This window comes from Cupriavidus sp. C2SS-8b, assembly GCF_057073745.1.
This window is the reverse complement of record NZ_CP172718.1, coordinates 342398-457740: the sequence shown is the minus strand read 5'-3', so window position 1 is coordinate 457740 and position 115343 is coordinate 342398. Positions and strand designations below refer to the sequence as shown.

98 protein-coding genes and 9 pseudogenes (2 of these 107 running past the window's edge) are annotated in these 115343 nt (G+C 60.9%); 54 read left to right on the top strand and 53 right to left on the bottom strand.

Annotation, left to right across the window (positions count from 1 at the left end):
- From ACIGJB_RS31770 to ACIGJB_RS31750, 5 genes and pseudogenes are all read left to right on the top strand, one after another.
- Positions 1–571 carry the 3' portion of a cupin domain-containing protein gene (locus tag ACIGJB_RS31770; RefSeq protein WP_317925581.1) on the top strand. The gene continues 83 nt to the left of window position 1, outside the view, so 571 of the gene's 654 nt are visible here — the last part of the coding sequence; its start codon lies off the left edge, out of view; the stop codon is at positions 569–571.
- 88 nt (positions 572–659) lie between these two features.
- Positions 660–787, top strand: a pseudogene (locus ACIGJB_RS31765) (transposase); the annotation flags it as partial.
- Positions 788–1163: 376 nt separating this feature from the next.
- Positions 1164–2492, top strand: coding sequence for an IS4 family transposase (locus tag ACIGJB_RS31760; RefSeq protein WP_483733270.1), 1329 nt, complete (start codon positions 1164–1166; stop codon positions 2490–2492).
- Positions 2493–3196: 704 nt separating this feature from the next.
- Positions 3197–3346 (top strand): hypothetical protein, encoded by a 150-nt coding sequence (locus ACIGJB_RS31755; protein WP_317922782.1) that lies wholly within the window; start codon positions 3197–3199, stop codon positions 3344–3346.
- A 277-nt stretch (positions 3347–3623) separates the two neighbouring features.
- On the top strand, positions 3624–4877 hold the full coding sequence (locus ACIGJB_RS31750) for an MFS transporter (RefSeq protein WP_317922781.1): 1254 nt from the start codon (positions 3624–3626) through the stop codon (positions 4875–4877).
- A gap of 132 nt (positions 4878–5009) precedes the next feature.
- Here ACIGJB_RS31750 and istB read toward each other — a convergent pair whose 3' ends face one another.
- Positions 5010–5765: an IS21-like element ISRme9 family helper ATPase IstB gene (istB, locus tag ACIGJB_RS31745; RefSeq protein ID WP_483734866.1), complete on the bottom strand. Its 756-nt coding sequence runs from the start codon at positions 5763–5765 to the stop codon at positions 5010–5012.
- A gap of 7 nt (positions 5766–5772) precedes the next feature.
- Positions 5773–6306: pseudogene (locus ACIGJB_RS31740) on the bottom strand (Mu transposase domain-containing protein); the annotation flags it as partial.
- Positions 6307–6533: 227 nt separating this feature from the next.
- Between ACIGJB_RS31740 and ACIGJB_RS31735 the strand changes: the two are divergent.
- The 16 genes from ACIGJB_RS31735 (at position 6534) to ACIGJB_RS31660 (ending at position 22712) form a co-directional block, all read left to right on the top strand.
- Positions 6534–7802 (top strand): IS256 family transposase, encoded by a 1269-nt coding sequence (locus ACIGJB_RS31735; protein ID WP_483729500.1) that lies wholly within the window; start codon positions 6534–6536, stop codon positions 7800–7802.
- A gap of 78 nt (positions 7803–7880) precedes the next feature.
- Positions 7881–8735: a tyrosine-type recombinase/integrase gene (locus ACIGJB_RS31730; protein ID WP_483734865.1), complete on the top strand. Its 855-nt coding sequence runs from the start codon at positions 7881–7883 to the stop codon at positions 8733–8735.
- Positions 8736–8792: 57 nt separating this feature from the next.
- Positions 8793–10058 carry a site-specific integrase gene (locus ACIGJB_RS31725; protein WP_035864572.1) on the top strand — a complete coding sequence of 422 codons (1266 nt, stop codon included), beginning with the start codon at positions 8793–8795 and terminating at the stop codon, positions 10056–10058.
- Positions 10048–11031 carry a tyrosine-type recombinase/integrase gene (locus ACIGJB_RS31720; protein WP_035864569.1) on the top strand — a complete coding sequence of 328 codons (984 nt, stop codon included), beginning with the start codon at positions 10048–10050 and terminating at the stop codon, positions 11029–11031. Before ACIGJB_RS31725 ends, ACIGJB_RS31720 begins: the two co-directional genes overlap by 11 nt.
- Entirely contained in the window at positions 11028–12038 is a 1011-nt protein-coding gene (locus ACIGJB_RS31715) for a site-specific integrase (RefSeq protein WP_035864567.1), read from the top strand. Before ACIGJB_RS31720 ends, ACIGJB_RS31715 begins: the two co-directional genes overlap by 4 nt.
- 289 nt (positions 12039–12327) lie before the next feature.
- On the top strand, positions 12328–13533 hold the full coding sequence (locus ACIGJB_RS31710; RefSeq protein WP_483734864.1) for an IS91 family transposase: 1206 nt from the start codon (positions 12328–12330) through the stop codon (positions 13531–13533).
- 502 nt (positions 13534–14035) lie between these two features.
- On the top strand, positions 14036–15286 hold the full coding sequence (locus ACIGJB_RS31705) for a tyrosine-type recombinase/integrase (protein ID WP_483734863.1): 1251 nt from the start codon (positions 14036–14038) through the stop codon (positions 15284–15286).
- Positions 15283–15747 carry a hypothetical protein gene (locus ACIGJB_RS31700; RefSeq protein ID WP_483734862.1) on the top strand — a complete coding sequence of 155 codons (465 nt, stop codon included), beginning with the start codon at positions 15283–15285 and terminating at the stop codon, positions 15745–15747. Before ACIGJB_RS31705 ends, ACIGJB_RS31700 begins: the two co-directional genes overlap by 4 nt.
- Positions 15748–15820: 73 nt before the next feature.
- Positions 15821–16225 (top strand): IS66-like element accessory protein TnpA, encoded by a 405-nt coding sequence (gene tnpA / locus ACIGJB_RS31695; protein WP_483733012.1) that lies wholly within the window; start codon positions 15821–15823, stop codon positions 16223–16225.
- Positions 16222–16560 carry an IS66 family insertion sequence element accessory protein TnpB gene (gene tnpB, locus ACIGJB_RS31690; protein WP_058698242.1) on the top strand — a complete coding sequence of 113 codons (339 nt, stop codon included), beginning with the start codon at positions 16222–16224 and terminating at the stop codon, positions 16558–16560. The genes tnpA and tnpB overlap by 4 nt, the downstream gene beginning before the upstream one ends.
- A gap of 70 nt (positions 16561–16630) precedes the next feature.
- Positions 16631–18229, top strand: a complete 1599-nt coding sequence (gene tnpC, locus ACIGJB_RS31685; protein ID WP_483733013.1) for an IS66 family transposase — start codon at positions 16631–16633, stop codon at positions 18227–18229.
- Positions 18133–18774: a tyrosine-type recombinase/integrase gene (locus ACIGJB_RS31680; protein ID WP_483734861.1), complete on the top strand. Its 642-nt coding sequence runs from the start codon at positions 18133–18135 to the stop codon at positions 18772–18774. Before tnpC ends, ACIGJB_RS31680 begins: the two co-directional genes overlap by 97 nt.
- On the top strand, positions 18771–19475 hold the full coding sequence (locus ACIGJB_RS31675) for a tyrosine-type recombinase/integrase (RefSeq protein ID WP_483734860.1): 705 nt from the start codon (positions 18771–18773) through the stop codon (positions 19473–19475). Before ACIGJB_RS31680 ends, ACIGJB_RS31675 begins: the two co-directional genes overlap by 4 nt.
- Before the next feature lie 24 nt (positions 19476–19499).
- A complete protein-coding gene (locus ACIGJB_RS31670) occupies positions 19500–20759 on the top strand; it encodes a site-specific integrase (protein ID WP_483734859.1) in 1260 nt (419 codons plus the stop codon).
- Positions 20756–21703: a tyrosine-type recombinase/integrase gene (locus ACIGJB_RS31665; RefSeq protein WP_483734858.1), complete on the top strand. Its 948-nt coding sequence runs from the start codon at positions 20756–20758 to the stop codon at positions 21701–21703. Before ACIGJB_RS31670 ends, ACIGJB_RS31665 begins: the two co-directional genes overlap by 4 nt.
- The gene (locus ACIGJB_RS31660) at positions 21696–22712 is read left to right on the top strand and encodes a tyrosine-type recombinase/integrase (protein ID WP_483734857.1); all 1017 of its coding nucleotides are present in this window, start codon (positions 21696–21698) and stop codon (positions 22710–22712) included. The genes ACIGJB_RS31665 and ACIGJB_RS31660 overlap by 8 nt, the downstream gene beginning before the upstream one ends.
- 105 nt (positions 22713–22817) lie before the next feature.
- Here the strand turns inward: ACIGJB_RS31660 and ACIGJB_RS31655 are convergent.
- The 3 genes and pseudogenes from ACIGJB_RS31655 to ACIGJB_RS31645 form a co-directional block, all read right to left on the bottom strand.
- Positions 22818–23384, bottom strand: a pseudogene (locus ACIGJB_RS31655) (tyrosine-type recombinase/integrase); the annotation flags it as partial.
- Positions 23381–24325 (bottom strand): tyrosine-type recombinase/integrase, encoded by a 945-nt coding sequence (locus tag ACIGJB_RS31650; protein ID WP_483734856.1) that lies wholly within the window; start codon positions 24323–24325, stop codon positions 23381–23383. The pseudogene ACIGJB_RS31655 and the gene ACIGJB_RS31650, both read right to left, overlap by 4 nt.
- Positions 24322–25560 carry a site-specific integrase gene (locus ACIGJB_RS31645; RefSeq protein WP_483734855.1) on the bottom strand — a complete coding sequence of 413 codons (1239 nt, stop codon included), beginning with the start codon at positions 25558–25560 and terminating at the stop codon, positions 24322–24324. Before ACIGJB_RS31645 ends, ACIGJB_RS31650 begins: the two co-directional genes overlap by 4 nt.
- A 168-nt stretch (positions 25561–25728) precedes the next feature.
- Here ACIGJB_RS31645 and ACIGJB_RS31640 point away from each other — a divergent pair.
- Positions 25729–25932, top strand: a pseudogene (locus ACIGJB_RS31640) (integrase); the annotation flags it as partial.
- On the opposite strand, the gene ACIGJB_RS31635 reads toward ACIGJB_RS31640, so the two are convergent.
- The 10 genes and pseudogenes from ACIGJB_RS31635 to ACIGJB_RS31590 form a co-directional block, all read right to left on the bottom strand.
- Positions 25919–26578, bottom strand: coding sequence for a hypothetical protein (locus ACIGJB_RS31635; RefSeq protein WP_483734854.1), 660 nt, complete (start codon positions 26576–26578; stop codon positions 25919–25921). The pseudogene ACIGJB_RS31640 and the gene ACIGJB_RS31635 overlap by 14 nt on opposite strands.
- Positions 26575–27807: a tyrosine-type recombinase/integrase gene (locus tag ACIGJB_RS31630; RefSeq protein WP_483734853.1), complete on the bottom strand. Its 1233-nt coding sequence runs from the start codon at positions 27805–27807 to the stop codon at positions 26575–26577. Before ACIGJB_RS31630 ends, ACIGJB_RS31635 begins: the two co-directional genes overlap by 4 nt.
- Positions 27808–27953: 146 nt before the next feature.
- A pseudogene (locus tag ACIGJB_RS31625) lies at positions 27954–28493 on the bottom strand (sigma factor-like helix-turn-helix DNA-binding protein); the annotation flags it as partial.
- 281 nt (positions 28494–28774) lie between these two features.
- Positions 28775–29057, bottom strand: a pseudogene (locus tag ACIGJB_RS31620) (ISKra4-like element ISBte2 family transposase); the annotation flags it as partial.
- Positions 29058–30249: 1192 nt separating this feature from the next.
- Positions 30250–30714, bottom strand: a complete 465-nt coding sequence (locus ACIGJB_RS31615) for a TetR family transcriptional regulator (protein ID WP_483734852.1) — start codon at positions 30712–30714, stop codon at positions 30250–30252.
- Positions 30692–32536 carry a tyrosine-type recombinase/integrase gene (locus ACIGJB_RS31610; RefSeq protein ID WP_483734851.1) on the bottom strand — a complete coding sequence of 615 codons (1845 nt, stop codon included), beginning with the start codon at positions 32534–32536 and terminating at the stop codon, positions 30692–30694. Before ACIGJB_RS31610 ends, ACIGJB_RS31615 begins: the two co-directional genes overlap by 23 nt.
- Positions 32529–34166 (bottom strand): hypothetical protein, encoded by a 1638-nt coding sequence (locus ACIGJB_RS31605; RefSeq protein ID WP_483734850.1) that lies wholly within the window; start codon positions 34164–34166, stop codon positions 32529–32531. The genes ACIGJB_RS31610 and ACIGJB_RS31605 overlap by 8 nt, the downstream gene beginning before the upstream one ends.
- Positions 34163–35323, bottom strand: a complete 1161-nt coding sequence (locus ACIGJB_RS31600; protein ID WP_483734849.1) for a tyrosine-type recombinase/integrase — start codon at positions 35321–35323, stop codon at positions 34163–34165. Before ACIGJB_RS31600 ends, ACIGJB_RS31605 begins: the two co-directional genes overlap by 4 nt.
- Before the next feature lie 405 nt (positions 35324–35728).
- Entirely contained in the window at positions 35729–36679 is a 951-nt protein-coding gene (locus tag ACIGJB_RS31595) for an AAA family ATPase (protein WP_483734848.1), read from the bottom strand.
- Positions 36680–36777: 98 nt separating this feature from the next.
- Entirely contained in the window at positions 36778–37899 is a 1122-nt protein-coding gene (locus ACIGJB_RS31590) for a Mu transposase C-terminal domain-containing protein (protein ID WP_483734847.1), read from the bottom strand.
- 82 nt (positions 37900–37981) lie between these two features.
- On the opposite strand from ACIGJB_RS31590, the gene ACIGJB_RS31585 reads away from it, so the two are divergent.
- Genes ACIGJB_RS31585 through ACIGJB_RS31575 form a run of 3 tightly spaced genes read left to right on the top strand, consistent with a single transcriptional unit; the run spans position 37982 to position 43094 of the window.
- Complete coding sequence (locus ACIGJB_RS31585; protein ID WP_483734846.1) at positions 37982–39430, top strand: site-specific integrase; 1449 nt, start codon at positions 37982–37984, stop codon at positions 39428–39430.
- A gap of 23 nt (positions 39431–39453) precedes the next feature.
- Positions 39454–41307, top strand: coding sequence for an integrase (locus tag ACIGJB_RS31580; protein WP_483734845.1), 1854 nt, complete (start codon positions 39454–39456; stop codon positions 41305–41307).
- Positions 41304–43094 (top strand): integrase, encoded by a 1791-nt coding sequence (locus ACIGJB_RS31575; RefSeq protein WP_483734844.1) that lies wholly within the window; start codon positions 41304–41306, stop codon positions 43092–43094. Before ACIGJB_RS31580 ends, ACIGJB_RS31575 begins: the two co-directional genes overlap by 4 nt.
- Before the next feature lie 57 nt (positions 43095–43151).
- Here ACIGJB_RS31575 and ACIGJB_RS31570 read toward each other — a convergent pair whose 3' ends face one another.
- The 11 genes and pseudogenes from ACIGJB_RS31570 to ACIGJB_RS31520 form a co-directional block, all read right to left on the bottom strand.
- Positions 43152–43787, bottom strand: a complete 636-nt coding sequence (locus tag ACIGJB_RS31570) for a hypothetical protein (RefSeq protein WP_483734843.1) — start codon at positions 43785–43787, stop codon at positions 43152–43154.
- Complete coding sequence (locus ACIGJB_RS31565) at positions 43787–44848, bottom strand: AAA family ATPase (RefSeq protein ID WP_483734842.1); 1062 nt, start codon at positions 44846–44848, stop codon at positions 43787–43789. Before ACIGJB_RS31565 ends, ACIGJB_RS31570 begins: the two co-directional genes overlap by 1 nt.
- Before the next feature lie 92 nt (positions 44849–44940).
- Entirely contained in the window at positions 44941–46695 is a 1755-nt protein-coding gene (locus tag ACIGJB_RS31560) for a hypothetical protein (RefSeq protein ID WP_483734841.1), read from the bottom strand.
- A gap of 425 nt (positions 46696–47120) precedes the next feature.
- Positions 47121–47282 (bottom strand): annotated as a pseudogene (locus tag ACIGJB_RS31555) (ATP-binding protein); the annotation flags it as partial.
- A 25-nt stretch (positions 47283–47307) separates the two neighbouring features.
- A complete protein-coding gene (locus tag ACIGJB_RS31550) occupies positions 47308–49296 on the bottom strand; it encodes a helix-turn-helix domain-containing protein (protein WP_483735186.1) in 1989 nt (662 codons plus the stop codon).
- A complete protein-coding gene (locus ACIGJB_RS31545) occupies positions 49277–49924 on the bottom strand; it encodes a hypothetical protein (protein ID WP_435386536.1) in 648 nt (215 codons plus the stop codon). Before ACIGJB_RS31545 ends, ACIGJB_RS31550 begins: the two co-directional genes overlap by 20 nt.
- 131 nt (positions 49925–50055) lie before the next feature.
- Entirely contained in the window at positions 50056–50727 is a 672-nt protein-coding gene (locus tag ACIGJB_RS31540; protein ID WP_483734840.1) for a helix-turn-helix domain-containing protein, read from the bottom strand.
- Entirely contained in the window at positions 50708–51355 is a 648-nt protein-coding gene (locus ACIGJB_RS31535) for a hypothetical protein (RefSeq protein ID WP_483734839.1), read from the bottom strand. Before ACIGJB_RS31535 ends, ACIGJB_RS31540 begins: the two co-directional genes overlap by 20 nt.
- 577 nt (positions 51356–51932) lie before the next feature.
- The gene (locus ACIGJB_RS31530; RefSeq protein ID WP_456807919.1) at positions 51933–52295 is read right to left on the bottom strand and encodes a type II toxin-antitoxin system PemK/MazF family toxin; all 363 of its coding nucleotides are present in this window, start codon (positions 52293–52295) and stop codon (positions 51933–51935) included.
- Positions 52295–52549: an AbrB/MazE/SpoVT family DNA-binding domain-containing protein gene (locus tag ACIGJB_RS31525; RefSeq protein ID WP_483734838.1), complete on the bottom strand. Its 255-nt coding sequence runs from the start codon at positions 52547–52549 to the stop codon at positions 52295–52297. Before ACIGJB_RS31525 ends, ACIGJB_RS31530 begins: the two co-directional genes overlap by 1 nt.
- A gap of 914 nt (positions 52550–53463) precedes the next feature.
- Positions 53464–56868 (bottom strand): adenylate/guanylate cyclase domain-containing protein, encoded by a 3405-nt coding sequence (locus ACIGJB_RS31520; protein WP_483734837.1) that lies wholly within the window; start codon positions 56866–56868, stop codon positions 53464–53466.
- 755 nt (positions 56869–57623) lie between these two features.
- Here ACIGJB_RS31520 and ACIGJB_RS31515 point away from each other — a divergent pair.
- The 3 genes and pseudogenes from ACIGJB_RS31515 to ACIGJB_RS31505 all read left to right on the top strand — a co-directional run.
- Positions 57624–58721 (top strand): phage integrase family protein, encoded by a 1098-nt coding sequence (locus tag ACIGJB_RS31515; RefSeq protein ID WP_483734836.1) that lies wholly within the window; start codon positions 57624–57626, stop codon positions 58719–58721.
- A gap of 1540 nt (positions 58722–60261) precedes the next feature.
- Positions 60262–60477 (top strand): hypothetical protein, encoded by a 216-nt coding sequence (locus ACIGJB_RS31510; protein WP_483734835.1) that lies wholly within the window; start codon positions 60262–60264, stop codon positions 60475–60477.
- A pseudogene (locus tag ACIGJB_RS31505) lies at positions 60431–60568 on the top strand (zinc ribbon domain-containing protein); the annotation flags it as partial. The gene ACIGJB_RS31510 and the pseudogene ACIGJB_RS31505, both read left to right, overlap by 47 nt.
- Positions 60569–62730: 2162 nt before the next feature.
- Here ACIGJB_RS31505 and ACIGJB_RS31500 read toward each other — a convergent pair.
- Positions 62731–63717: a ParB/RepB/Spo0J family partition protein gene (locus ACIGJB_RS31500; RefSeq protein WP_483734834.1), complete on the bottom strand. Its 987-nt coding sequence runs from the start codon at positions 63715–63717 to the stop codon at positions 62731–62733.
- Positions 63718–64914, bottom strand: coding sequence for a ParA family protein (locus ACIGJB_RS31495; RefSeq protein WP_483734833.1), 1197 nt, complete (start codon positions 64912–64914; stop codon positions 63718–63720).
- Between the two features lie 1291 nt (positions 64915–66205).
- Between ACIGJB_RS31495 and ACIGJB_RS31490 the strand changes: the two genes are divergently transcribed.
- Positions 66206–67573, top strand: a complete 1368-nt coding sequence (locus ACIGJB_RS31490) for a replication initiation protein (RefSeq protein ID WP_483734832.1) — start codon at positions 66206–66208, stop codon at positions 67571–67573.
- Between the two features lie 198 nt (positions 67574–67771).
- Here the strand turns inward: ACIGJB_RS31490 and ACIGJB_RS31485 are convergent, their stop codons facing one another.
- The 15 genes from ACIGJB_RS31485 to ACIGJB_RS31415 form a co-directional block, all read right to left on the bottom strand.
- Complete coding sequence (locus tag ACIGJB_RS31485; RefSeq protein ID WP_483734831.1) at positions 67772–68968, bottom strand: helix-turn-helix domain-containing protein; 1197 nt, start codon at positions 68966–68968, stop codon at positions 67772–67774.
- A 537-nt stretch (positions 68969–69505) separates the two neighbouring features.
- A complete protein-coding gene (locus tag ACIGJB_RS31480) occupies positions 69506–71212 on the bottom strand; it encodes an ATP-dependent helicase (protein ID WP_483734830.1) in 1707 nt (568 codons plus the stop codon).
- Positions 71202–71372, bottom strand: coding sequence for a hypothetical protein (locus tag ACIGJB_RS31475; protein ID WP_483734829.1), 171 nt, complete (start codon positions 71370–71372; stop codon positions 71202–71204). The genes ACIGJB_RS31480 and ACIGJB_RS31475 overlap by 11 nt, the downstream gene beginning before the upstream one ends.
- 86 nt (positions 71373–71458) lie before the next feature.
- On the bottom strand, positions 71459–72325 hold the full coding sequence (locus ACIGJB_RS31470; RefSeq protein ID WP_483734828.1) for an ATPase: 867 nt from the start codon (positions 72323–72325) through the stop codon (positions 71459–71461).
- A 79-nt stretch (positions 72326–72404) separates the two neighbouring features.
- On the bottom strand, positions 72405–72995 hold the full coding sequence (locus ACIGJB_RS31465; protein ID WP_483734827.1) for an IncC plasmid conjugative DNA transfer DtrJ family protein: 591 nt from the start codon (positions 72993–72995) through the stop codon (positions 72405–72407).
- A gap of 28 nt (positions 72996–73023) precedes the next feature.
- Positions 73024–73206: a hypothetical protein gene (locus ACIGJB_RS31460; RefSeq protein WP_483734826.1), complete on the bottom strand. Its 183-nt coding sequence runs from the start codon at positions 73204–73206 to the stop codon at positions 73024–73026.
- A 34-nt stretch (positions 73207–73240) separates the two neighbouring features.
- On the bottom strand, positions 73241–73747 hold the full coding sequence (locus tag ACIGJB_RS31455) for a hypothetical protein (RefSeq protein WP_483734825.1): 507 nt from the start codon (positions 73745–73747) through the stop codon (positions 73241–73243).
- Between the two features lie 6 nt (positions 73748–73753).
- A complete protein-coding gene (gene traD, locus ACIGJB_RS31450; RefSeq protein ID WP_483734824.1) occupies positions 73754–75610 on the bottom strand; it encodes a conjugative transfer system coupling protein TraD in 1857 nt (618 codons plus the stop codon).
- Between the two features lie 4 nt (positions 75611–75614).
- Positions 75615–76889, bottom strand: coding sequence for a TraI domain-containing protein (locus ACIGJB_RS31445; RefSeq protein ID WP_483734823.1), 1275 nt, complete (start codon positions 76887–76889; stop codon positions 75615–75617).
- 2 nt (positions 76890–76891) lie between these two features.
- On the bottom strand, positions 76892–77878 hold the full coding sequence (locus tag ACIGJB_RS31440; RefSeq protein ID WP_483734822.1) for a TrbL/VirB6 family protein: 987 nt from the start codon (positions 77876–77878) through the stop codon (positions 76892–76894).
- Between the two features lie 10 nt (positions 77879–77888).
- Complete coding sequence (locus ACIGJB_RS31435; RefSeq protein WP_483734821.1) at positions 77889–78638, bottom strand: conjugal transfer protein TrbJ; 750 nt, start codon at positions 78636–78638, stop codon at positions 77889–77891.
- A 32-nt stretch (positions 78639–78670) separates the two neighbouring features.
- Positions 78671–81115 (bottom strand): VirB4 family type IV secretion system protein, encoded by a 2445-nt coding sequence (locus tag ACIGJB_RS31430; RefSeq protein ID WP_483734820.1) that lies wholly within the window; start codon positions 81113–81115, stop codon positions 78671–78673.
- Complete coding sequence (locus ACIGJB_RS31425) at positions 81109–81438, bottom strand: conjugal transfer protein (protein ID WP_483734819.1); 330 nt, start codon at positions 81436–81438, stop codon at positions 81109–81111. Before ACIGJB_RS31425 ends, ACIGJB_RS31430 begins: the two co-directional genes overlap by 7 nt.
- 6 nt (positions 81439–81444) lie before the next feature.
- Complete coding sequence (locus ACIGJB_RS31420; RefSeq protein WP_483734818.1) at positions 81445–81795, bottom strand: TrbC/VirB2 family protein; 351 nt, start codon at positions 81793–81795, stop codon at positions 81445–81447.
- A gap of 17 nt (positions 81796–81812) precedes the next feature.
- Positions 81813–82862 carry a TadA family conjugal transfer-associated ATPase gene (locus ACIGJB_RS31415; protein ID WP_483734817.1) on the bottom strand — a complete coding sequence of 350 codons (1050 nt, stop codon included), beginning with the start codon at positions 82860–82862 and terminating at the stop codon, positions 81813–81815.
- Between the two features lie 394 nt (positions 82863–83256).
- On the opposite strand from ACIGJB_RS31415, the gene ACIGJB_RS31410 reads away from it, so the two are divergent.
- The 14 genes from ACIGJB_RS31410 (at position 83257) to ACIGJB_RS31345 (ending at position 98410) form a co-directional block, all read left to right on the top strand.
- The gene (locus ACIGJB_RS31410; RefSeq protein WP_483734816.1) at positions 83257–83964 is read left to right on the top strand and encodes a VirB8 family type IV secretion system protein; all 708 of its coding nucleotides are present in this window, start codon (positions 83257–83259) and stop codon (positions 83962–83964) included.
- 16 nt (positions 83965–83980) lie between these two features.
- Positions 83981–84865, top strand: a complete 885-nt coding sequence (locus tag ACIGJB_RS31405; RefSeq protein ID WP_483734815.1) for a TrbG/VirB9 family P-type conjugative transfer protein — start codon at positions 83981–83983, stop codon at positions 84863–84865.
- 29 nt (positions 84866–84894) lie between these two features.
- Positions 84895–86130: a TraB/TrbI/VirB10 family type IV secretion system protein gene (locus ACIGJB_RS31400; protein WP_483734814.1), complete on the top strand. Its 1236-nt coding sequence runs from the start codon at positions 84895–84897 to the stop codon at positions 86128–86130.
- Between the two features lie 4 nt (positions 86131–86134).
- Positions 86135–86941 (top strand): lysozyme family protein, encoded by an 807-nt coding sequence (locus ACIGJB_RS31395; protein ID WP_483735185.1) that lies wholly within the window; start codon positions 86135–86137, stop codon positions 86939–86941.
- On the top strand, positions 86938–88245 hold the full coding sequence (locus tag ACIGJB_RS31390) for a TrbG/VirB9 family P-type conjugative transfer protein (RefSeq protein WP_483734813.1): 1308 nt from the start codon (positions 86938–86940) through the stop codon (positions 88243–88245). Before ACIGJB_RS31395 ends, ACIGJB_RS31390 begins: the two co-directional genes overlap by 4 nt.
- A gap of 32 nt (positions 88246–88277) precedes the next feature.
- Complete coding sequence (locus ACIGJB_RS31385) at positions 88278–88691, top strand: lytic transglycosylase domain-containing protein (protein ID WP_483734812.1); 414 nt, start codon at positions 88278–88280, stop codon at positions 88689–88691.
- Positions 88692–88727: 36 nt separating this feature from the next.
- The gene (locus ACIGJB_RS31380) at positions 88728–89318 is read left to right on the top strand and encodes a toxin co-regulated pilus biosynthesis Q family protein (protein ID WP_483734811.1); all 591 of its coding nucleotides are present in this window, start codon (positions 88728–88730) and stop codon (positions 89316–89318) included.
- A gap of 11 nt (positions 89319–89329) precedes the next feature.
- Entirely contained in the window at positions 89330–91135 is a 1806-nt protein-coding gene (locus tag ACIGJB_RS31375; RefSeq protein ID WP_483734810.1) for a protein PilN, read from the top strand.
- Positions 91132–92475 carry a type IV pilus inner membrane component PilO gene (locus ACIGJB_RS31370; RefSeq protein WP_483734809.1) on the top strand — a complete coding sequence of 448 codons (1344 nt, stop codon included), beginning with the start codon at positions 91132–91134 and terminating at the stop codon, positions 92473–92475. The genes ACIGJB_RS31375 and ACIGJB_RS31370 overlap by 4 nt, the downstream gene beginning before the upstream one ends.
- A 13-nt stretch (positions 92476–92488) precedes the next feature.
- The gene (locus ACIGJB_RS31365; RefSeq protein WP_483734808.1) at positions 92489–93190 is read left to right on the top strand and encodes a hypothetical protein; all 702 of its coding nucleotides are present in this window, start codon (positions 92489–92491) and stop codon (positions 93188–93190) included.
- A gap of 8 nt (positions 93191–93198) precedes the next feature.
- Positions 93199–95043 carry an ATPase, T2SS/T4P/T4SS family gene (locus ACIGJB_RS31360; protein WP_483734807.1) on the top strand — a complete coding sequence of 615 codons (1845 nt, stop codon included), beginning with the start codon at positions 93199–93201 and terminating at the stop codon, positions 95041–95043.
- A complete protein-coding gene (locus ACIGJB_RS31355) occupies positions 95043–96266 on the top strand; it encodes a type II secretion system F family protein (protein WP_483734806.1) in 1224 nt (407 codons plus the stop codon). Before ACIGJB_RS31360 ends, ACIGJB_RS31355 begins: the two co-directional genes overlap by 1 nt.
- A gap of 61 nt (positions 96267–96327) precedes the next feature.
- Positions 96328–96966 (top strand): type 4 pilus major pilin, encoded by a 639-nt coding sequence (locus tag ACIGJB_RS31350; protein WP_483734805.1) that lies wholly within the window; start codon positions 96328–96330, stop codon positions 96964–96966.
- Positions 96967–97126: 160 nt separating this feature from the next.
- The gene (locus ACIGJB_RS31345; RefSeq protein ID WP_483734804.1) at positions 97127–98410 is read left to right on the top strand and encodes an adhesin; all 1284 of its coding nucleotides are present in this window, start codon (positions 97127–97129) and stop codon (positions 98408–98410) included.
- 53 nt (positions 98411–98463) lie between these two features.
- On the opposite strand, the gene ACIGJB_RS31340 is transcribed toward ACIGJB_RS31345, so the two are convergent.
- From ACIGJB_RS31340 to ACIGJB_RS31325, 4 genes are all read right to left on the bottom strand, one after another.
- A complete protein-coding gene (locus tag ACIGJB_RS31340) occupies positions 98464–99288 on the bottom strand; it encodes a hypothetical protein (protein WP_483734803.1) in 825 nt (274 codons plus the stop codon).
- Positions 99289–99517: 229 nt separating this feature from the next.
- The gene (locus ACIGJB_RS31335; protein WP_483734802.1) at positions 99518–99739 is read right to left on the bottom strand and encodes a hypothetical protein; all 222 of its coding nucleotides are present in this window, start codon (positions 99737–99739) and stop codon (positions 99518–99520) included.
- A 172-nt stretch (positions 99740–99911) separates the two neighbouring features.
- A complete protein-coding gene (locus tag ACIGJB_RS31330) occupies positions 99912–101096 on the bottom strand; it encodes a FlhC family transcriptional regulator (protein WP_483734801.1) in 1185 nt (394 codons plus the stop codon).
- A gap of 11 nt (positions 101097–101107) precedes the next feature.
- The gene (locus tag ACIGJB_RS31325; protein ID WP_483734800.1) at positions 101108–102277 is read right to left on the bottom strand and encodes a hypothetical protein; all 1170 of its coding nucleotides are present in this window, start codon (positions 102275–102277) and stop codon (positions 101108–101110) included.
- A gap of 756 nt (positions 102278–103033) precedes the next feature.
- Here ACIGJB_RS31325 and ACIGJB_RS31320 point away from each other — a divergent pair.
- From ACIGJB_RS31320 to ACIGJB_RS31290, 7 genes are all read left to right on the top strand, one after another.
- Positions 103034–103339: a hypothetical protein gene (locus ACIGJB_RS31320; protein WP_483734799.1), complete on the top strand. Its 306-nt coding sequence runs from the start codon at positions 103034–103036 to the stop codon at positions 103337–103339.
- Between the two features lie 99 nt (positions 103340–103438).
- Positions 103439–103867, top strand: a complete 429-nt coding sequence (locus ACIGJB_RS31315; RefSeq protein ID WP_483734798.1) for a hypothetical protein — start codon at positions 103439–103441, stop codon at positions 103865–103867.
- Between the two features lie 8 nt (positions 103868–103875).
- Positions 103876–104637: a hypothetical protein gene (locus ACIGJB_RS31310; protein WP_483734797.1), complete on the top strand. Its 762-nt coding sequence runs from the start codon at positions 103876–103878 to the stop codon at positions 104635–104637.
- 18 nt (positions 104638–104655) lie between these two features.
- Positions 104656–105231 carry a single-stranded DNA-binding protein gene (locus tag ACIGJB_RS31305; protein ID WP_483734796.1) on the top strand — a complete coding sequence of 192 codons (576 nt, stop codon included), beginning with the start codon at positions 104656–104658 and terminating at the stop codon, positions 105229–105231.
- Positions 105232–105469: 238 nt separating this feature from the next.
- Complete coding sequence (locus ACIGJB_RS31300) at positions 105470–106513, top strand: primase-helicase zinc-binding domain-containing protein (RefSeq protein WP_483734795.1); 1044 nt, start codon at positions 105470–105472, stop codon at positions 106511–106513.
- A gap of 111 nt (positions 106514–106624) precedes the next feature.
- Positions 106625–106843, top strand: a complete 219-nt coding sequence (locus tag ACIGJB_RS31295) for a hypothetical protein (RefSeq protein ID WP_483734794.1) — start codon at positions 106625–106627, stop codon at positions 106841–106843.
- 15 nt (positions 106844–106858) lie between these two features.
- Positions 106859–107056, top strand: a complete 198-nt coding sequence (locus ACIGJB_RS31290; RefSeq protein ID WP_483734793.1) for a hypothetical protein — start codon at positions 106859–106861, stop codon at positions 107054–107056.
- Between the two features lie 920 nt (positions 107057–107976).
- On the opposite strand, the gene ACIGJB_RS31285 is transcribed toward ACIGJB_RS31290, so the two are convergent.
- Positions 107977–108978, bottom strand: coding sequence for a PRTRC system protein D (locus ACIGJB_RS31285; RefSeq protein WP_483734792.1), 1002 nt, complete (start codon positions 108976–108978; stop codon positions 107977–107979).
- A 1085-nt stretch (positions 108979–110063) separates the two neighbouring features.
- Here ACIGJB_RS31285 and ACIGJB_RS31280 point away from each other — a divergent pair.
- Positions 110064–111209 carry an integrase domain-containing protein gene (locus ACIGJB_RS31280; protein ID WP_483734791.1) on the top strand — a complete coding sequence of 382 codons (1146 nt, stop codon included), beginning with the start codon at positions 110064–110066 and terminating at the stop codon, positions 111207–111209.
- Positions 111210–111285: 76 nt separating this feature from the next.
- Here ACIGJB_RS31280 and ACIGJB_RS31275 read toward each other — a convergent pair whose 3' ends face one another.
- The 5 genes and pseudogenes from ACIGJB_RS31275 to ACIGJB_RS31255 form a co-directional block, all read right to left on the bottom strand.
- Complete coding sequence (locus tag ACIGJB_RS31275) at positions 111286–111441, bottom strand: hypothetical protein (RefSeq protein ID WP_483734790.1); 156 nt, start codon at positions 111439–111441, stop codon at positions 111286–111288.
- A gap of 13 nt (positions 111442–111454) precedes the next feature.
- A pseudogene (locus tag ACIGJB_RS31270) lies at positions 111455–112122 on the bottom strand (DNA/RNA non-specific endonuclease).
- Positions 112094–112387: a hypothetical protein gene (locus ACIGJB_RS31265; RefSeq protein WP_483734789.1), complete on the bottom strand. Its 294-nt coding sequence runs from the start codon at positions 112385–112387 to the stop codon at positions 112094–112096. The pseudogene ACIGJB_RS31270 and the gene ACIGJB_RS31265 overlap by 29 nt, the downstream one beginning before the upstream one ends.
- Positions 112388–112438: 51 nt before the next feature.
- On the bottom strand, positions 112439–113197 hold the full coding sequence (locus ACIGJB_RS31260; protein ID WP_483734788.1) for a hypothetical protein: 759 nt from the start codon (positions 113195–113197) through the stop codon (positions 112439–112441).
- Between the two features lie 25 nt (positions 113198–113222).
- Positions 113223–113555: a hypothetical protein gene (locus ACIGJB_RS31255; RefSeq protein ID WP_483734787.1), complete on the bottom strand. Its 333-nt coding sequence runs from the start codon at positions 113553–113555 to the stop codon at positions 113223–113225.
- Positions 113556–113697: 142 nt separating this feature from the next.
- On the opposite strand from ACIGJB_RS31255, the gene ACIGJB_RS31250 reads away from it, so the two are divergent.
- From ACIGJB_RS31250 to vapB, 3 genes are all read left to right on the top strand, one after another.
- Positions 113698–114177 carry a hypothetical protein gene (locus tag ACIGJB_RS31250; RefSeq protein WP_483734786.1) on the top strand — a complete coding sequence of 160 codons (480 nt, stop codon included), beginning with the start codon at positions 113698–113700 and terminating at the stop codon, positions 114175–114177.
- Between the two features lie 108 nt (positions 114178–114285).
- Positions 114286–114981, top strand: a complete 696-nt coding sequence (locus tag ACIGJB_RS31245) for a hypothetical protein (protein WP_483734785.1) — start codon at positions 114286–114288, stop codon at positions 114979–114981.
- 295 nt (positions 114982–115276) lie between these two features.
- A protein-coding gene (gene vapB / locus ACIGJB_RS31240) for a type II toxin-antitoxin system VapB family antitoxin (protein ID WP_483734784.1) crosses the window boundary here: on the top strand, positions 115277–115343 show its beginning. The gene runs 170 nt beyond the window's last position; only the first 67 of its 237 coding nucleotides appear in the window; the start codon lies at positions 115277–115279; the stop codon falls past the right edge of the window.

Here is a 115343-nt window from a genome sequence, read left to right as displayed (position 1 = left end):
TATTGCGGGGCAGATTCCCCGAGCGCTGTGCACGGCTTTTTTGCCGCGAGCCGAACGCATTGTGCCCTATCATCTCGTCACGGAAGGAAGCTGCTGGGTTTGGCCTGTCGACGATTCCGCTTCGGCAATCCGCGTTGATGCAGGAGAACTCCTTGTCGTGCCGCGGGGCGAAGCGCATCTGATCGGAAGCTCGCGCGAGGTGGTGCGAGCGCCTGCAGGGGATCTGTTGTCGACTTGCCTGAATACCTCGCCGGGCGAACTGATGAGTTTGCGCTACGGCGGCGGCGGGTCGCACACGCGTCTGATTTGCGGCTTTTTCGCGTGCGACGATACACTGACCGATCCGGTACTTTCGGGGCTGCCCTGCATCTTCAAAACCGACTTCCGAAACGATCCACAATCGGCGTGGCTCGAATCGGTGCTGAAGCTTGCTGCGGTGGAAGCGGCCCAATGCCGCGCGGGCAGCGCGGTTTTTTTCGCTCGGCTGTCGGAGTTGTTGTTTGTGGTGGGCGTACGGCGCTACATCGACGCACATGCCCAAGCAATCGGTCGATCAGCAGGCGGAATATAATTGGTGCATCGCCAAGTCGAAAGATCGAAGCTCTTATAAAGGTTTGGCATCGGGACAACGAAGCCACCTAGCACCTGGGGAAGGTACCGGCATTGGTCCTCTTACGGCGACCGCTTGGTTGGTGACGCGAAGAACTTCGACACAGGCAGCCAACTCTCCGCGTGGTTGGGCTTGGTTCCTCGCCAACACTCAAGCGATGGCAAGCAGAATCTGCTGGGCACCTACCGGGCAATGCAAAAGGCTGATACCGAATACTGGGTTTTTAACGTTGCGGCTCGTCGCAACAAGAACGTCGCCGCCGTCGCGCTAGCCCGAGTCTGACCATTTCCGGCTGGCGTGCTCGGGCTTCGAGCACGCCATTCTCGGTGGCGCGAGCTATCTCGCACTGGCGGAAGGCCTGCAGAACGCGCTGTGGTCGCTCGGCGGTGGAGCACCGCAGCGACAGACCTCGCGCCCACCTTAAAAGCATCTCGTTATACAGAAGTAGGACCGCCTCCACGCTGTGGCATGGAGCCTGAGGCCGCGGCAATTTCAAGGTAAGGGGTTGTTAACTTCGACAGACTCGCGTTTACTCTCGGATTTTCGTGCAGCAATGAGCAACGAGTCGGGGGCATGGGTGGACGAGGAATTTGAGAGTCTGGATCTTGGTGATCCGCGGCGGGATCGACGGGCCAAGGAGTTGCTCAAACGGTTTGCGGCCCTGCCTACGGCCAGCATTCCCGGCGCATGCGATGACTGGTCGCAAACCATTGCGGCGTATCGCTTTCTCAGCAATGAGCAGATCGATTGGCGGGACGTGATGCAGCCGCATTGGGAACGCACGGCGGCCAGAGTCGCACAGTTCCCGGTGGTGCTGTGTATCGCTGATACGACCGAGCTGAACTTCAATGGCCAGGAGATGAACGGGCTGGGTCCGTTGAGCTACGAAGCCCAGCGGGGCATGTATTTGCATCCGACCTACGCGGTGACGCCTGACCGTGAACCTCTGGGGGTGATCGATGCCTGGATGTGGGCTCGCGAGCCAAAGGACGCCGACGGGAACCGCGGCGGGATCAAGGAAAGCGTACGCTGGATTGAGGGGTACGAACGGGTGGCGGAGCAAGCCGCGATGCTGCCCCAGACACGGCTGGTGTATGTGACGGATCGCGAGGGGGACATCGCCGAGTTGCTGGCGCGCGCCCAGGAACTTGGCCAACCGGCCGACTGGCTGATCCGCAGTCAACACAACCGCAACCTTGCTGAGGGCGGCAAGTTGTGGGGTAGCGTCGACGCAAGCCCGGTACTCGGGGAAATCACCTTTATCTTGCCAGGGCGTGCAGGCCAGAAAGCGCGCGAGGTCAGACAGGAACTACGCGCAAAACGTATGAGGCTGCCCGGTCTGGATGGCCCTGCGCTTACCTGTGTAGAGGCCAGGGAGATAGGAGCGCCCGCAGGCATCAAGCCAGTGGTTTGGCGGCTGTTGACGAACCGAGAAGCGCAGGACGCCGATGCTGTCATCGAGCTCGTCGACTGGTACCGAGCCCGATGGGAAGTGGAGATGTTCTTCCATGTCCTGAAGACCGGCTGCAAGGTCGAAGCGCTACAGCTATCGCACATGGATCGTGTAGAGCGGGCCTTGGCGCTGTATATGGTGGTGGCGTGGCGCATTGCCCGCCTGATGCGGTTGGGCAGAACCTGCCCGGATCTTGATGCGTCGCTGTTCTTTGATGCCGACGAGATTCGGGGAGCATACGTGCTCTCCAAGAAAGCTCGCCCGAAGACACCGGTCACACTCAATCAGATGATTCGGTTGGTTGCTTCCCTGGGTGGCTTCCTTGGGCGGAAGAGCGATGGCGAGCCCGGCGCTAAGACGATCTGGATCGGCATGCAGCGAACCATGGACGCCGCGCTCACCATTCAAGCACTACGGGAAGAGTCGTGACTTCCGTATAAGGAAATGCCTTAAAAGCGCTATCCCTGACGCGCTGCTAGTACGCGGCAGCGCCGACTTCACCGACCTTGCGGCCTATCGCTGCGTCACGTCGCATCGACGAGGGCAATGGCAAGTGCACTGAGGCCGAACGTCCCTTCCTGCCTTTTCTGCCCAATACGCGCACTAACGACTGCGAGGAAACGCGTGTGTAAGCCACCTTCACCGGCGGCTTGTATTGAAGGTCTCCTATACCGTCCCTTCGCGGCTGATCGGTCATCGCCTGCGCGTGCGGGTGTATGGCGACCAGAACAGATCCTGGGCGGCCCGGCCCTGATGTCGCTAGTGCGGCAGTCCGGGCGCCAACGGGACCCGGCCATGCTTACCGACTACCGGGCAGGTCATCCACGCGCTGCGCCGCAAAGCGATGGCGCTGCTGAACTCGTCTTTTCTCCAGATCTTTCCGCATGAGGCCTATGGGGTCCGGCAGGTCTCCGCGATCCAGCGGAGATTCGCGCACACCGCTGCTGTGTAGGCCAGAGAGCTTTGAGCCACATATAGAACGCTTCATAAAACCAAAGCGGTGGCTTCATAAAGTATCATAAAACGAGACAAAAATAATCTAAGAGTGAGACTCTACTTGATTTTAGAAAGCGGCAGAACAATAATGAGTCCACCAGAGAGTTCGAACGGCACCACGAAAAAGGAGACGACTGATGGACAAGCGAGCGAGCGGAAGTATGGGAAACCAGGCGCAAGAGCTTGAATACAGTGGCTACTACAAGACTGCGGTGCCGCCGCCCGACCCGCTGATCACCCAAACGGGCCCGGCGCTGCACTGGCTTGAGCAGCGGCCGCTGGGCTGAAGGCCCGCAGGCTTTCGCCGAAAAGCATGCGGAGAGGGCCAAGTCAGCAAAATCCACTAGTTCCGCCAGCCCACGTCTGTTATTGCGTGGCCGCCGTGTCTCTGCTGCCTCGTGCTCGGCGGTCGCGCCGGGGTCGTCACGGACGTATTTTGCTCCAATATCGTCCCGCGTTGCCTCCTTAGCACTTGCCATATTGGCGACGTAAGACGCGGCGCCAACGTGACCACTCCGAGTGCCCTACCGAACCGAACGTCTATCCCAAGCTACGGCCGACAAAATGACGCCTTTCCTCCGTTCGCGCGGCCGAAGAACTGATACAAAGACGTCGACTGGCTTTGATAGCCCTTACAGCTGGCGTGTGATCATACTTACGCTGATTATCACCTCACTCAGTTTTGGCGCGGTGACATCGGTTCCGATTCTATTGAAACCGATAGCTGCAGAGTGGGCACAGGGCGTTCGGCCGATATCTCTCATCCATATGTCAGCCATGCTTGGGGCAAGTGTCGGTAGCCTCGTGCTGGGTCGCGTAGTCGATCGATTTGGATTTTTTAGAATCGCCGTAGTAGGCGCCTTTGCGACGGCGGGCGGCGTTACTCTGGCTGCTCATGCAACAGACCTTTTAACTCTTCACATTGCGTACGGCCTCTTAGTAGGTGGGCTCGGACAAGCGGCTTTTTTTAGTCCGATCGCCGCTGAGTCCTCACGGTGGTTCTGTCGCCGTCGGCCATTCGCTGTGGCTGTGGCTGCGTGCGGCCAGAGTGTAGGGGGTGTCGTCGCGCCATTACTGCTGCGAACTCTAGAGGCTGCCTATGGCTGGCGCACTGCATTACTGATTTATGGAAATGTGGCGGCATTCGCGATTCTGATATGTGCACTAGTCTTTCGACGCGCAGCCCCTGGCTTTGCCGGGCGACCGAGCGTCGAGAAGGGCGGACCGCCCTTAACTTCGCGCGATATAAGGCAATTGCTACTTCTTTGCATTGCCCTTGGCCTCTCAGCGCTTTCAACCTTCGTCGTCATAGGTCATTTGACATCTTATGGTGAGGAACAGGGTCTGCCGCCGCGATTGTCTGCAACGCTTTTATCGATTCTACTTGGCTCGGCGCTTTTCTCTCGTCTTTCTGTTTCCGCCATGCTGACCCGTTGGGGAAGCATTCGCGTGCTGGTGGCTTTGTCCGCGATTCACTGGCTAGGCATCACGGTATTGGCAATGAGCGGGGGCCTTGTTTCAACCTCAATCGGCGCCATACTTATTGGCTTTGGGTTCGGTGGCTACCTTCCTACCTATGCGGTAGTGTTGAGCAACATTTTTCCTCCCCATCAGGCAGGGCGGAGGATCTCGGAAGTCTATTCTTTAGTATTTCTAATGGCGGGGCTTGGGAGCTTGCTCGGAGGCGTTTTTCGCGATAATACAGGAAGTTACACATCTTCGTTCTGCCTTGCTTCCCTGAGTTCTGGGGTAGCGTTGCTCGTCCTCGGGGCGGTGCACTTGTTGTCCCGCGCCCGTTCTGATGGCGTGCAGGTGTAGCGTCACCGCGCGGTCGGAAACAGAGGGAGTGTTAAAAACTGCGGATTTCGGTGAAGGTGATCAGCGGTTTCGGCGAACGTGATCAGGGAAGGAAGGTGGTACTGCGCGGTCAGGAGATTGTAGCGTAGGTGATCACGATGCCCGTTTATTGGCGTCGGTTGCCGTGCGCTTGCGCATGGATTCGCCTTTGAGCGACACCTTGTGCGCCTGGTGGACCAGCCGGTCCAGGATGGCGTCAGCCAGCGTCGGATCATTCAGCCACTGGTGCCAATGCTCGATCGGGAGCTGGCTTGTCACGATGGTCGAGCGGGTGCCGACGCGATCGTCCAGAACTTCCAGCAGATCGCCGCGAGCGCTTTCAGAAGGCTCCTGTAGGCCCCAGTCGTCCAGCACCAGGACATCGATGCGCGCGAGTTGTGCCAGGCGGCGGGTGAAGCTCCCGTCGCCGTGGGCGATCTGCAGCTCCTCGAACAGTCGAGGCACCCGCAGATAGAGAGCAGAGAATCCCTGCCGACAGGCCTGCTGGGCAAACGCACAGGCCAACCAGGACTTGCCGGCACCGGTCGCCCCGGTCAGGATGAGGCTCTGAGCGTTGCGGATACAGTCGCAACTGGCCAGGGTAGCGACCAGCCGCTGATCAAGGCCGCGGCTGCCGTCATAGACCACATCCTCAAGGCATGCCTGGGTGTGCTTGAGCTTGGCAGTGCGCAGCAGCCGCTCCAGGCGCCGGGTGTCGCGCCAAGCGATCTCCCGGTCGACCAGCATGGAGAAGCGTTCCTCGAACGGCAGGCTGGAGCTGGCAGTCAGGACAGACTGTTCCTCGAAGGCCCGTGCCATCCCGTCGAGCTTGAGGGCCTTGAGCTGGCCGACTGTGTGTTGCATCAGCATAGTTTTCCTAATGGTAGTAGTCGGGTCCGCGCACGTTGTCGTGCATGGGGGAATGCCACTCGGTTTGGGATACCGGCAGAGTGGCTTGCCGGTCCAGATGGTTTTTAAGGATGGAGACCACCGACTTACGCGTGAGCGAGCCAATGGCAACGGCGCGGGCGCAAGCGGCTTCGAGTCGGTCGTTGCCGTACTTCTTGGCCAGACTTAGCAGACCCAGGCAGGCGCGATAGCCCATCTCAGGATGGCTCTTGTGGGTGAGCTGGTATTGGACGATGACGGCGACGCTGGGCCCGATCGAGGCTGCCCAGTTGAGCAGCCGGCCTGGCGTCCATTCGAGGTGGGCTCGGTGCGCCACAGGCATATGTTCCTTGACTGTGCTGTGGCTGCCCTTGCGGGTATTGCGCGCGTGCAGCGCCACGCGCTTGCCACCGTACAAGATCTCGATGGTGTGGCGGGTCACGCGGGCCTCCACCGCCTTGCGCACCAGGGCATGCGGCACGCTGTAGTAGTGGCCGTCGATCTCGACGTGGTAATCGATGTTTTCTGTGGTCGACCACAGAAAACATCTTGTACTAAACCGCTGACGCGGTAGTGGGAGGGAAGCGGAGGCCAGTGCCTGGCGTTCTGTGAGAGCGGTTGTCTGGTGGCGGGGACCCCGGGGAAGGGATGAGGCGGCGGCTGGGAGCAGCATGGAGGTGCCCGACCGGGCATTCGAGCCTGTCAGATTTTTAGTGTGACGAGGTCATGAGACGATTACGGAAACGTCCTATGACCGACACAACAGTGACCAAGAAGAGCAAGAGCCCGAAGGCACCCAAGCTGTTCCCTGATGAACTGATCGATCAACTGCTGGCGCAGGTCCAGAACAAAGATGCCGAGTCGATCCTCGGCGAATCAGGCCTGGCTGGGCAGTTGAAGAAGCAATTGGCCGAGCGAATGTTGGCGGCCGAACTGACTCATCACCTGGAGAGCGAGGCGGAGCAAGGCAAAGCCGGCAACCACCGCAACGGCAAGAGCCCCAAGACAGTCATTACGCCCAACGGCGAGCTGACGCTCGATATCCCGCGCGATCGGCAGGCAACGTTCGAGCCGCAGTTGGTTGGCAAGTATCAACGCCGGCTTCCAGGCTTCGACGACCACGTCATCAGCATGTATGCGCGCGGCATGAGCGTGCGCGAGATTCAGGGCCATCTGCTGGAGCTATACGGGCTCCAGGTGTCGCCCGATCTGATTTCCACGGTCACGGATGAGGTGCTGGCCGACGTCGAGCAATGGCAGCAACGGCCGCTCGAGGCCATGTATCCGATCGTGTACTTTGACGCGCTCCGGCTGAAGATTCGCGACGAAGGCACGGTCAAGAACAAGGCGGTCTATCTGGCGCTGGGCATTCGGGCCGACGGCCGCAAGGAAGTACTGGGCCTGTGGATCGAGCAAACCGAGGGCGCCAAGTTCTGGCTGAAGGTCTTCAACGAATTGAAGAACCGCGGTTTGAACGACATCCTAATCGCAGTGGTCGATGGCTTGCGCGGCTTTCCCGAGGCGATCGAAGCGGTCTATCCGGATGCCCAGATCCAGACCTGCATTGTGCATCTCATCCGCAATTCGCTGAGTCTGGCGAGTTGGAAGGATCGCAAGCCGCTCGCTGCGGCGCTCAAGCCGATCTATCAGGCCGCCACGGCCGATGCGGCAGCAGCGGCGCTGGAGGCTTTCTCCCAAGGCGAATGGGGTCGTAAATTCCCTACCGTCGCGGCCATGTGGCAACGCCAGTGGGAGCAAGTGATTCCCTTCTTTGCCTATCCACCGGAAGTACGCAGAATCATATATACGACCAACGCCATTGAAAGCATGCACATGCAGTTGCGCAAGATCGTCAAGAATCGAGGCCACTTCCCCAGCGACGAAGCGGCCAGCAAGCTGTTGTTTCTGGCCTTGCGCAACATCGAAAAGGATTGGAAGATGCCGCCTATCACCTGGCGGCAGGCAGTCAATCAGTTCGCCATTCTGTTTGGCGAGCGATTCACCAACGCCATCGGCTGAGATTTCTTACAACGACCTCAGCACACGAAATTCCTGACACGTCCGGGCATTCCATTCCCTGTTCCCAGGAGGTCCGTCATGACCCCGCTCCGCCAACGCATGCTACATGACATGCAGATCCGCAACCTCGCAGACAACACACAGAAGTCCTATCTGCTGCAAGTCTCCAGTTTCGCCCGGCACTTCCGTCGCTCGCCGGAACTGCTCGGTCCCGAGGAGATCCGCGCCTGGCTCATCTATCTTCGTGAAGAGCGCAAGCTCGCCCCCGGCAGCCTCGGATCCACCATCGGCGCGCTGCGGTTCCTCTATCGCGTTACGCTGAAGCGTCCCTGGAGCGACGAGGACTTCCCACTGCCCAAGAAGCCGGTCAGACTGCCGGTCATCCTGAGCCTGGAGGAGATCACTACCTTCTTCGAATCCATCGCCAGCCTCAAACAGCGCACCATCTTGATGACCGCGTACGCTGCCGGTCTGCGCGTCTCCGAAGTCGTGCACCTGAAGGTCACCGATATCGACAGCCAGCGCATGGTCATCCGCGTGAACCAGGGCAAGAACAGGAAAGACCGCTACGTCATGCTCTCACCGCGGCTACTCGAGATCCTGCGATTTTACTGGCACGAGACCCATCCCAAGGACTGGCTGTTCCCCGGCGACATCCCCGGGCACCCCATTACGCGTTTTGCCGTAGCACGCGCCTGTGCTCTGGCTCGCCAACGCAGCGGGATCCGGAAACCGATTACGCCACACTCGCTGCGGCACGCCTTTGCAACTCACCTGCTGGAGAGCGGCACCGACGTGCGCAGGATCCAGTTGTTGATGGGGCATCGCGCCCTTTCGACGACTGCGCGCTATTACCGGCCGAAAGGTTTTATGCGCAGTAGCCGAGGTAAAGGCCTTGTAGGCAAGTCCCCAGCGTTGGTTTACTGCACATAAAGTTTCATGATGGGAGTCCTGGCGGCCATCGGGGCCGCCGTTGTGAGGAGCTCGATCATGGAGCATTCCACCCATCAAGTTTCAAGCCGCCTTCCGTTGGAGCAGGTCATTGCCGGTGCCGTGGGCGAACTGGAAAGGCTTCACTACAGCAGACGATCGCTGGGGCGCTATCGCGTAGTCTGGCGACATCTCATCGTGTTTTGTCACGAGATGAGCCTGGGAGATGCGTACTCACAGATGCTGGCGAAACAGTTTTGCACCGCGTATCAGATGCGTGAGGGTGAACGCCTAAACTCACGCCAGGGGTGGCGACGGCATATCGTGTTTGCCCTCAAGGTTCTGGAGGACTTTGCGCATGACGGGCACATTGAACGCACCGTCACCGACATGCAGAAGATACAGGTCCCGGCGCCCATGAGCACGACATTGCGTGACTATGAACTGTACTGCCGGGATCGCCTTCATCTTCGCCCAACGACCCTTCGCGAGCGGATGCGTGAGATCGCGATATTCGCGGATTTCCTTGGTTCAAGGAACATCACGTTTTTTGATCAGATACAGCCGCCCGATCTCTGCGCCTTTGTGACCTCGCAACATCGCCTGGTGGCCAAGTCCGTCTCGCGAATCGTTTCCGATGTGCGCGGCTTTCTGCGGTTTCTTCTGCTGCGAGGACTTCTGCAGCAGGATCTCAGCCATGTATTGCCAGTAGTCCACGTTCCCCGAGATGCGACTGTTCCATCGGTCTGGGACCCGGAACTCGTGACTAGGCTGCTCGAAGTCGTTGATAGAACCTCGCCCAAAGGAAAGCGCGATTACGCGATCCTTCTGCTGGCCTGTCGCCTTGGATTGCGAGCGAGCGACATTCGGACACTATCCCTCGACGATCTGAAATGGGATACAGCCACCATAGAGATTAAGCAGTCGAAGACCCTAGCACCTCTTTGCTTGCCACTAACGGAAGAAGTTGGCGAAGCACTGATTGAGTATCTGAGATTGGCCCGTCCTCAATCGGGTCATCGAGAAGTGTTCCTCACATTGAATGCGCCTTTCCAACCCTTCTGTGAGACAGATAACCTGTATCACGTCGTCGAGAGTTGGAAGGCCCGTGCCGGTATTCGCTTCCGGACTCCACAACGTCACGGATTGCACTCGCTACGCCACACTCTCGCGACGCGACTGCTCCATGAACAGACGCCGTTTCAAGTCATCAGCGACATCCTGGGGCACGCGTCGACGGCGTCGACGTTGATCTACGCCAAGACCAACGTGGAAGCGCTGCGCACGGCCGCGCTGAACACCGAGGAGATGCGCCATGACGAGTAGATCATTCAAGGGACGGTTCCGAAGCGCTGTCGGCTCGCTCATGGAACAGTTTGTCCAGGAGAGACGGGCGTGTGGTTACCGATATGATGAGCCCGCCCGATTGCTGGCGCGCTTTGATCGCTTTCTGTGCGATGAAGGACTATCGCAATGCGAGCTACCGCGCTCGATTAGTCGCAAGTGGCTCTCCAAACAGCCCCACGAGTGTAGGGGCACCCACGATCATCGCATCTGTGCGGTTCGCCAATTCGCCCTATTCATGTGCCGGCAGGGATATTCCGCTGACGTGCCAGCTCGATCTCTGACAGTAAGAAATGCAGATGGTTTCTCGCCACGCATCCTGACCCACGCCGAGATCAACCGGTTGCTCCACGCGGCCGACCAGCTCGTGCCGACCGCGCGATCGCCAATGCGCCATCTCATCATGCCGGAAGTATTCCGGCTACTGTATGGCTGTGGGCTGCGTCTTGGCGAGGTGCTGCACCTTCGCGTGGCCGATGTGGACCTTGACCGGGGTATCCTGACGGTGCGTGAGGCCAAATTCGGGAAGGACCGCCTCGTGCCTCCAGCCTTGCCGCTGGTGCAGCGCCTTCGCAGGTATGCGGGAATCATGGGGGACCGGTCGCCCGAAGCGTACTTCTTTCCTTCACCGTCCGACGGACCGTACAGTCTCGAAGCGGTCTACTGGGTATTCCGGGACCTCCTGTTGCGCTCCGGAATCACGCACGGCGGCAGAGGCAAAGGGCCGCGCGTACATGATGTGAGGCACACATTTGCCGCACATGCCTTGCTGCGCTGGTGCCGCGAGGGGGCTGACCTCGATGCAAAGCTCCCGGTACTGGCGACCTACATGGGACATCGGTCTCTTGTCGGAACGCAGCGCTACCTGCACCTGATAGCTGAACTGTTTCCGGAGATCACGGCGCGCACCAGCGCCGTCTTCGGTGATGTCATCCCGCGGAGGAATGGATCATGAAACCAACGGACTTCTCCATGCTCCTGACCGACTTCCTGACGCATCATCTGGCCGCACAGCGCAACCTAAGCCCCAACACGATCAAGGCTTATCGCGACGTCTTCACCCTGCTGCTGCGATTCTGTCGCGACGTGCGAGGAATCGCACTGGAGCGTCTGTCTCTGGCACAGATCGACGTACCCCTTGTTGAGGCATTCCTTGATCACCTGGTAACCGACCGGCACGTTTCTGTCAGCACGCAGAATCATCGCCTCGCGGCGTTACACGCGTTCTTCCGCTACGTACAGTCGGAAGTGCCCGAGCAACTGTTGCAATGCCAGCAGGTCCTCGCCATTCCGCTGCGGCGACAGCCGCGCCCCAGCGTCGATTATCTCTCCAAGGAATACCTTGCACAGCTTCTCGCTCAACCGGATCTGCGTACGTCTGAGGGCCGCCGAGATGCAGTAATGTTAAGCGTACTCTATGACACCGGCGCCCGGGTACAGGAGTTGATTGACCTGAACGCTGGCGACGTGCGCCTGGATCCTCCGTCGCAGGTACGACTCATGGGAAAGGGTCGAAAGCTACGCGCCGTGCCCCTGATGGACTCGACTGTCGAACTGCTGCGCCAGTATCGACGCGATAACAACCTCGATCGCCCTGAACAGACCGACAAGCCACTCTTCCAGAACCGGCAAGGCACACGGTTATCGCGCTCGGGTGTGCGGTATCTTCTCGAAAAGTATGTGATTCCTATACGACGAAGTCACCCCGAGTTTACGCAGCGGGTGAGTCCCCACAGCCTGCGGCACACAAAGGGAATGCACCTGCTGCAAAGTGGCGTCCCGCTCGAGATCATCCGCGACTTCCTGGGTCACGTCGATGTGAAGACTACCGAGATCTATGCTCGCGCAAATCTTGAGATGAAGCGCAAAGCGCTCGAGAAAGTCAGTGACGGTGCGCCGCTTCCAAAGTTCCCATCGTGGCAGCAGAACAAAACGCTGCTCGAATGGCTCCATTCGCTGTAGGACCGAGGAGGTTACGCACGCCGTTTGTTGGTTGCGGGCCTCCACATCCTGTCCAAACTTTTATGTACAGTTCCTACGACCGAGAACCTTTGCCTATCGCGAGTGGGATTTGAGACTGCGCATAAAACCTTTCGGCCGGTAATAGATCAAATGTGCTGCAGCACATTTCGGCTACCTCAAAGTGGCCACCAGCACCATCTGCGCGACCACGAGCCCCTTCGACCTGCTACCGCATCCCGAGCCCATTCTGGTCCACCCCGCCACGCCTGAGTACTTCTGAACCCCGGACATGCGCACGCCACTGGAAGTGGCGGACATCTTCCGCCACTGCGGAGCGCAGTATCGGCAGACCCATGCCGATGGACTAAGTCGTGCGCAGCGGCGCGCGATGAGTGCAATCGAGCTGTGCCGCACCGCCGCGCTCGGCGGGCACGTAGAGCAGTGCGATATCTGCGGCCATCAGCGCATCGCGTTCAACTCGTGCCGGCATCGCGCCTGCCCCAAATGCCAGTCACTTGCCCGCGCCCAGTGGCTTGAAGACCGCCAGGCCGAACTACTTCCCGAGGTCGAATACTTCCATGTCGTCTTTACTGTACCCGAGCCCATCGCCGCACTCGCCTACCAGAACAAGCGCGCGCTCTATGACCTGCTGTTTCGCACCAGCGCCGAAACGCTGCGCACGATCGCCGCCGATCCCAAGCACCTGGGCGCCGAAATCGGCTTCATCACCATCCTGCATACCTGGGGCCAGAACCTGCAGCATCATCCCCACGTCCACTGCGTCGTACCGGGTGGCGGTATCGCGCTCGATGGCGAGCACTGGAACGCCTGCCGTCCCGGCTTCTTCCTGCCCGTTCGGGTGCTCTCGCGGCTGTTCCGGCGCCTGTTCCTCGAACAGTTGCGCCGCGCCTTTGACGCCGGTGCGTTGCGTTTTTACGGCCCGCTCGCACCGCTCGGCGACGCCCAAGCCTTCGCCGCATGGTTGGCACCCACTGCGCAGGCCGACTGGGTCGTCTACGCAAAACCGCCGTTCGGCGGCGCCCGGCAGGTGCTCGACTATCTGGGCCGCTACACCCACCGCGTCGCCATCTGCAACCACCGGCTGCAGCGTTTTGACGGCGACGCGGTGACCTTCCAGTGGAAAGACTACAAACATGGCGGCGCAAGCCGGACTATGACGCTCTCGGCCGACGAGTTCATCCGTCGCTTCCTGCTGCACGTGCTGCCCGACGGCTTCAAGCACATCCGCAGTTACGGCCTGCTGGCCAATCGCCACCGTGCAGCCAAGCTTGCCACCTGCCGCCGGCTGCTCGGCGTCGTGCCCGCTGCGGAAGACACTTCCCGCGTCATGGACGACTATCGTGACCGTTACCAGCGACTCACTGGTAGGTCGCTACGCGATTGCCCCGTCTGCGCCACGGGTCACATGGTCTGCATCGAAACCTTCCTGCCGGGTGCACTGCCGCGTGCGCCGCCTCCTCACCATGTTCACTGATCCGTTGGCATTACCCGCGACCACGTTTCCATTCATTGCTGCTGGCAACGCGTCCGGCCTTGCGCCATCCAGTACTTGCCGCGTGCCAATGATCCGGAAGCTGCCTAATTCATCTCGCCATATCGACGCTTGCACCAGCACCGCACGATCGCTACTGTCACTTCACCGCAGTCCCCGTGGTTGGCTTACCCCCGTGGACCCCGCCGGATCATTGCGGCGACCATTCAATGCCCATAGACGCCACCGCCCGTGGAGCGGTTTAGCACAAACGGTTTTTTAGTTACCGGTCGCGGGCTGCTGTCCCCAGGTGCTATTCATTTGCACGCGGCCGCGACCGCTAACCAAAAAACCCTCTGCCTTGTGTGGTGTCGCGACTTCTGTGGCCCTGGCTCGTGGGAACCGTGCTGTGCCTCAGGTGGCGCAGTTGGGAGACCACAGAAGCATTGAGAGAATCGAGAGAGCATGATGAATCTCCTGTCGACTTCAGAAGGAGGAGCGACTCATGTTCGATCGACTATTCAAGCGAGAGGCCGCTGTCACGCACCACACCTCGGCCCCGCTATATCAGGAGCGTATTCGCTATCTGGAGTATCTCCAGAACACTGGGGCAGCGCGTAAGACCTTGGTTCGATACGCCGACTACATGCTTTGCGTCGGTGCAAGTTTTCACTGGACGCTTCCGATTTCTGTCACGCCAGGTCAGATCGACGCTGCTGCGAATCGATGGATTGGGCGCCGACCGGCTTGCCCGACCAGGACTGATGGCCAGGCGAGCAGAACGCTATTTGTATCCACGGCGACGAACTGGCTCCGGTTTCTCGGACGGCTGCGAACACCTTCCGTCGATCAGCCTGGCGCGATGCAGATCGAGGCGTATGCGAGTTTCATGCGTGACGAGCGCAACCTTTCATCGGTGACCATTTATACACGTTGTTGTCGTGCCGCCGAGTTTCTTCGACTGGTTGCCGCGCAACGATGCGATCTCGCCGCACTTGATTGGAAGACCATTGATCTTGTCCTTGCCATCAAGGGGCGGCGCGATGGTTTGACACGAGCATCCTTGCGGACCTACGCGTACAACCTGCGCAGCTTTCTTCACTATTTGCAGGAGCACGGGCAGTGTAGCCCCGATTTGGCGGCAGTGATTCGGCCTGCTCGGACCTATCAAGGAGAGACCCTGCCTGCAGGGCCCTCTTGGGAGGCAGTCGGCAGGCTACTCGAGATGCTACAAGGCGATCAGCCCGGCGCAGTACGCGATCGTGCCATTGTGCTGCTATTCGCATTGTATGGGCTGCGCGTGGCGGAAGTTCGGAGGTTGCGTATTGAGGATCTCGACTGGCAGCATGAGGTCCTTCGTGTCCACCGTTCCAAACAGAGCGAACATGTCGACCTTTATCCACTGACGGGAAGCGTCGCAAATGCCATCGCCGGATATCTCCGCTGGATTCGGCCGAAGACGGATCGTCGCGAGGTATTCCTCCAATTGCGTGCTCCGTATCAGCCCGTCAGCAGCAGCGCCCTATGGCAGGTCGTCAACCGTCGGTTACGGCCGATGAATCTCGGGATCAAACACAACGGGCCGCACGTATTGAGACATGCTTGTGCGGCCCGCCTGCTTTCACGTGGACTGACCATGAAGGAGATAGGCGATTACCTCGGTCATGGCAACCCCGCAACTACGGCGCTTTATGCCAAGGTTGACCTTGCTGGCCTGCGTCAGGTAGCCGACATCGATCTCGGGAGGTTCCTATGAAACTCGTCGACGCACTGACTATATATATGCAGCTTGTCCAGGCCAGCGGTTGCAGCGGCGCAAGTGTTGGCGGGGTCCTACGGTTATTCGTTAAGTTCGTGGGCAGCGAGCGTGATCTTGATTCAATCTCGCCACAGGAAGTCCGAGCTTTTCTCGACGGGAACCGGCCACTTAATCAATATTGGCATCGCAAGTACTCAGCTTTGCGCGTTTTCTTTCGCTTTGCGGCTGCCCGCGGTCTGGTACACAAGATTCCGCTTCCCGTCACTACGCCACGGGTTCATCAGAGCTTCTCTCCGTATGTATATTCGGAAACCGATGTCGGCAGACTGATCGAAGCGATTGATGGCCTGCGTACAACGTCCATGATCGAACCGCGCACGCTTCGAACGCTCGTGTTACTTCTATACGGGACCGGGTTGCGGCTGAGTGAAGCGCTGCAACTGCACCTTGCTGAGTAAGCGTCCAGTTCTTCCGCCTTGAATCGATCCACGGGATCCTGCATCGTCCCCACGATGGAGGATCGTGGGGACGATGGATCGAGTGTCGACAACTATCGAGCGGCCGCGCCGCAGAGAGTACGGCGCCGAGTTCAAGGCGACGGTACTGGAGCAAGCTCGCCAGCCTGGGGCATCGGTGGCCGGCGTGGCGCTCAGCCATGGGCTGCACCCGAACATGGTGCACAGATGGGTCAGAGAGGAACGTGAACGCCAGATGCGGGCAACGCAGCGCGAGAGCCGTGCGTTTATTCCACTGCATGTTCAGCCTTTGACACCAACCATGCAGCCGGCCGAGGCGGTCCCATGCGAGACGCCAGCTCCGGCAGCTCCCGACGCCATCCGCATCGAGATCCAGCGCCCAGGCGGCACGCTGGTTGTGCACTGGCCTCTGTCAGCGGCACAGCAATGTGCCCAACTGCTTCGGGACTGGCTGCGATGATCCGCATCGACGCGCTGTGGTTGGCCGTCGAGCCCATCGACATGCGTGCCGGCACCGAGCGGCTGCTGGCGCGCGTGGTACAGGTCTTCGGCGCAGCCCAGTCTCATCACGCCTACCTGTTTGCGAACGCCCGCCACACCCGCGTCAAGCTATTGATACATGACGGCTTTGGCGTGTGGTGCGCCGCTCGCCGCCTCAACCAGGGACGATTTGTCTGGCCTGCGGTACAGGCCGGCGCCACCGGCGCACAACTGACGCAGGCGCAGTTCGACGCCCTGGTCCTCGGCCTACCTTGGCAGCGCCTGGAGGACCTGCGCGCCATTACGCGGATATGAGGATGATCACGGCGCGTTGACAGCATAAATCCGGATGGTGGTAGTGCCCGGTGGCTGGCACGATGGTTCCATGCTGAACCTGCGCCAACTACAAGACCAAGGCCTTCAGGACCTCGCGCCCGAGGACGTGCTGGCATTGGCGCAGCAGATGCTCGCACACATTCAGCAGCAGGAACGCGAGATCAAGCTCAAGGACGTCAAGATCGAGAAGATCACCTTCGAGCTGGCGCGACTCAAGGCCTGGAAGTTCGGGGCCAAGACCGAGGCGATGAGCGCTGAGCAGCGCCGGCTGTTCGAGGAGTCCTTGGCCGAGGACGAGGCCAGTCTGCAAGCGCAGTTACAGCAGGCCAAGGGCGAGCCCTCTGTTGAAGACAACACCAGGTCCACGCGCAAGCCCCGTCGCCAGCCACTGCCGGCCCACCTGCGCCGAGTCGAGCATCACCACGAACCCGAGGATACTCACTGCCCAACACCGGGCTGTGGACGGACCATGGTACGCGTGGGTGAGGACGTCAGCGAGAAGCTGGATATCGTGCCGGCGGAGTTCTTCGTGCACCGCCACATCTATGGCAAGTGGGCCTGCCGCTGCTGCCAACGCCTGGTACAGGAACCCGTCGAACCCCAGATCATCGACGGTGGGCTGCCTGCAGCCGGGCTGGTGGCGCACACGCTGATCAGCCGCTTCGTCGACCATCTGCCTTACTACCGGCAGGAGACGATCAACGCCCGTTCGGGCGTACACACGCCGCGCTCAACACTGGCTGCCTGGTCCGGACGTGCTGGTGCGGCGCTCGAACCGCTCTATGAAGCGCACAAGCGCTTCGTACTTGCAGCAAGGGTGCTGCACGCCGACGAGACGCCGGTGGCATTGCTTGACCCGGGAGCCGGCAAGACCAAGCGAGCGTACGTCTGGGCCTACTCGCGCGGCGCCTTCGATCCACTGCCTGGCGTGATCTACGACTTCTGTATTGGCCGAGGCGCGCAGTACCCGATTGCCTTCCTGGGAGGTGCCAGCGAAGACCGCAACGAGCGATGTTGGCAAGGTACCTTGGTGCGCGACGAATACGCTGCCTATGACAGCGTGTTGCAAGCCAGCCCCGGTCGCGTAGCGGCGGGATGTCTTGCTCATGCCCGACGTCGGTACGACGAACTGCTGCGGAACCAGGGCAACAGCACGGTCGCCCCAGAGGCGCTGCGTCGCATCGCGCAGATCTACCGTCTTGAGCGCGAGCTCGCCACGCTGAGCAGCGAGCAACGTCAGGCCAGGAGGCACAGCGACGCCAAGCCGCTGTGGGAGCAACTGCATGCCTGGCTGCAACTGGAGCGGTCACGTGTGCCTGACGGCAGCATCACAGCCAAGGCGCTCGACTACAGCCTCAAGAACTGGCCGACGCTGACGCACCACCTCCTCGATGGAGAGGTCAGTGTGGACAACAACAGCCTAGAAAATCTGATCCGCCCCTGGGCCCTAGGAAGGCGCTCGTGGTTGTTCGCTGGCAGCGAACTGGCCGGTCAGCGCGCCGCGGTCGTGATGAGCCTGGTGCAATCAGCCAGGCTGCAAGGGCACGATCCATGGGCCTACATCACCGATGTGCTGACCCGCCTGCCCACCCATCTGAACAGCCGCATCGACGAGCTGCTTCCCCACAACTGGCGTCCCGCACGCTGAGCGCGTCTGCTCTCTCACAACCGCTCCCAACCGGCAAGGTGGGACGGCGAGACGCTTACCTTGCTGACGTCGATCTCCAACAGGACGTGATAACAATCCGAGAAGCGAAGTTTTATAAGACGAGGCTTGTCCCACTGGGGGCGCATCTCGCCCAGATTCTGCGCTACCATGTCGAGATTTTTCACAATTCACTCGACGCAGATCCTGCCACACCATTCCTGGTCCGTCGGGATCGTCGTCCGCCCAGTTCGAGCGGCATTAGACGAGCGTTTGCCAGGCTCAGGTTAAAGGCCGGCATCCGGCGCGACGATGACGCTCGTTATCAGCCTCGACTGCACGACTTTCGGGCCACTTTCGCCGTTCATCGACTGACCACATGGTACAGGCAAGGAGCCGATGTTCAGAGGCTCCTGCCTCTTCTATCGACGTACCTTGGCCATGCAAGCATCGCCGCAACTCAGGTATATCTGCCGTTGATACCCGAACTGCTGATTGAAGCGTCGATCCGCTTTGAGCGGTATGCCGCACCGGAGGAATTACCATGAAGACCGACCCTAATCTCTTGGCACCGTGGGTTAAGCGCTTTCTGACAGAATACGTCGTCACTGCGAGGAACATGGCAAGAAGTACCCAACTCAGCTATCGCGACACGCTGGCGAGGCTGATTCGCTACGCAGCGAACGAACTGGGCAAGCGTCCCGACCTCTTGAATGTCGACGACATCAGTCGCGATCTGATCAAACAGTTCTTGCCGCTGACGACGAACGGAAGGCACATAGGTCCGAGGACGACTAATCAACGCCTCGCCGCACTACATACCTTTGCTCGTTTCGTGGGTGAGTACGGCCCTGAGCACCTGCAATGGTCGGGACTCACCCTCTCGATTCCGTTCAGGAAATTTGCACGGCCACAGATTCCTTACCTTGAGAAGGCCGAGATGGATGCTCTTCTGGCAACGGCGGACACCAGAACGGCTCAGGGCACTCGCGATCATGCGTTGCTGCTGTTCCTCTACAACACCGGAGCTCGTTCTGCTGAGGCCGCCCAGCTCAAAGTGGGGGACCTGCAACTTCAATCGCACGGCAACCGTCACAATACATTTGTCAGGCTGCAGGGCAAAGGCGATAATTATGGCGATGTCGCGATTATGCGCAGCGCCACACCTCAAACAGCCGTTGCTGGCTGCAGGCAGGTTTTTTGGTCCCAGTGGACTGCGCATAATAAAAGTGCTTTCCTCAGGAGGTAGTTCGGTTTTTTGAGGAGAGACATCATGGACAACGATGTCGTATTACTGCAGCGGACCCGGGCATGGTTGAGAGATGGCGTGCTCGAACCCAGCTATCAAGCGTATTTGACGTATTTGATTGAGCGGGGATATTCGTCGTGGAGCATCCGTAAGTATTCGTGCTGCGTCGCGCACTTTGCGTATTGGCTGCGCAAGCGACGCGCCAAACTCAGTCAGATTGATGAAGCGTTGATACGCTACTTTCTGGATGAACACCTGCCTCAGTGCGACTGCCCATTGCGCACACCACGATCCAAGAACCATGTTAGGCAGGCCTTGAAGCATCTGCTTGTCGTGCTGCGCCAGAGGGCGGACATATCCAGTCGGCCCGATATCACGCCCCGTTGGATACAGGGGGAGATCAGGGAATTTGACGCACACCTTGACCAGGTCTGCGGGCTGGCCGCATCGACGAGGAGGTTGCGCACGCGCATCGTACGGACATTTCTGTCAGAACGGTTCGGTGCATCGAGAATCAATATGGCGCAGGTCAAGCCGGAACATGTTCATCGATTTGTCGTGAGTCACCTCGAAGGATGCAAGCCAAGCACCGGCAAAGTCCTTGGGATTGCACTACGGAGCTACTTGCGTTTCCGGGGTATGCACGGTGATCGCGTCCTGAGCCTTATTGCCGGGATTCCGCAAATCGCCCAGTGGCGGTTCGAATCGTTACCAGACACGCTATCTGAGGCGGAACTGGAACGGTTTCTCAACGCATTCGATCGCAAATCCGCGATCGGCCGCCGAGACTACGCGATGGCCCGGTGTATGGTCGACCTGGGACTACGCGCCGGCGAAGTGGCTTCGCTACAGCTGGACGATCTGAACTGGCACGACGGAACGTTGCGGTTACAAGCAGGCAAGGCGCGGCGAACAGATGTGCTTCCATTACCGCCCCGGACAGGCCGCGCAATTGCTCAATACCTGACTGACGGCCGCCCGGTCTCTGATAGCCGGGCGGTATTTCTGCGGCATCGCGCGCCACTCATTGAACCCGTCGGTTCGAGCGTCGTTCGCAATACTGTCCGTGCTGCTCATGCACGATGCGGCAATGATCCGCGTCGGCGGGGAACCCATGTTCTGCGACATAGCGTAGGAAGCCGGTTGGTTCAGGCAGGAGTTCCCATGAAGGAGATAGCAGATATCCTTCGACACCGCTGTCTGGATACTACCGCGATTTACACCACGATCGATATCAGTAGCCTCGCCCGCGTCGCGCTGCCCTGGCCGGGGAGAGCATCATGAAGCGTACAGCCAAGATGGTATCGCTCGCCGAGGACTACCTTGCGTCAAGACGTCGTCTCGGTTTCGACCTGCGGTGCTCGGGACGCCGGCTCCTTGACTTTGCCCGCTTCTCCGACCGTACCGGTCATCAGGGGCCGTTGACCGTAAATCTGGCAGTGTCCTGGGCACGGTCCGGACCACTTCAAGCGCCCATTACCTGGGGCCGCCGGATCGAGATCGTTCGCCCGTTTGCTAGGTATCTCCAACAATTTGACCCCGCCACCGAGGTCCCTGCACGTGACCTGTTCGGTCGGTGTCATCGTCGTCTGACACCACACATCTATACCGAGGAGGAGATCCGGGAACTACTCGCCGCCGCCGCTGCCATGCCCTCGAAGGAGAAACTGCGCCCTGTCACCTACTCAACCTTGTTTGGGCTAATTGCAGCCGCCGGACTGCGGATTTCCGAGGCTCTTAATCTAAGACGCGCAGATGTCGATCTTGATCACGGTTTTTTAATGATTAGGGACACGAAATATCGTAAATCGCGCGTCGTTCCTCTTCATCCAACCGTCGTGCGAGAACTTGAGCGCTACGTAAAGCTACGCGATCACGATTGGCCCGCTACGCTAAGCGATCACTTCTTCATTGTGCACGGAAGGAGTATGAAGATCAACACGGTTGAATATGTATTCGGATCCTTGCGCTCCCAGCTGGGATGGGTCGCCCGTGGCGATCATCCGGCTCCACGCATCCACGATCTGAGGCACGCTTTTATCTGTCGAAGGGTGTTGCTCTGGTACCAGCAAGGGGTGGATGTCGACAACGCAATGGTCATGCTATCGACTTACGTAGGGCACGCCAAGGTGACCGACACCTACTGGTATCTGACAGGCATCCCGGAGCTGATGGCGATTGCAGCCCAGCGCTTCGAGCAGTTTACGCAAGGAGTCCGTCATGTCTAAACAGCACCCTCGTTCTTCGCCACCGAACTTCGCAGCGCTGCTACAGGAATTCTTTGTTGAGCGCCTGATGCAACAGCGGGCAGCCAGTCCGCAGACGATAGCCAGTTATCGGGATACATTTCGACTCTTCCTTCAGTTCACCCAGGCGCGTCTCCATAAGTTACCTGTCGACATGGCCTTAACGGACATCACTGTGGATCTGGTGCTGGCCTTCCTTCGCCATCTGCAGGACGATCGACATAATTGCGCGCGCACCCGCAATGCGCGGCTTGTTGCCATCCGTTCATTTCTGAAGTACGCGGCACTCAAGGATATTTCTGCGCTGGCTATTATCCAAAGCACTTTGGCGATCCCGATGAAGCGATTTGACCGACGACTCGTCGGTCACCTCTCTCGTGACGAGATCGAGGCACTACTCGCCGCTCCCGACCCCGACACCTGGTGCGGCCAGCGGGATCGGGTACTGCTTGCAACTCTATACAATACTGGCGCACGCGTTTCCGAACTGATCCACTTGCGCGTGGGAGACGTCGTGCTGGGTAAAGCACCCTGTGCACATATCCACGGCAAAGGTCGAAAGCAGCGCACGGTGCCTTTGTGGCGCTCAACTGCGAGACAAATCAGAAGCTGGCTGCAGCGGATTGGAGCATCGCCTGACCAGACGCTGTTTCCCAATCGATCAGGAAATCCGATGACGCGCTCCAACGTGACGGATCGGCTCAAACTCGCCGTGCAGACAGCCACCAGGCAATGCCCTCAGCTATCAAGCCATCCCGTTTCGCCGCATGTCATCCGGCACTCGACCGGCACTCATCTGCTGCAATCGGGAGTTGACCTGAGCGTCATCGCCCTGCGGCTTGGACACGAAAGCCCGGCCACAACTCACATGTACGTCGAGGCCAACCTCGCGATGAAGGAGCGCGCGCTCAATACTTTGCAGCCACCTCACAGCAGAATCTCGCGGTATCGACCGCCCGACCGCCTGATGCAGTTCCTTGAAAGCCTGTAATTATCCGCAGAATCCACGCCACGGCCTCACTGCATGGCCAATCGCGGCACGGCGAACGGGTGTTCGTGACGTGGAGCTGCACATAATCGCGACATCGCCATAATTCCTACCCTTGCCAATCACCCGCACGTGAGCACCGGTTCCGAGAACAAGGTCATCGCGTTTGAGTCCGGTCATCTCGGACAGGCGAAGGCCAGTTTGCACGGCGACCAGCAAAAAGGCGTGATCGCGTCGGCCGGCCCAGGTACGCTGGTCCGGTGCGGCAAGCAGGGCATCGACTTCCTGGCGAGTCAGGAATTGCACCAGGGTGCGGGTAAAGCGCTTGCTGGGGATAGCAAGCACCCGCTGGATCTGAGCGGAATGAGCCGGCGTCTCGAGCGCCGCGTAACGAAAGAAGGAATGAATTGCCGTGAGGCGAAGATTTCGACTGCGAACGCTCACGCCCTGACGCTGCTCCAGGTCATCGAGAAATGCAACGATCAAAGGGGCATTGATTTCCTCGAAATTCATGCGTGAAGGCTGCCGGTGCAGACGTTGCTGCGCGAACTTCAGGAATTGACGAAAGGTGTCGCGATAGGAACTGATCGTGTGGGGACTCGCCTGGCGCTGCTGCATCAGGCGTTGCGTAAAAAAACGCTCCAGCAACGGAGCGAGACTGGCGGTAGTAGTCATGGTTGAATCTCCCAGCGCTGTTCCAGCCGGCGCATCGCCTCGCGCATCAGCTCCGGCGAGGCGTTCAGATACCACTGCGTATCCGCGATGTGGACGTGACCGAGGTAAGCTGACAGGATGGGCAGGCGGCGCTCGGGGTCCTGTCCGGAACGGTACCAGCGTAAAAGCGTATTCGTCGCAAATACGTGCCTCATGTCATGCAGACGTGGGCCGTGACTGTCGGCTGCGCCACGCAGACCGATCTGCCGGGACAATGCATAGAAGTGTCGATGAATCTCTCCACTATCCAGACGATTGCCCTGGTTAGACACGAACAAGTAGGAGGACACGGGTCGCCCCGCCCAATGACGTTTGCGTCGTGCAATATAGTCCGCGAGCACTTTGCAGGTCGACGCATGCATTGGAACGAACCGCGACTTGCCAAGTTTGGCGCCGCGAATCGTCAATATTGCCGCCGTCAGATCGATGTCCTGAAGCTCAAGATTGCGCGCTTCGCCCAGACGCATGCCCGAAACGCTCAGCAAGCCAAACAGGCAGTAATAGGTCCATGGTTGCAGTTCGTCGCGCGCGTAGCGGCAGGGTATCTGAAGCGCAGCATGGAGTAGTCTGCGAATCTCATTGCTCGAGTATAGGTATGGTCGGGCCCGCTTCGGCGAAAACGGCAGCAGACCCGGTGCAGGAATCTGTGTGCGTGGGTCGGTCGCACTACGATGACGTGCAAACTCGCGCACGATACTGAGTCGTCGCGCCCAGTGCGCGGGTTGGACGTTGGAAGGTTGCTGGGCCCACATAAGAGCCAATGCCTGGGTGATGAAGGAAGCGCGGTGCCTCTCCATAAACGCGACGAAATCAGGCAATGCCTTGCCGGCATCTTTAAGCTTGAAGCCCAAGCTCCGCCTGAGGTCCAGATACTCCTGAACGGCCTGCCGCAGCGTGTTCATCGCACACCTCCCGGCCACGGTACGGCCAGGGTACGCAATGCCTTGATGTCGACCTTCGTGTAGATCTTCGTGGTCTGCGGATGATGATGTCCCAACAACTCACCAATCTCACTGAGTGACGCGCCGTGACTGAGCATCTGGCAGGCCAGTCCATGGCGAAACTGGTGCGCCCCCGTGGTTGGGGCGTCGATGCCGGCGCGCTGGAGCGAGTGCCGAACGATGGAGCCCACGCCACTCGCACCACGAAAGCCGATAACAGGCGCCTTTGCACGCAAAAACACACGGCGACTGGTGCTCTGCGGTCGCCCGTCTCGAAGGTATGCTGCAATCGCCTTTCCAACATCGGCGGGCAAAGGCAGCCCGTTACGCTGGCCACTCTTGCCGCGCACGCTTAAAACTCCTGTGTTCCAGTCAATATCGTCGAGCTCGAGAAATGCCACTTCCCCAGAACGCAGTCCCAGGCGCGCGAGCAGCAGGATGATGGCGTAATCACGACGACCAACGGCAGTCCGTCGATTGATACTGACCAGCAGTTGCTGTATCTGCTCTGGTGGAATCCCGCGAGGGATTGACTGCATCGACCAGTTGGCCACGACGGGAACAGCGGCGGCCAGATCGAGCGTCATGTCGCCCCGATAGCACGCGTAACGTAGGAAGGATCGCAGCGCTGTAGTCATGAGCTTCGCGCGCTTCAGATGCAGACGCAGTGCCTGACATTGCACAAAGTTCACGACATCGCCGGCACGCAAACGCGAAAGCCTGATGCGCCCGTCACCAAAGCAATCTTCGAGAAACTCCCTTATGAACGGCACGTAATTGACGATCGTTGCTTTGGACAGGGCGCGCGCCTCGTGCAGATACTCAACGTAAGCCTGTGTACAGGACTCAATAGGGGTCAGCCGACGCGCAGGCATTCTCTGCGCCGAAATCAGCCTCTCACGATCGAGAAAATCAATGAGATGCCTGAGCGCAGCACGGTCTCCCGGACCCGGTCGCACGTGCCGCGCACGATAACGTAAGTATTGCGCACTGTGATCAGGACAGACGTTATGCAAGTCAATTCCGTTTCGGCCAAGCCAGCGGCTAAAACCTGCAACGAGCCTAACGTGGTACTTCAGTGACTGCGTACTGTATCCCTGCACAGCGATCGAGTTCGCAAAGGCGACGATATGGGACGCGAGCGGACCTTCTGGTGCGTGTGCGAGAACGACACGGTCATGGATGGTGTATCTCATGATGGACTCCTTCCCGGATGCTCTGGGGCTGAAGGAAGGAGTCAAGACTATCTCTATCTCCGTGCATCCGTTTGCCCATGAAATAGGGCTATCTTTCGATTACAAGACATAGTCGGGAAGGGCATATAGTGCCTCCTATATCGTCCACGATATAGAAGGCATACGGCGGCCATGGAATTACTGCAAGCCGGCGTGGATCCATTTAACATTGCCCTGTGGTTGGGCCATGAATCCCTCCAGACAACCCAGATGTACCTGGATGCCAGTCTGGAGCTGAAGGAAAAAATTCTCGCTAATGTCGAACCACATGATGGCAAGCCCGTACGATACCGGCCTGACAGTAAGCTCGCGACGTTTCTCAAGTGTCTTTAGCCATCAAAACTATGCCGATCCGGCGACCTGGGGATGACCTCCTGCTGGGCTTTTTACAAGCATCATCGTGATCCGATCCCAGCTTGATCGGCATTGCCGTGAATGCGGCATAGTTGTTAAACTTGGTGTGACGCACGGTCAAACAAGCACGTCGCAAATCGACGTCCCCATCACGAAGGTTCAATGCTTCTGAGAGCCGAAGGCCGACGGTGGCGATAAGGCCGAACAGCGTCCGGTAGGTCGCGGGTCGTAGTCCGTCCAACGGGGGCAGTCGACCTGCCTGCTCGAGCAAATCGCACACTTCCTGCCTGGTGTAAATGTGCGGCGCTAAGCGCCGATGGCCTGGCCCGAAGGTGTGTAAGTCAGGGATCTCGGTGTCCGGCTGGAACTGACGGTAGTATGCCGCGAAAGGTCGAACGACTTCCAACCTGCGAGCCCAGGTCACAAGTCCGGTGCGCTTGACATGCTCGCGCGCCCAGTCGAGTTGCAGTTTGAGTGTCAGCGGCCCTCGATGCCCACGGGCATCCGCGTACCGGGCGAAACGCATCAGTTGCTGGCCGGTGAAACTTAGTTCGAAGCCAAGTCGTCTGCGCTGATTCAGATATCGTTCGACAGCAAGCTGTACAGTGTTGTTGGTAGTGCTCATCTCACACCTCCCGGCCAGGGCAATGCAACGGCCGATAGGTGAACCATGTCGACCTTGGTGTAAATCATTGACGTGTCGAGCTCACGATGACGCAGCACGTCGGCGACTTCCTTGAGGGTGCTTCCGCTGGCGAGCATCCGACTCGCCAGCGTATGGCGCAATATGTGCACCCTCGTATAGGGAAGTCCGCCGCGCCGATATGCCTCGCGCACAATCTTGCGTAGCACCTCCGGACCGATCGGGGCATCAACCGGCGCGACATGGCGAACAAAGACTCGCCTGCTCGCCGTCGGAGGTCGCTCCACTTGTAGATAGGTTGCGATGGCCTGGCCCGTGGTCTGGGGCAACGGCAGCACGTCTACTCGACGCGACTTATTCTTGGCGATGCGAAGGGTTCCCGCTTCCCAGTCGATGTCGTCCAGATCGATGGTGACAACTTCGCCGGCTCGCAGGCCCAGATCGACGAGGCACCGGACCATGGCGTAAGCGCGATGCCTGGATGGCAACCCTTGTGGAAAGGCGTCAAGCAGCTGCAAAACCTCCTGCTGCGACAGCGTCTGCGGTAATACCGCCAAGCGTCTGTTCGCGGGCGATGCGATGACCGGCAGCAAGTGCGCCACCGCGTCCCCCAATGTTGCTCGATAGCGGAGATACGCGCGCAGCGTGCCCGCAACAACCTGTGCGCTGCCCGGACACAGTCGCCGAAGCTGTCTGCCGATGAACCGGCGCAGTTCGCCCTGGGTAGGAGAGCCAGCACCGTGGCTCTGTTGCAGGAAGGATCGTAGGATGCTGAGACGTTGCATTCGCGTGCTTCGCGCCAGTCCGCGTGCGCGGTTCATGTAATCATCAAAGCGGCGAAGTTCATCATCAATCGCGGTGAAAACCTGGCTCTTACGCAGCAGCCCGGCTTCATCCAGTGCGATGAGCAGATGCCGCAGTGCCGCACGGACCGTGCGCCCGTGCCTTCGCACTGGCGGTGGGCAGGTACAGCGCGGGAGGTGTTCAGTGATGAACCGCCGAACTACATCGTCTGTAAGGTCGCACGCGGCAATCCGACGGCGTCGTATCCAGCGGGCGAAGTGTGCGACACAATACAGGTACATTCTTACGGTGTGATCGGCGTAGCCTCGCCTGACGAGGTACTGGCAATAGCCACCAATGTACGGAGCGAGAACGCTGTCGCGCAGCCACGAAGCCGGTGCAGCGTGAAGCGAAGGAAGGGTATCCATGAATGGCTCCTGAAGTGGGACAGCCACTACAGGAGACCTGCTTTTTTATGTGAAGTCCAATTCCGCCTGACTGGGCCGAGGACCACTCTCAGACTGCCACGTCCGCTGGATCGCATCGCTCGACGTCGCATAAAAACGCTGTTCGCATTAGACGCGCCAAGCACGGCGACGAAGATGCTGGCTTCGAAGGCAAGGCCGCCCTCCGCATCCAGAATCGGCACCATCTGACCGGCGAAGTCGGTGAACAGCTTTTCGCCGGCGCGGTGCTGCTGGCGCATGGACCGCTTGAGTGTCGCTGCCCAGTCCCGGTAACGGCAGCAAAACTGCGTGTATTGGTAAATGGGAACCCCTGGATTCGCCTCCAGGTATTCCTCCCACAGCAACTGCAGGGTCACGCCCTTGCGGCGCAGCTCGCGATGCAGATGGGGGAAGTCCGGCGTCACCCGCCCGCCCGGGGTGTTGGCCGGCTTCTGCGCGCCGAACAGCCGCTGCTCCAGCGTATCCTCGTTCAGGCTGTCCGCCAGCGGCCAATCCAGCCCCGCTGCCTTCGCCATCGCCGCGTACTGCGAAACGGCGCCAACACTCACACCCGTCGCCCTAGCGATCTGCCGGTGCGAAAGGCCACACGCCCACTTCAGGCGAAGCACTTCCTTGATCTTGCGCATGGTCATCCGGTTGGCCGGCATCAGCTTGCTTCCTTGGAAAAAGGATGCAGCGTATCGCCGGCGTTCTAGTCCATGCGCAGTCCCACCCCCCAGCCCTTGCCCGGCCCCATTACGGTGCGTGATCACCCGTTTCGGCTGCTTGATCACCTATTTCGGCAACGTGATCACTCGTTTCGGGATCGTGATCATCTTTTTCGGCGGCGTCGCCGAAGTGATCACGTTCCGCCGAAATCAGCGATCAGCTTCCCACCGAAACAGGTGATCACGTTCCCCCGAAATCGCTGATCACGCGCCCCGAAATACGCATTAAAAACCTTGGGGTTCAAACTCCGAGAGTCCGAGTTGCTCCAAAAACTCAACAAGTTCCCTTGACCTCGGTTCCGTTGGTGGCTCATACCTAGCGAGTCTCTCGACGAGGTCACCGTTGATCACGGCACAACGAACCTGGGCAAGCAAATGGACACCGTTTGGCGACCAGCGCATTTGTTGACGCTTGCACATGCGCTTGTTCAGCACCTGATTGACCGCAGATTCGGCCGGCGCGGTTGAGATGGGCTTGTCTTGACGATGTCGTGCTCCGTAATCGTAGAACAAAGGAAAGTCGTCACCGATCCCGAAGGAATGTCGTCAATTCGCGTGACAACGTCAGAGAAATCGCACGCAACATCAATAAAATCAATGACTTAAGCACAGCGAAGGAAAGTTGTCACCGCGGAAGGATCGCGAAGTGTCAATTCAGCGTGTGCGACGCGCCAACACGGCGGAAAAAGGTCCGTGCCACCGTCCATCTGGCAGCCGCGATTGGGCGCTAGAACGGGAAACGACAATCCTGGCCAACGTCTTGCAACTGGCTGCCCTTCTATCGCTGAATGCAGATATAGTCGGTGTCCGTGGGGCGTCTAGCTCAGGCTCTTGCATCCCAAGCCATACTCAAAGTATGACCGCATCAACGCCTTACGGTACTCCGGCCTCATGGGTCGAACACTGCCGGGTCGCCACACTTGCCCACCATAGCGTGCTCGGCAATGCGCGCAACGATACGGTGCCTCGAGAAGTTGCACGTTCAAGCAGAACGGCGTTTCGTGACCGCACCGAAGACAGGCGGACTCCATGGGGTAACGATGAGCAGGACATCGAGTCGCGCTCGCCATTTGATGCAAGAGGCAGTGGTAGCCGCGTGACATACAAGAACGACAGTAGCGGAGCACTTCGCAATAGCGTCGCTGCTCGGCGTTTTCGATGAGTGCCATCTGCAGCGTCTTTTTGGGCAAGCCCAAAGCCTCGTTCAGCCGGACAGTATTCACCAATCCCTGCCGCGGCGGGATAGTCTCGTAAGGATCGAGGTCCGGCCGCAGCAACCGCATCATCGCGGCACCAGACAACCCATTCGCCATTTGGAACTTCCACAAGATCGAGACGAGCGATTCCCATGGCTCGATCCACTTCTTGTCGAACACGTACCCCAACGCCGGCGTGAGCCTTGCCTCATCGAGCGTGAGGATAGGGAAGCGCGGCGCCCTCCCCTCACAAAGCGGCGGAGACGAGCACACGTCCGGTTGCATGGCGAGACTGGACATAACCGCAATGCCGTACCGCGTGAGCCCATAACGCTGGCTCGGGACAGTAGCCCGGGCAATCCCTGATCTCGCTATCCTTTAGCAGGATCTCAACGGCACGCACAAACGATTCCATGGGAACAGACTCGTGCTAACAGTTAGTCACATTGAAGTCGGTGAACTTACACGACATCTTTCGACTAACACTTTCTGTGCAGCTTTCAAGGCTGCCCCGGGCGATCCTTACGCGCCCTTCCGCCCGAACGGAGTTCCACCACCTTGCCCTCGACGATGCGCGTGAGTACCTGAATCTCTGCTCTCAGCGCCTCATTGATCGATGCCAGGTCAACAATTTCCTTATTTTGATCGGCAATCACCTTGTAGAGCTGGGCATTTGCCGCCCGCTGTAACTTCAGTTCGTGGTGCTTGTCGTCGCGCTGCACACGCGCCGACCTATGGACGAGGGTGCGGATTCGTTCGGCGATGTCGGGATAAGTGTTATGGATCAAGGCCGGGGTCACGTCAGCCTCTTTCGCGACCGCCGAAATCGAGACTTTCTTGTTGGCGCTTTGCAGACGGCCCAAGGCCAATTGCAACTCGTTCAGTGTTCGCTCCCGGTCCCGCCGGCGGGGTGGGTGGTCCACTTCGGGCGCCGATGCGGCGCTAGACGTTTGCTTCGCTGCCATTCGGCGGGTCCCCTGGTAGTTCAACGCCCAAGTCCTTAAGAACCCGTGCCGCTTCTTCCAGATCGCGCTGGACCCGCTTCACGTCGCCGGGGCCAAACTTCTTGGCCTCCTCCATCAGTTCCTTCTGGTGTCGGTAGGTTTCCTGCCAGAAAGGCTTGAAATGGCTATCGATGACTCCATTGCGGCAGGTCCCGCAGCGGCCCTTCTCATAAATTCCGGCGCCACCGCAGCCCGCATCCTGGGCAAGGCACCACGCATGACCCGTGCTGCGAATGGTGATACGGTCAGATGTTTCCTCGATCATCGCCTTTCGATCTGGAAAGGCTTGCGCGCGCAAGGTCATGATCTTCTTGCCAGCGCCCCCGGCCAACATCTCCTCGCCCTGCAACCACCCGGCGATGGTCTGGATTTTTTGCTTCCGCGATTCCTCCAGAATTTCATCGTAAAGGGCGGCGTCCTGATGTGGGTTGGCAGCGTAAAGCTGGGTCATGTTGATCGACGAGTGCTTGAACTGCTCCTTGAGGAACAACAGGCCTCCCAACCGATGTCGCGCGAAAGAATAGGCATAGAGCCGCCGCATCTGGTGCGGCGCCAGAGCCCAGTCCGTCCCGGCATCCTCAGCAAACTTTCGAAGCGCCTGGCCCCACGCGGTGCCGGACACCGGCAAGACGCCGTGACTGCTCATCCCAAGAAACAGCTTGTTGAGATTGGCGCGGGCGACTGCGATCTCTTGCAGTCGCCGGAGCGTCCTTTTCCCTTGATCGGCTTCCCATTCGCGTAATCGCTCGGCTAATAGCATTCGATGCGGTTCGGACCAGCGTTCGAGCACGCGAAGAATATCGTGACCCATCGCCGGCATCAGGAAATCGACGACACCCTTCTTCGTCTTGTGTTCGAACGATCTGATCCAATGAAAGGTGTAGCCATTCCTGAACTCGGTACGCCCTGCACCAACTTCGATGCCAGATAATTCAGAGCTTCGCATACCGGTCAGCACCCCAAGAAGGTAAAAGCAGGCACTACGGATCGCCCCGAGGTCCGGATTCCGTCGCACCGAGCGAACGCCCACATCCCGCTCGTCCAAAATGCCGTCGGCGCTCTTGAGAATTTTTTCGGCATGAGCGAAGAGAGCTTGTGCTACCGCAGCCGGAACCAACGGCGTCTTGCTGTTCCTTTCGCCGTCCTTCCTTGCCTGCCCGACGCGTCCCGCCATCTCGCCGGCGGACGAATCGGGCCATGGGTGGAAACGCAGCCCGTCGGGATGCTGATCACGGAACGTGTAGAGGCGTTCCAGGGCGCGCAATTTATCTGCTAGCGGAGCCCACTCTTGACCGAGATCCTTTTGGGCTTGAACGTAGTTGGTAATGTGTATTGGACGGACGTCAGCGAACGAGGCGATGTTTACGGATTCCAAATACCGCGAGAACGCGGCGAGATTTCCCACGAAATTCTGCAAGCGCGCCACGCCGGGCGGTGTACTGCCCTCGGTTCCCACCCGCCAGTATCGGAAGACAATCGCCTTGCTCACCTCACGAAACTTCTCGGGGATACGTGACCATTTCAAACGTTTGGTGCTTTCGTGGACGTTCGTTGTATTCACAAACGGCCACATTTCCCACACCAAATCGCCGTAGCGGGAAAGCACTCGCTCTTTCCCACCGTCGCTCACGGCCGAGATAACGACATTACGGCGGGTCAACTCGTCGAGCCCGGCGACACTCAGAGGCTGCTCGACCAACAGCCCGTAGGCCTTTTCCAAAGCCTGGACGGCAGCGGGCTTGACGGAGAGCTTTTGGACCGTGCGTTTGCCGGCTTTAGTCATCGTCGTGCTCCCTCAAGGTCGGCTCTACCTCATACGATTTCCAGAAGATATGCGGGTCGACGCGGGCACGTTCTTTGGCGGCTTGCACCGACGCCGAATCAAAATTGTCCGCCGTGAAGGCGTCGATCAAGCGCATCGTGCGATGAAATTGCGTACGCCAATCGTTGCTTCGGGCGCTATCCTTCTCCCGTTCGAGAAACCAGTAGAAACTGAATAGTCGATGCAGATCGTCGGGAGAACCCACGATGGCATAGCTGCGACAGGAGAAGCAGGCAAAGAAGTCGTCACAGGGCGTGCCGTCGCGGGGGGCTTTGTCGCCGTAAAATGGGTCCTTACAACTTCCAACGCGTGTCGCGGTGAGTGACGCGATGGGGATTACCTTACCCCTATCACCGTTTTCGCCGTTGCGGTAGATATCCGGAAGTGCCTCCCCGACGAAAGTTGCATCCTCTCGCATCGATTTCGTGCAAGCCAGGTAATGATTGTCCGCAACCTGTGGTGTGTGGCCCATGAGTGCGGCGGTGGCGATGAGGTCTCCGCCACTGAGTTGCCAGAGCCGGTCTTCCATGGTTTTTCGCAGACGCGATGCATTGAGCTGTAGGGGCGCACCATCGTCTGCCTTGAGTTGATGTCGATCAATCAATGCCCGGGTCCCGAGGCAAAGCGCACAAGAGCTCAATCTGGTGAGCTGGCGAGATTTCTCGGTAATCCCTTCTCCGATAAACAGCCAGACGAAATCTTTGAGGTCGTCGCGTGCAATGTCGGCCAGAGGCTGGGTCATTGCCAAGACTTTCCGCAAGAGTGCGACGCCGTCCATGGCGACCGCCAGAGACTGGTCTTCCGCCCTGGAGAAGCGCAGGCTCTTGAGCTGGGTCGCATTCCCGCGCCGCTTGAAGGTTTCCAGCAGCATCATGTTGGGCATAAACGGATGCGGCTTTAGGCAATTCCGCTTCATCTCCAGGAGCGGTGTAGAGTTGGCTCCGGTACGGATAGCTATTGCCAGCAGGTACACGACCAGCGCTGCGGAGGCCGGGCCATCGAACTGTTGTTTGTGAATCGCAATGATGTCGTCACGCAATGCCGTGGCCACTCGGATGCGCTCGCCGGTCGAGAGTGGTGTCGCGCCCTTCAGCCGCGCATTGCAGTGCGGGAACGGATTGGCCGGGAACAGCTCCGCGCCGCCTGGCACCAAGTGGCGACGCTGCAGACCAACAAGCACGGCCTTCGTCCTGTTATAGAAGGCTCTTTGCGTGGTGTAGGCCCAGTCTGGGTGTTCCTCAAGCCATGCGATGTAGGCAGCAATATACTTTCGCTCTAGCGCCCCTGGCTGACATGGCTCCGCGGAACTGAGCAGGAAGTCGAAGAAGTGGACCAAACCATTAGTCCAATAGCCACGTAGGGTTGCCGGGGTGGCGTCGCCGCCAGCGAGAAACGCCCGCAACTGCGCGGTGCACCCCCACACCCAGGCGTCGATGCCGCGGCCAAGGTAGCCGGACAGGTCGAGTGTGCGTTGTGTCGTGGCATTGCCCGTGGCCGGCAGCGAGACGGTGGCCCCGCCGTTCTCTACGCAAATAGGATTGACGGATACCTGGAGTGGAGCGGCAGCGTAGTCTTTGCGACTCGTTTTCACGGCCCATCTCCTGCAAACAACTGATCAATCTCGTCCTCGTGGGCCAGCACAAGGTGGCCCTCTAGTGAGTTGATGAGATGCAGGTAGAGCGCCGTGGTGCTTACATCGGAATGACCCAGCCGGTCGCGCACGTACAGGAGCGGCTCTCCCTCGAATGTCTTACTCTTGCGCAGACTCCATAGCAAAAACGTGGCATAACTGTGCCGCAACATGTGGGCAGTCACATGGAATCCCACTCGCTTCGAAAGCGCCGCGAAGATGGCGACCATGGCTGTCTTGGTGTAAGGCGCGCCATGTTCGGTGAGAAACAGTGTGGAAAATCTCGTTCCATGGCGATGATTCCGCTCTCGCATCTGGCGGTGCCGAACACTGTACGTGTCCAACTCCTCCATCAAGTCATAGGGAAGATCGATGCTGCGAGGCTTGCTGTTCTTGATTTCCATGTCGCGTGGGTCGAGATTCAGCCGAATCTTTTCGTTCCATCGTAGGTCTCTCCGGCGACTAGGGTCGAATACGTACGCCGGCTTATCTGGCCAAGTCCGACACTCAATCTGGCGCAAGCCCGTACGAAGCATCAGCGAGAACATGAGCCGATGGGTGAGATTCGGCAGGGCTTCATAGCAAACCTTGACCTGCGCCTTGGTCAGGATTCTGATGGACTGCACTTGCTGCTTCAGCAAGATGCGGGGGGACTCCACCCTGCCGCTTGTTGCATCGACGTGTGCCAGGAAGCCCGGCTGCCGACTGGTCTGAATCGACGCGAACTCAAAGGGCAGGCGGTCAATGTGGCCCTTCTTCACCGCCCACTGATAGAAGCGAGCAATGACCCGCAGCCGATTGTTGATAGTCGTGTTCGCCAACCCGACCGTGCCCTTCGACCAGTCCCGGTATGCTTCGAGTGCACTCGGCATGCCGGGCATGCCGGGTTGCTGCCAGTCCAGTCCGTTGGATACAACAAAGGCAAAGAAGTCGTACAGCGCCCAGCCGTACGAATCCCATGACTTCGGGCTGCTCACCCGGCCATTTGATGTGATGAGGTCCCACAGAAATGACTGCGCGGGCTCCATCGGATGGCCGCCCTTGTCGAGCAGCAGTGGAAAGCCCTTCCAGGCCCGTCCTGCGATGACTAACTTCTCGTTTGCGAGGACGTATCTCAAAGCACTTGCCTGAGCTTTGTCACCGCCTGCTTGAAGTCGAGTGTTAGCAGATGCATGGCGAGATCAATACCACCGCCGCCACCCCGCTTCAGTCGCGTGTCGAACCACTTTGGACCAGTGGTAAGGAGTTCAAATTCTCGGTCGCCAACGCGTAGGTGCCAGCGGTGCGTGTGACTGTCATAGATCGGAACGAAACTCGCGTCCGCTTTAACATGATCGGCCAAGAGGGGAAGTAACACCTCACAGTCTACAGACCGATATTTCTCCAGCTCAACAGCGTCGACGCGCCCCCGTGCCGCAACCATGTTTCCCTCCCGCTCAGCGGAAAGCCAACCCCGCTACTCGTCTGTAAAACAGACTTTGCTACTCGACGGAAAGAGCCGTGCCCTTGAGCGTAAGCATAGGTCAAACAAGGCAAGGGTCACTAACACAATCAACAGTTCTTATCATGGGCAGGTCCACCGGTCCAGCCAGTTGCGCGACCGCGTGGGCGTTCACGAAGCCGTTCCACAGCGCCGCGGCCGATTGCTCCAGTCTTAAGCCGGCGGCGTACGCGTCGGGATAGAAGAAGGCAGTGAAGGAGCTCCCGGTGTCCTCTGGATAGCGAGTCAGATCGTAACTAGCCAGGCAGGTTGCTGCTTCGACGGCGCCGGTAATGCCTCTGAAGTGCATTTGCTCAATCATGAAGCGAGCGACGATTTGCTCGTCGCCGGAGAGCTGATATTGCGCCTTCTGCTCCATCAGCTGCGGCTGCCCTACCAGAAAGGTGATCAGCCGCACGCCGTGGTGGGCGAGCTGATCATGGACGTCGCGCAGCCATTCCAGCGCATGCTTGGACAGCCGCTGCGCTTCGTCGCAAAAGAGCACCACAATGTGACCCGAGCGCATTTGCAGTTGCTCGTTAAGTCGACGCATCAAAGCGAAGCGCTTGTCGGCAATGGTCCTGGGCTGTGGATCCCTGACACCAGCGGCGCTCAACAATGCACTGAAGAAGGAGCCCTCGTAGTCGCTGCGATGATATTCGCAAGACATCCTCAGCACGAGGATGTCACCGCGATTCCTGGCAAGGTGCAGTGCCAAATAATCAATTGCATGAGTCTTGCCCATGCGAGGACGAGCGTAGATCAGCGCGCCCGGGATCAATACGCGGACGCAGTGATCAACGAGGTCGACGAAGTCTTCAATCGCTGCCGTCGCTACGCGATAGTGACGGCGAGCGAGCGGGTGATTGTGCACCGTCAGATCTACCGGATTCGCCGCCGTTGCATTGGGCGCGCGGCTGGCTGCGCGGACTCTGGTCGCGCTGACACGTGCACGCGGTGCGCCTTTCGCGGCCGTGGTGGTCTTCTCGTTCATGCCTGCTCCTTGCCGGCGAGATCAGTTCCTCTTCGCCCTTCACGGCCGGCAATCGGCGGGCCCGGCCAGCGCCCGTTTACGCGAACGCACCCCGACCATTAGCGGGAGTACCCCCGCGCAATGTGCAACGCCTTGCCTTTAACGGGACCCTTGGCCAGTGGCGAAGGCGGCTGTTCGGGTGTCACAGTTTCACTTGCGGAAACCGTGGGAGGGGGCTTCGCTGTCCGGCGCTCGCGCTGCACCTGCGCGATGTCGCTGGCCGCCCTCTTACGCTTTGCGGCCTGCTTGCGTCTGAGGGCAAGGAAGACCTCGATGGGATTGTCGCCTGGGCCGAAGTCGAGCTCGCGCGCCCGCTTGGCCTTGAAGATCTGCTGGCGCACCCGCAGTGAATGCGGTTCGTCGCGCCACTTGCCGCTAGCGAACAGACTGCCCAAGATGTGGCCTTCTTCTGTACTGGCCCACAGCCGTCGCAAGTCTGACGGGTCATAGTGGATGCGCAGCCGCTGGCCGATCAAGCCGCTGCTTCTGGCAAGCTTCTCGCTCGTGTAGCGCACGTGATAGAACGTGATGTATGGTCGTTCACCACGGCCGAGGTTTCCATGGACGCGGCACAGTACCGGATCATGCAGCTGTTCGGGATGTTCCCGTAGCGGCTTGGGGATCAGGCGCAATCGGATCGCGTCGCGACCGATGCCAAGGACGTGCCGGTGCATCATCTCCAATGGGGTGAGACCACCCAGGCCAGCGTGAGGCGAGCCGTGGTAGTTCCACACCGTCACATGCAGCAGCTCCTCCAGTTCCTGAGTGGTGACGAGCAGCCGCAGAGTGTCGTCCGGGTCGCGCAGACGTTTCAGCATGGCCTTTGCCGCATCCTTTCCTCGTATCGCCCCGGGGAGCCGCCGCGAAAGTGTTGCGGCGACCGTGCCAAAGTAGCGCTCGATGAATGGTCGGTCATCGGGCTGATACGCCGGACCGAAATCGGCTGCGCAACCCAACGCCTCGCAGACGACATCGAGGCTGGTGGCCGCCAAGTGCGCTCGCGCATTGTCTAGCCGGATCTGTCGCCAGCAGGCGTAGCTGGTTTGCTCCAAGGCCTGCGAGACGAACCCACCGGTAGGCAGCAGGCGCAGGCCCGGCAGCGTGAGTTCGGGGACCTTCGCCGGCGTCACGGCGCGTTTGAAGGTTTCGATGGCGTCAAAGCGGTTACATTCGCGCTGCATATGCGCAAGCCAAGAACGATCTGCTGATACTCGCAGGCTGTGTTAAAGCAGACACCTCCAAACACATAAGAGGATCTGGGCGATGATCGCAAGAAGAACCACCATCCGGCAACTACCGCTTACCGAGGTCGTTGACCGCGACAATCCCGGCGCGACGCCGGTTAGCATCGCCACACCCGAGGGTGGCACCGTCTATCACACGGTCCCGCTCGCAGACCCCGCCACCGGCAAGCGGCGCGACGCACGACCGCAGTGGATCCCAAGCACCTTCCCTCTCTTTCCCGTTGTCCGACTTGCTGACGGCGCGCCGTGGGCTGAAGCGAACATCTGGCTCATCGATATGCTGGAGTCGAAGTCCTCGCCCAATATGCTGACGTTCGCCAGCATCGCTGACGATCTGGTGGCGTTCCGTCGTTACCTGGACGACGAGGATATCGACTGGCTAACGTTCCCCGCAAACAAGCGACAACGGCCGACCTACCGCTATAGCGCATCGATCAGGCTGGCCGTGCAGGCGGGCGAACTGTCTGCGGGTGTCGCGAAGCGTCGTATGGGTGCTGTAGCCCGCTTCTATCGCTGGCTCATAACCGAAGCCGGCTTCAGGCCCGCGAACGCGCCGTGGGTTGAATCTGATCGCTTCATTGAGGTCAAGGACCAGAAGGGATTCAGCGGCGTGATCGAGGTCAAGACCACTGACCTGTCGATCCGCTGTCGCCGCGCGGAAGACCCGTGGGACGATCGCATTCAGGACGGCGGGCGCCTGCGCCCGCTCTCCTCTTCCGAACAGTCGGTGTTGCTTGAATCGTTAGCCGCTCTCGGCAACATCGAGATGACGCTCGTTCATCTGTTCGCTTTGTTGACAGGCGCTCGCATCCAGACGGTATTGACCGTGCGCGCGAAACACGTAATGCGCAAGCCGGGCGAGTTTCACGGCGACGACATCCGTCTCGCCTGCGGGCCGGGTACGGGCATCGACACGAAGGGCGGTGTCAAGGGCGTGTTGCACCTGCCCCGGGGTTTCTACGAGCGGCTGTACATCTACGTGCACAGCGATCGTGCGCGCAAGCGTCGCCAACTGGCAGACGGCGGAGATGACCACGACCAGCCGCTCTTTCTGAGCCATCGCGGTGCGCCGCTCTACGATGATCTCGCATCGCGCGGCCCGGTCAGCACTGGCGCAAAGGTGCGCCGTCACGTCAAGACTGGACAGGCCGTGCGCCAGTTCATCAAGGACGAACTATTGCCCATGATGCGCGAGCGGCTCGGCAACCTCAGGTACGAGTTTAGCTTCCACGACCTGCGTGCAACCTTTGGGCTGAACATGGTCGACGCGATGACCGCGAATGAGACCAGGTACACGCGGGCGCTCGATCAGTTGCGGCAGCTGATGTGGCACGCACGACTGTCCACCACCGAGGGCTACCTCAGCTACCGCGAGAACCGCAAGCTGTACGACGCTGTGCAGGACAGCTGGGGCACACACCTGTCGACGCTGGTCACGCGCGCCCTAGACACCGGGGTGGCAGTATGAGCCGGGTGTACGAGGAAGTTCGCATGCCACTCGCGGTGGGCACGACGCTGCTGCATCCCGAGCGCGCGCTGCTAAAGTGGGAAGGAATTCGCACCCGTTCCGATATCGGACAGATCTGCTACCTGACGCGTGACACGTCGAACACGCGGCACGCGCGGCACACGTTCGATCCCACAAGCTTTAGCAGCGAACGCACTAAGGTTGTACGCCTGCTGGTGATGCAGCTTTCCGAGCGTTTGACCCTTGGCGCCTTGCGTCCGGAGACTATCTACGGTGCTCTGCGCGGCGTGCTTGACTTCGCCAACTGGGCCGACAGGCTGGGATTGCATCAGGTTCTCTGTGACGAGAATGCTACGGCGGAGGCAGTTCATCGCTTCTTTCGCGAAAAGCGTGAACAGGTCTCACTGGGCAACCTGAGCCACAATACCGTCGCGCGCATTCAGCCTAATCTGTTGTCGATCCTTCGTGAGTTCTTCAGAAACGACGACTTCTGCGCCGATGCGAGGGTCCTGCGCCAGCAATCGTATGCTTATGAACCGACAGTTGTGCCCGACGCCGAGGCACAAGCCGCCTTGCTCGCGTGGGCTGACGCGCTCTTCAGCAGCATCAGCACGATGGTGCTCGACTTCAAGCCTTATCCGTTGCGCGTGACCACGGCGCGAGGTGAAAATCTTTGCCTTGTTCCGCACACACATGACCGTAGTGAAGGGGACGACTCGTACGGCCTGCTTGGCTGGAATCTGGAGACGGGTCAGCTGCGCACCCGGGAAGAAATCACGAGGCGCATGGCCGAGGCTGGAGCTAACAAGCCTCGCCATCGTGCGTGGGGCATCGCGTGGTTGACTGCTAAACATCTCGCGGCGGCCAACGAGGACGCACAGTCACCGATCCGCCGCTCGCACGCTTCGATGGCGGCCTTTTGCTTCGCCACGCTGTTTCTGGCTGAAACGGGCGTCAGCCTCGCGCAGCTGCTGGCAATGAAATGGAGCCCGGAGCTCGCCGCGAATCTGCAGGATGCGTCTGTTTTACGTCAGAAGTTTCGCGAGGTTAAGTACCGTGCAGGTGGAATGGAAGTTTCGTTCACCGTCTCGCTGGCCTTCATGCCAAAGCTCAAGGCATATCTTGCGTTACGCAGGTATCTTGTGCAGGACGCAGACTGTGACGCGTTGTTCGTCGTAGTCGGGCATCATGCGCAGCTACGGCGGCTCACGACTCTCCCAGCCCAATTCCTTGATCAGCTTTACCATCGGCTCGGTACGCTCGGGATTGTGCTGCCGCGCATTAGCGCTCGTCAGTGGCGTGCGGCGAAGCAGGATTGGGCGGTGAGCAATCACGGCCCTGTCGTTGCAGCCAGGCTGATGGGCCACTCCTTGGCCACGGCGCTGCGCTCATACTCGAACGGCACGGACACCGCGCACAAGGCTGAGATGGGTGCTTTCCTCGCTTCAGTCGAGAAGACGGTGCTGAAAGCTGGCAACGACCCGGCAGGCTCCATCAAGAGCGCGGTGGGCGTCTGCATCGAGTTCCACAAGCCCGCGCCGATCGCGGCTTCAGTCACCGTGCTGCCCGACTGCCGCTCGACCGAAGGGTGTCTCTTTTGCCATCAGTACCGCGTACACGCTGACGCCGCCGACATCCGCAAGTTGCTGAGCTGCCGTCACTGCGTCAGGCTCGTGAGCAGGCGTGCTGACTCGTTCGAGCAGTACGCGAGCTCGTTCGGCGCGGTGCTGCGAAGGGTCGACTTCCTGCTGAATGAAATACGGAAGCGCGACGCCGCGCTGGTCGGTCAGATCGAGCACGACGTTGATATTGATGGAAACCTGGACGCTTTCTGGTCGACCAAGCTTGATCAGCTTTACGAATTGGGAGTGGCATGAACAATACGCTGATCGCGGCGCTCGCCGAGCGCCCAGACTGGTATCGGATCGAAGACGATGCGGTCGTGACACACGACAAGGCCGGGAAAGCTGCTTCGCTGTTTGGTGACGACGCCTGGGACATCCGTGCATATACGATTGGATCGCGCCGCACCAGTATCCACTTTAGGGGTCATCCCCTTAACGACGCAGGCCGCACCCTTTCAGACGCGACTACACGTCAGTGGAAGCAGGTCATGTACTTTCTGATGCACGAAGCGAGCGAGACGGTACCTGCGTCCAGTACTCTTCAAGGTTGCTCAGTTTACCTGAAGGACTTTGCTTACTTTGCCGCCGAACGCCAGCTTACTCTTTATGAGGGGCTATCCAGCGTCGCCGTTGTTCTGGACTATGCGGCACCGGCCGGGATGGACATGAAGGCCCAACGCCTTCATTCGATTCTGGCGAAACTTCACCGAGTGGGCGCCGAGGCCACAGGGCTGCGCGTGCCATTGGCCCAACTGCATAAGCCCCTGCTCGAACGCTCCGCGCAACGCGCCGGAAACTCACAATACCCGGTCATCCCGACGCGGATTTACCAGCATTTCCTGTCGACCTGCGAGCATGACCTCGGGATCGCTGAGAGCGTCGCGAACGCGCTGTCCGACTACCTTGCGCGCGCATACGCTGGCGAACGCCCTGACGTCTGTGCCTCACTGAAGACGGCTGCTGCCCACTTCGGGTGCACGGACTCCCCTTACGTCGTGATGTCGCTTGTGGCGTCGATCTGCGCGTTATGCCAGCTGGTCATCCTGTCGTTCACCGGCATGCGCGCGATGGAAGCAGAGAACCTGCCGTACGACTGTCTGAGGGAGACCCGGCTGGATGGTGTGATGCACTACGCCATCGAGGGCGTGACGACCAAGCTGTCCGGCGGGCGTCCCAAACGCGCATGCTGGGTGACGAGCCCGCTCGGTGCTCGTGCCGTAAGGATCGCGCAACGGCTGTCGGGCGAAGCGCATCGTGAGCACGGCGCACCAGGCTACGCCGAATCGAAGGACGGTTCCCACCTGCTGTTCTGTCGGATGGGTCTGCATCTTAAGTACGTGGCAAACCGGGCGCCCACTACCATATATATCGAAGTCGAAGCTTTTCGTGAGCGCGTCTTCCCGACGATCACAGCCGAGGACATCGCTGAACTGAAGCGTGTCGACATGCACCGAGCATGGGAAGACGAACCGAAGTACGCAGTCGGGCAGCGGTGGCCGTTCACGCGTCATCAGCTTCGCCGCTCACTCGCGCTGTATGCGCAACGCAGCGGCCTCGTCACGCTGCCGACGCTCAAACGTCAGTTGCAGCACATCACACAGGAAATGAGCATGTACTACGCTCGTGGCTCGGCGTTTGCGCAGGGCTTCATCGACACCGACAAGGCTCACTTCGCGAAAGAATGGGCCGAGGCACAGGGCCTGTCCGAGTACCTTGCGTACGCTGAGCAGGTGCTGTTCCCTGACGAGCGGCTGTTTGGGGGGCACGCAGCATGGACACAGAGCCGTGCCGTGCAGGCGTCGCCTGTGTCGGTCTACTCACGCGAGCAGACGGTGAGGATGTTCGGGAAGGGCGAACTGGCGTACCGCGAGACGGTGCTCGGCGGCTGCGCCAGCGTCGAGCCGTGCAAGTCGACGCCGCTCGATTGGATGCGTCTGGATTGCCTTGAATCGGACTGCCGTAACCTCGTGGTCGTGCCGTCGAAGCTTCAGCGCGTGATCAAGGCCGTGAACTGTAGTAATGTTGGTACGTTTTCGTAGTAATGTTGGTACGCTCCGTGGGCTGTGCCGGTTTCGTCTCTCACGACTCAAGCTTTCTCACTGCAGCAATTCGGGGAGCACCGCTACGACACGCCGCTTGTCTCGCATCTCTCTAACGAGCTTGCGGCTTTCGTATTCAATCCACCCTACCCTTGCCGCCAACTTGGCCAAGATGTATCGAGCGTCCTCCGATTGTTCCACGACATCGAAACCGCTGAGCCAGCGTACAACGCCGGTAGCGGGATGCAGGGGCTCGCACCAAAGGGCTCTGGGATGACGGCAGCCATTCCAGTACATTGCCGCGAGCAACCAAGCTGTAGCTTTGATCTGCTCGCGTGGCACTGAGATGGCTGGTGCCTGAAGGTTAAAGGTACGCATTCGTTGGCGCAGTGCCTTGCGCTCGCGTCGCGGCAGACTTCTCCAAGATCGACGTAGTAGCAACCGTGCAAGGCGCTCACCATCACGAAGCAATTCACTCGCATCGCCGCCCGACCACGCCCTCGACATTCTGACCGGCTTGCGGCGCCGGACAATTGGGCCTGGCAGGCAAAGCGCGCTGCGCCATTGAGCAATCAGAGCCTCCCGGCTACCGGCCTTCAACGCCTCCGACGCGGGCGCATCAGGTGGCTCCGGCAGTTCAGGCAAGCACCACAGGGCGGGCTCCGATTCCACAATCAGGATCGGCAAGCCCATTACTGCTCCTGCGCCCTCACCGTTTGTTGAGCGGCGACGTAACCAGATTCCCGCACCGCGCGTTCCCAATGTCCCGACTCGAGCGTTAAGCCGCGGACATCCCACTGCGGTCCATTCATCAACACCGACTCAATAGCCCGCGTAAAAAAATCCATTCCCACCTCAGGACTGCCAGCCAGTTGCGCGACCGCGTGGGCATTCACAAAGCCATTCCACAGCGCCGCGGCCGATTCTTCCAGGCGTAAGCCAGTGGCATACGCGTCGGGATAGAAGAAGGCAGTGAAGGAGCTTCCGGTGTCCTCGGGATAGCAAGTCATATCGTAGCTGGCCAGGCAGGTTGCCGCTTCGACGGCGCCGGTAATGCCTCTGAAGTGCAATTGCTCGATCATGAAGCGAGCCACGATCTGCTCGTCACCGCAAAGCTGATATTTCGCCTTCTGCTCCATCAACTGAGGCTGCCCAACCAGGAAGGTGATGAGCCGCACGCCGTGATGGGCAAGCTGATCATGGACGTCGCGCAACCACTCCAGCGCATGCTTGGACAGCCGCTGCGCTTCGTCGCAAAAGAGCACCACAATGTGACCCGAGCGCATTTGCAATTGCTCGTTCAGTCGACGCATCAAAGCGAAGCGCTTTTCGGCAATGGTTTTTGGCTGTGGATCCCTGAGACCAGCAGCGCCCAACAATGCACTGAAGAATGTACCCTCGTAGTCGCTGCGATGAAATTCGCAAGACATCCTCAGCACGAGCAGTTCACCGCGATTCCTGGCAAGGTGCAGTGCCAAATAGTCAATTGCATGAGTCTTGCCCATGCGAGGACGGGCGTAGATCAGCGCACCTGGGATCAATACGCGGACACAGTGATCAACGAGGTCGACGAAGCCTTCAATGGCCGCGGTCGCGACGCGGTACTGACGGCGGGCGAGCGGGTGATTGTGCACCGTCAGGTCTGCCGGATTCACCGCCGTCGCATTGGGCGCGCGGCTGGCTGCGCGTGTCCGGGTCGCGCTGGCACGTGCCCGCGGGGCACCTTTCGGCGCCTTGGTGGTCTTCTCGTTCATGCTTGCTCCTTGCCGGCGAGATCAGTTCCTCTTCGCCCTTCACGGCCGGCAATCGGCGGGCCCGGCCAGCGCCCGTTTGCGCGCCCCAATCATCAGCGGGAGTACCCCCTGGTGATGCGCAACGTCTTGCCTTTAACTGGCCCCTTGGCCAGTGGCGAAGGTGGCTGTTCCGGTGTCACTGTTTCACTTGCCGATGCAGACGGAGGGGGCTTTGCTGTCCGGCGCTCGCGCTGCACCTGCGCGATGTCGCTGGCCGCCCTCCTACGCTTTTTGGCCTGCTTGCGTCTGAGAGCCAGGAAAGCCTCGATTGGATTGTCGCCCGGGCCGAAGTCGAGTTCGCGCGCCCGCTTGGCCTTGAAGATCTGCTGGCGCAACCGCAACGAATGAGGTTCGTTTCGCCATTTGCCGCTAGCAAACAAGTCGTCCAACATGTGACCGTCTTCGGTACAGGCCCAGAGCCTCCTCAAGTCCGAGGGGTCATAGTGAATGCGCAGACGCGTGCCAATCAAGCCGCTGCTTCTGGCCAGCCGCTCACTGGTGTAGCGCACGTGATAGAAGGTAATGTACGGTCGCTCTCCACGGCCGAGGTTTCCATGGACGCGGCACAGTACTGGGTCATGCAGCTGTTCGAGATGTTCCCGTAGCGGCTTGGGGATCAGACGCAATCGGATCGCGTCGCGACCGATGCCAAGCACGTGCCGGTGCATCATCTCCAATGGGGTGAGACCACCCAGGCCAGCGTGAGGCGTGCCGTGATAGTTCCACACCGTCACATGCAGCAGCTCCTCCAGTTCCTGCGTGGTGACCAGTAGCCGCAGAGTGTCGTCCGGGTCGCGCAGACGTTTCAGCATGGCCTTTGCCGCATCCTTTCCTCGTATCGCCCCGGGGAGCCGCTGCGAAAGTGTTGCGGTGACCGTGCCAAAGTAGCGCTCGATGAATGGTCGGTCATCGGGCTGATACGCCGGACCGAAATCGGCCACGCAACCCAACGCCTCGCAGACGACATCGAGGCTGGTGGCCGCCAAGTGCGCTCGCGCATTGTCTAGCCGGATCTGTCGCCAGCAGGCGTAGCTGGTTTGCTCCAAGGCCTGCGAGACGAACCCACCGGTAGGCAGCAGGCGCAGGCCCGGCAGCGTGAGTTCGGGGGCCTTCGCCGGCGTCACGGCACGTTTGAAGGTTTCGATGGCGTCAAAGCGGTTACATTCGCGCGAGAAAGAAATGGTGTAGCCCAGGAGACAGCGCGTAGCAACATCGATGATGGCCAGCAACCAGACGCGCTCGATCTCATAGCTTTGTTCGCCGCCTAGTGGATCGTTGTCGATTACCTTCAGGCGCACGTCCATCTTATGGGCGTCAAACTCGACCGTATCGAACGCGTCAGCGCTACCCCGCTCAGGCAACTGCCGCAGCGCCGATGCGGGCTTGATCCTTTGGCCGGCAGCGCGCGCAGCCAAATCGAAATCGTCTTGCAACCATCCCCTGAGTGTGCGGGCCAAGGAACGAACAGCTCTGTCATGCTGGCTCAGCGGATAGTCGCCAGCGCCGAGACCCAATTCACGGCAGGACTGGTGGAAGCGCTGTATCACTGCCTTGAGGCCAACCAGACGGCCTTTCTCACCGGGCTGCAAATGGACCTTTCTCGTTTCGATCTCTTTGCGCAACTGCTCGGCCAGACTATGGTGACGCTGCAGCAACTGTCCGAAGGCCCCTGCGTTTCCCGCTGTGCTGTGCACCAGCACATGAGGCGCCCTGTTCCGTTCATAGGCCTGTACATGGACATGCGGTACCAATGCGCGATAGCCCCACAGGCGGCCGTCTGGGTGTGCGCTCAGTGCGCGACGGACCATACGGTGTAGCCGTGAACTGTAGTAATCCCGGTACCAATTCGTAGAAATGTTCCTCCGAGCGCTTAATCACGCGGAAAGTATCATCTTTACTACTGCGGTTCGGAGAAATCGTGTCCCCTGCTCGACTACTCTCACTCTGCGGCAAGGCCACCTCGTATTCGGTTCTCGGCGGTGATTGCAGCCCTATTTTAGGCATGTTTCGCGCGAACACCTCCTTTTGATAAACCAGAGCGGAGCCGCGTAGTCAGAGCGAAAAGTAGTAAAGATGAAACGATGTGACTGACCAGCGATCGTTCCAACATTACTACTCGCCCACTGAGAGTATCAACATTACTACTCGCAGAATCGTCGCAATGTTAGTACGCGTGGGACTAACCCCTTGATTTTATTAATCTTGCGCCGTACTACTCTTATTACACTTCACGGATGCGCGACGGGCCGTAGATCAGGGCGCCCATGATCCTGTAGCGCAGACATCGAGTGACCAGTTCGTAGAGTTCTTCAATAGCCGGCGTGGCGATACGATAGTTGCCGGTGACCAACGGGTGCAGCGATGGATCGATCGGACGCGGTATTTGAAGCGACATGATGACTCCCTTGCGGAGGACAGGGTTAAAAGACTTGGCCAGTACCGATAGACAGCTTCTTCGGCCGCGTCGGTGTTTTCTTCTGCTCGGAAGCCTTGTCTACTTTCTGCTCTGACTCGGCGTTCGTTGCGGTCTGAGCGGCGGATGCTCCCCGCCCCATCGCAGTTCGCGCCGTCGGCGCGGATGACAGAATCCGCTTTGCTTCCGCCAGTTCGAATGCCGCCTTCCGTGACTTCTTTGCCTGCGCCATCTTTCCGTCGACATAGTCTCCGATAGGATCCGCATCAACTGGCCCACGCGACCGCTTCTTGTCTTTCTTCTCCTGATTGATTTGCTGGCGTAGTTTCAGGTTATGCCGTATCACGCCCCAAGCCCCTTGCGCCTCCAAGACCCCAAACTCAGCGCCGTCTGGTTGGAACGCGCGGACACAGCGAAGATCATCGGCATTCAGGTAGATAAGCAAGCTCTTGCCGATCAAATCCGTGCTACGCGCAAGGACGCTGCTTGTGTAGCGCACACCATACAAGTTGATGTGCGGTCGAACGCCCTGCTGGAGATATGCTCGTACGGTGCAACGCTTGGCCGATTGCATTAGACAAAGGGTACGGCGACGATGCTCTGGCAGCCATGTCACCAACTGTTCCTTGCCGCGAATGAAATACTCCATCGCCTCAAGTGGCGTGACATTGTTCAGGCTGGCATGCGGCGTACCGTTATAGCTGGCGATCGCGTACTCGACCAATTCCTCCAACTCGTCAAACGACACGTACAAGCGTAGCTTTCCCTTCGGATCGGCCAGCGCGCGCCGCAAATCACGGGGATGCGAACCTGTGTAGCCAGGCAATCTGGAAGACAGCCTGCTCGCAATAGTCCCGAAGAAGCGTTCGATGTAGGGGCGATCATCAGGACTGTACTTCGGTCCTGCGTCTGCGCAACAGCCAACGAACTCACACAACGCGTCGAGCGTCTCCTTGGCGAGATTTGCCTTCGCATTGTCCAGCTTCATCCATTCCCAGGTTGTATACGCCAGTTCTGGGAGGCGCTGTGAGGGAAAGCCGTCGTGCGGACCGTAGGCCAAACCAGGAATCGTGAAGTCGCGCAGTCGATGCGGCTCCAGGGCCGACTCGATGGTCTTGATGACGTCGTAGCGACTATACTCGCGGCAAATCGCAAGATGAAAGCCCAGCACCGCACGCGTGCAGACGTCGATGATCGCTAGCAGCCAAACGCGTTCGATCTCGAATTCATGTTCAAAGCCCAATGCATCCCGTACGACCACCTTCAGCCGGATATCGAGTCGGTGGCCGTCGAACTCAACGACCTGGTAGGGGCGCATGGCCGGCCGACTTTCCGCCTTATCGTAGTGCGGCAGCCCTTTCAGGTGAGTGGCGCCAGCCGCCCGTGCCGCGGTGCGGAAACTGCGCGACAACTCGTCTTTGAGGCGCGCGGATAGCGACCGAATGGCACCACCTTCCGTATTGAAGGGGTAATCCACTGCCGTCAGGCCGAGGGATCGGCATTGCCACAGAAACTCCCCGTGCAGGGCATGCAGGCCGACCAATCGCGTATGAAGTCGTCCATTGGTATGCACCTGTTTGAGCAACACGCGGCGCTGCTTTATTTTTAGGAGCAGCCATCCTGCCAGCGCCGGATAGCTTTCTAAGAAGAGCGCGAACGCGCCTGCTTTACCCCGTCCATCTTCGCTGGGCCGACCATTGACGGGACTTATGCGGACGTACTCATTGACCCGCACGTACCTCAGCAAGGCGCGGAATCCAAAGATGCGTCCGTCAGGATGCAGCGCCAAGCCTCGCTCGAGCCACCGATAGAGCTGTCGGCGGTCCACGCCGGTTTCCTTCTCGATTTCCTTTACACTTTCTCCGCTCGCATAACGCTCGATGGCCTGTACTCTGACCTTTGCGACCTCGCGCACTTCGGCGTCAAGCTCCGTCCAGGCTATGCTAGGCCACGCGTTCAAATCGAGTGATTGGAGCTCAGGCTTTCGGCGAGGCATCATCGGACTCCCTGAGTGCAAACTTCGTCATCCACGACAATGCGTCGGTTCGCAGTTCCTCAGCATGCACGCGACCGGTATGCAGCAGATTGAAGATGGCGGCGCGCACAAGCACTGGGTCGCCTTTCGAGAACTCTCGCTCGATGGCTGAAAGCGGCTTTGGACTAGCGACAAAGCGCTCGACGGCGTCAAGTAATGACACCGACACGAGACCTTGCGTGGCTACGATACTGGGCAGCATACGCAGCCAGTTTTCGATCCAGACGCGTGATGCAGCGTGTTCGGCCGCGTCGACCAACCGGACGTTGAGCACATCAGCGCTCAACTCGAGGCCCTCCTTCGATTCTTCATCGATCACCGGATCCGGCAGGAGGATCAACTCTTGACGATCGGCGTACGAGACCAGGAAGTCTGCTAAGTGCCGCCTCTCTCGAAACTGTATGAACCCGGGGCGCTCACAAAAGTGGCCGATTGCCGGATCGGATTCAATCAAGACCCATTGATCGAACGCACAGCGTCGGTAGAAAGTCAGCCGCCGCTTCAGCTTTGGACTGAAGGCTTCGAAGCGGTGCGCACCGCGCGGGCGAACGAGCGCAACCGGCTCCGCTATATGCAGAGAATCTTCCATGAGATCAATGCCTTACGAGCGGGATTCGAAGTCTAGGACGCCAATTGACGAAATTAATCCGGACTAATGCGAATTGACGATTTTGCTTCGCGAGGAGTGCAAGCAATAGTGTCAATTCACCGGCCGGATTTCTATATTCGATGCGGGTTCCAGCTGGATTCCGGAGTGACAGACTTGCTCCGTTCTACGCGTGCCGCTGTGCGGAAGCTACGCAGCAGCTCGACTTTAAGCCGCGCGGATAGCGACCGAATGGCACGGCCATCCGTATTGAAGGGGTAGTCCGCCGCCGTCAGACCGAGGGACCGGCACTGCCACAGAAACTCCGCGTGCAGGGCATTCAGGCCAACCAAGCGTGTCTGAAGTCTTCCATCGGTATGAACCTGTTCGAGCGACACACGGCGCTGATTTACCTTTTGGAGCAGCCAGCCCGCGAGCGTCGGAAAGCGCTCTAAGAAAAGCGTGAACGCGCCCGCTTTACCACTTCCGTCTTCACCGGGCCGGCCATTAATCGGACTTACGCGGACGTACTCATTGACGCGCACGTGCGCGAACAATGCCCGGAATCCAAAGATACGTCCGTCAGGATGCGGAGCCAAGCCTCGCTCGAGCCACCGATAAATCTGTCGACGGTTGACGCCGGTTACCTTCTCAATGTCCTTGACACGTTCGCCGCGCGCGTAGCGCTCGACGGCCTCTATTCTTCGCTTCATGACCCCGCGCGCTTCGACGTCAAGTTCGGTCCATGCAATGCTTGGCCAGGCGCTCAAGTCGATTGATTGAAATTCAGGCTTGCGGCGAATCATGAGCGGTCTCCGCGACTGCAAACTTCGTCATCCACGACAATGGATCGGTTCGCAATTCCTCAGCATGTACGCGGCCGGTTTGCAGTAGACTGAAGACAGCGGCGCGCACAAGCACGGGGTCACCATTCGAGAACTCGCGCTCGATGGCAAGAAGCGACTTTGGACTTGCGACAAAGCGCTCGACCGCGTCGAGCAGTGACACTGACACGAGACCTCTCGTGGCTACGATGCTTGGCAGCATGCGGTGCCAGTTGTCGACCCAGATGCGCGATGCTGCCTGATCGGCCGCATCGACCAGCCGGACATTGAGCACATCAGCGCTGAACTCGACGCCCTCCTTCGCTTCTTCATCGATAACTGGATCCGTCAGGAGCACCAACTCCTGACGGTCGGAGTACGAGACCAGGAAGTCTGCAAGGTACCGCCGTTCGCGGAACTGAATGAACCCGGGACGCTCACAAAAGTGGGCAATTGCCGGATCGGATTCGATCATGATCCATTGGTCGAACGCACAGCGTCGGTAGAAAGTCAGCCGCCGCTTCAGCTTCGGACTGAAGGCTTCGAAGCGGTGCGCACCGCGCGGGCGGACAAGCGCAACCGGCTCCGCTATGTGCAGAGATTCTTCCATAAGATCAATGCCTTACGAGCGGGATTCGAAGTCTAGGACGCCAATTGACAAAATTAATCCGGACTAATGCGAATTGACGACTTTGCTTCGCTGAGAGTGCAAGTAATATTGTCAACTCATCGGCCGGACTTCTATATACGGCGCGGGTTCCAGGCAGATTCCGGAGTGACAGAATGGCTTCGTTCTACGCTATCCGCGCGATAGCGCGACGATTGCATTCGCGCCGCTGCCCTCTTGAATAAGGAGTTTCAGGATTTCGCTCAGCGGCACGTCCCGTGGATTGGGCAACGACGTGTGTCTTGGCCCTGGCAAACACCGTCCCGGGCTTTTTAACGGCTTCCCTCAACAACGGGATCACCGCGCGCTTACACTTCACGTCACACAAATTGCGGAAGACCCACTCTTACTACATTTCACGGCTCGCACGGACCTTGTTCCTCAACACAAGCCGGGGCTCCTTGGACTTCCAAGGCAATCTGGTGCCAGGATACGTTCGCCAAATGACGGGCGTATAGGCGATGGGGGCGCTGCCGGACCATCCAGCGCTCGACCGAAACGCTATCGGCCAAGCATGTAATCACTCAGCGATCGCAATAATCTGGTTCAATTGCTCGCAGGCAGCTGCAAAGACCTCCAAGGGCGCCTGCTTCCAGGGGTGGGCCTTTGCGTTGCGGGCTCGCCAGTCAAACGACTTGGGTTGATGGGCCAGAACATAGCTGTCCTTTCCCTTTGGCCCCTGAAACTTGATCGCAAACGGGTTGGTCTCATTGTAGGCTGCCGTCGTCATTGGCAAACCAATTACGATGCTGGTCCGTTCATTAAACGGCCGCGGCGAAAGGACTAGCATCGGGTGCATGTCCTTCATTTCGCGGCCGGCTTGCGGATTGCAGTCGATCCAAATGATGTCGCGACGCTCAGGCGCCCACAACTTTCCCGCCATCACATGGTCTCCACGCCGACACGCTGCGTGGCCATGGTCTCGCCCCCATGCTTGACTGGGTCAAACAGAGCCAACTTCTCCGCGAGCGTGAGGGCGCGGCGTCCGACCGGACGCACAGTTACACCAATCTCATCCACAGAAACTTCTACTTCCTGCCCCTCAGCGAAGTGGGCGGAACGAGCCACTGCGGTGGGAATCCGGACAGCTAAGCTATTGCCCCACTTCTGAATAGTCAGGGTTGCACTTTTCCGCATGATAGAAGGCCTCGGTCAACGTTGATACAAGTATAAACATCATCGCCTCAAGTTTCAACGCGTCTATACGTCATGCACCATCAGGCGGACTGTGGCGACGACAGGCAAGATATCCGCCCTGACTTTCATCTCCCAGATGCCGAGACGGCCGAGAGTTGCTCATTGAGCACATGTCGTCCCAGCGCGGGCAAGGTAGACCCGTTCACCGATGGTGCCAGGCTCGACGAGCGACCTCTACACCGACGGCGCACGCAGCATTCATGAGACCGCGACACTTTATCGCCGGGGCCTGAACCCTGCCCTGACAGTTGCACGTCCGACTATCTGCTGGGCTGGCATCACCGACGTACTTCGCTGGTTTGAATTCGTTAGCGCAGTCGCGTCATTGCAGCGTTGAACGGGGAACTCTCGCCCGACCGCATTTCAGCGCTGGAGCTAGCTGCCTCGCATCACGACAGGTACACCGCTGGATCATATGCCCTGCATTGCTATGCGCACTTATCTGCACCGCTTGATCGCAGCCGCGATCTCCTCCCCTTTCATCAAGAACCCTTCCACCATTCTGCGCATAGAGCAAGAGAGTCTCCGCACCGATACTTGGTAGCTGCTCGCCTAAAATTTTGACAGAACGTTCCTGGAGCCTTGCCATGTCCTGCCGCCAAGTGCTTCGCGCTTGCCACGCCTTGGGCGTTGCGTTGGCCGGTCTCACGATTCTCGTCGGGGTGGCGCTCGCTCTCGGAGGCTGTGAGGGCGTCCCGCGAAATACTGCCGCGACGCCGCCCCCACCCCGCCAACCAATTGCGACCGGCGATGACCAGTATCCTGCACCGCGGTCCGAGCGTGACACGCGTCCCGCGTCGGCACCAGCACGCTAAGCAATCGGCCAGCCGTGACCATTCCATCTACATTTGGCGCTACGAGAGATTCTTCAACAGCTCTCTCGCCTGACGGACATCCACGGCATCAGCCCCTTCCGAAAAGGCCGCTTGAATCTCGATTAGCGTCTGCCGTGCAGCATCGCTCTTGCCTTGTCGTTGGCAAAGTCTCGCAAAGCTTAGCGCGCCCTGCAACTCAATGGATTTGGCGCCTTGCTGACGGGCGAGAATGATTGCCTTCTGGAAACACGCCTGCGCTGCTTCCTCCCTGGGGTCACTAGGCAGCGCCAACATCAACTCTCCTTGGAGGCGATGGAGCGTCGCTTCATCGAAGCACTCGCCGGTGTTACTGACCAACGCCAGCGCGTCATCCAGCACGCGCAGTCCTGCTTCCGGCTGCCCTGCCCTTCCATAGGCATCGGCGAGCAGTCCCAGGAGAGACGGTCGTCCCAGGGCAGCCCCTGTGGCTTCGTGAGCGCGAAGTCCCTGATGGATCAGTGCAATCCCCTCTTCACCGTTGTCTTGCCTGGCGAGCCCCCAACCGCGAAGGATCGTTGCCCACGCCAGGTAGTGCGGAAACCCCTGTTCGCTTGAAAGCGCGAGCGCCGCATTGGCATATTCCAGCGCCGGTTCCGGCTCGCTTCGGTGCTGATGCAGTTCGGCTGCGAAGATCAGACTCAGGGCAAGCGCAAATGGATCGGAAACCTTCCTGGCCATAGCGAGTGCCTCTTCGCAGCGGATCAAGGACTGATCTGGCAACCCCAAGTACCAGAGAACCCAGCTCAAGGTGCTCCGCACGTGGACAGCCGGGTTTCGCGCATAGCGTAGAAAGTGGCCATATGACTGGCGGTCGGGGCGGTGTAGTGCCAGCGCCTGCTCCAAATGGACACGAGCCTGGCTGATCTCGCCCAGACGGAACACGGTCGCCCCGAGCACGCGATGCGCCTCGGCAAGCTGCTCCGGGTCTTGCGCGCCCTGTGCGAGGCCGAGCAGCCGCTCGCCCAAGGCTTGCGCCGTTCTGAGTTGGGAACGCAACAAGTAGAAGGACCACAGGCCAAGTTGCGCAGAAAAGAACTGTGGGGTTTCGCCGCCTTGCTCGCTCAACGCGAGGGCGCGCGTGTAGGTCGCCTCTACCTCGGGCGCGCCATAGCCTCGCGCAGCCATCCAGGCCGGACCTAGGGTCAACAGCAGCGTGAGTTCTTCACGCAGGCGCTCCCGCGTGTCAGGGAAAGTCTTCAGCAGATCAAGGGCGGCATTGAGATGCCCGATCGCTTCGAGTTGCGCAGAACGCTGCATGGCTTGCTTGCCAGCCAGCTGCAGGTATTCGACCGCCTTAAGGACATTGCCGCTTTGACTATAGTGGTGCGCCAACTCGCTGCAGTACTCCTTCAGCCTGTCGGGAAACAGTGCCTCAATCGCCTGGGCCGTGCGCTCGTGCAAAATACTACGCTGCGCCGAAAGCAGGGAGTTTCCCGCCACTTCCTGCGTCAGTGCATGCTTGAACGCGTACTCCACGTCGGGGAATGCAGGACGCTCATAAATAAAGTCCCCTGCCTGGAGGTCCGCCAATAGAGGGTGTAGCGATGCATCGTCCTGCCCCGTGACATGCTGGACCAGACTGGAAGGGAACTCCTTGCCGATGATCGCCAGCGTCTGCAGCAGTTCCTTTTGGGGGACCGGCAGGCGGTCGATACGGGCCGCCAGCACCCCCTGTACCGTTGTGGGAATATGAAGCGTCAACGGGGCCCTCTCAATCCGGTAGCTTCCGGACTGGCCAACCAAAGCATTCTCCTCGGCCAGGGTCTGCACGACCTCCTCCATGAAGAACGGATTCCCTTCAGTCTTTGACAAGATCAACTGTTTCAACGGCACCAGCGACCCATCGTCCCCAAGCAGCGCGGTGAGCAGCCGCTGGGCTTCTGCTTGGCCTAGAGGCTCCAGATGCAGCTGGGTATAGCAGGGCTTGCGGCCCCAGTCATGCCTGTACTCGGGACGATAGTTGACAAGCAGAAGAACCTTGGCTGCCGGCACCTCCTCGATCAGGACATTGAGAAAAGCTTCCGTCTCACTGTCCAGCCATTGCAGGTCTTCGAACAACACCATGAGTGTCTGGTTCTGGCTCTCGCGAACCAACAGCCGTGCGACCGCCTCAAAGGTCCGCTGGCGTCGAATGGCGGGATCCATCGTCTGCAATGCCGAACCCGGATCGATGATGCCGAGCAGATAGAGCAGATAGGGCAGATGCTCCTCCAGTGAGCGATCCAGAATCAGCACCCTGCCGGTGGCCTTCTCGCGATACCGGCGTTCGTCATCCTGTGCCGTGATCTGAAAGTAATTCCGCAGCAGGTCGATCAGAGGTAAATAAGGAAACGCCTTGCCATGCGAAACCGAAAAGGTCTCGAGCACCATGCAGCCTTGCTGCGAGCGCGCCTTGAACTCGTGGAACAGGCGCGACTTGCCAACTCCCGCCTCCCCCACCACCCCGACGATCTGGCCATGCCCTTCCCTGGCCATGGCCAGCGCCGCGCCGAGGCGCTCGAGTTCGGCTTCGCGGCCGACAAAGCGGGCAAGACCACGGTGGGCGCCCACCTGCAGCCGGGTGCGTAAAGGCCCCAGGCCGAGCACCTCATACACTGCCAACGGTTCTCGCAGGCCCTTGATTTGGGTACGCCCGAGCGCCTTAAACTCGAAATACCCTTCCGTCAGCCTGTGGGTCGATTCGCTAACCAGGATGGAAGACGGCGTCGCGACCCCTTCCATCCGCGCCGCGATATGCATCGTATGGCCCACCGGGTCGTAGTCAGTGCGCAAATCGTCCTTGCGGATCGAGCGGACCACCACTTCCCCGGTATGGACGCCGACCCGGATCTGTAGCGGGATACCCTGCTCCAGGCGGACTTTGTCGCTGTGAACGCGCATGGCCTGCTGCATGCGCAGCGATGCAAACAACGCCCGTAGCGCATGATCCTCGTGCGCGATCGGCGCTCCGAACAGAGCCAGGATGCCGTCGCCCAGGGATTTGGCCACATACCCCTCGTAGTGATGCACGGCTTCCATCATCAGCGCCACAACGGGGTCAATCAGGCTGCGCGCTTCCTCCGGATCCAGGTCCTGAATCAACGCAGTAGAACCGGCCATGTCTGCAAAGAGTGCCGTAATGGTCTTGCGCTCCCCGCCTGCATCTCTGCCCTTGGCCTCCATCGCGGCGCGCTCTGCACGGATCCGCTCGGCCAAGTGTGGTGGCGTGTAGAGGACCGGAGCAGGCACCGGGGGCTCGGATGCTGAAGCTGCGTTCGTCAAGAGCGCCCCGCATGCGCCACAGTACTTTGCAGTGGGGCTGGATTCGTGACCGCAGCGCTCGCAGACCTGCACAAGCCTTTGACCACACTGCTCGCAGAACCGGACTCCCGCGGGGTTCTCAAATTGGCAATGTGTGCAGTGCATATCGCCCCTTACTGCTTTTTGCCGCTACCAATCCATTAAAGATGCAATCACACCCTTAGCAAGACGTCTATCCGTCCCATTACAGGACAGCCTTCGCTTTCTCAGTCCTCCTCTATCCGCACCGCCAACAGCTTCCCTTGCGGGTCGCCTGCCCGGATGGGCAGCGATACGGACTTACCGTGTTCCACATTGTTTGCAAGAATGGGGTAGGTTCAGTCTGTCCACCGGTAGCGCTTCTTGTCCGTGTTGCCCCATATTTCAGAGGGCAAGCCAGCTACGTTCCCTGTTGGGTAGGGCCTGTCAGTGCCTTTGGCCCCTCTGTAATAGCGATGGTTGCGACCGTTCAGATACCTTAACCTTGCCATCCAGCCTAGCGCCCCATCCGCATCGACACTCGCAGATGCGCCTCAGCCTCGCGGCTTCGACGTGACTGACGTCGGGCTACATTGTCCCAGTGGCTCCAAACAGGGCTGTTACCGGCCCCGCATGCACTGGTAGGCTACGGGCGACGGAACGCCCGGTTTCCTCCCTCCCTTGAGAAGTGAAACAACAAACAATGCGACCTCACGTCGCAAAAAATAATTTACATTGCCGATAAGTGACGAATTCTACCCGGACCGGAAAGCCCTCTCTTAAAGTTGGTTATAACTCAAGCACTTAGCCTTCCCTTCGTTCGCTGCCGTGGATCAAGATCCGGTCTCCGTCATCAACTCACTCGCACTGACTTTGCTGTCGTGCGTGCCTATGCCCAAGGCATGAGACCGCAGGACATCGTCAATCGCTATCTGGTCGGCCACGATGACGAGGAGCTGTTGAGCGAGTCGGAAGCGATCCAGCGCATTCTCGGCCTGCGGGATCGCTTGGTCCAGTTTGCGCTACAGCACAACCAGCCTGAGATCGCCGCGATGGTCGAGAGCTTGCGTGCGCGCACGGATGTTGGCATGACGCGGCGCATCGATGCGCTGTCCTCGCTGGAACAACTCGACCAAAGTCGTCCCGAGCCTCAGCATGAAGTCTCGCTCTGGTTCCGGCCGAGCCTGGCGCGCCGGCTGGCGGCCGCCAATCTGCGGCGCATCGCCGAACTTACGGCACTTGCCAATGCCCGCGGCAGTAGTTGGTGGCGCGCGGTGCCGCGAATCGGAGTCAAGTCAGCGGAAATCATCACCGCATGGCTCATTCGCCACTGTCCGGTAATGGGCGACCGCAGCCTGCACGCCTATGTGATCCCTCCTTCGGGCGACCGCCGGCGCGCGCCGCTGGCGCCCCTGCCTCTGGGGCCAGCCATGGCCTACCCGGTTCCGCTGGAATGCATGCTCGCGCCTTGCCCGAGCCTACCGACTTCAGTACAGCATGCTCTGAGCGCCGACTTGGCCTTCATCCGTGCCTGGTTGGGCACGCATGCGGGGACGCCCCGAACATTGCAAAGCTATCGCCGGGAGGCTGAGCGCTTGTTGCTATGGGCAGCCCGACAGCGCAAGGCGTTGCAGCGACTGACATTCGAGGACTTGTGTGCCTACCAGGATTTTTTGGCTGCTCCGGAACCCCTCCTCTTCTGGTGTGGGCCCAGCGGGCCACGCGATCGCGAGCACTGGCGCCCCTTTGAGCGGGCCTTGCGCCCTAGCTCGATCGCCGCTGCTATGCGAGTCGTGCGGGCGCTGCTGGGCGCTATGGCCAAGGCCGGGCACCTGCGCAAGCCGGCGCGCCCCACCAACGCCACGCTGACGTGCCAGCAACAGTCATTGCGACGACCGCACGCCGCACACCGGGAGGCATTTTTCGCGTGGCTCGACTCCCCCGGTCAAAGCGAGCGGCATCGCGCTGCTCATGGGCCGCTCGGGTTTCGACCTGGTTGAATTGCCATCCCTCCGGGGCGCCCATTTGCGGTACCAAGATAACCGCGTCGGTCTTGTTAGACCCCCAGGGCCAGAAGAACCCGTCTGGCTGCATCCAGAGACTTGGCAGGCCTTGTGCAGACACATGACCGACGCCTGGATGCCCGGCAACTCCCTGCTGAAGCCGCGCTGCTGGCACCACGAGGCTTCCCTGCGACCAGGCGCGGCCGTCGCAAGCAGTTGGCAGGAAGCGCGGCGGGGTATTCGGCGAGCGGGCTCGATCATCTGTTACGCGCCGTGTGGCGTCAATTCTGTCGCGCACACGATCTGCCCGTGCACAGTTTGACACCGCGCCAGATCGCCGGCCTAGCATCTGCCTGACATCGCTGAGCTGCTGGATAGTTGTCCGTTGCCCTCACCTTTGCTTTCTTTAACTAATGTCGCTGCTGAGGCACGCACAGGACAAATTGTCGTCGCGACCAAATTGTTTCCCCGGACGTTTGTTGCAAATCAAGCACTTATAAGCGGCTTATGGCTAGCACTCAGTTGCCCCATCTGTCCGACCTCTGAGAAGATTTTGTGGTGCGACGACGAGATTTTAGGCTTTTCTGCAACTGGCCCCGGCGTTTGCTGCCAAATGCGGGATGTGCGGCGTGCACTTTCCACTTCGAAGCATTTGGCGCGGTCCGAGGGATTGCACATGCCTTCGTGTAGCACCTTGGTTGAGACGCCTCACAACCTACCGACCCAACTCGCTCGTATGACAGCCCTGCCGTCTTTCGTACTCGCCCCTGCTACCCCCTGTCATCGGAAAGCTGCTTTCCCGGGCATGCGGATGGCAAAGGTCACCAATATTGGCCGAGCGTCAAGACTGGATCAAAGGCAAGGTCACCAAATTTGTACGATCTTCAGTTTTGCCTGTGACGGCCATAAAGTAACCCCTCGCCAGTGCCCGTTCTCGCTATGGATAGCTCATTGAGTTGGATGGCGCAGCAGGCGGCACCATCTAAGGTCACCAATATTGTCCGATTCCGATATTCAGAAACAAGCAAAGTCACCGTGGATTGTCCGTTTGTGGGACGGTTCGGCGCTTAGTAGGGAAACGCATCAGCCCTAAGGAGGGCGTTGCAATGAGGCTTTGTACAAACTTTGTGACTTTGCCTAGGCCATCGCGCCATCGATTTGCGTGCATCCACCGGGGTATGTCGTGGGCGTAGTTGGCGCGGTTGTACCCGCTGCAAGGCACTGTGGCTCCAGTGGCGGGTTCCGGTTAGTTGCCGCCTTCTACACCCGGGACGTACTCGCTGACGAAGCCAATGGGAGGATGGAAGCTCTTCACTTACGCACGGTTTCCACGACCGTGTTCCGACTCGGAACACGAAGTCTTCCGGCGGGGCCGGTATTAGGAAAAGCTACCCAGAAGCACTGCCTGGTCGATCGGTTAGTCCCGTTTAGCAGTTGGTGTGATACCAATCGCCGCGAAGAAGAATGGAGCGGGAAGGTTGCGTGGCCCGGATATCGTCGCCAGTAGGCGGGTACCCGGATCAGCCAGGACCTGCATTTGCATGTCTGGGATACCTATGGTCTGTCTGGCTACGAACTTGGCGCCGGCACCATCAGTGAATACAGCCGCGGGCGGCTGAACGTGACCGTCAAGTTTACGCCGACACAGCGCAGCGAATCGAAGCGGGAACTGGGCATCGATCTGGGTCTCAAGACCTTCGCTGGGTCCGAAGGGTGTCGCAGGTCTTGGAATATGGGAATGGACATGCAGTGAATGTGGCACGACCCACGATCGTGACCGCAACGCTGCTCGGAACATTCTCGCGGTCGGATGTGACCGTCTCGCTGGAGGAATCCCCATCCTTTCCGCGCCAAGCGCGGCAGCCGCAGGCTGGGACGGGGAGGAGGTCAACAGAGAGGTAAGCCGTAGTGGTACACGGAGTCCTCGGCACGAATTTGAGCCCCCGATTGCGGGCCCGGAGGGTGACACATCGGAATCACGGGCCACGAGTCCGCTTCCTGCTTTTAAGTCGTGTACATCCGACGGACGTCGAATATGGGTCATGCAGATGACGTTTTGTTCCGAGTCGGAACACGATTGCATGGCCCACCATCGGGACTTCATTTCACCGATGATGTCGCCAACACATACGCGACTGACCAGGACCAGAGGTATTTTAGGGCCAGGCCCATGTTCCAACTCTTAACTCGCGGGGGCACGGCCGACTGTCGGGATGACGTTGCACCGATGTCTCCTGCACGTTTGCTGCTGACCGGCGCCAGGGCACTTCAGCTTGGGAAGGGCCGGTCTCGTGTTCCGACTCGGAACACGAATGCATGGCTGGACGTCGGGACTATATGGCACCGCAGTCGCCGACACATCCGTTGCTGACCGCCCTCACGGGGAATGCTACCGTCCCGGGTGAGCGCTAGGCTCGTGTTCCGACTCGGAACACGGTGCCTTCCGGTGGACCTGGAATTAGGAAGCGGTCCGGAACCACTGCTTCGGCAACGGTTTTGCTCGACGGGGTTGGGTGCGCCCGGATAAAGCCGTCATATACCTTGGTGTCCCGGCGTTCCGATGCCCGCCTCCTCACAAGCCGCTAGTCTTCGGGGCCGTGTGGGCCCCATGAACATCGATTTGGGTCCGTGCAGACGACATTGTGCTCGAGGGTGCTCCGAATCTGAACGCCAGGGTATGGTCGACGTCTGAACTAGATTACATCGATTGCGTCGGCGCACCAGCTCTGACCGGCCGCCGGCCGTCTAGGATATGTTGCACAAGTCGCACCGGCACATCCACTTCCCACGGCGGCAACGGGGGAATCCCGGAGCGCTCAGGGAAGACCAGGACAAGTGTTCCGACACGCAAGTGCTGGGCCGGCCGCCGGGACTACAATGCTCCGATGAGGCCGACACATTGGATTCGGAACCACGAGGAATTCAGACGCCGCAGCAGGAGGAGCCAGGATCGTGATCTGACTCGGACTATGCGTGCATGACCTGCCGTTGGGCCTACATTGCGCGGATAACGCCGACACATACCGAGCGGGCCATGCGGGATTTCAGATCACGCTGCGCAAGTACCAGACCCTGTTCCGACGTGGGAACACGATTGCATGGCCGTCCCTTGGGACTGCCTTGCATTGACGGTCCCGATACATCCGCTTCTGACTCAGGCCCACGGGGCATTCAGAACTACTGAGTAAGCGCCAGATTCGTGTTCCGACTCGGAACACGCGTGCACGACCTGTCGGCTGGCCTGCACTGCGCCGATAACGCCTACACATCCGATTCCGGCTGGGCCAGGGAATTACCTATAAGACCCATGTTCCGACTCGGAACACGGGCGCATGGCCATCCCTTGGGACTGAGTTGCACTGACGGCGGCGATACATCCGCTTCTGCCCCGAGGGCCACGGGGGCATTCAGCACGTACAGGTAAGCGCGAGATTCGTGTTCCGACTCGGAACATGGGTGCACGGCCATTCCTTGGGACTGCGACTGTACTGACTGCGCCAGAACATCCGCTTCGGCCCCTGGGCCACAGGGCATTCAGCCCCTACCGAGTAAACGCGAGATTCGTATTCCGACTCAGAACACGAGTGCATGGCATCCCTTGGGACTGCGCTGTACTGACGGCCTCGGAAAATACGCTTCTGACCCCGGGCCACGGGGGCATCCAGCCGATACCGAGTCAGCGCTAGACTCATGTTCTGACTCGGAACACGCATGCATGACCGGCCGCTGCGCCTACATTGCGCCGATAACGCCGGCACATCCGATTCCGACGGGGCCAAGGAACATCAGTCCGCTGCGCAAGTACCAGACCCGTGTTCCGAGTCGGAACACGGTTGCATGGCCCGCCGTCGGGACCACGTTGTACTGATGTCGCCGAGAAATCCGCTACTGAACGACGCCACAAGGAATGGAGACCGCGCTGGGAAAGAACCAGACTCGACTCGTGTTCCGACTCGGAAAAAAACCCCTCGTTGAGGGGTTCAACCTGATCTGGGAACAACGATGACTAACGATGCGGTCCGCCGTCAAAAAGCTCATTGATAACCGTCCGTATCCGTTCCTCCTGAGAAGCAGTCAGGACGGCGCTCTTGAGCTTGACGGTAAAACTCACCGAGTCCTTGGTGATGCTGCCGGCTTGAGCCTTACCGGCATAGACCTTATGGATGTCACGTTGCGAAGTTACGGGCATCGCTTCACGACGGAGTACCGACGCCTCTAGTAGCTTGGCGAACTTCGACTGTTCAAGGCTACCGTCTACAAGTTGCTTCCAGACCTCGCGAGCCACTGCCACAGCTGGCTCCCCGTGCTTCTTGAGCACGGCGTAGGTGTCACTTGCCGCAGTACCACTAAAAAGAGATGGGTTCGTCTCCAGATCCGCGCGCATGAACGCGGGCAAATTGTCGAAGGCGAAATACCGATAGAGCGTACTCCGGCTCATCCCCATGGATTCGGCCATCCGCTTCCTGTCCGGAAATTCCTTCTCGACACGGCGCATTGCCTTGCCGATTTCGTAGTCCGTGAGATCTTCACGGCTGACGTTCTCGGCCAAAGCAAGCACGGCCATATCTGCATCAGACGCATCAGAGACGAGCGCCTTGATTTCAGGCAGACCCAACACCTGATGGGCGCGCCAACGACGCTCCCCGGCAATAAGCTCGTAGTACGGCTCTCCGTTGTCCGGTGTGACTCGTCGAACCAGGATGGGCTGCATTAGGCCCAGTTCCTTAATGCTCTCGGCAAGCTCAGTGAGACTGCTCTCGTCAAACTTTAGCCGCGGCTGCCAAGGATTCGGCCGAATCTTCTCGACCGAGACCGTACTCGCAGCCCCTTCAGACTCTAATTCCTGAATCCGAAGCTGTGCCGCACTCAGCGCCGCCATCATCCCTGGCGCAGTCTTAGGACGGTCCGCTACCTGGGGGGCCACTTCGACTTTAATTTCATTAGCAGGAGTCAAATTTGCGGTTTGCTCCAGCATGCGCTTACGCATATTCATTTACGCATCCTCCCACTTTCCGGCGTAGAACTCATCGACCCAACGGCAATATTCGTCGAACGGAATCCGCACACGCTGGAATGTCTTGTTGCTGCCCTCGAACTTACTAATGTCGAACACCGTAGCAAGTGCGAGAGCCCCATTACTCATCACGGAGCTCGCTGGCACTTCAATTGGGCTCATCCAATCGCCATAGGCTCGCTGTACCCAGGAGCGGACAATCGGAGCCGAAGACGCCACGCCATAGTCAACCTTCGAAAGCAGAATGCTCACGAAGTCGTATGTTTTGTTTCCTTCGATGTTCTTGAAGCTGTCCGCCATATCGGAGAACAGGCTCCAGAACGACACCGAGCTAATGAAGTCGAGACTTTCCGGTACCAAAGGCATCACCATCGCGTCCGCAGCCATCAAGCCGTTGATGGTTAGGTAGGACAGCGAAGGCGCTGAATCCAACACGATATAGTCGTATTTCTTCCGCAGAGGCTCCAAGCCCTTACGCAATAGGGTCCAGAAGCGATAATTCGCCGACTTGCTTGCCATTGCCGGAATATGAAATTCGGCGGAGAACAACGATGGATGCGCAGGGATGACGTCCACCCCGTCCCAATACGTCTCCTGAATGACACTCTCGAGCGTAAAGTCATCAGGGCTGTAGATGTACGGCAGAACTGTGCTTTCCTCGACAATCATCTTCTCGGCATACAGGCCGCACAGTTCGGTCAGTGATGCTTGCGGGTCCAGGTCGACTAGCAGCACCTTCCGGCCGCGCAGACTCAGCCCCTGCGCCAGGCACATACTCGAAGTCGTTTTGCAGCTACCACCCTTGAAGTTTGCAGAAATAAGAACGCGACCGTTCGCTTCGCCCTTTCTCAGCAGCGGGGACGGCTTCACCTGCGAAGCTTGTTGAACCCACTTCCGGGTCTCAGCAAGCGTAAATTGGCGTACACGCCCGTGCAGCTCACCCGCAGGAAGTGTGCTCCCCTCTTTCGTTGCCAGATAATGAAGCCGCGCGCGGTCAATGCCACACATCTCGGCGACCTGCGTGGAGGTGAAAGTTGGCGGACTTTTGCGAGGGCGAGGTGCCAGGATATGTTCGCGAAGTTCCTCAGTAAGCTTTTGAAGCTTCTTCGAAAAGTCACTCATTGAACCAATCGTGACAGTCCGGTCGATCTCGGTTAATTCGCTCTTCACCAACATATTCAACGTTCCATGTGAAATTTTGGATGAAACGTAGAATACGCGACCCACGGGGAAACTTCACGTACTTGTACGCACTTTCGTCGAAAAAGTGACGCCGAAACAGTCACTATGTGCACGACTGGCCTTATCTGTTCAGTGAAAACCGTCCGCGAGGTAAATCCCGACAGGTAGGCTTAGTAGGTTAGCCGCCCGAGAAGTCCTTCCTCACATACGTGAAGGATTCAGAGCGGGCGCCCCTCGGACCGTTAATCCTTGAGGGCAAGGTCACCACCAATTGTACGAATTCGCCATTCTGTGATTCTGCTGTTTGGCATTGCATCCCTGAAAAACATTCCACGCACAGCCCACGCATAGCAAAGTCACCAAAATTGTCCGACTTGCCGTGCCGCAAAGGCCACTACCGTCTTCTCGTTGCAATTCTCAAAAACAAGGGACGGAGGTAACCGACCAACGGCGCTAAAGTTTCTCTCCGCAGTGGCTGTGAGGTCAGCTCGTACAATTTTGGTGACCTTACCAGGCAGCCAAGGCCTTGGTCGTACAAATTTTGTGACTTTCACCCGTCACCGGTAGCAATAAGGCCAATTCTGGTGACTTTCTTGCTCGTGGATGAGTCAATCCGTCGGCCGCAGACCTGCTGCAGCCGAACGTGCGAACAATTTCTGTGACCTTGCTCGATCGCCTGCTCGCAATCGCCCCCTTTGACCGCGGTAGAACAAATTCTGTGACCTTGGGCCAGCCAAATTGCTCGCAGCGCCTTGTGTGGCTTGGATTAGGACCGGATTCGAACATTTTTTGTGACCTTGAGGACAATTTTGGTGACCTTGCCGGATCCGATAGTCCCTAGCATTGAGACGCTTGGCCAAATCTGGTGACCTTACGACCACATCCAGTAACCTTGCCCAACAAAAAAAGCGACCTTGGGATTCAACAAAGTGACCTTTTCGGCTTAAGTGCTTGATTTTATTGAGGGCCCTGCGGTTTCTAGTAAGTGGTGTAGTGTTTATAAAAACAAAAAACTAACCTACACCCACTCCTATGGACAGATCGTCAAGGCGGCACGGTCGAACAACACCACTCCAGAGCTAAGCCTCAGGATGCAAGAAAGGTCATCAGAATTGTCACGACCCGCGACCCAGGCATATCCCGCTTCCTGAGCAGCCCGGCAAGAAGTGGCAAGCCAATGCCATGGGGGGCTACGGCAGCCCGACGACAGGGAGGCAAGGTCACAAGAAATGTTTTGACTTTTCGACCTTTCCACTGCAATCTCCTGCCCGAAGGAGGGAAGTGGATGGAAAGCGCATCGCAACAATTAGCCTTGGCGTTGTTCGAGGACTTCGCTCCTCGTGGTCAGAGCATCACGGAAGCGCCCAAGGATTTGGGCTTCCGCCGCAGCAATGCCTTCGTCAAAATCATCGACCTTAGTCTGGCAGGCCGTCGCCTCATCGATGTTGCCTACTTCCTTGTCGCTGAAGACCAAGAAGTTCAGCGCGAATATCGCGTCGATCTCGGATTGTTCAAGTGGCTGCTGGCCACAACCAGCAACAACCGACGTCACCTCAGCAAGCTTATTCGCGAAGCCCAGAAAGCAGCTATCGAGTTAAACGAGATCGACGTCGAAGACCCTTCCAAAGATCGCTGGGGGGCAGTGCCCCTAATGGGCCCAGCATTCATCGAAAAAGGTGAGTTCATCTTCGAGCTTCCTGATCGCCTACAGCGAGCGATCAAGAACCCGAAATCGTCGCATTTTCTGAGCCTGCGCTACGTATTCAAATCGGTCCACTCTAAGGTCCTGTACGATCGACTACAACAGTTCATGGTTGAGGGCATCACGCCATGGTTCGAAGTCCAGGCCCTACGAGCATGGCTCGAGTGCGAGAAGAAGACCTATGACCTCTTCAAGCACTTCCGAAGTAAAGTGCTTGAGGTAGCCATCTCGGAAATTCGCGAAGTGACCGGCCTCCACATTGAGATGCTTACGCTTAATGTGCCCGGCTCCAAGAAAATCGGCCAGGTCCGATTCCGATTGAACGCTACCGAGCAGCCCAACGAGCAAAAGACCGCGTTCATCGTGCTCCGTAATGTCTATGAGACGCTGCGCAAGGAGTTCGCACTCAACCAGTCCGAGTTCAACGAGATTATTACCAACCGCGACCAGTACAACGACGAGCGAATCCATCAGGCCATGGATTACACCCGCCACAACGTGAAAGTTGGTAAGGTGAAGGTCCGAGCAGGTGGTTATTTCATGAAGGCCCTTCGCGAGGGCTACTTGCTTGGTGAGCTCGACAAGCAGATCCATCTTCAATCCGCCATTGCTGAGTCAACGCGTAAGGCCGCTGACCAGGATATGGTTGAGCGCGAGGCCCGCGTGAAGGCCGCCGGTGCTGAACGCGACCAACGAGAAGCGGAAGTGGGTTGGGAAGCCTACAACAAGCTCTCCGGTGAACAGCAATCGGACATGATCGCGGAATTTTGTCAGTCTCAGGCGGCCAAGCTTCTCGCGCGAAGACTCAAGGTGGAGTCCCTGAACGTGCCAGAACATCTCCTTGATCCTAATGTTCGTAGCACATTTGGAGCTTTCGTGGCCAGCCGCGTGCACAAGGCTGCCAAGGCCGCAAGGCGAGTAGGCGCAGCCGCCTCAGAAAACCTGATCTGAGCTCAGCGAACTCATCACTCCACGGATCCCCCTAGCTAACGGCCGTGCCGCCGAGTAGAACTAACCGTTCGAGCTCCTGGCGAATCTGATCCCGGACGCCTCCCGAGAATGCCTGAGGCCTAGGTCGCTCGACTTCGTTGCACTCTCACTGCGGGCAACCCTTTCTAGCTTGAAAGCCGAACAAGTCGCGGAGGACTCTCACGACAGCTGAATGCGCCGAGAGCCTACGCTCCCGCGCACCAGGCCCCGCAGCTGTTCGATTGCCACATGTGCTATACCCGATGTAGGGCGTTTTTGACGTGGCGCTGATGAAAGGGAAGGAGGAACGTCGGCCGCCGCTCTGTCCATCTCAATGAGCCATACGTGCGCCCGAGAGTGCCCCAAAGAACTTCGAACTCCGTTGGTCTCGGTGATCACGATGGATGCCGAGTCGACCTCGTAAATCCGCCCGCACGGCGCTGACACCTTCCTACCGCGGTATCTTTCCACGAGTTGGGCAATCTGCTGCTGCTCCAGCGCCGCTCTAGCCGTGGCCGCGCGCTCCTCTTCCACTCGAGCCTTCTGCATTCGGCTTACATGTCCAAAGTCGATGGGCCTTTCGAGCAGCGACTTAAGGTATGCGAACAGCTCTCGCCCTCGGAGTGGCCTCAGAGCATGACCCGCCACTGCTACGATGTCTGAGAGTCGGTGGCCACCTTTCCGCGCGAGCCGCATCAGTAGAAACAGTCCAGACGCTTTGAGCTCTTGATATTGCACGAGCGGCGCCAGATCGAATGGCACTGCCTGATTGTTGATTCGTACAAAGGATCCCGTCCCGGGATGTTTCTTCGTAGAAGACTGCTTGGGGTTGTTTACGCCGCTCACTCGTGCGAGAGATGCAGAGGAGAGACCCGACTGCACTGGGGCAATCTCGTGGTGCATCGCGGCGCTAAATTGCCGACTCGCCATCCCAATGTGTTGGAGCAACTTTACGGTGAACGCTATTCGCCCAACCACACGGAGGTTTGCTCTTGTGCGTTGTTGCGGTTCACGCTCAATAAGGCCTGCCCGCTCGAGCGCGCCAAGCGCCCGATAGACGGTGGCCTCGCTGATCGCTAGGTGTTCTGCAATCGTCGCCTTCTTCAAGAAGGCGAGTGCCGTGGGGTCCGACTTGTTTAACGCAAAGCGTATTAGCGTGGCCAGGACCTGCCGGCTCGTGATATGCAATGCGCGGAACTCTTCGGATTCGTAAACCAACGCAATCGCTATAAGAATGCGCTCGGGTAGCCGGTCTGCGTCACACCTCGCTGCTTTAGCTCGCCGGCCATTTGTATCGACAGCGGTTAGAGAATGCGGCGCACTGCCGCACGACGATTGTTTTTGGGCAAAGGAGTGCCCTTCGAAGCCTGAATGCATCTTCGGTCAACTCAAACATGTGGGAAAGAGCATTGACAGCGAAGAGAGAGCTTCGTAAACTCGACCCGTTGCTGGACGAGAGGGTTGTTGAAGCCAAGTCTTCGCTTACACGCCTTCTTTTCGAGCAAGAGCCTGGAGCGCCAACTCCAGGCTTTTGTTTTTTCAGCGCTGCTTACGGCGTCATGACTTGCCTCCAGGGACTCGTAGATCGTCGAGCTATGCGTGACGGCCACGAATGCGAGCGGTGCTCTGTAGCGGTGTTCAAGGGCAATTCGATCCGGGGGGCACGAACGAAGACCTGCGATGCCCTCTCGGGCACGTGATCAGCTACCAGGTCGTTGTGCGCAGTCGATCGAACCGAGTGCGACGTGAGGCGACGGTTCTCCGCCATGGAGAAACCCACAGCGACTGCGCCAGCATCTGAAAGGTCATGAGGTCGCAATTGAGTCCCGGATCCAAGAGATGGCCGATCGAAGACGCGCTCCACTTTCGCTGCCGCACCAACTAGCAAGCACCGCTGATCGGATACGTCGACCATCATTCCAGCCGGGCCTCAAGGACGAAGCGTGAAGTCGGATTCTTCTTTGCCGTGCTGATACGCAACTGTGCGCGGGCGCGCGTCACCGCTACATAAAACAGCCGCCGCTCTTCAGACTCGGTACTCTTTTCATCTGGCACCACCGTCTCTTCGGCCCGGATGATCCATACCCGATCCCATTCGAGTCCTTTGGAACTGTGCATGGTGGTGAGAATGAGCGCGTCCGGCGCAGGTTCGTTGTTGTCGCGGCGTAAGAAATCAAGGCGCTCGGAGAACGGTCCGTTGAGCCGTGTGAGAACGTCGTAGGTCGCGGTAATTGCCCGCTTGGCCTGGTCCCCGTCGGCGTGTTGCAGCATCCACTCGCGCACCCCTTCGAGCACCAGCGAGTAGAACTGCCGGTCACAGAGCGATCGCCATTCTGCGAGCCGCTTCATCAGCTCGCGGTACCGGTCGGCGGAATTCTCGGACAGGCCCATTTCGAGCAACTCCTTCTTCTGCCGTTGGTCCGTACTCGCACGGCCCTTCCGGTGGATGAGCCTTAGCTCTTGCGTGCCGATCCCGGCGAAGGCGAGTAGGGCATCGACCCCGGTCGTCTTGGTCTTCTGCACCAGTTCGAGCAGATTGCACATCAACGCTGCCTCGGGCCGGCTCAGAATCGACTTGCCGGACGCGCGGTAGTACTTCACGCCGTGCGAGCGGCAGACAGCTTCCATGGGATCGAGAATCCGGTTCGTCCGGGCGAGTATCGCGGTGGACTGGCCTTCGCGTAGCGCCGGCGCAAGGTACTCCATGGCGGCTATGGCCTCCGCGTACTCATCGGGATACCGCTGGAACAACACCTCGCCGCCCGGCCCCTTGTGCGCGACCAGCTCCTTGGGAATCCGATCGCGGTTGTTTCGGATGATCCTGTCGGCTGCGCCAAGAATCTCGGCGTGGCAGCGGTAGTTGTTGCCCAACACCACCCGCTGAGCCTCGAATTGCCGAATGAACGATTCCATGCCGCGGAAGCCCAGCGCCGAGCGGAACCCGTAGATGCTCTGGTCGTCGTCCCCAACCACGGTCACGATCGACCCGGCTTGGGCGTGCAACGCAATCCATTGATACTGCAGCGGATCGGTGTCCTGAAACTCGTCGACCAGCAAGTATGTCAGCGGGTAGGGCGCGATGGTGCCGCGCTGCATGCCATCGACCGCAAGACGCAGCATGTCCTGGAAGTCGATCTTCCCGTTTCGTTCCAGCGCATCCTGATAGCACTGATACAACAGCGCCTCAGGAGTATCCGCCTGTACCTGGCCGAAGTTCGTCTTGATCGCCTCAATGGCGGCAATGGCGTCTTCCACCTTCCAATCCAGCCCGGCGTCCGCGAGGACCTGGATGAGCAGGCCTGTGCGGTCGCCATCGGTCGCAATGTCCGGTGCGCTCTCGCCCCCTCCGCCCAACTGCTTGTACGCAAGCGAGTGGAAGGTACCCGCGAGCAACCGCTTCTTGGCGCCCGGGCCAGCCAGCGCAAGGATGCGTTCGCGCAACTCCAGCGCGGCGTCCTTGCTGAACGTCACCGCACCAACCGTTGCGTCGGGCTCGCCGAGGAGCATTGCCGCCTTGGTGGCAATGGTCTTGGTCTTCCCGGCGCCCGGGCAGGCTACCGCGACGCAGTGCCGCCGCAGTTCCACGACTTCGCGCTGCGCGGGATTCAGTTCATCCAGCATGAGCCACCCGTTCAGCGGGGTAGAGGATTACCACGATATGATCCTCGGCGCCGCGCCAGTGGAGACCCTCGTCGTCGCGGATCACGAGCGTGCCAGACCCCTCATCGTGGGAAATGACCACACCTTCACCGAAGGATGCGAGATCGGTCTGGAATTCCACGGTAGCGTTCACAAGACTCATATTGGCAAGCAGTAGGTGTTAAAGAAATGTGCCACCCACCTCGACGGCGGGCGGCCATGCATTACTCAGACGCCACGAACCGTGGTCATCAGCTTCAGGTGAGTCATGTAGCTGCGCAGGCCGAGCGGATGGAAAGTCCGAAGGAAACGTGCGACTTCGTCGTTGATATCGGTCTGGTCGCGGATGCCGTTCCACACCATGAAATCGAACTGATCCATGGCGCGATCGAACTTTGCGAGGAGGCCCAGCACCCGCATGGAGAAGCGCGAGTAAGCTTCCACGGTCAGGTTCAACGAGGGCAGGGTGACGGTGGGCTCGAACACAATATCGTTCTTCGCCCGCATTTCCGCCTCCCGTTGTGCGCGCAAGGCCTCAGCCACGCGCAACTGCTCGTCGACATAGTCCTCCAGCCTTGACAGCGCGCGCTCAAAGTAGTCCTCCAGCGTCGCCAGCTCTCCCTTGCCGAACGTGCTGCTCCCGAAGCGCTGCAGGTTGATACTCATGCGGTTCATGAACGGCCACCACTGTTCGAACAGGGGGCGCAGTCGCGTGTGATTGAGTTTGATGGCGACGGGCACAACGGCCGCGCCAGCAAGTTGCCTTGTCAGGATCTGGGTGCCGATCTCGCGTCGGCGACGAATGATCGCGGCCCGGTCCTCCGGCTTCAGATCCCGAAAGCGCTTGCGGGTGTTGTCGACCTCGGCCTTCTTTTCCTCGGCTTCCTCCGGAGTGATCAGGCCTTCCTTACGCAGCACCTCGGCTGCAGTATCCATCTCCAGCAGCTCGCGCTCGAGCGAGCCATCGTCAGCGCCATCGGTCGTGGACGATGCCGCGCTTACAGCGGCATTGACCTGAGCCAAGGTGCTCTCTGCGGCTGCATGCAGGGCATCGTCCTGCGGAATGACAACGTCGGTGTCGGTGATGGTGGTCATGCGGCTTCTCCTGAAAGGACCCCCAAGATGGGCGATCCGCGTTGAATGTATGAAGTTGTGGTGGAGGAGGTGAGTACGGCTATCGGTTCACGTGAAACGAGGCTGCGAGGCGCCAGGACAGGCACCCCACGCCGGCGACGGCAAGCGTCCATACCGATGCGGGCAGCGAAATCGGAAAGAGCATCGCCACGGCGCTGAGGCCCATTGCAGCCAGGAGGCCGTGCGCGGCCAGATGGAAGCCAACGGGGCTTGCGACGCCGGCGGCAGCCGCTCGGATGCGCCGCTGGACCGCGCCGTCGTTGAGCATGACGGCCGCAAAGATCAACGCGCCCCATCCCCAGTTGCCGGCAATCGTGGCCCGATACACGGCGCGGTACAGTTCCATCCAGAAGCGTTGCATCCAGCCCGCGGCGAAGCCGGCCGAACCAACGTCGCCGACCACGGACTGGTTGGTGGAACCGGAAAACGAGCGTCGGATCATGCCCGAGTCGACAAACCACTCGCGAAAGCGCTGGTTGGCGCGATCGGCCAGCGCAGTAGCCTGATCCTCCCCAAAGACCGACTCGACCGAGGCCTGTTCGGCTGCGTCAACTTCGAACCGCGTGCTATCGGGCAGGAGGGGCGCGAGTGTCGCCATCAGTACCGGCGTGACGACCAGCCACAGCCGCATGTGCGAAACGAAACGACTGTTGGACATATCAGCGCAGCAGGGAATGGAGCATGAGACACGGAATCGCGAGGAAGGCGAACAAGCCGCCCCAGAACAGCGCGGGGCGGGACTGCTCGACCTTCAGCAGCGCCACGGCGAATGCATGGCGACCGTTGGCGAACATCTCCGGCACCACGGCGTTGGGCTCGCTCGTGCGGACCCAGAGGCGCATGTCCTCCACCTCGGCAGGCGCCACGCGGGCGAGCCTAGCGATGAGCGAGTTGGCCGCAGGCATCGTATTCCTCGAAATAGCGGCGGAAGGTCGGTCCCTTGAGGACGCGCGCGGCCAGCTGGAAGGCGGCGCTGCGCGGCGTGATGGGCTCAGGGCAAGGCTCATCGACCATACGGCAGACATAGCCCGGTGCCTGGCGCGCCTCAAACAGCGGGATCGGCTCAAGGAACGGGGCCCAGACCACGTATTTCTCGCCTTTGAAAGCGGCGTAGCGCTTGGCATACAACTCGTGCGAACGGCCAAAGAGACCACGCATGAAGGCGATGTTGCCGGAGCCCTCCTTGCGCTCGGCCTTGTAGCCGGCCAGGGCGTCCACCAGCATTTCCTTCACCAGCGGCTCGTCACGCACGATGAAGTTCAAGCCGATGAAGTCCACGAGACGGGTGCAGACGTCGTCCAGCTCCGGGAAACAAATGAACACGGGCGACAGCTTGGCCGAGAGCTTGTGCTCTTTGACAATCTGGCGAAACAGGCTGGTCATGCGAACTTATCCTTCGATGATGGGAATACGACCCTGGTAGACGGCGCCACCGGAGACCCGCAAGAAATACTGAAGATTGGGCAACTGGGTAATCAGGCGCACGGGAATCAACGGAACCTTCTCGAGCTGCCGGGAACGCGACACCGACCCGCTGAACTCGCCCACGTGGGCTTCAGTACCGGTGCTCGTGGTGCTGGACTGGACGATGTTGGTGATGGCGGTTTCGCCCACCTTGTCCGAGAACCACTGCGCCGTGTCGGTGTCTTCCAATCGTAAGATGATCTGGTTGTTGAGGTTCGCCAAAACCTGCAGCATTTTTGCTGCGTTTCCGAGTTTGGCCTCCAGATCGGACCGGCTCTGGAACGCGACGAAGGCTTTGAACCCGGCACCACGTCCCTTGTTGAGAATCTGGATCACCTGTTCGTTGATGGCCTCGGCGACCTCATCGATGATGAGCACGACGCTCGGCGGTTTGTCGTAGAAGTTGTAGATGGTGCCCGCCACCGACGCGATATCGGACAGGATCATCGACGCGATCGCCTTGGCGACGATGCTGTTGGACATGGAATCGAGCCCGACACACAGCACAGCCTTTTGCTTGATGATCTTGTCGATGTCCCAGATCTCTCGGTCGTCCTCGAAGTCATCCGCCTTGGGTGCGAGCATCAGGCCGGTCTCGCCCGTGGCCAGCATCTGTAGCAGCGGCAGCGCCGATGCGATGATGCGCATGTAGTGCTCGCGGTCATGCGTGAATGTCGAGACCAGGCCATCGATCGACTCGTCGCCGTGTCCGACATTGGCGAACCGCTGGAGGTAAAGCTGCACCATGCCGTCGAGCACCGTAGCGCCGCTCTTCTGGCCGAGCTTCTGCATGAAGCCGTTGACCTCGTCCTCCCAGTCGGCGAGGCCGTGTTCGGGGAAGAAGCGCTTGAGGCAGCGCTCCAGCAAGCTATTGATGCCGGACTGCGCGTAGTTGAGGATGGAACGAAGGTTGGGCTTGTCGCCGACATACAACTCGCCCTTCACCGCGCGGTCGATGAAAAGAAAGGCGAAATCGCGGAACGGGCCTTCCTCCATCAGCTGCGCGATCCGACTGGGGATCTCCGACGGCTGCGACCAGTTCTCCAGTGGATTCAGGCGAATTGACTCGGAGGGCGCGGCCTGCTTCCAGTACAGGAACTTGCGTCCCGTGCGCTCGCATTCCTTCTTGATCCTATCGCGGAGGTCTTTGTCGTTCTTCGGATCGATCGCGATCAAAAGGTCATCGGGGTTGTGGATCACCTGTGTTGCGATGATCTCGTAGGTACGTGTCTTACCCGCGCCCGTCGTGCCCCCGACCGCCGTATGTCCGCCGAGCGCCTTGTAGTGCAGCGGCACCCGTACCTTCTTCGGCTCCATGCCGTGAATCCACGACTGGCCCTGCGGGGTATGGTCGCGGATGCTTTGCGCGGGGCCGAACCTGGTTTCGATGGCGCGGGTAATGGGCGTGGGCAGCCAGCGCGGCAGGCCGGGGATCTCCGACGAAGGCATGCGCAGAATGTCGTGTGCGATCTGGCAATGCTTCTGCGTCCACTCAAAGCCGGTGCCGAGGTACATGGCATCGTCGCTCTTGCGCAACCGCGCGCTCTCGCCCAGCAACTGGTCGATGCGAAGTTTGGCGAGCCACTTGGTCGAGATGGCCATACGAAAGGCCAGCGCCCGCCATACCTGCGTGCCGCGCAGCAGCAGCATGACGGCGCAGAGCGCGGCGAAGTAGGCCGCGTGCGGCATGCCCGAGGCGGTGATCAGCACCAGGCCCAGCGCCCAGCCGGCGGCGGCGCGTGCCTCGAACATGGGGCGGAAGTGATTGATATAGCGGACCATGGGATCAGGCAGGCGTGTTGGGGCGGGGCAGGATCAGCGCGCCGATGCGCTCCGTGAGGAGCAGGTCGGTGCCTTCGACGGCGTACAGCAGGGACAGCTTGCGCAGATTCTCGATGAGCGTGTCGCTTGCGATGCCGTAGTTGCCAAGCATTCGCTTGGGCAGCACGAGCCCCTTTTCGGCCCATGCGACCTTGACCTTGCCGGCGGTCACGTCCTGGGCGAGGGCGCGGAAGAACTCGGTCATCATGCGAGAGCCGCCCAGCAGCACGGTGAACGGATCTGGCGCATCGCGGCGTGCCCGGCCAAGCGCGGCGGCATCGATGGCGGCCGGTGCGGGCGCGCTCGGTGCCGCCGCTGGCGGAGCTGCCGGGGTGCAGAGTGCTGCCGGTGCTGGCTGGCTGGCGGGTGCCGTCGCCGCAGCCGGTTCGGCCGCGGCAGGGGACCGGAACAGGGCCGCCGCGCCCGCTGCCGCGCTCAGTGTCGGCGCAACGGCGGCGGTGGCGCTGGCCTTGGTGCCGGCCGTCTGCGCTCCCGGGGCGGGCGCGGCGGCGAGCTGCTCGGCCGCGGGAGGCACGGTGGGGTCCGGGGAGAAGACTGCCCGGCGTGCTTTCTGCTCGTAGTCACGGGCGGCGGCGACGGCCTGGCGCACGATCTTGTGCAACTGCGCCTCGAAGCCGGTCGGCATCGGAGCCGGGTTGATGGCGCCGAACAGTTCCGACAGCACCGGGCCTTCCAGCCACGACAGCGACTCGGCGCCAAGGATCGAGCGGGCCAGAAGGGCGCTGCGCATGCGCTCCACCGGTAGCGCCGCTTCCAGCCGGATCACGCGGTAGGGATTGCCCTCAAGCCACGGCTGAAACGCCCCATGCGCGGCGGGCATCCATTGCTCGCCGGTATCTTCGTGCACGAAATGGAAGTGCCGGGACGGTTCATCGAGCCACGAACAGCACGCGGCCAGAAACAGCGCGTACAGGTACTGCGGCTCCAATTTCCGGCGACGCTCCGAGGGCTGGTCGGCGGCAAACTTCTGCCCGCCCGACAAGCGCATGGCGAAGTAGGCCACCTCGACAGTGGCGCGGAAGGCGCCGCCCGGTTCCGAGTGCTGCGCCGGCTGCAACGGCATGGTGGAGAACCAGTTGGCGCAGGCGCGCAGCACCGCGAGCCACTTGGTGTCGAAGTCGGTGGGGTTCGCCTCGTTGGCGTACTGCCGGATCAGGGCAATGCGCTGGCTATGGGAGGCGAGCAGTGCTTCCGCATCCTGGGGGAGGTGCTGGTTCATGATTAGCCTGCGATGTTGGCGCCGAGTTTCCACCCGCCCCGCGCCGCGCCGGCTATCGCGGAGCCGCCCGATGCGCCAGCGCCGCTGCCGAACACAGCCCCGGCCAGCTTCGGGATTTCCAGCGAAACCAGGAAGAGCATGATTGCCATGCCAAGTGCGTAGGCAGCGGCGGCCACAGTGTCGGTGCCGATGTCGTTCACCTTGCTCAGGTTCGGTTCCATGGTTCCGCCGACCAGGTTCGCGAGGACCGCGGCGATTACGACATACATGCAGCCGCCGATCATGAAGTCGAGCCACGACATGAAATAGCGTCGTGTGTAGTCGGAGAGGGCGAGCGCGACGGCGAGCGGGCCGAGGACGATGCCGACTGCGACCTGGATTTCGCCCAGCATCATGAAGAAGGCGTACACGAAGGCCGTCAGTGCCACGACCACGAAGGCCAAGAACAGAACGATGGCGCTCACGATACCCTGCAGAAGCTCACCGGTCTTGAGCACACGCCAGACGGCATCCCACAGCTTGCCGGCGGTGGTCGCCAGCGTGCTGGCGATGCTCAGTTTGTCATCACCGCTGAGGCTGGCGGCCAGGGCTTTGAACCACTCATACAGGCCTGAGGAAAAGCTGTCATAACCGAGATAGATGGCTGCAAAGATGCCGACGATAGACAATGTCTCAATCAGATTGACCCACGCCCCGATCGGGTGCATCGCGCTCATGAAACGGAAGCTGGCAAGGGTAAGCGTGATGACCGCGAGAGCGAAGGCCAGCTTGTTGGCCTCGGGGGTCACCCTGTGGCTCAAACCAATGGCTGAACCGATCAGTCCGCTGGACATGCTGTTGATTTGATCGACCGCGTTATTTAGCCCCCGTTGCGCACTGTTGGTCGCGTCTGGCCCTGGGGCGGCGGTTTCGGCGAACGCCCCATGCGATACCAGCCACCAGGCAAACAGGCAGGCCAGCAGTGCACGCAGAACTTGCTTCATCGACATGGTGCCTGCCTCAGCCCTTACGGAAGACTCGGTTTTCCAGTTCACGCAGCTGGGCATCGCGATCGCGCTGGAGCTTCTCGCCGGAGTCGTTGCGTTCGGTCTCCTGCGCATTGGCCTTCTGATCCTTCACGGCATCGGCCTGGGTCTTCGCGCCGATGAGTTGCAGAAGGTCGGCGTTCTGCCCCGCCATCACGTCCAGCATCTGGTTGGTGAGCTGGGCCGTGGCCTGCGCCGTCTGGTTCATGTTCAGGTCGGACTGCAGGTCGCGCCGGCGCTGGGCGAGCTTCTCGTTGTTCTTGGTCACGTCCTGGCCGAGCCCAAAGAGGCGCTTGGCGGTCTTGTCACCCGTGTCGAGCAGCGTGCGCTGGTCGCGGAACCACTGGTCTGGCGACTTTCCGGAGGCCGCCACCAGGCCCTGGACGTTCGAAAGGAAGTCGGCGTTACTGGCGAGGCTGCCGTAGAGCTCCTGCATCGTCTGCCCGTAGCGCTGGTGTTTGTCGATATCTTCCTTAATACCCATTGCCTGCGTGGCCATCGAGACCGCGTCGAGGCCAACCGCCTGCTGGAGCTGGTTGAGCATCATCTTGTTCTGGTAGACGATGTTGGTGTTCTCGTAGATCTCGGTCTTGAGCGCCTGCGCGGCGGTCATGGTGTTCTTGATGAAGTTGGCCGCATCAAACACCGGCCAGCCGCTGGCATGAGCCAGCGACGAGGTCATGAGCGTTGCCGATACCAGCGCGGCCGCGAGAGCTTTTTTCATGAGAGGGTTCCTGAGAGTAGAGGAGGGATTCGCTAGCCGCGTGCCAGTACTTCGCGCACGTACCGGTCCTGCCAGTCGGGATGCGCGGAGGCGTAGTGGCGGTCGAGCACCTCCTGCGCATAGCCGTCCGAGCGCAGCATCGCGACCATCTCCTTGCTGAACGCGGTCTGCAGCATCCGGCTCTGGGTCTTGGTGGTCCAGTAGTAGTCGCGGTTAGGCACCGCCTCGGTGATCAGCTTCACCTGGTCGAGCGTGAGGCCGAACAAGTCGCAATACAGTTCCTTGCTGGTGATGGCCTGGCTGTTTGGCAGGTAGAGGATGTTGGCGATGTTGTCCTTGAGGATCTCGAAGTCCGCCACGCGAGCAATCTGCTGCAGCGACTGCGTCGCCATCCAGATCGCGCCGTTGAGCTTTCGGATCGTCACGATCCAGGTTTCCAGCCGGGCGTAGAAGCGCGGGTTGGTGAAGAAGAAGCCGGCTTCCTCCACCTCGATGATGGTGTAGCGCGTGCCCATCGACTGGCTGATGCGGTAGAACGCATAGTCCATGAACAGGGCCGCCGCACGCGGAAAGTTCGTGAACAGGTCGCCCAGCTCGATCGACAGGTCGTCGCTCACCTCGAAGGCGTCTTCGACGTGATCGAAGAAGTGCCCGTATTGCCCACCCTGCACCCAGATTTGCAGGCGCTCGCGCAGGGTGGCGTGCAGCTGCGTGCAGAGATTGGAGAGCGTCCAGCGTTCGCGCGGGAAGCGCGACAGGATCTGCACGGCCAGATAGAGGTCGGTGCGTTGCTGCGGCGTGACCCGGAAATCGTCGTCTTCGATGGCGAGCGCCAGCCAGTCGGCGAGATAGGCGTGGCTGTCCGGATTGCCGAGCAGCGACAGCGGGTTGGTCTGGGTGGCGGCCTGAAAGCGGCCGGTCACGTCGACGAACTTGCCGCCGGCCAGCAGTGTCGGAATCCGGGTCGAGCGGTCCTTGTCGAAGCGGATGCGCCGCGCGCCCTGGCGGCCCGCCTGCGTGACAAGGAAGTTGAGCATCACCGACTTGCCGGCGCCGATGGGGCCGAGTACAAGCAAGTGCCCGTTGCCGCCCGGCTGGTGCATGTCCACGCGTTGCGCGGTGCGGTGGCGGGTCGGCAGGCAGGTGAGAGGTGGCGTCTCCACGCCGGACAGATTGGTGAGCCAGTTGTTGCGGATCGGACCGGGCCGCACGGAGCGCAGCGGGGCAATGTCGGAGACGGCCGGCGTTTCCACGAACTGCAGACGGCGCTGCTTGTCCCAACGACCGGGCAGGGTGCTGTTCCAGGCGGGCAGCAGGTTGGCCTTCTCGCGGATCGGGCCGAAGCCGGCATTGGTGATGGCGCCCACCACCTCGCTCACGGCCTCCTCGCACTCGGCCTCGGTGTCGCCGTAGACGATCACGGAGATATTGACGAAGCCGTGTTGCTGGCCTTCGGCGGTCAGGCGGCGCAGTGCGTCGCCCGCTTCCGCGGCCAGTTGCTGGCGGCCCTCGTCGTTCTCGGCTTCCTCCTTGGCGGCCATCTGCTTGACGATCGACCACAGGTTGAAGCTCGCCATCTTGTAGAAGCGGCGGATCTTTTCGATATAGTTGGTGGCCTTATGGGTGTCGAGAAAGCGATAGAGAATGCAAATGTCCAGTTCGACGTCAAGTTGGGTGAGCACGTCGAGCGCTGCCTCCTGAAAGCCCATCCATTCCTTGATGGCCACAATGGCGGCGTAGCGCTTGCCGTGGGCCGATTCGAAGAGCAGCTTGTCCGAACCGCTGGTCACTTCCGATTCGGTCAGATGGGTGTCCAGGAGCGTGACGGGGAAGCGCACGCGCCGCGGCGGCACGGTCGGGTTGGCCGACTGGTGCAGGGCCGCGAGGCTGTCCTGCATCGACAGGCGCGAGAGACGGAGCTTGGTCGCACCCCCTGCGAAGGCATCGAGCATCGACTCGAAGCGCTTGGCATCGGCCTTGGTGCGCTGCAGGTCAAAGGCAAAGGCGTTGCGAGCCAGCAGCACGTCCTTGGCCGTCTCGAAGGCGGCCACGGCAAAGTTCTTCGCGCCGACCGTCATGTGGTAGGCCATGTGCTCGAACACCTTGTCGATGCCGTTCTCCGGCGTGTAGGCCAGCGCCAGCGAGTGGGTATTCTGGAAATACCTGCCACTCGACATGTGCTCACGGTTGAGCGCATCGAGCCGGGCGTCGGACGCGGCGGGGAAGGTGCCGGCGATGTACGCGCGGGTGCGCCGGTGGCGCAGGCGCCACCACGCAGTCACGCGGCTGTCGAAGGTGCGGCAGGCCTGGTCGAGCTGGTCGCGGGCGGCCGACATGTCGTGCGTGTTGGGGCTGTCCGCGTCGATGCCTACGAAGTCATAGTTCGCCAGCAGCGAACCGTCCTTGTTGAGCACCAGGTCGGGGGTGACAAGCGTCATCCACGGTGCAATCTCCTGGATGGGGCGGCGTTTCAGCATGGCAGGTCGCTATCGAAACCGTAGGGGCGGCGAAAGCGCGGGCTGAACTTGCCGTGCCAGGGGGTCGACTCATACACGTCGCCGTAGTGGTTGTAGACGTTCAGCACGAGGTTCCACCACGGATCGCTGGTGGTAAGCCAGCGCAGGAAGAAATGGACGCAAAGGCCGAGCAGGAAGAAGCCGGCCACCGTCCAGATGCCGCCCGAGTAGGTGGCGTAGCACAGCAGGGCCGTGATGGTTCCGTTGGCAATGGCGAGCCCGCGCACAGCGCCGCCGAGCATACGGGGCAGAGAGAGCGAGCGGCTGACGGCGTGCTGGCGCATGGTCGGTCAGCAGTATTGGGTGAGGCCGAGGTTCTTGGCGATCGGGATGGCGGCCGCTGCGATCCCGATGCCAACGATGGCCGTCATGACGACTTTCACGATAGTCGATTCGGAGTTGGCAATGCCGATCGCGCCCAGAATGATGACCACCACGCCGATCACGAAGATGATGGGGCCACTGACCAGTGCCTGGATCGAGCAGATCATGTTGGTTAGGCCTTGAAAGATGCCGAGATCGGCGGCGAAGGCGCTCTGCGCGCACAGCAGCAGCGCCGCGCCCAACGCGAGGGCAGTGCGCTGGCTACGGGTGCGGGCGGCGTCGAGCGGCAGGCACGGTTGCGGATTGGTTCGAAACATGGATGGTTGAACTCCGGTTAGAAAACGCGATTAACGACGTAGTCGTTGTGTTTGAATCCCTGGATCTCCAGGACTTCCGAGACGTGCCGCATCTCGCCGGTGCGGCGCAGATGCACGACGTAGTGGAAGCATTCGGCGATGAGCTTGCGCATGTCGTCCAGATTCCAACGGGAGCCGGCGGGGATACCGAGCATCGCCAGGCTTTCCAGCCGCGACAGGGCAGAGCGGGCGTTGTTGGCGTGCAGCGACGCCATGCCGCCGTCATGGCCGGTGTTGAGCGCCTGCAGCAGGTCGAAGGCCTCGCCGCCGCGCACTTCGCCAACGAGGATGCGATCGGGCCGGAAGCGCAGCGACAGCGCAACCAGTTGCTGCGTGGTCACGCGGGTGTCGGCATTGGACAAGAGGCGCACCTTGTTGGGCACCGTCATCTTGAGTTCCATCGTGTCTTCGATGGACAGCACGCGCTCGCTGTGGGGAATCTCGGCCACCAGCGCATTGAGGAGGGTGGTTTTTCCCGATGACGTGCCGCCGGCGACCAGGATGTTCTTGCGCTGCACGACCAGTTCGGTTAGCGCGGCCTTGAGCGCTTCGTCCTCCACTGGGCCCTCGAAGATCGGCTTGTCGTCGGCGGTATTGCGGGCTACCCGCGAAGAGAACGCGCCCATCTCGACATAGTCGGTGAGCGACAGGTTCTTTTCGCGGTGGCGGCGAATGCTCAGTGCGTTGCCGTCGATGGCGGTGGGCTGCATCACGGCGGCAATCCGCATGCCTTTGTAGCCGGCGTTGATGATGCCCTGATCGGTGCCGCGTACCGCGGACTTCTGTACCGAGGCGGCCAGGGCGCGCACTGCGCCTTCGAGCATGGCTGGATCGAGTCGGATATCCAACTGGCGCAGTTCGCCGTGGCGCTCGATCCAGACGCTGTCGGCATGGTTGATCATGATCTCGGCAATGTCCGAAGCCTCGACGTACGCCTTGATGGGGCCAAGCGCCTCGAAGAACATGGCGACCGCGCTCGCTTCGAGCTGGTCGAATTGCAGTGAAGAGTTGGGGACAGGTGCAGACATGCCGCTATTGTTCTCGTTCGGCGTGAGCGTGTGCGGCCGAAAGCTATGCGATTTTCGTGAGCTTTTAACGGATACAGGGCCAGCGTGCGCATGGCCCCGGTGCAGTGGGGGAGGGGGCGGACTCACGAGTCCGGGGTGCAAGCGAAAAGAGATGCGAATTCCTACCTGTTACCGTCTACACCCCGGACTCATGAGTCCGGGGTGCCTGCTGCAAGCGTCACCGACGACCGGCGAGGCAGCCCATCCTCGCGTTCCGCGTTGCCCCATGCCTTCACCGCCGGAAAAGCCGTCAGTGATGTAAGAAATATTGAAAGCTGTCGAAAATCGCATAGCTTTCGTGAAGCAGTGAGCATCGATTCGCTGGTTCAATAAGCGGCATCCAAACAGGTGCCGCATGCCACTGTTCTCTCGCCGCAACGAATCCAAGAAAGCCCTCTCGCCTGCGCCCGGCATGTATGCCGGCGAGGACGTCACGCAGTTCCTCTTTGACCGCACGGCTCGCGTGGTGGTCGAGCGCAATCACTGGAAGCTGGCCGCGCTCGTGGCCGCACTGGTGGCGGTGGCGGCTGTGATGACGCGCCAGCCACCCGAGCCGGTGGTCCGCGTGGTGGGGGTGTCGGGCGATGCCAACGGCAAGCCGATCGCCCGCGAGCTGGACGCCTACCAGCCCAAGGCGCTGGAGATCCAAGTCGCCTTCCGCGATGTGGTGACGCGCATGTTCACCATCGAGCCGGTGCTCACGCCGGAGATCGAACAGTCGCGCATCTTCCAGAACATCAACGCCGTGAAGAAGCAGATGGTGGGCGCGGCACGCAAGCAGTTCGAGGACTGGCTGGCGGAAGACGCGCCGTTTCGCGCGATTGCGCAAAGCCCGTCGCTCGTGCGCGAAGTTCAGGTCACCAACATCGCCTTGCTACCGGACAACACCGTTGCGGTGGAGTTCGTCACGTCCACCCGCGAGGAAGGCACGAAGCCGCGCAAGCAGCGCTACGCAATGACCTTCCGCTACCAGATTGATCCCCCGAAGAGCGACGCGGCGCTGACCTCGAACCCGTTTGGCATCTATCCCGTGTTCTTCAGCATTCAGAAGTCCGCCGCCTGAGTTCGCCAACTAAGCCATGTCCCAATCCCTGCGTTCCAAACTCTCCGTCGTTGGCCTGACCGCGGCCATTTGCCTGATGCTGTCGGCAACCCCTGGCTTTTCGGCCGACAAGCCTTCGCTCAAGGCGCCGCCGTCGTTGCCCATGCTGGGCATTGGCGACATGGCCGATGCCATGAACCCGATGAACCCGTTCAACGGCGGGGTCGAACCAGTGGCCTTGCCCGGCGACTCGCGCCTGGTGGTGTTCCCTTATAGCGCTGACCAGATCTTCCGCGTGCTGACTGCGCCGCTCAAGGTCACGACCATCGAATTTGCCGCCGACGAGCAGATCGTGGGCGATCCGGCCTGGGGCGAGAACATCCGCTGGAGCTTCGAGACCGACGCCGCCAATCATCTCTATGTGAAGCCGAACGGGCCCGGCCTGGTCAACACCTTGTCCGTCAACACCAACAAGCGCAGCTACGAGTTCACGCTGGTGTCCTCGCCGTTGGGGGGCATCTTCTATCAGAAGGTGCGCTTCCGCGTGCAGCAGCCGTTCGGCGCGAAGGCGAAGGCACGCGCCGAGCAGACGCAGGACGAGCGGGAAGCCGGTGTGGCCGTTCCCGATGCGGTGGCGGTGTCCCCGGACAAGCTGAACTTCGACTATGGCGTATCGGGCAGCGCGAGCTTCAGGCCCGAAACCGTGTTCGATGACGGCAAGGCGATCTGGATGCGTATGCCGAAGTCGGCCGATTGGCCGGTGGCGCTGGTCAAGGACGGCAGCGATTACGTGGTGGCGAACTTTATCCGGCGCGGCGACTTCCTCGTGCTGCAGCGTCTGGCTAACGAGGTGGCGCTGCGCTCGGGCGATACCGAAGTGACGGTACAGCGCGGCAAGCGGCGCTTCCTGGGCCTGTTCTGAGCGAGGCGCATACCGTGAAGCAGCAGCCCGTGACTGACGTCTCCGACGTGCAAGAACGCCTGACCAGCGGCAAGGTGCCGCGCAACATCGTCATGACGCTTGGTGTGGTGGCGGCGGTCGTTGTGGGCACGCTCGGCTATTTCTACCAGAGCGGCATGGAGTCCGATCTGGCCAAGCAGGCCGAAGAGAAGAAGGCCAAGAAGCTGCAGGAGCGCACCAGCAACCCGGATAACGGTGGGCTTGAGCAACTCATCCGCCAGCAGCAGGACGAAGCGCGCAAGCAGGAGGCAAAACAGGCAGCCGAGGGCAGCAAGCCGGAGCCGACCGGAAAGGCGCCAGTCATGACCGCCAAGGATTTCGTGCAGCAGTCCACGACCCCGGCCACACCGGTTGGCGAACTGGCGAAGGCGAACGACATGGATACCGTCATGACGTCGCCGATCTTCAAACCGGACGGCAAGGCCATGCGGCGCGACTCCGGCAGGCGGCAGCCGGATCTGACCGGCGTGACCGATCCGGCGCAGATGCGCGCCCAGCAGCAGGCTGCAGTGGCGGGCATGGACGGCATGGGTGGCGCGGGCTACGCCGGCGGCGCGGCGGGCGGCGGTGATGCCGGCCCCCAATCGAGCGACAAGCAATTCCTGCGCGGCGCGGCAGCCACGACCTTCACGCGTACCGGGTTCGCCGGCAAGCTCGCGCCGTGCACGGTGAGCCAGGGCTTCGTCATTCCGGCGACCTTCGTGGGCGGCCTCAACTCGGACAAGCCGGGCGAGTTCCGCGCGACCGTCACCAACGACGTGTACGACACGGTGCACGGCAACTGCAAGGCGATTCCGGCCGGCTCAACGCTGGTGGGCACGTACAGCAGCGACATCGCCATCGGACAGGAACGCATCCTCGCCGCCTTCGTGCGTATGCAGTTGCCCAACGGCAAGTGGGTGCCCCTGCTCGGCATGGGCGGGGCCGACCCGAATGGCTACGCGGGCATCAGCGGCGACGTCAACAACCACTTCTTCAAGATCTTTACCGGCGCATTGATTATCGGCGTGCTGGAGCAGCGCTTTAACAGTACGGCCACGGCAACAAGGGTCGGGCCGGGTGGGATCACTACCTATGGCAACACGGCCGGGCAGGTCGCCGCGCAAACCGCGCAGACCATGCTCAACCGCAACCAGAACATCCGTCCGACCATCACCACCAAGCCGGGCCAGAAGATGATGGTGCAGGTCAAGCACGACATCGTGCTGGAGCCCTATCGTGACTAGCCGGTTGACCAAGCGCGCCAGCGCCGTCCTGCTGGCGCTGGCAGCGACCGGTGCCGGCGCCCAGACTATCGAGGCGATGGTGAGCCCGACCACGCTCGTCGTGCGCGATGGCACGGCTGCGCGCATGGTGTCGTTGGCGGGCAAGCCCGTCCTCTACTGCGGGCTGGATCCGTTTCTCGGCTGGTCGGCGCGGTTGATTGGCACGACGCTGCGCATGGCGCCAGGCAAGGAGCCCATGGCCGAGGCGCATGGGCAGTCGCTGCCGCTGAGCGCCTTGCTCTCCCGCGACGGCTGGCTGCGTCCCGAGCGCCTGGACGACGGTGCGCAGGTTGCGCTGGTCGAGCGGCGCGGCGGCTGGGCGTGCGCGCCCAAGACCGAAGCATTCGCGCAGATGAGCGCCAAGGTCGATCCCCGCATCCTGGCCGGCATTGCCATGAACGAGTCGGCTTATCGCGGCCATCCGTGGCCGTGGACGCTCAACGTCGCCGGCCGCGGCATGTTCTTCGCTACCCGCGAGGACGCGCACGCCACGATCGAACGCTTGCTTGCCGCCAAACGCTGCGACTTCGATGTGGGGATCATGCAGATCAACTGGTGCTACCACGGCAAGCGCTTCGCGTCGGCGTGGGATGCGCTGAGTCCCGCGACCAACATTCGCGTCGCTGAAGCGATCCTCGTCGACAACCTGCAACGCAGCGGCTCCGCGATGAAGGCCGTGGCCTGGTACCACAGTGCCGAGCCGGCGCGCGGCGGGCCGTACTTTGCCCGTTTCATGAATCACTTCCAGCAATTGAAGGCCCCTCAACGATGATGAAGCCGCTTCTGATTTCCGTGCTGGCCCTGGCGGCGAGCGGCGCTGCCGTCGCGGCGGACACCGATCCGCTGGACTTCGACTATCAGGTGGTGGCGCGTGCGAGCGAGCGCCCGGCCTTGATCTTCAACGATGGCCTGTCCACCTACATTCAGCCGCGTGCCGGCCAGGTCGTGGCGGCTGACGGCGCGCAGCAAAACGGCCCGTACTGGGTCATCGACGGCGTGCCGGAAGTGGTGCGCTACAGCGTGAACGGCCAAAGCGTGGTCGCCCGCTGGAAGCGTGCCAACGGCTTTACCAGCGAACCGGCTAACCCGGTCGGGGATCTGCCAAAGAGCCTTGTGGGCTTCTCCGGGCGGATTGCCCTAATCGGCCAGCATGGCAACCTCGCACTGGTACGAGCCGTCCGCGCGACGATGCCGCTGACCGCAATGGTCAAGTCGCTCGCGCCGGCGGGCTGGTCGGGCTCGGCGCAGAAGGACGTTGCGCTGACCGAGGATGTGGCATTGCAGAGCGCGGCGGGCGAGAACTGGCTGCAGGCGCTCGGGCGCGTACTCGACCAACGCAACCTGTACGCCGAAGTGGACTTCGAGCGCCGCCACGTCGCCCTGCGCGCCACCGCACCCAAGGCGTTTGCCGTGGATGGCGGGCGCACCGCCTCCACGCCGGCGGCCTCGTTGCTCGCCGACGCCGTGCCCGCACCGGTCGCGTCTGTCGCTCCGGCTGCTGTCGCGATGGTGCCGACGGTTGCCACGGCGGTACCCGCCGCCACCATGCCAGCCGCGGCAAGCGCGACGACGCCCGACGATGGCGCCACGCTCGCCTCGGCCTTCGACGCTAACGCGATCCGGGACAACAAGGCGGGCCGCATCGAGATCCGCTTCGACGCGAAGCCGGGCGAACTGGTGTTCCAGGATGCCGCGGGCAAGACGCTTTCCACCGAGTGGCGCGACGAGGACAAGACGCTGTCGCTGGCCACCGTGGATCGCTTCACCGTGCGCGGTGGCGGCAAGGCGGTCGAGGTGGCCCGCGTGCCGGGCATCCACTACCTCTTTGCCCAGAAGAACGACGCGGGCCTGTCCCGCGTGTTCGAGAAGGACGGCGCGACCTATCTGAGCTTTGACAAGTCGATGGGCAGCATTTCGGTGTTCGATGAAAGTCGGCGCGGCAGTGGCGAGCACAAGGATCGCTACTACAAGTTCAACGGCACTTCGGCGCACCTCACGGTCGTCGCCGACGGCCATGTGGTGCAAGTCGATCGCGTGCCAGAAGTGCGCTTCTACGAGCGGGCGGTGACGCAATGATGCGGCGGCTTGCGACCGGTGTTGGCGCGCTCATGCTGTTTGCAGCGGTCTCGGCCGCGATGAGCGGTCGCGCCCACGCCGATTGCCTCAATGACGCCGCCGTGTACCACCGCCTGAGCCCGGTGCTGCTGCGCGCCGTCGCCCGGCACGAGTCAGGGATGCGTGCCAACGCTGTCAACCGCAACACCAATGGCACCGAGGACATTGGCCTCATGCAGATCAATTCGGTGCATCTGCCGCGCTTGGCCACCTACGGCATCACGCGTACACGGCTGTTTGATCCCTGCGTGAGCGCCTATGTCGGCGCGTGGATCCTGCGCGACTGCCTCGACCGGGTTGGCGCGACCTGGGCCGGTGTGGGTTGCTACAACGCCGGCAATCCCGACAAGCGGTTGAAGTACGCGAACCGCATCTATCAGACCCTGCTCAGCACGCAGCCCCAGTAACGACCCGCATCCCAGATTTCAGAAGGTACGACACCCATGTTCCAGTCTCTTTCTCCTGCCCGGTTGAGCCGGACCCTCGTCGCGGCGAGTGCGCTGTCCCTGTGTGCCGTGACGTATGCCGCTGTCCCTGCCAGCACGTCCAGCAGTGCGTCACCCTTTGGCCGCGATGCCAAGGGCCACTTCGAGCCGAGCGCACCGTTGGCTGGCGCGGGCTGGCAACTGCTCGCCGCCAATACCAAGCGTGCCGCCGCCCCGGCTGTCCCGACCGTTGCTGCGCCGGCTTCCGCGCCTGCCTCGACGGCAGCGCCCGCGACCGACACTGCGGCCACGCCGGTTCCCGCCGCGCCCGTTGCGCCGGTCATTTGGTCAGTCTCGCCAGGCGACGGGAACTTTCGCCAGTTGATCGAGGCCTGGGCGTCGCGCGCCGGTTGGAGCGCCGCGCCTTGGGAGTTGGAAAAGGACGTGCCGATCGTTGGCAATGATGGGTTCGAGGGCGACTTCAAGAGCGCCGTGCGCCGCGTGCTGTCCTCCACCGAGATGACGGACTACATCATCAAGCCGTGCTTCTACTCCAACAACGTCGTCCGGGTGGTGAAGCTGACCACCAAGTGCGACCTCAGCCAGTGAGCCGATATCCCATGAAATTGAACCGACTCCTTCGTCCGACCGCTGGTGCGGTGCTGGTGTGCTCGACTCTGGCCAGTTGCGTGTCGCCGCAACTACAGCGCGACACACGCCAGGCCGCCGCCGACGCGCGTGCCGAGCACATGGGCCGTACCGACCGCCTGTACGCGCAGATGCGGCGCGATCGCATGGTTGTCGAAGCTGAGCAGGAAGTCTTGAAGCCGTACCTCGTTGGAAAGCCCGTGCCGACTGCGCGCAACGTTACGCTGCCGCTCGCACTGCGCAACAACGTCGACACCTGGGTGATGTTCCCGGAGCGGGTGATGCCGTTGGCCGTCGCTGCGCAGCGCATCACGATGGCGACCGGCATTCCGGTCAAGATCGAGTCCGACGTGTACCTGCCGTCGAATCTGTTGATGCCGCGCAGCCTGATGGCGCAGGCGGGCGGGCAGTTGCGCAGCCAGAGCCAGAGCGGATTCGCCAGCGCCAATCCGCTGGCCACGGCGGGGATCGGCCCTGCGCCCGTCACGAACGGGCCGCTGCCCGGTGCGCTGCTCGCCGGTGGCGCGAGCCAATCTGCCAGTCAGGCCACGCCGCTGGTCGAGTCGGCGCTCTCCGTCGAGTTCAAGAGCAGCGAGAAGATGCCACTGGCGAACATGCTGGATCTGATCGCCACGCGCTTGGGGCTGAACTGGGAGTACAACGCCTCCAAGGGCGTGATTCGCTTCTACCGGCTCACCACCAAAATGTGGCAGCTGCCGATGAAGGCGGGTACCAGTTCCTTCACCACCGAGTTCAAGCAGAGCGCACAGGGCAGCAGTAACGCCAGCGCGGGCGGCGGCGGACAGGCCACGCAGATTGATGCGGCGGTTAAGTCTGAGGCCAAGGAGTTGGACGACATGGACGGCATCCGCAAGAGCATCGAGCCGGCCCTGACGATGGTCGGCCGCGCCGAGCTGAACCCGGCCACCGGCATCCTGACGCTGAAGGACACCAAGGAAGCGGTGGAGGCGGCCGACGAGATCGTGCGCAAGCAGATTGCGATCTACTCGCGCATGGTGTACGTGAAGTTCCAGACCATCGACTTTACGGTTGCTGACAACGGTGAAGCCGGTGCGGATTGGAACGCGGTGCTGACCAAGGCGCTGGAGAGCATTCCGAGCTTCACCTTCACGGCGCTTTCGCCCGCATCGCTCGTGTCGTCCAACGCCGGCAGCTTCGGCCTGGGTATCACGTCGGGCGGCTGGAATGGCACCAAGGCGATCGTCAACGCGCTCAGGCAGTACGGCACGGTGACGACCTCCGTGACGATTCCGATGGCGCTGCGCAATCGCCACGGCGCGCAGTACAACAACCGCCGCCAGTTCACCTATGTGTCGTCGACGACGCCAGCCTCCACGACGGTCGGGGGCACGGGCGGCATCCCCGGTATCACCACTTCGACCGGCACGGTGGGCTTCAAGCTGACGATGTTCCCGGACGCGACCACGCGGGACGACGTGAACCTCACGCTCGCCTTTGACCAGTCGGCGCTGGACGGCCCGATCGAGACCTTTACCTCCGGCTCGGGCAATAACCAGCAGTCGGTGCAGGTGCCGAAGATTGTGGCGAAGGGGATTCCGGCGCAGGACCTGATCGTGCGCAACGGCCAGACCGTAATTGTGACGGCATTTGACCAGACCGATTCGCAGTTCACGCACCGCACGCTGGGCGAATACCTGCCGACCATCCTCGGCGGATCGCTGACGGCCAGCAAGTCACGCACCTTTACGCTGGTGCTGGCGACGGTGATGGTGCAGGACCAGGGCGAGGCGCAATGATCCTCGACATCCACGGCAAGAAGCTCGTCTTCGGCATGCAGTGGCGCACGCTGACGGGCAGCGACACCCCGTCGGCGCTGGCGGCGAACATCGCCCGCGAGGTGAAGGCGGCGCGCATCTGGCACGACGACCATGCGCTGCACATGGGCTATCTGGATGCGGCCGACGCGCAAGCGAAGATCAAGGACAAGCTGTATTCCGGGGCGGCGGTGCTCGCCCGGGTGCCGGAACTGGTGCCCAATGCGCTATTCGTGTTCCGGCTCGAAGCGCCGGGCCAGCCGGCCATGTATCTCGTCTGCGGCATCGTCAAGGGCCGCCCGCGGGTGGGCTTCGACCAGGTCGTGCATGACGAAAAGACGCTCGCCCAACTGGCGACGGACTTCCCGGCCAAGAGCGACGGCGAGTTCAAGCTGGTGGGCAACGTGCCCGAGCTGCTGTCGTTGCTGCCGCCCGAGCGGCGCATCGCCCATGTGCCGTACACGCTGGACATGCTGGTGTCCCACACCGGGCCAGCGGCGCTCCTGAAGAAGCCCCGCGCGACCAGCCAGCGCAAGCGCATGCTGACGCTGGCGGTGCTAGCACTCACGGCCGCGGTGGGCTGGCCGTATGGCAAGGCCGAGTATGACGCCTACCAGCGCCGCCTGCACCCGCCGCCGTCGCAGAAGACCCCGGCCGAGCGTTATGCGGAGGATTTGGCGGCCCGTGCAGCGGGCCCGGTGGCGCTGGCAGGCGTGGCGCTGCCGGCTTGGGCGCAATGGTTTGCCAACGATGTGCCGCTACAGGTGGGCGGCTGGTCGCTCGCGAACATCCACTGCGACAGCGTGGTGACGCCCACGGCCAGCTGCACGCTGACCTATGAAATCCGGCAAAACGCCAAAGGCCTGACCAACCAGACCTTCGTGGCCGCGCTGCCGGATCACTTCGGGGCGCCGGTGTTCCAGACCAACGACACCAAGGCGCTCGTGAGCGCACCGGTGCCGGTGGGCGAGGCTCGCAATCTGGGCACGGTGCTGGACAAGCTGCCAAAGGCGATGGCGTTGCGGGTGGGCTTCGGCTCGCAATTGCAGACACTGCGCCCGGTGGCTGGCAAGGCGGAACTGAAGGATCTGACGATCTTCGGCACGGTGCCGCCCGAAGGCCTGGGATCGCTCACGCACCCGGTGCATTCGGCCCCTTGGGAAATCGCCGGGCCGCTGCGCAATGTGACCGAGTTCGCGGCCTTCGCGCCGAACGTCACGGTCAAGACGATCGACCTCATGGTGAATCTGGACACAGCGCCGGATCTCAAGCAATCGAAATTCATGTTGACGGTCAGCGGCGATGCGTTCGCTCGCGACTGATAAGGATACCCTCATGCGTGCAACCCCGTTCCCGCGTTTGTTTCCGTTGCGCCGCGCCGCCATGGCCGCGCTCACCCTGTTGGTGGCTGGCCCTGCGTTAGCCGATGACGACAAGTCGCTCACCCAGAAGCTGATCGACGCCGACGCCCGGGTGGCGCTGCAAAAGCTCCAGCAGGAACTGGACAGGAATGCGCCGCCGCCCGCCTTGGCTGCCGCACCTGCCGGTGCGGCAGCCAAGGCGTCGGCAGAGCACGCCCCGCAGACCATCGCTCTCTATGGGGTGGACGGGCGCAGTGCGGGTGGCACAATGTCCCTGCGCAGCTACGTGCGTTGGGGCGACCAGGTGTACCCGGCTAAGGTCGGGGCGAAGTGGCGCGGCTATACGGTGTCGGCCATTACCGAGAGCGGCACCACCTTCACGCGTGGCAAGGCAAAGGTGTTCGCTCCTCGTGCGGAGGACGACGCGGCGGTGCTGCTGGCTTCGCCGCCGACGGGTAGTGCCAGTACGGCATCCCGTTCCGGCCCGCTGCCGGCGCTGGGCGCGGGCACGCCTACTGCACCGGGCACGCCGCAGTTCTTTCCGATGCCGTCCATGAGTCCGGCGCCGGGCGTCTCGTCGATGCCCGCGCCGTTGCCGGTGCCCACGGCGCCGGTGGCCCCGGCCGGTGCGCAGACTGCCGTGGCGTCGCCCCCCGCGACCGTGGCCCAACGCTGAGCGAGGCTATGGGACTCTTTGGCAAACGCGAGAAAGTCGACGGCTTCGCAAGCGCTGGCGCCGGCGTCACGGTCGTGACAGGCGGGGCGGCGTTCGTGCAGGCTGCACCTGGTGGGCCCGGCGCAGCGAGGGCAGCTGCCGTGCCGGTGCCACGCACGGGTGAGGTTCGCGCCGACGAAATCGGGACGGTCGATGACCTGCCGGTGTTCGTGCGCACGCTCTACGACGAGTTGGACATGGCGCCGTCGCTGCGCCACGCCATCTGCCCGGTGCTGGTCGAGGCCGCCGCCACCAGCGACGGCCGCGGCCGGTTCGCCCTGATCCTCACGCGGGACATGGCGAACTCCGACGTGACAGAAGAAATCCTGCGCCAGTTGCGCCTGCGCTATGACCCGGCCGCGCCGTCGATATACGTGGCCGCGGCGCAGGTGATGGTCGCGCTGTCGCGGGGCAGCGTCGAGCCGACCGGCTGCCACGACAAGCTGGCCGTGGGGGCAGGGCGACGTCCGGCGAGCGCCCTGTGGCAGAACTTCGACGCGGTGGGGCGCTTCGCGCTGCGCGAGGGCGCTTCCGACCTGCACTGGGAGATTGAGGACCAGGGCGGCTACTCGCAGGTGCGCTTGGCGATCGACGGCTATCTGGTGGCGCCGCCCGATTTCCGCATGGAGACGGGCGTCATGCTGGATACGCTCTCGCACATCTACCAGAAGGGCAAGGGCGGCTCGCACGGTGTGTTCAGCCGCGTGCTGCCGCAGCAGACTAGTATCCGCACCAAGATCGACGGCCAGTCTGTGGTGTTCCGCTGGGCCTCCATGCAAAGCGCGACCGGCCATGTGACGGTCATGCGGATGCACCGCGAGGAGGTGGAGACGGAACGGGTCGATTTCGTGGAAGACCTAGGCTACTTCGAGCAACAGGCGAAGCTGCTCGACCGCAACACCATGCACCTCGGCGGCGGCACCGTGATGGTCGGCGTGGTCGGCTCGGGCAAGACCACCACCGCGCACGCCATCATGCAGCGCCTGCCCGCGTGGATGAACAAGATGGCGATTGAGGATCCGGTGGAGCTGCTGGCCGAAGGCACGCACCACTTCTCGGTGTCGCGCACGCTGGACGGCGCGAACCGCGACGAAGATCCGTTCATTGCCGCCAAGCGCCAGATCAAGCGGATGAACCCGCACTTCGTGATGGTCGGCGAACTGCGTGACCACGAATCGGCCGGTCTGTTCCGCGACGTGGCGGGCGCGGGTCTGCGTGCCTTGACGACCGTGCACGCGCCGAGCGCGCTCACTGCGCCTGATCGGCTCTCCGACGGCGAATTGCGCATTCCGCGCAGCGTGCTGGCCACGCCGGGCTTCGTGAACCTGTACGTCTACCAGGCACTGCTGCCCAAGACCTGCTCCTGCGGGCTGTGCGGCGCTGACATGAAGCGCGTGCTTGGCGCGGATAAGCTGAAGCAAATCGAGCGGCTTTTCCAGTTCGACGTGGAGGGAATTCGGCTGCGTAACCCGGTGGGTTGTGACCTGTGCCGCCGTCCCAACCTGCCAGCGCTCAACGGGGCACGCGGGCGCACGGTGGTGGCTGAAATGTTCGAGCCGGACGAGCTGGATCTCAACTATATCCGTGACGCGAAGAACATCGAGCTGGCCGCGTACCAGCGCAGCAAGCGCAAGCTGGGCTTTGATGTGCCCGACAGCACCGGCAAGACCGTGTTCGAGGTGGCGATGTACAAGGTGTTCGCCGGCCTCGTCGATCCGCGCGAGGCGGAAAAAATCACGTCGCTGGACGCCTATGAGGCCAAGCGCCAGCGCGACCTGGTGCGTGCCGCCAACGCTATGGGGATTCACGCTTGATGCAGAACCTGATCAAACGTGTGGCCGGTGCGTTCTCGCGCAAGGTGGGGGCGCCCGCCCTGCGCGCCGGCGACCACGTCTTTGCCGACAAGCTGTTCTGGGCCAAGTACCGCTTCCGCAGGGAGCGGGCGACGTACTACCACGACCTGGCCAAGCGCATCCAGCACATGCCGGGCGAGCCGGTGTCGAACCACTTCGCCAAGGATGCCGCCCGCCGCGCCGGCGAGCCGCTTGGCATCCTGGCGGCGCACTGGCTGTCGCGCTCCGAGGGCATCGACGGCCAGATGCAGCGTTCGCGCCTGACGGAAATCTTCCGGGGCACGGTGCCCGATGAGGATATCCCGATCCTCGCTGTGGCTGAGGATGGCGGCGACATTCGGGAAGGGCTGGAGACGCTGGCGCGCAACCTGACGGTGCTCGGCGAAGCCCGCTCCGGTATTGCGCTGACCCTCGCGGGTGTCGTGATGACGCTGGTGATCCTGCACGCCTATCTGGCGGCCATGGCCTTCCTCGTTGGCCCCAAGGTCGATGATTCGTTTCGCAGCATGCTGGATGTGAGCCAGTATGGGCCGATCGGTAAGGCGTTCCACAACACGACGACGTTTCTGCGGCACTGGGGCTGGCTCGTCGTGCTGGCCGAAGTCGGTGCCTGCGTGTGGGTGCTGCGGGCGCTGAAGGGCTATACGGGCCGTCACCGCGGCTGGCTGGATCGCAAGGTGTTGGTTTTTGACTTCTTCCGCCGCTTCCAGAGTGCGCAGTTCCTGGCCGGGCTGTCGGCGGTCACGAAGCGCTTCGGAGGGGATATCCGCAGCCTGTCGGATGGCCTGACGCTCATGCGCAGCAATGCCTATCCCTATCTGGCGCACCACATCGAGCGCATGGAGTTGAACCTCGAATACATCCCCAACGAGGGCGGCAAGGTGTTCGATACCGGCCTCTTTGACAAGGATACGAGCTGCCGGATTCAGGACATTGCCGAGTACGAGAGCGACCTGTCGAAGATGCTGCATACCGTGGCCGAGGATCTGCTGGTGGAGACGCCCAAGCTGATGCTGGCGCGGGCCTCGCAGTTCAATCGCCGCGCGACCGTGATCCTCATCATCCTGATCACTGGCCTGGCCTTCATGCCCGCCTTCATGGCGCAGGAAATGAAGGTGCGTACCCAAGTGGTCGGCATGGGCGGAAAGCGGCCCGTGCAGCCCGCCCCGTCCACCCAACCGTAACCCCGTCTCACCCCAACCTCTGACAACCCATTTGTACCTGATACCACCTGGAGAACCTGCCATGACCGACGCAACCAAGACCTTCACCGCCGATCAATACATCCTGCAAGCCGTGCCCGCGACTGCTGATCCGCTGTGCCTGATGGATCCCAAGGCTGCGCCTGCCGGCCAGCGCAACCGCTGCTCGCGCAAGCAGTGGGGCGGCGGCGTGCTGGACGAGTATGGCTTCTACCTGCTGCTGGCCGGCATTGCGCTGGTAGCAATTCTGGTGCTGTTCTCGCGCAACCAGACCGACTCGCAGGTGCAGCAACTGACCACCGAACTGAACGGCGTGGTCGGCAAGGTCAAGACAAGCTACCGCGGCCAGTACAACAAGGTGAGCATTACCGCCCTCATCAACAACGGCGTGTTCAAGGATCTGACGACCATGACTGAGTCGGGCAGCACGGTGATCCTGCAGCCGGGCGGTGGCACGCTGACCGTCGCGGCGGCCCAGTTGCTGAGCGCCAACGATTCGCTCCAATGGACGATCCCGCAGCAGCCTGACGCCGCCTGCATCTCTATCGTGGCCTCTTACCAGGGCAGCGCCGGCAAGATCCTCGTGAACGGCACCACCATCAAGGCGGTGGGCGGCTCCGTGGATCCGAGCAAGGTCGCCTGTTCGGGTGGCAGCAACACGATTGACCTGTTCATTGCCTGACCCCGGGCCGCTCGCCAATCCCTCCATCGGTGCCCCTTCCTTCAATAGAGATAGCAAATTCGTGAGCTTTCGACGATCGGTAGTGGCCTGATTTGAGGCACAGTTGACGTAGTTCCCGCGCCCGGCCCTTGGCTGGGCGTTCACTCATTCGGAGGTCACCTTGTTCCTGACGGAAGCCGCCTTTCAGCTGACCATCGCTGCCGCCGGGATGGCGGTGATGATCCATAACACCAACAATCTGGTCGATGACGCGCTGGCGATGGGCACCGGCCAGTACATGGCAAACGTCGCCAGCGCGGTCAATACCTATGTGTTCGACAACATGACGGTGCTGGCCGGCAGTCCGGCCGGGCCGACGACGATCGCGGCCGGCAGCGTGACGGCGACCGTCGCGAATCCGCTGCACCCGACCGTCCAGGATCTGATCAACCTGAAGTTGCTGCCGATCGGCTTCAGCGACGTGAGCCCGCTCGGCCTGGCATTCAAAGTCGACCTGACCCCGACCAACTGCAGCACCGGCCTGACGAATTGCACGATTCCGGGGGCGTTGTATTCGACGACGGCTTACCGGGATTCGGCGGGCCGGGTGCGCATCGACCAGCTGGCCAGCGTCATTGCCACGGCTGGCGTGGATTCAGGCGTGTCGTATGCCGAGAGCCCGGGCGTGATTACGGGCATGGCGGCAAGCTGGTCGGCGCCCAATCCGCTGGCGGGAAGCGAGCCGGGCGTGCTGATGATGCGGGTTGGCAACACCTCGCTGCTCGCGCAGAGCATGAACCAATTCTACAAGCGCGACGGCTCGCTGAACCTGACCGGCCCGATGGACGCCAACAATCAGGCGATGAATCGGGTGGGGAATTTGCAGTCGAATGGCTCGGTGTCGGCGGCGGCGAACGTCAGCGCGGCCGGCTCAATGACAGCCAGTGGAAACGTATCGGCCGGCGCGAACGTGAGCGGCAATGGTGTCTACGGGAACTACGTACAGTCTAACGGTGATCTTCGGGCGAACGCCAACGTCACGGGTAATGGCGTATACGGCAACGTGGTCCAATCATGGGGTGACGTTTCAGCAAATGGGTCAGTACGCAGCAGCGGTTACCTATACGCTGCCGGAGCCGTTGTGCCCTCCACCGGCGGCGGGCAGCAGGTCTGGGAAGGCTGGCCCTGTGGTGACCCCCAGGGTGCGATTCGTAGCGATCCAAATGGAAAGATTCTGTCCTGCCAGAACGGCGTTTGGCGGTCTGCCTCCGGTTCGTCCGATGGCACGATTGTGAGTACCTGGGAATACAAGCCGGTTTGGGCTAACAATTGGGCATGGGGCCTCTGTATAACAAGGGCCGGGGGAAGTGGCTGGGATAGCAGCTACGGGCAGGTGTGCCCGGGAGGCACGTACTCCTGGATGGCAGGTACGTCGTACAACTCAACCGGGGGTGGAGGAGGTTGAGTGAAGAATGGCCAGCTAGCGTTGGCCATTTTTTCATTGTTTCGCTGGATCTACTACTGGCACTGCAGGACGACCACGCCGGTTACATCGCCGCTAGAGGGGGTGGGCATCGCATAGCCAATTGCGAGTAGCGGAGCGGCTTGGCTCGCACCGAGTGTCTGGATATGCCGCATGAAGCCTTGCGATTGGAGTACGCCCTGCAAGGCAGTCAATGTCGCATTCGCAGTTGCGTGTGCATCCGACCCAATCGCGACGTCAAGTTTGAAGTCCTGAAGCGTCGGGCCCACCATAGCGATGGTCGCCGTGGCGGAGTTCACCTTCCCTACGCCAAAATTTCCGCTTACGGCGGTGGGCGCAGTGCTCGCCACGAGCGTACAACTCTTGGTTGCTCCTGGGGTGAGGTCCGGAGCCAGCGTCAATGGCTTGCCGACAGCATAGTGCGCCCCTTGATTGGCGGAAATGCTTCCGATGCTGTTAGAGCCGTTCGTCCAGCGCCCGATGGCGAATTCCCCATTGCCGGCCACGTCTGCTACGGTGCCACCATTGAGCGTAATGAGGCTGTTCGCGTCGATGCCAAGCTGGGTGTATGCCCCGGCATTCGGTGCCTTCTGGAACTGCGCGGGGAAGGCATTGGACGCGATGGATTGCAGGACAGACCTGGTGGACGTTTCCGTTTGAGGTACGAAAACCACCGCCAACGGGTCAGCCGCGACCGTTGCTGCGGAGCCTTGCACGGTGATGGTCGGTGCCGGTGGGGGCGGCGGCGTCGTGGCGGGCGCGCCAGCAGGTGCTTCGCCACCACCACCACCGCAGGCGGCCAGCGCGAGCAGCGAGGCGAGGGAAATTGCGGAGAGACCAAGCTTCATCGTCGTTTTCATTGTTGTGTGTTCCTTCAAGGGATTGGGTTGGCGCGCTCACATCGGAGCGTGTAATTTCATCCTACCGGCCTGAATCCAAAGTCAAGGGCGCGGCACCGGCCGCGAGCCCGTGACGCAGGCAGCCGAGGCGTGGCAATCGCGGTAGATCGGCATAACGGCGCAATGGCCGCTTGACTTGAGAACGGAGCGAGTCAAGTCCGCTCGCCCGCCTCGTTGGCAGTTCCGCGGTTTAGCTGTCGTACAGATAGGAACCGCAGTGGTTGCAAAGATGCTGGACGCGATTGGACAGAAGACCGCTGTTGCGCCACATCCGAATGCTCCCGGAATTGCAATTGACGCAGGCGATGCCCCGCTTGGTGCGGCAATGCGGGTACTGCGCCAGGTATTGCTTCAGCGAGACGCGCTTCTGGCGGGTGACAAAGGCGAGCACAAAGGGCGTGAGGACGGTCAACACGTATGCCAGTGCCCCCCAAAGCCAGGGATTCCGGCCACGCCGGTGGGCAAGATAGGCTGTGCAGAGCATGCACAGGCCTTGAAAAATCCAAACTCCGTAGTTCAAGAGACCCCACTTCGAATGCTGAGACATGGGGTGCCAGCGCGCGCCCCGATGGTTAGGGAGCGTGTCAATGCTTCTTCTTGCGCGACCGCGTGCGCCCAGCCCGCCCCACATTCGGGGACGAAAGGGTACCGCTACAGCTTGGGCACAGTACAGCGCGGGCCAGGTCGCCGTTGGCCGTCAGGTATGCGGTGCCGCACGTGCGGCACGCGCGCACGGCCAGCTCATGTTCGGTTGCCATCGAGCGCGAAAGATGGAGTGCCCGGTCGGGGCTGACCGCGGCCTCTGGGCCGAACATTTGACTGGCAATGTCAACAGAGGCGACAAACGACTCAGGGATGGAGCCGCCGCTGGCGATGGCTGTGCGGAACAGCCAAACCTGAAAGGTCGCCTGGACGCGCCGCACCGAGGAAGTCAGATACCAGGCCAATGAGGTTGGCGAATGACCGGAGGGTGAGGATTCGCCATGGATGCGGATATACATCTGGCGGACAGCCGTGACGTTCATATTGAACAGCGAGGCCACACTTTTGGCGCGGCACCTGAAGCGGACGAAGGCCTCGGCGTAGGCTTCGGGCAGCGGGCGCGCAATGCGGAAGTTGCCCCATTCGCCGGAATGCGGGAGCCTGTCCGCCCGGATGGGGCAGTGCTCCATCAGGTAGTGCGCCAGAATCTCCGGGCTAAAGGTGGGCAAGCTGGCTTCGACCCAGAATAGGGGGTTGGCGAAGCGCCACTTGAACAGCGGGATCGCCCGCGACGAGATCGCAAGTTCGACGCGGTGCTGTGGCACGGTGAGCAGGTACTCGGCCAGCTCGATGGAGATACCAAGGAGCGGCGCGGCGAGCAATGACATATTGAGCACGTCGTATAGGGCGCCCAGGTAGAGTCGGTTGTATTGCTCCAGCAGCATCTTGTCCAGCGGGGTCAGCGCGGGGGTCGACGCCGCGAGCCGGTCATAGGCCAGCGTTGACGTGGAGCCGTCTGCAAAGCACGCCCAGTCCGCCGGCGTTTCGAGGGTAGGGGAGAAGGCAAGAAACGGCGAGCAAAGGATCTTCGAAGACTGCTCGGCGTCGTCGCGCAGGGCCTGCAAATGCTCCTTGTCCGCGCCAAAGATGGGCTCAAACTCAGGCTTGAAGGCGAGGGTATTGACCATCGCCGTCGACAGGCGAAGGTTGGCCGACATGGTGCGGTCCAGTACCCATGCGGGATGCAGGAATTGCTCGTGGAATTCTTTGGTTTGGCGTCGCGTCATGGTCCTCCGCCTCAAGCTGCCTTGGTGGCTGCGAGCAGCTCTTGATGGAAAGTGGCCACCGAAGCGGCCAGCGACGCGAGCGTGCCGCGATGCTCGCGCAGCTCGCAGCCGTACTGGCACGATTGAAACTTGGTGCGCAGTTCATCGAAGTCCGCTATGAGGCCGTCCAGGCGCAGGCCAACATGGCGTTCGGCGGGCGGAGCAGTGCGCGCCGGCTCAGGCGACTCGTTGGCAGCGATGGCTTGACGCGCGCCGGCGAGTTGGGCCTCGGATGCCAGCAGTTCGCTGGTCACCTGTTGCAGCCTGGCCTGGGCCTCCTCGATGGCTTGTGTCACGGATGTATATCCATCCGGGATCACCGGCACCTCCTTGACGTCGACGCGGATCTTCATTTCCGCGAGCTGGCGTTGCAACTCGGACTTTTCGCGATTCACTCGCTCGACGGCGATCTGCATGGCATCGACGTTGGCGCTCTGCGAGGCGAGGGCGGTCTGTGCCTCGATCAGGGCTGCCTGTTGGGCTTCCGTGCTCCTGCCAGCGGTGGCGATCTGGTCTTTCAGGTACTTCAGTTCGAGCTGGTACTGGTCTTGTAGGCCCATGCTCGTTGACAGTTGTTCCTCGGTGCCGGCGAGCTGTGTTTCCAGCGCCTCCATTTCCGCGGCCAGTACACGGTAGCGTTCAATGAAGGGCAGGATTTCATCGCGGCTGAACGCTTCGTTCGCTTGTTTGGCTTTGACCACCAAGGCAATTTCTTCTGGGGTGATGTCCTGCCGCTTGAGAGTGTTCAGTTCGCCGATATTCAGGAACGTGAGTGCATCGTGGTTGTTCATGAAGCGCTCGTAGACCGTCAGATAGCGCTTGGCCGACCACTTGGGAATCTTGAGCGTATGCTCGGTGAACCGGTACAGCAGCATGCGGGCATCGTTGGCTGCCTGCGCGGCATCGTCACGGCGACTGAGCAGCGACGTGTGGAGGATCTGGTGGATCTGTGTGAGCTTCGAGCCGATCACGACGTGTTCGGAAAAAATGCGCTCGCGTGCAATGGCAATCTCTTCGCCCGCCTGGACGATGCGTGCAATAGCGGCCGCCTCAAGATACGGCGAGAGTTGCTCCCGCGTCAGTTCCAGGATGGATGGTGGGCGCGGGCTATTGGTCAGTTCAAACTTGCTTTTCTTTTCCATGATCTTTTTTTTGAAGAAGGAAGGCCGAAATCGGGTGAGCGTGGTCCTTTGCCAACGCTGGTGGGCGAATAGCAAACAAGGTCAAGGCAACGCATCGGCGTGAAGGTGGTGAGAGGTTAATGCCACTTGCACTGTTAGTTGCCGCCATAAACTCACCTTATTCATATCCCTTTCAGTTTCAAGGCGCGAAATGACGCAGATTTCACCCGTCTTTTATCGGTTCAATCCTCATAGGTGTTAACACCTATACGACCTTGGTGGGGGTAAGAATTAAGCCGAACTTAAAACAGATGTAACTGAATTGGAGTTCGGCGGAGCGTCGGATGCTGTTGTGCACCGGGGAGGGGGCGAGCACATGAGTCCGGGGCGTAGGCGGTAAGAGGTATGAAACTGCCCCTGTTATCGTCTGCACCCCGGACTCATGTGCTTGGGGTAGCGGCGCATACAACCCGACGGCATCCGCCCCTTCATTGTTTTGGCCACGTCCCTTGCTGGCCCCTTGGGTTTCGCGCTACTATCGGTTCACTTCTCGCGTCCCAGACGCATCGACATTGACAAGCAGTGCCGCCTTCCTGGGCTTGCTTCGTCGCGTAGTTCTCCTTCCGTCCCGATTCCTTTGCGCAGCGCCTTTGCTCGATGCCGGAGCATCCGGCAAGCGCGTCGCCGCTCCAAGGATTCCTTGCTCATCTGAGCATCGAATAATCGCCCGACCTTTCTGTCGGTAAATTCCATTTACTGTTTTCAAGAGAGAAAACCATGGAGTCCTTGGCCAATCTGATGCGCTCTCCTGTCCGCCTGTTCTTCACGCTGATGGCGATTTACGTGGCATCACAAGTACCAGCTTGCAGCATCTTCCTCGTGCTCGTTGTAGTGTCTTGGGCCTATCACAAAATCTTTGGTCGTGCGCACGTTGTGCCGACGCCCCGAGATGTGGTGATGCCCAAGCCGCAAGCTGCTTTCGCAGAAGCTGAGCGATCGCAGACGCCCCGAGCGCCCGCATATGCAAAGTCCCCCGTCGTCGTTCCGTTGAAACGTCAGGACGCTGCCCGTCGCAGCGCCTGACCTGTCCCGCCCTCGTGATGAGGGCGGCCCTATCCACCTGTCGTGGGAACCTTGTTCCCACCGCTAGGTGGGCAATAGGGTTCCCGCCCGGAGAACCCTATGAAAATGAAACCCGCCGCCTGGCAACTCGATTTCTTCGGGGACGCGGCACCTGTCACAGTCGATCCTCCCAAGCGCGACCCACTGCCCGATCCGCAGTTTTGGAGCGAGGCTGTGCGCGACCAGATGATTGACGCTCTGATCAGTCTCGCCTGCGACAGCCGTCGCGGCGACAACCTGCCCGAATCACTGGCTGACTGTGCCGATCTGCTGCGTGCGCGCATGCAAGGCAAGGCCGTCGAGAAGGACGACTTCGACATGACGCTTGGCTGGATCTTTGGCTACTGGGACGGAGCACTGCCCTATGCCTACGTCTGCGCCGTCACCGGTGTCGATCCCGAAGTTCTGCAAGACATCATCCTCAATCACTCCCGCCTCAAGCGCGACCTGGACGAAGTTCGTCGGATCCGCTGTGGCACGCTGCTGTAGGAGTTGCCGTGGCTATCATCCAGAGACTCCTTGGCGCGCTGCAGGACGCCCTGCAGCCGCGCGCAGCGGAATCCGCACCGGCCGGCGCGCAAGCGGTCGGTACCGGCTCGCGCAACGAGGTTCACATAGAGATCGGCGGCGTGCCGAATCTCTTCCGCGATGAAGGCGAACGCATCGTTCACTTTGTCGCGGCCTTTGACCCCCGCCCGACTGCGACGCGCTTCGGCCAGAAGCTGTTGCCCGATCCGGTTCCGTATTGGAGCGTGGCAGGCGAGCATCCCGGCGCGAAGCTATCCGCCGTGATCGCCGCCGCCATCCGTGCTCACGCCACACCTGCGGCGCGCACAGCAGTGCCGAGCAACGACGGCGCAAGCCAGTCTACCCATGAAGCGTCCTGCGACGTCCAGCGCGCCGCACCCGCGGCTGCCAGAATGTCAGCACGGCACGAGCCAGGCACCGCGGTGCATCGTGGCACGATCGCCTTCTGGGGCGAAGCCGAGTTTCCCGAGCGCAAGCGCATCGGGCGCACCTACACTTCGTTTGCACTGAAGCTGGAAACGGCGACAGGCATTGACACGCTGCAAGGCGAGGGGCTCAAGGACGCCATCGCCGAAGCCGGTTGCCAGATTGGCGACCGCGTGGAAGTGCGGCGGCTGCAAAAGGTTCAGGTTCCGGCCTTCCACCGCAAGTCGGGGAAGCCAAAACTCGATGACAACGGTCAACAGGTCCTGTGGGACAAGTGGCTGTGGTCAATCACCCGTTCACATTGATTCAAAAGGAAATAATCTATGGCATCCGTCAATAAAGTCATTCTCGTCGGGAATCTCGGGGCAGACCCGGAAACCCGTTACATGCCCAGCGGGGATGCCGTGACTAACCTCCGATTGGCAACAACCGACCGCTACAAGGACAAGCAAAGCGGCGAGCTGAAGGAGGCCACCGAGTGGCACCGGATCTCGATCTTCGGCAAGCTTGCGGAGGTCGCGGGCCAGTACCTGAAGAAGGGCTCCTCGGTCTACATCGAGGGCCGCATCCGCACCCGCAAGTGGCAGGACCAGTCCGGCCAAGACAAGTACAGCACCGAGATCGTCGCCGATCAGATGCAGATGCTAGGCAGCCGCCAGGGTGGTAGTGCCGGTGAGGACGATGGCTACGGCCAACAGCCGTCACGCCAGTCGCAAGGCCAGCAGCAGCCCCGCCAGCCGCAAGGCGCGCAAGGCGGCCAGCAGCGGCAGAGTGCGCCGCCGCGTCAGCAGCAAGCGCCATCGAACGGCTTCGCGGACATGGATGACGAAATTCCCTTCATGCGCCCTGCAGCGCTCGATGGGATTCCGTTCCGCTACGACGGTGCGCCGATGTACTGAGCACCGGAAAAGTCGTAGTCCCGCCCCTTTCCCCACGTTGTATCGCTACTGCTGCCGGCCCCCACCGGCGGCAATAGCCGCCTTCTTTCCCAGCCCGGTTCCGGGCCACCCATCCCCATCCTTCCCGCGATGCGCCATGCTGAAAAGACCCTCTGGATCGGCCGGGGTGTCCTTTGAGCAAGCGATTTCCCCGCCTGTCTCAGGCATCGACCAACCCCCACTTCTATCAGGAGTGCAAATGGACTTGAACTGGAGTCCGGCCCAGTGGTTGTCCGTACTGCTCAAGTACGGCATCCGTGAGTCATCCCTTTCCGGGCGGCCCTCGCCGTGCCCGGTTTGTGGCGGCAAGAACCGCTTCACCTATGACAACAAGCGCGGTCGCGGCGACTGGGTCTGCCGCCGATGCAACGACGGCAACCCGATGGCCGGCGACGGGCTAATGCTCATCTGCCGCTTCACCGGCATGAAGTTCGCTGACCTCGCCAACGAATTGGAGGGCAAACTCCCTCCGAGCGTGCTGCCACATGCAGCGCGGCTGACTGCACCGAAGGTCGCCATGTCGGACAAGGCGAAAGTCAAGCGCATCGAGCGCGTCTGGTCGAGCGCGAAAGCGCTGGTGCCGGGCGACGCCGCGATGCGCTATCTCGCTGCTCGCGTGCCGGGCCTGGTGGCCCCCCGACCGACTGCGTTAAGACTGGCGACGATGGACTATCGCCACGAGGATGCAGTGCTTGGGCGCTATCCGACGATCGTTGCGCAGTTCACGCTGCCCGACGGCCGTATGGCGACCGTGCACCGCACGACCCTAGATCCAGCCAAGCCGGCCAAGGCGTTCATCGTGTCGGCCGAAGGTGAAATCCTGCCGGCCAAGCGCAATGATGTATCGGCGTTGTCCCCTGCGGGGGGAGCCGTGCGGCTGATGCCGCCGCGCGATGGTGTCCTGGGCGTGGCTGAAGGGCTGGAAACGGCCTACGCCGCGCATATGCTGTTCGGCGTGCCGACCTGGTACTGCCTGAATCGTGTCTTGCTGAGCCGCTTCGTCGTCCCGCAAGGCATGGGCATCCATACGTTGCACGTCTTCGCTGACTTTGATGAGGTCGATCCGAGGACCGGAAAATCGCCCGGCATGGCGGACGCGCTGGCACTTGCCAAGCGTGCCCGAAGTGAAGGCCTGACCGTTCACGTGCATCGCCCGATGGTGCGTGGCACCGATTTCTGCGACCAGTGGCTGACCGCAAACCGGTTGCAAGGCATTGCCGGCAAGCGCGCAGTCTGCGCCTAGCCGTTTGTTGTGGACGCCGCCTCTCGGGGCGGTACCTCTTTCTCTTTCTGCCCTGCGGGTTCTGCCCGCCGGGGAGAACCCTTGCGGCAGTTCATTACCTGGAGTTCTGATATGTCGTTCAAAGGGTTCCGCGTTATCGTAGGTCGTCTGCAGATTCGCGCCATGCGCCAACTGCCGTCGGGTTCCGTCCCGGCGTGCCAGTCTGATGCCGAGACCTACCATGTCTACCGTCGCAATGCCGATGGCTCCACGCAGCTTCAGCACACCGAAGCCGATTTCGATTCCGCGTTCACGTACTGCGCCGGCCAGCAACGGCCGACGCTGCACTGAGCGTGCTTATCCCCTATGAAAAAACCCGGCGATTTTTGCCGGGTTTTTTTTGTCCAGTCACTTCTGGCGGAGCGCCATGAAGACTCTCAGCGCGGCTTCCCACAGGCAAAAGCCAATGCCGAATGTCAGCAGAAACTTGAAGAAGCGAATGACTTCGTATTCCGTCATGATTTTTTGACCCCTCTTGATTCGTTGCAGTGGATTCTACTTTAGCTGCCGCGCCGAGAAGTCAAGGGCGCGGTGATTCCGAACCAGTTCGCCCGCGCCCCAGCCGATCGAAGTAACCAGCGCTGCGGTATGGCAATAGTCAGTACTTTCGGACTGCCTCGCGCCATCAGCGGAAGCTGCCCAGACGGTCGGGCAGCTTCCGTCAGGCGGCTGTGCTTACTTGGCCGCCCGCCCACTTCGTGAAGCAGGCCGGCCCTTCGTTGGCGCAGCGGCTTCGCGCTTGGCTGCGACCCCGGGGACGCTTTCTTCGAAGTGGCCGTTGCCGCCGCCGTCGTCCGGGTCGTCGTTGGTGCCGCCGCTGGCAGTGAAGGCGCAGGCCCATGCGGGTTGATGCCGGCCTCTATCGCCCGCTCGGCCAGCAGCTTCAACACGAGAGCCCGCTCGCGGGCACCAGGGAACGCATTCAACTACGCGAGCAGACGGGGTGCCGTGTACTGGGTCAACGTAATCTTCCTTTTGAGCTTTTTCTTATTGAGGTCTTGTGTGTTGTGTTTAGCCAAATCTGGCCATTGCATCGTTCAGTGCTCCGACGTCCAGAATTGCAACGGAATTCATCGCATCCATCGCAGAGGGGCTTGCCTCCGGCGCCGCAAACGACCTGTTGGCTGGCGCTGGTACGACCGGGGCAATTGTGCCCAGCTCATCTCCCATGGCGCGATCACTACCACTGGTAGCAAGCGGGGTGGTCACCGGGGGGGCTATTGTGGCTAGGCTTCCTGCGGGTGCGGGTAGTAATCCGTCGGTACCCGCGTCGCCAAGGGCTCGCAAGCCGCGCTGTGCCAGGAGCCTGAATACGAAGGCGCGCTCGCGAGCGCCCGGTATTTGTAGCAGGTACGCCAGCAGATCGGGCGCAGCTTCGCTGGACAGCGTGAGCGTAATCTGAAGCTTTTCCATGCTCAGCAGTATCAGGAGGATTTCGACATCTGGCGTGCAGAGCCTATCGTGTAGAAGCCGCGGACGTTGGCGAAGCAAGGCGCGTCCATAACCTGGACAGTATTGCGCGGAAAGGCCGCTTTAACAGCGGGAGCATACAAGTGTGCTCCGCCACCGGTCAGGATGATCGCGCGGATATCCTCGGTACGACCGACTCGCGCCTGGACTTCCTTTAAAGATTGGCGGGACACGGCAATAGCCTCTTCGAGGAAGGGACGCACATCAAGGTCCTTGCCAAAGTAGAGAAGGGGCTTTACTTCGCGGATAGCCTTGTCGATCCGTTCGATGCTGTCCACCGCTTCACCCTCCGCCTGTGAAATTAGATTTGCGACCTGCTGATAGATCCGGGAGACGCCGCCCGGCACGCCACCGCTACGGCTGTCGTCCATCGTGTAACCGCGGGCAACGACCCAGTCTGTAGTGAAATACCCCACGTCAATGACCAAGTAGGCATTGTCCGAGTCATATTGCTTGCCGCTTTGCTGGATGAACGTGATCAATGTTCCGAGAGGCTGAGGCAGTGGCAGCACGCTATGGACCTGAATCGGACCCCAACCAAAATCCAGCTCGCCGCTGAAGCGATCCTTCAGGTAGCCGGCGTACTTTTGGGTGTTGTGCACGGGAAGGCCCAGCACCAGGCGATCGATTTCCGTCGCCTTGGCATTGTGAAGGGCTCCTGCCAGTAGCGCAGCGTAGTTCGGGGTCGTGACAAAGTCCTCGGACAATGACCGTCCGGTGTTCCCATGTGGCGCGCTGATGGAAACCTCCGGTCCTACCTCATAACGCGCACCGTCAACCACCACATTGACGACGTTGCGAGCGCGGAGGATGGAGCCGCTATGCGGCGTCAGTGATGTGGTCGCAGCAATTGGCGCCAACGATGGAAACATGTTGGTGGCAATGTCTGAGCCGAGCGGGAACGCCGACTTGGTGTGGCCGTAGCCAACATCGATTGCGACGGTCGAAATTTTCATGAGCAGAGATTCCTTGGTGACTATAGGTAACGGTTGTGAGTGGGTGCCACGAGGACGGAGCACGCCAGATCAAGACCGACCAGAACGGAGCTGGCCGAGCAAGTGCCACTCGGACCGAGCACCAATCATGGTTGGTCGCTCCAATTTGTCTGACCTTATGGGACATGCAACGTGCAGCCTTGGCCAAGTCCCATTGCGTGGCACATCGACGGGTCAACTCTACAGGCAGATACTCAGTGTCAAGTCGTCGTAAGCTCGCGAATTTCAGTACGTTTCGCGTTCCCGTGAGGTTGCGCAGGCAGGCGTGGCTCGCTATCCTTGACGTACTTCTCGCGTCCCCGACGCATCGACCTGCCGCCACGTTGGCGGCCATCCCCAAGCACCGACACCGCCCGAAATGGGTCGTCGGTCGCCTCTATGTCCACGCCGCACACCGTCGCGGCATTTTTTTCTTTCGCCACAAGCACATACTGGCCCACACTGAGGACATCGGACACTGCGATGCCGCTTGGCTTTGCGGGCTGTCTGGAAGACTTGGACGTGATGAGGACATGTGGAAACCGGACACTCGGACACATTGCAGCCTCCGACATATAGCCACGCCCGTCAGCGAGATGCGGGGTAGACGAACACTGCGGGCTCAATACACGGCGGTCCAGATGTCGTCACCTGGGGGTCGGGGGATTGCATGGCACAAGGCCATGAACTCTCTGGAACGATATGAGCACGGTGAGCGCGACCGTCACAAGAAACAGCGCAACAAGAGTTACACGGGTGGCGAAGGCGGGTGCGCAAGCACTGGTCGGCGTACATGTCGGGAGCGATCCCGGCAACCGGGGTAGCCCGAACCCTGTCGGCCAGATTGCGCGCAGCGCGCCTGGTGGCGAGGGAACGGGACGGTCATGACACGCACTTCCGCGTGTGGGGCCGACCAGCAAGGGGATCGCTAAAGGATCGGAAGGCAGGACCGTGGCCGACGGCAAACGGCAACAAGACATGTGCCAGAGAGGGATTAGCGCAGCGCGTCACGGGGGATGCGAGCGCGGGTCCGGCGCACAGCGCAACTTGAGATAGAGGGATGACGAATGCGGCAAGCATTAGCGCTTGACGTACGCGGCTTGCTGGCCAGGTACGACATGCCAACGAGGATGAAGGCTGAGATCGAGGTTGCGGTGACCGGCAACGTGAAGAAGATCCTCAGCCAAACGCGGATGAGCCACAAGAACGCGTCGATCAAGACGCAGGAGCGGCGGATGTACACGGTTTGTCGCTCATTCGTGGAACTGCGCGCATGCGGGTTCCACGTTGAGAGCCCATATTCGCTGCGGCACAAGCATGTGCAGGCGCTGGTGGATCACTGGGTGTCGCAGCAGCAGTCGGGTGGGACGATCGAGAACAAGCTGTCGCACCTGAAGGCGTTTTGTCAGTGGATTGGCAAATACAACCTGATCCGGACGCTGGGCGACTACGTTGATCGCGAAGAACACGGCCTGGTGCGCAACTACGTGACGACGACAGACAAATCCTGGGCGGGAAACGGCGTCGACGCCACGGCCAAGATTGCGGAGATCGGCGCTGAGCACCCGCGCGTAGCGATGCAACTGAAGCTGCAGGCGGCATTCGGCCTGCGGATCGAGGAGAGCTTCGCGCTGAAGATCAGTACGGCCTTGCGCAACTTGGACACGCTGCGCGTCGTGGATGGGACAAAGGGCGGGCGCGAGCGCGAGGTGCCGGTGCAGCTGCGGCTGACGGTACTGGAAGAGGCGGCGGCGCTGGTGGATCCATCGAGTGGTTCGACAACACCTGCGACCTATTCCATACAGGAGTGGCGATCCCACTACAACGATGTGCTGCGCAAGTACGGGATCTATAAGAAGGGGTTGGGTGTGACGAGCCACGGGCTGCGGCATCAGTGGCTTCAGGAGTATTACAGGACATTGGCCGGTGTGGACGCCCCGGTCAAGGGCGGGAAGGCGCCAGACCTTGAGTTGCACCGGCAAGCGATCCAGGCTGTCGTCGAAGCTGCCGGGCACAGCAAGGCGTCAAAGACCGGCGCTTACCTCTCGACTTTCTCTGCCATGGCGCGGCAGGAGAAGCCGCAGGTCAAGCCGGGTGAGGCACAGGAGGCACTCGCTGCCGCTGGCGGTAACAAGGCCAAGGCCGCGCAGGCGTTGGGAATCTCGCGACAGGCGCTGTACCGGCTACTGGCGAAGTTGCCGGCCGGCAACTAAGTCCAATCAGGGTTCGTCCCTGACTGCAAACACGTGGCGGCCCGTTTTAACTGGCTAAACGGGCTTGGCTTGGCGCTCACCGCAGGAAGTTCGGCAGGTAAGGGGAGTCGTCCCAGTGGCCGGCTGCGCCCCACCAGCACACGAACAGCACCAAGGCGATGGCCCCAATGACGCCGTAGCGCGCTTCCTTGTCGGTGCGCAAGACGTGGATGGCTTGTTTGATGCGTTCCATAGCGATTTCCTGATTAATAGCGGGCGAGGACCGCGCGAACGAAAGGCAGGGCGCGGGAATGCCGCCAGACATGCCGGGGCTCCTGCGCGTCGGGCAGCGCCGACCGTCCAACGGCGGTGGACGTGAGGGTGGCGAGGCTGACCTTGCGGCCCGCCTTCTCGCCCGGGTGCGGCGTCGGGACGAGCAGCGTCATGGGCGCATCGCGGTATGCTTTGTCGACGCGCGGGAACGGATCGACGCCTGCCAAGCTGGCCAGCTCGGCAATGCTCACCACCGCGTACCGGGGCGTCGCGTCGTTGCGGGCGACGTAGGAGGCAGCCCCGACACCGGGCACATCGACCACCTTCCACATATAGGTAGGAATCGAAATCCGGCCGTTGAGGCGGGCGGGCTGGGCGGGGTCGAACGCCGGGCCGGTGACCACAAACGCATGCGCCGGGTCGAGGTTTCGATGTGGCTCCATCGCCGGCGATTGCTCGCCGCGGCCTGCGGCACGACGTTGGCTAGGCTGAAGCTCTCGGACAGCGAGGCCAGGTCGGGGAAGTCTCCCGATGGCGCGAGGTGCCGGCGATCGAGGCCGGTGCCGCGACCGTAGTCGGACAGCCGGGCACGGTCGGCGGCGGGAATCTCTGCTTCTTCGTAGAAATCACTGTCACGCGGGACGGTACGGGCGGCCAGCACGGCCTGGGCCCGTCAGGTTCTCGGCCGACCACAACGCGGTGCGGGTGCCGGCGGACGTTTGCACGGCATAGCCGCGGAAGCACAGGAACTGCGTGTGGCTGGCCGGGGCGATGGCCACGACACGCGGCTGGCCGTTGGTGCCGAAGATGTGCGGACAATCGGTCGCCGGGCCTTTGGCGTAGGCGGCGGTACTGACAACGGTGCTGACGGCGCTGCAGACAAAGGCTGCAGCGATAGCGGCAGCAAGGAACAGATGCTTTTGCATGCGTGTTGTTCGGAAAGAAGATGTCGCTATCTTGCCGAGGCTCATGCAAAGTCAAGGCTTCGGCTTCTTCCCCAGCGGCGACGCCATGGCGTGGTCGCTGTCCGGCGTGGTATCCAGCACGCGCGCCAGAAACTCGTCCAGGATGAGCGTGCCGCCGAATAGTTCTTCAGAGACAGTCGCGGCCAGCGCGTCGATGGGTTCGATGTGGATCCACGGGCGGCCGTCAATCTGAATGACCTTGGCGCGGCGCATGAGTTTGCGGTAGCGGCTGGCATCCTTGAGCAAGATCTCTGCTGGCACGATATCCTGCAGGAAGGGTTCGGGCTGCAACAGCTTTTCGGCCATAGCGGCGAACAGCGGCCCGCGCGCTTCCCAGTCATCTTCATTGCGTGCGATGAGCGCGAGCACGGTGCCGAGGTCGGAGCTGGTCAGTTCCTTGCGGACGATGGCCGATAGCTCGTGTTGCTCGGTCGGCCGCGGGGTGACGCGGGTGTTCCAGATGCCGCGCAGGACGACATGGGCCTGGTCGCGGCCGGCGTCAAGGGATTGGGGTGGGGTGGACATACCGCAGCCGGTGCAGGCGATGAGCGCCTCGAAGCGGTTGGCGATGAATCGAGGCTGGCTGTCGCAGTGGGCGCAGTTGAGAAGGTCGTCGGCCATGGTGGGGCGGGTTGGCGGGAATCTGGCGCGCATTATGCCAAGATTCGCGACCGGCCCGCGTCGGCGTGGGTGGGCCCGGTCAGGCGGCGACGGGGGAAGCTGCAGGTACTGTTCGGTCTTGGCGAGCAGATTGGCGATGGCGTGTTGCATGGATCGGTCCGAAGGTTGTTGCAGGTCAGCCGTGGTTATTGGCAGGCAGCGGCTCATCCTCAAATCGGGCCGGGTAGATGCCGTCGATGGCGCTGGCGGCGCGCTTGAGCGCATTAACCTGGTCCTGCAGGTGCACGGTGGCGTCGCCTACCAGGCGCTTGAACGGCTCGATCGCCTCGTGCATCGCGTCGGAAGCATTGCGGGCGAGGTGGCCGATCCCCCAGAACTCGGCAGGCCGTGAGCCATCGGGAGGCTGGGGTCCGCCCTGTCGGCCAAGCGCAATGGCGCCGCGGATCGCCAGCACGGTTTCGGGTTGGGGAAAATCATCGTCGGGAAGGGTGTTCTTAGTGGGGTTCACGCGGCGGGTTGTTTGGCAGGCGGACCCAGTGCGGCAGTTACCATTGTCGGGGCGAATCGAGCGGTCTTACCTGGCGAATGACGTATGATTTCGCGTCTCTTACGCCGGATGACCGGCCAATCAGCCCCTGAACTGCATCCCCATGAAGGACGTCGACCTCGGCACCCGGCCCCGCGATGAGCGGGCACTCGCCGCTCCCGGTGAGCCGTACTACCGCGAGCTGGCCACCATCGAAGCGCAGGCCTATCGACGGATGCTGGATCGGGTGTTCTGGCATCCGCCGGCCGATGTGCTGCGCTTCGAGATCCGCGCCGTCCCGAGCGGCGAGGGCAACGAATACAAGGTCACCGCAATTCTGGACGGCATTGGCGAGGTCTGGTTCGACAACGAATCCATCCCGGCTCGTTGGGACGCCATCGCGACGTTCGAGTTGTCCTGGTCGCTCACGCAGTTGCAAGCGGCACATCACGGCGTGGAAGCCGTGAGCTTTGAAAAGCCGGGCGGCAAGCCTGGCAATGAGCGCATGCCGGATTATTCATCCGTGCAGGATCCGGCCGAGGCGACGCGATATCGCTGGAATGTCGTCAACCGGCTGCGCAAGGCGGGCATCGTCCTGAAGTAACGCCAAAGCCTTTCCGATGATCCGGCCGGCGAACATGTCGACGAAGGTCGTCGGCAGCAGTGCCACCACGACCTGCGCCGCGTCCAGTGCCTGCGCAAGCGCATATTCATGGATCAGGGCCTCGGCGATCCGTTCAGCGATGCCGCAAGGCGCGTGGTCGGCGTGTTCGACCTGCCGGTAAGCGCCTTCCGGGAGGAAGGCGCCGAGGTCCGCACCTCCATCGCGGTGTTTGCGCGCTTCCGGATGCGAGCCGGCGATTTCGTGCGGCAAGCGGTGTCGGATCTGGCGCAGCCGTTGCCTACGCTGGAACTGCGGGCCGACGATCGTCTTCACGGCGAAGCGCGGCTGAGCCACCAACTGCTGGTCGACGAGGGGCCGGCCATCATGCGCCCGGTGATCTCGCAGAAACGGGTACGCATCTCGCATGACGGCCGCCGCATCGTGTTCGGTTTCAACTGTGGCTTCGTCGAAGCGATGGGAACCGCGTGCTGGACTGCCGCATTCATTCGCTGGAAGGCCAGCGCCCGCCGCGCGGCTTTCGCTACGCTGGCACCGGGCGTCTGGATCTGGAAGCTGTTGCAGCCCGATCCGATTGCCACACTCGGCCAACTGGTCGACATGGTGAAAGCGGCCGGCGGCGAGCCGGAGTTTGCGCCAGGCGTCCTTGAGCACTTTCGTCAGCGGCTGCGTCGCGGTCGCATTCCGATTGCGAAGCGCGTGGCCGACAAGGTCCTCCGGTTCTCGGGGGCTTTCTTTCTTTTGCGGGGTGATGTCAGAAATGGCGCCATCCGTCGAAAGAGATAGCAAATTCGTGAGCTTACGGCGGGTGAAATTGCTGGATTGCCAGCTATGATGGGTTTCCGTAGCGCTTCCGCTACGACCCCGTGACCAGTAGCACTAGCGCTCCCATGGAGAGCGTTGGCGTTTTTTTGTCGAAAGCGATCCAGTGCGCCTGGCGACCATTGTCAGGGTGATCTGATGCGATGCCGGCCTCTGGGGCAGGGAAGCGCGGTGCACGCGTCACGTACACACATGGATTTACATTTGCTTTGCGGTGGTCTATAGTACATCCATTGTACATCCGTGGATGAGGATCAACATGCACACCACCAAGGCTTTCAAGAATGGCAATTCTCAGGCCGTGCGCATTCCGGCTGACCTGGCCT

Excerpts from the sequence above, each read along its gene's own strand:
- ACIGJB_RS31760 (WP_483733270.1), top strand. The coding sequence starts at position 1,164 with ATGAGCAACGAGTCGGGGGCATGGGTGGACGAGGAATTTGAGAGTCTG.
- ACIGJB_RS31755 (WP_317922782.1), top strand. The coding sequence starts at position 3,197 with ATGGACAAGCGAGCGAGCGGAAGTATGGGAAACCAGGCGCAAGAGCTT.
- ACIGJB_RS31750 (WP_317922781.1), top strand. The coding sequence starts at position 3,624 with ATGACGCCTTTCCTCCGTTCGCGCGGCCGAAGAACTGATACAAAGACG.
- istB (WP_483734866.1), bottom strand. The coding sequence starts at position 5,765 with ATGCTGATGCAACACACAGTCGGCCAGCTCAAGGCCCTCAAGCTCGAC.
- ACIGJB_RS31735 (WP_483729500.1), top strand. The coding sequence starts at position 6,534 with ATGACCGACACAACAGTGACCAAGAAGAGCAAGAGCCCGAAGGCACCC.
- ACIGJB_RS31730 (WP_483734865.1), top strand. The coding sequence starts at position 7,881 with ATGACCCCGCTCCGCCAACGCATGCTACATGACATGCAGATCCGCAAC.
- ACIGJB_RS31725 (WP_035864572.1), top strand. The coding sequence starts at position 8,793 with ATGGAGCATTCCACCCATCAAGTTTCAAGCCGCCTTCCGTTGGAGCAG.
- ACIGJB_RS31720 (WP_035864569.1), top strand. The coding sequence starts at position 10,048 with ATGACGAGTAGATCATTCAAGGGACGGTTCCGAAGCGCTGTCGGCTCG.
- ACIGJB_RS31715 (WP_035864567.1), top strand. The coding sequence starts at position 11,028 with ATGAAACCAACGGACTTCTCCATGCTCCTGACCGACTTCCTGACGCAT.
- ACIGJB_RS31710 (WP_483734864.1), top strand. The coding sequence starts at position 12,328 with ATGCGCACGCCACTGGAAGTGGCGGACATCTTCCGCCACTGCGGAGCG.
- ACIGJB_RS31705 (WP_483734863.1), top strand. The coding sequence starts at position 14,036 with ATGTTCGATCGACTATTCAAGCGAGAGGCCGCTGTCACGCACCACACC.
- ACIGJB_RS31700 (WP_483734862.1), top strand. The coding sequence starts at position 15,283 with ATGAAACTCGTCGACGCACTGACTATATATATGCAGCTTGTCCAGGCC.
- tnpA (WP_483733012.1), top strand. The coding sequence starts at position 15,821 with ATGGATCGAGTGTCGACAACTATCGAGCGGCCGCGCCGCAGAGAGTAC.
- tnpB (WP_058698242.1), top strand. The coding sequence starts at position 16,222 with ATGATCCGCATCGACGCGCTGTGGTTGGCCGTCGAGCCCATCGACATG.
- tnpC (WP_483733013.1), top strand. The coding sequence starts at position 16,631 with ATGCTGAACCTGCGCCAACTACAAGACCAAGGCCTTCAGGACCTCGCG.
- ACIGJB_RS31680 (WP_483734861.1), top strand. The coding sequence starts at position 18,133 with ATGGGCCTACATCACCGATGTGCTGACCCGCCTGCCCACCCATCTGAA.
- ACIGJB_RS31675 (WP_483734860.1), top strand. The coding sequence starts at position 18,771 with ATGAAGACCGACCCTAATCTCTTGGCACCGTGGGTTAAGCGCTTTCTG.
- ACIGJB_RS31670 (WP_483734859.1), top strand. The coding sequence starts at position 19,500 with ATGGACAACGATGTCGTATTACTGCAGCGGACCCGGGCATGGTTGAGA.
- ACIGJB_RS31665 (WP_483734858.1), top strand. The coding sequence starts at position 20,756 with ATGAAGCGTACAGCCAAGATGGTATCGCTCGCCGAGGACTACCTTGCG.
- ACIGJB_RS31660 (WP_483734857.1), top strand. The coding sequence starts at position 21,696 with ATGTCTAAACAGCACCCTCGTTCTTCGCCACCGAACTTCGCAGCGCTG.
- ACIGJB_RS31650 (WP_483734856.1), bottom strand. The coding sequence starts at position 24,325 with ATGAACACGCTGCGGCAGGCCGTTCAGGAGTATCTGGACCTCAGGCGG.
- ACIGJB_RS31645 (WP_483734855.1), bottom strand. The coding sequence starts at position 25,560 with ATGAGATACACCATCCATGACCGTGTCGTTCTCGCACACGCACCAGAA.
- ACIGJB_RS31635 (WP_483734854.1), bottom strand. The coding sequence starts at position 26,578 with ATGAGCACTACCAACAACACTGTACAGCTTGCTGTCGAACGATATCTG.
- ACIGJB_RS31630 (WP_483734853.1), bottom strand. The coding sequence starts at position 27,807 with ATGGATACCCTTCCTTCGCTTCACGCTGCACCGGCTTCGTGGCTGCGC.
- ACIGJB_RS31615 (WP_483734852.1), bottom strand. The coding sequence starts at position 30,714 with ATGGCAGCGAAGCAAACGTCTAGCGCCGCATCGGCGCCCGAAGTGGAC.
- ACIGJB_RS31610 (WP_483734851.1), bottom strand. The coding sequence starts at position 32,536 with ATGACTAAAGCCGGCAAACGCACGGTCCAAAAGCTCTCCGTCAAGCCC.
- ACIGJB_RS31595 (WP_483734848.1), bottom strand. The coding sequence starts at position 36,679 with ATGAACGAGAAGACCACCACGGCCGCGAAAGGCGCACCGCGTGCACGT.
- ACIGJB_RS31590 (WP_483734847.1), bottom strand. The coding sequence starts at position 37,899 with ATGCAGCGCGAATGTAACCGCTTTGACGCCATCGAAACCTTCAAACGC.
- ACIGJB_RS31585 (WP_483734846.1), top strand. The coding sequence starts at position 37,982 with ATGATCGCAAGAAGAACCACCATCCGGCAACTACCGCTTACCGAGGTC.
- ACIGJB_RS31580 (WP_483734845.1), top strand. The coding sequence starts at position 39,454 with ATGCCACTCGCGGTGGGCACGACGCTGCTGCATCCCGAGCGCGCGCTG.
- ACIGJB_RS31575 (WP_483734844.1), top strand. The coding sequence starts at position 41,304 with ATGAACAATACGCTGATCGCGGCGCTCGCCGAGCGCCCAGACTGGTAT.
- ACIGJB_RS31570 (WP_483734843.1), bottom strand. The coding sequence starts at position 43,787 with ATGGGCTTGCCGATCCTGATTGTGGAATCGGAGCCCGCCCTGTGGTGC.
- ACIGJB_RS31565 (WP_483734842.1), bottom strand. The coding sequence starts at position 44,848 with ATGAACGAGAAGACCACCAAGGCGCCGAAAGGTGCCCCGCGGGCACGT.
- ACIGJB_RS31560 (WP_483734841.1), bottom strand. The coding sequence starts at position 46,695 with ATGGTCCGTCGCGCACTGAGCGCACACCCAGACGGCCGCCTGTGGGGC.
- ACIGJB_RS31550 (WP_483735186.1), bottom strand. The coding sequence starts at position 49,296 with ATGCCTCGCCGAAAGCCTGAGCTCCAATCACTCGATTTGAACGCGTGG.
- ACIGJB_RS31545 (WP_435386536.1), bottom strand. The coding sequence starts at position 49,924 with ATGGAAGATTCTCTGCATATAGCGGAGCCGGTTGCGCTCGTTCGCCCG.
- ACIGJB_RS31540 (WP_483734840.1), bottom strand. The coding sequence starts at position 50,727 with ATGATTCGCCGCAAGCCTGAATTTCAATCAATCGACTTGAGCGCCTGG.
- ACIGJB_RS31535 (WP_483734839.1), bottom strand. The coding sequence starts at position 51,355 with ATGGAAGAATCTCTGCACATAGCGGAGCCGGTTGCGCTTGTCCGCCCG.
- ACIGJB_RS31530 (WP_456807919.1), bottom strand. The coding sequence starts at position 52,295 with ATGGCGGGAAAGTTGTGGGCGCCTGAGCGTCGCGACATCATTTGGATC.
- ACIGJB_RS31525 (WP_483734838.1), bottom strand. The coding sequence starts at position 52,549 with ATGCGGAAAAGTGCAACCCTGACTATTCAGAAGTGGGGCAATAGCTTA.
- ACIGJB_RS31520 (WP_483734837.1), bottom strand. The coding sequence starts at position 56,868 with ATGCACTGCACACATTGCCAATTTGAGAACCCCGCGGGAGTCCGGTTC.
- ACIGJB_RS31515 (WP_483734836.1), top strand. The coding sequence starts at position 57,624 with ATGAGACCGCAGGACATCGTCAATCGCTATCTGGTCGGCCACGATGAC.
- ACIGJB_RS31500 (WP_483734834.1), bottom strand. The coding sequence starts at position 63,717 with ATGAATATGCGTAAGCGCATGCTGGAGCAAACCGCAAATTTGACTCCT.
- ACIGJB_RS31495 (WP_483734833.1), bottom strand. The coding sequence starts at position 64,914 with ATGTTGGTGAAGAGCGAATTAACCGAGATCGACCGGACTGTCACGATT.
- ACIGJB_RS31490 (WP_483734832.1), top strand. The coding sequence starts at position 66,206 with ATGGAAAGCGCATCGCAACAATTAGCCTTGGCGTTGTTCGAGGACTTC.
- ACIGJB_RS31485 (WP_483734831.1), bottom strand. The coding sequence starts at position 68,968 with ATGCATTCAGGCTTCGAAGGGCACTCCTTTGCCCAAAAACAATCGTCG.
- ACIGJB_RS31480 (WP_483734830.1), bottom strand. The coding sequence starts at position 71,212 with ATGCTGGATGAACTGAATCCCGCGCAGCGCGAAGTCGTGGAACTGCGG.
- ACIGJB_RS31470 (WP_483734828.1), bottom strand. The coding sequence starts at position 72,325 with ATGACCACCATCACCGACACCGACGTTGTCATTCCGCAGGACGATGCC.
- ACIGJB_RS31465 (WP_483734827.1), bottom strand. The coding sequence starts at position 72,995 with ATGCGGCTGTGGCTGGTCGTCACGCCGGTACTGATGGCGACACTCGCG.
- ACIGJB_RS31460 (WP_483734826.1), bottom strand. The coding sequence starts at position 73,206 with ATGCGCCTCTGGGTCCGCACGAGCGAGCCCAACGCCGTGGTGCCGGAG.
- ACIGJB_RS31455 (WP_483734825.1), bottom strand. The coding sequence starts at position 73,747 with ATGACCAGCCTGTTTCGCCAGATTGTCAAAGAGCACAAGCTCTCGGCC.
- traD (WP_483734824.1), bottom strand. The coding sequence starts at position 75,610 with ATGGTCCGCTATATCAATCACTTCCGCCCCATGTTCGAGGCACGCGCC.
- ACIGJB_RS31445 (WP_483734823.1), bottom strand. The coding sequence starts at position 76,889 with ATGAACCAGCACCTCCCCCAGGATGCGGAAGCACTGCTCGCCTCCCAT.
- ACIGJB_RS31440 (WP_483734822.1), bottom strand. The coding sequence starts at position 77,878 with ATGTCGATGAAGCAAGTTCTGCGTGCACTGCTGGCCTGCCTGTTTGCC.
- ACIGJB_RS31435 (WP_483734821.1), bottom strand. The coding sequence starts at position 78,638 with ATGAAAAAAGCTCTCGCGGCCGCGCTGGTATCGGCAACGCTCATGACC.
- ACIGJB_RS31430 (WP_483734820.1), bottom strand. The coding sequence starts at position 81,115 with ATGCTGAAACGCCGCCCCATCCAGGAGATTGCACCGTGGATGACGCTT.
- ACIGJB_RS31425 (WP_483734819.1), bottom strand. The coding sequence starts at position 81,438 with ATGCGCCAGCACGCCGTCAGCCGCTCGCTCTCTCTGCCCCGTATGCTC.
- ACIGJB_RS31420 (WP_483734818.1), bottom strand. The coding sequence starts at position 81,795 with ATGTTTCGAACCAATCCGCAACCGTGCCTGCCGCTCGACGCCGCCCGC.
- ACIGJB_RS31415 (WP_483734817.1), bottom strand. The coding sequence starts at position 82,862 with ATGTCTGCACCTGTCCCCAACTCTTCACTGCAATTCGACCAGCTCGAA.
- ACIGJB_RS31410 (WP_483734816.1), top strand. The coding sequence starts at position 83,257 with ATGCCACTGTTCTCTCGCCGCAACGAATCCAAGAAAGCCCTCTCGCCT.
- ACIGJB_RS31405 (WP_483734815.1), top strand. The coding sequence starts at position 83,981 with ATGTCCCAATCCCTGCGTTCCAAACTCTCCGTCGTTGGCCTGACCGCG.
- ACIGJB_RS31390 (WP_483734813.1), top strand. The coding sequence starts at position 86,938 with ATGATGAAGCCGCTTCTGATTTCCGTGCTGGCCCTGGCGGCGAGCGGC.
- ACIGJB_RS31385 (WP_483734812.1), top strand. The coding sequence starts at position 88,278 with ATGCTGTTTGCAGCGGTCTCGGCCGCGATGAGCGGTCGCGCCCACGCC.
- ACIGJB_RS31380 (WP_483734811.1), top strand. The coding sequence starts at position 88,728 with ATGTTCCAGTCTCTTTCTCCTGCCCGGTTGAGCCGGACCCTCGTCGCG.
- ACIGJB_RS31375 (WP_483734810.1), top strand. The coding sequence starts at position 89,330 with ATGAAATTGAACCGACTCCTTCGTCCGACCGCTGGTGCGGTGCTGGTG.
- ACIGJB_RS31370 (WP_483734809.1), top strand. The coding sequence starts at position 91,132 with ATGATCCTCGACATCCACGGCAAGAAGCTCGTCTTCGGCATGCAGTGG.
- ACIGJB_RS31365 (WP_483734808.1), top strand. The coding sequence starts at position 92,489 with ATGCGTGCAACCCCGTTCCCGCGTTTGTTTCCGTTGCGCCGCGCCGCC.
- ACIGJB_RS31360 (WP_483734807.1), top strand. The coding sequence starts at position 93,199 with ATGGGACTCTTTGGCAAACGCGAGAAAGTCGACGGCTTCGCAAGCGCT.
- ACIGJB_RS31355 (WP_483734806.1), top strand. The coding sequence starts at position 95,043 with ATGCAGAACCTGATCAAACGTGTGGCCGGTGCGTTCTCGCGCAAGGTG.
- ACIGJB_RS31350 (WP_483734805.1), top strand. The coding sequence starts at position 96,328 with ATGACCGACGCAACCAAGACCTTCACCGCCGATCAATACATCCTGCAA.
- ACIGJB_RS31340 (WP_483734803.1), bottom strand. The coding sequence starts at position 99,288 with ATGAAAACGACGATGAAGCTTGGTCTCTCCGCAATTTCCCTCGCCTCG.
- ACIGJB_RS31330 (WP_483734801.1), bottom strand. The coding sequence starts at position 101,096 with ATGACGCGACGCCAAACCAAAGAATTCCACGAGCAATTCCTGCATCCC.
- ACIGJB_RS31325 (WP_483734800.1), bottom strand. The coding sequence starts at position 102,277 with ATGGAAAAGAAAAGCAAGTTTGAACTGACCAATAGCCCGCGCCCACCA.
- ACIGJB_RS31320 (WP_483734799.1), top strand. The coding sequence starts at position 103,034 with ATGGAGTCCTTGGCCAATCTGATGCGCTCTCCTGTCCGCCTGTTCTTC.
- ACIGJB_RS31315 (WP_483734798.1), top strand. The coding sequence starts at position 103,439 with ATGAAAATGAAACCCGCCGCCTGGCAACTCGATTTCTTCGGGGACGCG.
- ACIGJB_RS31305 (WP_483734796.1), top strand. The coding sequence starts at position 104,656 with ATGGCATCCGTCAATAAAGTCATTCTCGTCGGGAATCTCGGGGCAGAC.
- ACIGJB_RS31300 (WP_483734795.1), top strand. The coding sequence starts at position 105,470 with ATGGACTTGAACTGGAGTCCGGCCCAGTGGTTGTCCGTACTGCTCAAG.
- ACIGJB_RS31295 (WP_483734794.1), top strand. The coding sequence starts at position 106,625 with ATGTCGTTCAAAGGGTTCCGCGTTATCGTAGGTCGTCTGCAGATTCGC.
- ACIGJB_RS31290 (WP_483734793.1), top strand. The coding sequence starts at position 106,859 with ATGAAAAAACCCGGCGATTTTTGCCGGGTTTTTTTTGTCCAGTCACTT.
- ACIGJB_RS31285 (WP_483734792.1), bottom strand. The coding sequence starts at position 108,978 with ATGAAAATTTCGACCGTCGCAATCGATGTTGGCTACGGCCACACCAAG.
- ACIGJB_RS31280 (WP_483734791.1), top strand. The coding sequence starts at position 110,064 with ATGCGGCAAGCATTAGCGCTTGACGTACGCGGCTTGCTGGCCAGGTAC.
- ACIGJB_RS31275 (WP_483734790.1), bottom strand. The coding sequence starts at position 111,441 with ATGGAACGCATCAAACAAGCCATCCACGTCTTGCGCACCGACAAGGAA.
- ACIGJB_RS31265 (WP_483734789.1), bottom strand. The coding sequence starts at position 112,387 with ATGCAAAAGCATCTGTTCCTTGCTGCCGCTATCGCTGCAGCCTTTGTC.
- ACIGJB_RS31260 (WP_483734788.1), bottom strand. The coding sequence starts at position 113,197 with ATGCAACACGCCATCGCCAATCTGCTCGCCAAGACCGAACAGTACCTG.
- ACIGJB_RS31250 (WP_483734786.1), top strand. The coding sequence starts at position 113,698 with ATGAAGGACGTCGACCTCGGCACCCGGCCCCGCGATGAGCGGGCACTC.
- ACIGJB_RS31245 (WP_483734785.1), top strand. The coding sequence starts at position 114,286 with ATGGATCAGGGCCTCGGCGATCCGTTCAGCGATGCCGCAAGGCGCGTG.